This window comes from Arthrobacter sp. Y3222053 (assembly GCF_059092805.1).
The window spans coordinates 681,078-793,706 of the sequence record NZ_JBNHIA010000002.1; the positions used below are offsets into that span (position 1 = coordinate 681,078).

Below are 112,629 nucleotides of genomic sequence, written 5' to 3' on the forward strand. Positions count from 1 at the left end.
GCGGCGGGCGCGCCCGGGGCGAGGGACTACGATCGGGAAGGGAAGGCAACCAGACACCGAACGAAGTGAGGAAGTAGTTTCGTGAGCAAAGCCAACGAGCCGGTTCTGTCCGTCACCGCGAAAGACGTCCGCCGGGTTCCGGCGCAGGCGCTGGTGGTCGGAGTCGGCAAGGCCGCAGGCGGGCCGGCGCTGATTGACAGCCCGCTGCCCCCCAAGGCCTCGGCCGCCCTCTCCGGCTCCCTCGCCCTGCTGGGCGTTACCGGCGCCGTTGACCAGGTCCACCGCCTCCCCGGACTGCCTGAGGTCGACGCCGAAATGCTCGTCCTGGTCGGTGTGGGGGACGTCAGCAACGGCGTGCAGCTGAGCCCCGAGGCGCTGCGCCGTGCCGCCGGCTCCGCCGTCCGGCAGCTGGCCGGCACCGGGTCCGTCGCCCTGGCCCTGCCCGCCGGCACCGTCGCCGACGCGGCCGCGATCGCCGAGGGCGCCCTGTTCGGCGCCTACAGCTACACAGAGCACCGCAGCAGCTCCGCCGCCTCCGCCGCCCCGGTCCGGGACATCACCGTCATCACCCCGGCCGCGGACGAGCGTGGCCTGCCCGAAGCGCTGGAGCGTGCACGGATCCTGGCCCGGGCGGTGAACTCCACCCGCACGCTGGTCAACCAGCCCCCCAGCCATCTCTATCCGGAGACGTTCGCGGCGGCGGCCCGTGAGGCCGCCCGCGGCCTGCCGGTCAAGGTCACCGTCTGGGACGAGAAGAAACTCGAACGGGAGGGCTTCGGCGGCATCCTCGGGGTCGGCAAGGGGTCCTCGCGCCCGCCGCGCCTGGTCAAGGTCGAATACGCGCCGGCCAGGGCCAAGGCCAAGCTGGCCCTCGTCGGCAAGGGCATCACCTTCGACTCCGGCGGACTCTCGCTGAAGCCGGCGGCCGGCATGCAGACCATGAAGTGCGACATGGCCGGCGCCGCCGTCGTCCTCAACGCCGTGCTCGCCGTCGCCGCGCTCGGGCTGCCCGTCAAGGTGACCTCGTGGCTCTGCCTTGCCGAGAACATGCCGTCCGGCACCGCCCAGCGGCCCTCGGATGTGCTCACCATGTACGGCGGCAAGACCGTTGAGGTGCTGAACACCGACGCCGAGGGCCGGCTGGTCATGGCCGACGGCATGGTGGCCGCCAGCCAGGAGGAGCCCGACGCCCTGATCGACGTGGCGACCCTGACCGGCGCCCAGATGATCGCCCTCGGCAACCGGGTCAGCGCGGTCATGGGCGATGAAGGGGTGCGCGACGCCGTCAAGGCGGCCGCGGACCGCGCCGGCGAGCTGTTCTGGACCATGCCGATCCCGGAGGAGCTGCGGGCCAGCCTGGATTCGCAGGTCGCCGACATCTCCAACCACGGTGAACGCTTCGGCGGCATGATGACGGCCGCCAGCTTCCTGCGCGAATTTGTCGGCGAGTCCGGCGGCAGCCCGATCCCCTGGGCGCACCTGGACATCGCCGGCCCGGCCTTCAACGAGGGTGCCCCGTACGGCTACACCCCGAAGGAGGGAACCGGCGTCGCGGTGCGCACCCTGGTGGCCTACGCGGAGGACGTCGTCGCCCGCTCCGAGTAGCACCCGTTACGCCAACTGCAGGCACTCCTGCAACCTGTGCGCCGCATGAGGCGCGTGTTTCTCATTACAATCGCCGCCGCCCGGCCTGCAGCAAGTGGAGCAGGCCGGGCCGTGGCGATAGGGTGAGACGAGATCATCACCACCCACCAATCACCAGGCGCGCCCCTCGGCGCGTCGTTCGATTACGCGAGGGAGCGTTTCCGTGGCCGATAAGGCAGCAGAGCAGGAATTCGATATTTTGGTCCTCGGGGGAGGCAGCGGCGGTTACGCGGCCGCGCTGCGCGCCGCCGGTCTCGGCATGTCCGTGGGCCTCGTGGAAAAAGCCAAGCTGGGCGGCACCTGCCTGCACAACGGCTGCATCCCCACCAAGGCGCTCCTGCACTCGGCGGAGATCGCCGAGAACGCCAAGTCCGCTGAGAAATACGGCATCAAGGCCAACTTCCTCGACGTCGACATGGCTGCAGTGAACGCGTACAAGGACGGCATCATCGCCGGCAAGTTCCGCGGCCTGCAGGGCCTGGTGAAGTCCAAGGGCATCACCGTCATCGAGGGCGAAGGCCGCCTGACCGGCAAGGATACCATCGAGGTCGCCGGCACCGCCTACCGCGGCAGGAACATCATCCTGGCCACGGGCTCCTACTCCCGCACCCTGCCGGGCCTCGAGATCGGCGGCCGGGTCATCACCTCCGACCAGGCCCTGACCCTGGACTACGTGCCCAAGAGCGCGGTCATCCTGGGCGGCGGCGTCATCGGCGTCGAGTTCGCCTCGGTGTGGAACTCCTTCGGCGTCGATGTGACCATCGTCGAGGGCCTGCCTTCCCTGGTCCCCAACGAGGACCCGGCGATCATCAAGAACCTGGAGCGCGCCTACAAGAAGCGCGGCATCAAGTTCAGCACCGGCATCTTCTTCGAGAAGGTCGAGCAGAACGAGAACGGCGTCGTCGTCACTCTGGCCGACGGCAAGACCTTCGAAGCGGACCTGCTGCTGGTCGCCGTCGGCCGCGGCCCGGTCACGGCCAACCTCGGCTTCGAGGAAGCCGGGATCACCATCGACCGCGGATTCGTTATTACCAATGAGCGCCTGCACACCGGCGTAGGCAACATCTACGCCGTCGGCGACATCGTTCCGGGCCTGCAGCTGGCGCACCGCGGCTTCCAGCAGGGCATCTTCGTGGCCGAGGAGATCGCCGGCCTGAACCCGGTGATCGTCGAGGACGTCAACATTCCGAAGGTGACCTACTGCGAGCCCGAGATCGCCTCGGTCGGCCTGACCGAGCCCAAGGCCAAGGAAAAGTACGGCGACGGCAACGTCGAGGTTCAGGAATACAACCTGGCCGGCAACGGCAAGACCTCGATCCTCGGCTCCTCCGGCCTGGTCAAGCTGGTCCGCGAAAAGGACGGCCCCATCGTGGGCGTGCACATGATCGGCGGCCGGATGGGCGAGCAGGTGGGCGAGGCCCAGCTCATCGTGAACTGGGAAGCGTACCCTGAGGACATTGCCGGGCTGATCCACGGCCACCCGACCCAGAATGAGGCTCTCGGCGAGGCCGCCATGGCCCTCGCCGGCAAGCCGCTCCACGGCTGACACAGACGTTTGCCGGCCGGATCAGCCTGGTCCGGCCGGCTGCAGGACCACCGCCACCAGCGCCACGGCTGGTGACAGAAGATCTACACAAGGAGAGACGGGGACGAAATGTCTGAAACCGTGAACTTGCCCGCCCTTGGTGAAAGCGTCACCGAGGGTACCGTCACCCGCTGGCTGAAGCAGGTCGGCGACCGCGTCGAGGTCGACGAAGCGCTGCTGGAGGTGTCCACCGACAAGGTCGACACCGAGATTCCGTCCCCCGTGGCCGGCGTCATCGAGGAAATCCTGGTGGCCGAGGACGAGACCGCCGAAGTCGGTGCCCCGCTGGTGCGCATCGGCGACGGCTCCGGCTCCGAGGCCAAGGACGACGGCGGCAGTGCCGCCAACCAGGAGGCCCCGGCCCAGGAGGCTCCCGCCGAGGAGACGCCCGAGCCCGCAGCGGAAGAGGCTCCCGCCCAGGACGCATCCGCATCGGGCTCCGCTGACGGCACCGACGTCACCCTCCCCGCACTGGGCGAGTCGGTGACCGAGGGCACCGTCACCCGCTGGCTGAAGCAGGTCGGCGATGATGTCGCCGTCGACGAGCCGCTGCTGGAGGTATCCACCGACAAGGTCGACACCGAGATCCCCTCCCCCGTGGCCGGCAAGCTGCTGGAGATCAAGGTCGCCGAAGACGAGACGGCTGAGGTCGGTTCCGTCCTCGCCGTGATTGGCTCCGGCGCGGACGCCCCCGCCAAGGCCGAGCCGAAGGAAGCCGAGCCGGTGGCCGCGGCGTCCAAGGACGAGCGCGAGGCTCCTGCCGCTGAGCCCGAGCCCAAGCAGGAAGCTCCCAAGCAGGAAGCTCCCAAGCAGGAAGCTCCCAAGCAGGAAGCCCCGAAGCAGGAAGCCCCGAAGCAGGAAGCGCCCAAGCAGGAGGCGGGCGACCGGTCGGAGGGCACCTACGTGACTCCGCTGGTGCGCAAGCTCGCCAACGAGCACGGCGTGGACCTGTCCGCCGTGAAGGGTTCCGGCGTTGCCGGCCGCATCCGCAAGCAGGACGTGCTGGACGCCGCCGAAGCCGCGAAGGCCAAGCAGGCCGCACCGGCTCCCGCCGCGGAGTCCAAGGCGCCCGCTGCAGCCGCTCCGAGCGCCGAGGCTTCGAAGCTGCGCGGCACCACGGTCAAGGCTCCGCGCATCCGGCAGACCATCGCCCGCCGCATGATGGAGTCCCTCGAGGAGTCCGCCCAGCTGACCCAGGTGCACGAGGTCGACATGACCCGCATCGCCAAGCTGCGCGACGCCGCCAAGGCGAACTTCCAGGCGCAGAACGGGGCGAAGCTGACCTTCCTTCCGTTCATCGCCAAGGCTGTGGTTGAGGCGCTGAAGCAGCACCCGAAGCTCAACGCGTCCTACGACGCCGAGAGCCAGGAGATCACCTACCACGACGCCGAGCATCTGGCGATCGCGGTGGACACTGAGAAGGGCCTGCTGGTTCCGGTCATCAACGACGCCGGCGACCTGAACATCACCGGCCTGGCCAAGAAGATCGCCGACGTCGGGGCGCGCACCCGCAGCAACAAGATCGGCCCGGACGAGCTCTCCGGCGGCACCTTCACGATCACGAACATCGGCAGCGTCGGGGCCCTCTTCGACACTCCGATCATCAACCAGCCGCAGGTGGGCATCCTGGGCACCGGTGCGATCGTCAAGCGTCCGATGGTCATCCAGGATGCGGATGGCAATGACACCATCGCCATCCGGTCGATGATGTACCTTTCGCTGACCTACGACCACCGCCTGGTGGACGGGGCGGATGCGGGCCGGTTCCTGCAGACGCTGAAGGCACGCCTGGAGGAGGGCAACTTCTCCGCGGATCTCGGCCTGTAGCCTTCCCGGGCACAGCTGAAGGGCCGGCCGGGCACTCCCCAAGGAGCGTCCGGCCGGCCCTTTTCCGTACCGGCTTCACGGACTTCTACGTGTTGTAGAACTGTTATCCGCCGGATTCGGAAATGCCAACACCGCGTCGGTAAGCTGGAGGCATGGACTTCCTTCACAGCTTCCTTGTCTTCCTGCACATCCTCGGTGCCGGCCTCATCGTCGGCCTCTGGATTGCCCGCATCAAGAACCCCACCGTGGTCCCCGGCCAGTTCCACGCAGCACTGCTGCAGCTGGTGACCGGCATCCTGCTCGTGGGCCTGAACGAGATGGGCGACGGCGCTGTCAACCACATGAAGGTGGGCGTCAAGCTCCTGATTGCCCTGGTCATCGCCGTCATGGCCTTCATCGGCCAGCGCCGCTACAAGAAGGACCAGCCCGTCGGCAAGGGCCTGGCCAACGGCGTCGGCATCCTCACCGTGGTCAACGTTGCGCTGGCCACCATGTGGAACTAGTCCATCCCGATTGCTTCGGGGCCCCTGCCGCGCCGCGGCAGGGGCCCCGCCCATTTAACGGGCCCTGCCCCTTGAGCAGGCACGGCACCGCCGCCTGCCGATCGTCCGGGCAGCACCGCTCCGCGGAGGGCCACCGCTTCCGGGCCGGCGGTCTGGATGCTCCGCGGGCGGCGCCCCTAGGATGAAATGTGACGCCGGTCCCGGTGCCGGCACCAGGTCCCCCGATTAAGGAGCATCATGGCTACAGTCCGATCAGCCCACACCGTCTGGAACGGCGACCTGTTCAACGGCAAGGGCGACGTCACCCTGGACAGCTCGGGGCTGGGCACCTACGACGTCACGTGGAAGGCACGCGCCGAGGAATCCGGCGGGAAGACCAGCCCGGAGGAGCTCATCGCCGCCGCCCACTCCGCCTGCTTCTCCATGGCCTTCAGCAACGCGCTGGCCGAAGCCGGCAAGACCGCCGAGCGGATCACCACCGACGCGAAGGTCAGCTTCGTACCCGGCACCGGCATCACCGGCAGCCATCTGACGGTCTCGGCGGTCGTGCCGGGCATCAGCGCCGAGCAGTTCCTCGACCTGGCCGAGAACGCCAAGGCCGGCTGCCCCGTCTCCCAGGCCCTGGCCGGCGTCGAGATCACCCTCGACGCCAGCCTCGAGTCCTAGGCCCTGCCGTCCTGCGGCCGCGGCCCAAGCGCCGGCGGCCGCAGCGACGGGTAGCCTGAACGTGCCGGCGGGCGGTCCGTCGGCAGTTCCGAGAGCATTTCCTTGAGGATGGCCACGCCCTGCTCCAGCTGCGGGTCCTCCCCCGCCGCCCACGCATGCGGCGGGAACGCCACCTCGATGTCCGGCTCCACGCCACGGTTCTCCACGCCGAAGCCGGCTCCGCCGCTGAACCAGTAGGCGTAGCGGGGCTGGTTCACCACCGTGCCGTCCGCCAGTGCGAAACGGTTGTCGATGCCGACGACGCCGCCCCAGGTCCGGGTGCCGATGACCGGGCCGATCCCGCGCAGCTTCACGATCTGGGTGATGATGTCGCCGTCGGATCCGGCGAACTCGTCAACCAGGACCACCACGGGCCCGCGCGGGGCGTGGGAGGGGTAGGACGTCGGTTCCTGCCCGCGCGGGAAGGTCCACGCGTTGACCTTGCGGCCGATCAGCTCCGCCACCAGCTGGGACGTGTGCCCGCCGCGGTTGCGGCGCACGTCGATGACCAGGGCGTCCTTGGCGGTTTCCGCGTCGAGGTCGCGGTGCAGCTGTGCCCAGCCGTTGGCGGTCATATCGGGGACGTGCAGGTAGCCGAAGCTGCCGTCGGAGGCCTCCCGGACCACGCGCCGGTTACCGTGGACCCAGTTCTGGTACCGCAGCCGTTCCTCGCTGCCGATCGGCACCACGGCGATCCGGCGGACGCTCCCGTCCTCCGGGCGCCGGACGGTCAGCTCCACGGTGCGCCCCGCGGCGTTGACCAGCAGGGCCGCAGGGCCCTGGGCCGCGGGTACGGCCACGCCGTCCACGGCCTCGATCACGTCGCCCGGATGGACGTCCGCCCCGGGGGCGCTCAGCGGCGACACCGCCTGCGGGTCGGAGCCTTCGGAGGCCAGCACCCGCCGCACCTCCCAGCCGCGTCCGGTGCGGTGCAGGTCGGCCCCGAGGAAGCCCTGGCCGGTGTACCCCCGTTCCCCGGCGGGCCGGGGCGTCACATACGCGTGCGAGGTTCCGAGTTCTCCGTGCATTTCCCAGAGCACGTCGACGAGGTCGTCATGCGAGCCGATCTGCTCGAGCAGCGGGCGGTAGCGGTCCCGGACCGCGTCCCAGTCGATGCCGGCCATGTCGTCGGCCCAGAAGAAGTCACGCTGCAGGCGCCAGGCCTCATCGAACTCCTGCCCCCAGACGGCGGCGGGATCCAGCAGGACCCGGATGCGGCCCAAGTCGACGTCCACGTTCTCCGGCGAATCCCCGTCGACCGGTGCAGCGGCCGGCACCGCGCGCACCCGGCGCTCGTGCACCAGCACAACGGTCTTTCCGTCCGCGCTGACTTCATAGGAGTCCGCGGCCGGCACCAGGACGGTGGTTTCGCGGCGGGCCAGGTCGAACCGTTCCAGCCGTGCCGCGGGATCCCGGTCCTGCGGGCGTGCACGGCCCTCGCCGGTGGTTCCGCTGCTCTCGCGCGCGAGCCACAGCAGCCCGCCGTCGACCGCGGTGAGGCTGTTATAGCGACCCTGGGCCACGGGCACGGGGATGATGCGGTCAGCGATGTTGGCGGGATCCACCCGCACCGGCTCCGGCTTCCCGTCTCCGGCGACGGCGGGGTCGTCGGAGGCGGCACCCGGTTCCTGCACCGCCGGCGGAGCCGGGTGGACGGAGGGACCGAACGGCGACGGCGTGTCCGCGGCCAGGGCCGTCAGGTAGGGCTTGGTGGACGACGGGAAGCTCAGGTCGAACCGGTGCGTGTCGTACACCGGATCGAAGCTGCGCTCGGAGAGGAAGGCAAGGAACTTCCCGTCGCGGGTGAACGACGGCGAATGGTCCGCGAACCGGCCGTCCGTGACGTCAACGGCGTCGCCGGAGCCTTCCACCGGCTGCAGCCGGATGCGGGTCCGCTCGGTGCCCGCCACCGGCTCCGCCCACGCCAGCCATCGGGCGTCCGGCGAGAACGCCAGATCGGTGACCGCTCCCCCGGAGGTTGCGGCCAGTTCAGTGAAGGAGCCGTCGGCGACGTCGAGCAGCAGCACCTGGCCCTGCTCGGTACCGGCCGCCACCCGGGAAGCGTCCGGGGCAACCGCCAGCGTGGCGATCCGGGTGGGCGCCGGCAGCGGGAACCGGCGTGTGCCCTGCGGCTGCTGCGCCTCAGGGACGGCAGCCGCCCCCGCGGCTTCCGTCGCCTGCTGCCCGGACGCGTCATCGGAGCGGTCCTCGTCATCTGCCGCTACGCCGGACCCGGCGGCGGCTTCCGCGGCGGGCAGGGTGCGCGGCAGTCCGGAGGAAGCGGCAACCGGCTTGGGCAGGGGCAGTTCCTCCTCCTCCCCGGTTTCCTCCGCCGGTGCGGGCGGCGCCTGGACGGCGTCGTCGGCCGCCGTGGCGGGCCGGGCCGGCGCGGCGTCGAACAGCGGGGCTATGCACAGGGTTTCCACGCCGTCGTGGTCGGAGACGAACACGGTCCGGTCTCCGCCCAGGGGCCGGCCCAGCCGTGCCCGCACGCCCGGAGTCGCCTCGATGGTGCGCGACGGCCCGTCGCGGTGGGTCAGCCAGTGAAGCGTGCCGTGGCTTTCCACGACGCTGGCCGTTCCGTCCGCGGCCGGAACCACACCGGCGAGGTGCGCGGCGACGTCCAGCGGGCGGGGCCGGCGTCCGGTGGCCGCGGAGCCCAGGCGGATGTCCAGCACCCGGGCCTCGGCGTCGAGCGAGTCAAGCAGCCAGATCCGGCCCGCGGACTCGAAAACGATGCGGCGGCCGTCGGTCGCGGCGTGCCGCGCGTAGAAGCCGTCGAAGTCGGTATGCCGCCGCAGGTCCCCGCCCTGCGGAGTCACGGAATAGAGGTTGCCGTAGCCCTCATGATCGGACAGGAAGGCGATCCTGTCGCCGATCCACATCGGATCGGAGAGGTTGCCGTCGAGCTCCGGGACCAGCCGGACGAATTCGCCGCTGCCGTCGCGGTCGATCCAGAGCCGCCCGGCGGTTCCGCCGCGGTAGCGCTTCCACCAGGCCTGCTCCCGGGTGATGACGGTGCCGACGAGGACGGGACGCTCATCGCCCACCGCCGGGCCGTGCACCACGGTGTCCGCCGGCCCGAAGGGCAGCAGGCGCGGCGCGGAGCCGTCCAGCGGGACCTCGTAGGCACGGGGCAGCCGGCGGTCCTCGTGGCCCGCCGGGCTGGTGGCCAGGACGTGGCCGGCCGGCGTGAAGCCCCTGACCCGGGTGTTCTGGGTGCCCCAGAACGTGAGCTGGCGGAACTGCCCTCCTTCAACGTCCGCCGAGACCACCTCCGGGGCGCTGCCCTGGATGACCGTCCACGCGATCGTGCTGCCGTCCGGCGAGAAGCGCGGATTCGCGGCGGGAAGCTGCAGGGCGGAGAGGCGCCAGGCACGTCCGCCGTCCACCGGGGCGAGCCAGACGTCGTTCTCGGCCACGAAGGTCACCAGGCCGTCGTGCAGGTGCGGGTATCGCAGATAGGGAAGTGGGCTCATGAATCCGATCCTATCGGCCGGTGCCCCTGCGGCCCGGTCAGGGCGCGTCCGGGAACACGTCGCGGATCAGCCACCCGCCCTCCCCCTGCACCAGCTGCAGGACAACCCGCTGGGTGACCGGCCCCTCCGTGGTCCGTACCGCTGCTCCGGCCAGGTCCCGCTCCTCCCAGCCCGGAACGGACAGCTCCAGCCGGACCAGCGCTGCACCGGCGTCGCGCTGCAGTACCTCCACGGCCAGGACCTTCGGCTCCCCGGCGGGAATGAGTCGGCGGCCTGCGGCCTGCAGGCGGTCCACCTGCGCGGCGTCGGCCTTCATCGCCGGCGAGTCCGGCTCGTTGACCCGTCCGAGCGCCGCGGCGTCCGCCGAGGCAAGGGCCTGCATCCGGAGCCGCGCCAGTTCGGCCACCGCGCTGCCGGGATCATCCGGCACCCCGGCGGACGCAGCCGGCGCCGGGCCGCCGCCCGCCGGAGACGGGTCCCCCGTTGGGCTGCCTGCTGAGGCTCCCTCTTCCGGCGTCCTGGCCTCAGGAGCGGCGGTTGCGGGGTCCCGGGGATCCGGGCCGCCGGCCTGCGGCCGGGTCTCCGGCGGCGCGCCCGGTCCCGGTGCAGCGGTTCCCCGCACCGCCGCCGGACGCGGCTGTGCGGCGTCCCGCGACATGGAATCTCCGGGACCGCCCAGCAGCCCGGGGGCCGCCACCGCGACGACGGCCAGGACCGCCACGACGGCGGCGGCGCCCGTTGCCGCGATCAGAAGCGCCCGGCTGCCCGCACGGGCCCCGGACGATGCCCGGCCCCATCGCCGTCCTCTCCGCCAGGGATGCGGGGTGCCGCCGTACCCGGCCAGCCGTACCCGCAGCCGGCGCAGGCCCCGCCGGCGCGGTTCCGCCGAGGGACGCCGGTGCCGGGTGCGCAGGATCGGCAGTTCGCTCACATGGGCCCCCGGAACCAGATCCAGCGGAGCGGGAGGTGCCGCGGCGTAGACCAGGCGGGCCAGTTCATCGGCTCCGGGGCGCTGCCGCGGGTCCTCGGCCAGGCCCGCCTCAAGGGCCGCAGCCAGCTGGACCGGCACGTCGGACCGCAGCACGGGAAGCGGAGCCCTGCGTTTCCCGGGCGGCGGGGGCGCCCCCGTGAGCAGGTACCAGCCCACCGCGCAGAGGGCGAAGACATCGGAGGAAAGGTTCAGCAGGGGCCCGTCCTGCGCCGCCGGATCCTCGAACCCCGGGGTGCCGGCCGGGGCCTGGCCGGCGCCGAGCAGGCGGACGGCCCCCAGGTCCGCCAGCAGCGGGCGGCCCTCGGCGTCAAAAAGCACGTTCGACGGCGAGACGTCGCCGTGCGCCGCTCCCTGCCCATGCAGGCAGGCGAGGGCCTGGGCGATGCCCACCAGCACCGTCACGGCCTCGCCCACCGGCAGGGACCCGCGCGCGGACACCATGGCGGCCGCGCTGCCGCCCGCAGCGTATTCAAGCAGCAGGGCCGGGCCCTGGTCGGTGTCGAGGATGCCCTCGATGCGCAGCAGGTTTTCGTGCCGGTACCGGGACAGGACGTTGGCCTCACGGCGGATCTCGAAAGTCGCGGCATCCCCCACCGTCCGGAGCCCCACTTTGAGGGCGGCAGGTCCGCCGGGGCCCTCCACAAGCCAGACCCGGCTGGCCGATCCGGCGCCGAGATATCGGCGGACCCGCAGTCCGGGGCCGGGATCCGGAGGCGCCGGGGTTTCAGCAGCGGCGGAAACCGACGGCGGCCTGTCAGCCCCGGCCGAAGCGGCGTGGGAACGGTGTCCGGGAGAGTCCATGCGCCATGTTTAGCGCATCGTTTTCCGCACTGCCGGGCCTGTCCACAAGTAGGCCGGGCGCGGCTCGGCGTAAGAAGGGTGATCCATACCGCAAAGGGGTCTAGGCTGTTGCGCATGGCATTGGAGTTCTCGCGCATCGGGCTGGATCCGAACTTCGTGGATTACCTGGAGGGCTGGGAACACCAGCGGCGGCTGCATGCAGCCGTGCTGGCGGACGATGCCCCCGACACCGTGCTGCTTTTGGAGCACGCCGCCGTCTATACGGCGGGCAGGCGGACGGAACCGCATGAGCGCCCCTTTGACGGCACTCCGGTGGTCAACGTCGACCGCGGCGGCAAGCTCACCTGGCACGGTCCGGGCCAGCTCGTCGGCTACCCGATCGTGCGGCTGGCGGATCCGGCGAGGGTGGCCGACTACGTTGACACGTTGGAAGACGCCCTCATTGCGGTGCTGGCCGGCTACGGCCTGTCCGGTGAACGGATAGCGGGGCGATCCGGCGTGTGGATCCGCGGCGTCGACGGCGCCGCGGACCGGAAGATCGCCGCCATCGGCATCCGGATCGACCACGGCGTGACCATGCACGGGTTCTCGCTGAACTGCAGCAACGACCTGGCACCGTACGCCCAGATCATCGCCTGCGGCATCACCGATGCCGGCACCACCTCCCTGTCGGCCGAGCTCGGCCGCACCGTCACCCCGGCGGACGTCCTCCCCCGGGTCGAACACGAACTGAGCCTGCGCAGCGCGCGGCTCACCGGCGCCGGCGCGCCGCTGGAAGGAGCCACGCCATGACCATCGCCCCCGAGGGCCGCCGCATGCTGCGGATTGAACAGCGCAACTCCGCCGTGCCGGTGGAGCGCAAGCCGGAATGGATCAAGGCCAAGGTGCACCTGGGCCCGGAGTACGTCGAACTCAAGCAGCAGGTGAAGCAGGAGGGCCTGCACACCGTCTGTGAGGAAGCCGGCTGCCCCAACATCTTCGAATGCTGGGAGGACCGTGAGGCCACGTTCCTCATCGGCGGCTCCGAATGCACCCGGCGCTGCGACTTCTGCCAGATCGACACCGGCAAGCCCTCCCCCGTCGACCTGCTGGAGCCGCTGAAGGTGGCCCGCTCCGTGCAGTCCATGAACCTGCGCTACGCGACGGTCACCGGCGTCGCCCGTGACGACCTGGCCGACGAAGGGGTTTGGCTCTACGCCGAGACCATCCGCAAGATCCACGAACTGAACCCCGGCACCGGCGTCGAGATCCTGATCCCGGACTTCTCCGGCCGCCCCGAGCACATCCAGGCCATCTGTGACGCCGCCCCGGAGGTCTTCGCCCACAACGTCGAGACGGTGCCGCGGCTGTTCAAGCGCATCCGGCCCGCCTTCCGCTATGAACGGTCCCTGGACGTCATCACGCAGGGGCAGAAGCTGGGCATGGTCACCAAATCCAACCTGATCCTCGGCATGGGCGAGACCCGAGAAGAGCTCTCCGAAGCGATGCGCGACCTGCAGGAGGCCGGCTGCGACCTGCTCACCATCACCCAGTACCTGCGGCCCAGCGAACGGCACCTGCCGGTGGACCGCTGGGTGAAGCCCGAGGAGTTCGTCGACCTCCGTGACGAAGCGCTGGAGATGGGATTCCTGGGCGTCATGAGCGGGCCCCTGGTGCGTTCGTCCTACCGTGCCGGCCGTCTCTGGGCCACCGCCATGCGCCGCAAGGGCCTGGAGCTGCCCGCGCATCTGGCCCACATCGAAGACGCCGGCACCACCCTGCAGGAGGCCTCCTCGGTCCTGGCCCGCCGCTGAGCCCGTCCGGCTCCGCGCCGGGACGGCCCGCCGTCTTCCGATCTTGCCCTCCTGACCGTTCCGCCCGCCCCCGCCGTCGGGCCCGGCGCATGCCTGATGCTGCCGTCGGGTCCCGGCACCATCACGTAGAATTGACGCATTATGGCCAACAGCACTGACCCCGACGCATCCAAGACTCCCCGCCGCGGCGTCTTCTCCCGCAAGCCCAAGGAGAAGAAGAACAAGGAACCGGGCCGGTTCAAGCAGATGGGCGACATCTTCCGGATGACGCGCCGGAACGACCCGAACCTGGTCTGGATCATGGTGGGCGTGTTCCTCGGCGTCGTCGCCGTGGGCCTGCTGATTGGCCTGCTGATCAACAACTGGATCACGATGCTGATCATCGCGATCCCGCTGGGCCTGCTCGGAGCCATGCTGGTGCTCTCCCGCCGCGCCGAGCGTGCCGCCTTCGGCCAGCTTGAAGGCCGTCCCGGTGCCGCCGGCGCTTCGCTGAGCGTGCTGCGCCGTGGCTGGATCGTGGAGGAGCAGCCCGTGGCGGTCAACCCCCGCAGCCAGGACGCGGTCTTCCGTGCCATCGGCCGGCCGGGCATCGTCTTGGTGACCGAAGGGCCCGCAACCCGTGTGCGGACCCTGGTCGACGGCGAACGGCGGCGCATGTCCCGCATCGTGCCCAACGTTCCGGTCCACGTCATCCAGACCGGCCGCGGCGAGAACCAGGTGCCGCTGCAGCAGGTCGCCAAGAAGATGAAGAAGATGGACAAGGCCCTGACCAAGCAGGAGGTCCAGGCCGTCAACAAGCGCCTGGCGGCCCTGGGCAGCAAGCTTCCGATCCCCAAGGGCATCGACCCGTACAAGGCCCGCCCCGACCGCCGGGCCATGCGCGGACGCTGACCGCCCGCCGCCGTCACAAATGCGGAAGGCCCCCCGGATTTCTCCGGGGGGCCTTCCGCATTTTGTGCAGAATTTGAAGATGATGTGCGACGGCGGCCGCCGCGCGCTGCCGGAACGGTTCCGGGCCGCGGATCAGGAGCGGGAGCGGAAGTCGACCTTGACGAGCACGGTGCCCATCGCCCGGTCGTGCAGGCCGCGCTGGTCGGCGTCGAGGATCAACGCCGGCACCACGAGGCAGAGCAGCACCGTCCGGACCACGCCGGCCAGGGGGCCGGCCGGCCCGCCGCTGAGTTTCTGCACCTGCATGCCGAAGATGCGGTGGCCGACGCTGAAGCCCAGCAGGCCGACCAGCAGGATCTGCTCCACCGCGAAGACCACGAGGATGGAGATCTCTGTTCCGCCGAAGAAGGCATAGGCGATCAGGGAGGCCAGCGCCCAGTCCAGGGCCAGCGCTCCCACCCGGGGTCCTACCCGGGCGATTGATCCCGGGCCGGTGGGCGGCAGGCCGAGCCTGCGTCCGGGCCATTGCGATTCGTCTGTCGGCGGGCCCTGCAGCCAGGAGCCGATGTCTCTTCTGTCAACCACCGTTTAAGCCTACCCGCGATGGCCGTGCCGGGGCCGCCCGGGCCGGGCCGGGGACCTTTTATCAGGTTGCTGGGCGTTCCGCGATAGGGTGGAAAAAGAACCCGGTTCACCGTAACGTCCCGGAAACAAATGCGTCATGGACGGGAAATCGGCGGCCCATAGAGTGCTGTTCAAGCGCAGGGCGGCCGTCCCGTCCGGTCGCCGGAGGCCCCGCCACAGGGCGCACCTCCACCCATACAGGTAAAAGGAGCACAGAAACGATGTTCAAGAACGCGGACGAGGTCCTCCAGTTCATCGCCGAAGAAGATGTGAAGTTTGTCGACATCCGGTTCACCGACCTGCCGGGCGTGCAGCAGCACTTCAACGTCCCTGCCAAGACCGTCGACGCGGACTTCTTCGTGAACGGCCAGCTCTTCGACGGGTCCTCCATCCGCGGCTTCCAGGGCATCGCCGAGTCGGATATGCAGCTGATTCCCGATGTGACCACCGCGTTCATCGACCCCTTCCGCGTCGAGAAGACCCTGGCCCTGAACTTCTCCATCGTGAACCCGCGCACCGGCGAGCCCTACCACCGTGATCCCCGCGGCGTCGCCGAGCGTGCCGAGGCCTACCTGGCGTCGACCGGCATCGCCGATACCGCCTTCTTCGCCCCCGAAGCCGAGTTCTTCATCTTCGACAACGTCCAGTACGAGTCCAAGCCGGAGGGCAGCTTCTACAAGGTCGATTCCATCGAGGCTCCGTGGAACACCGGCCGCGAGGAGGCCGGCGGAAACCTGGGCAACAAGACTCCCTTCAAGGGCGGCTACTTCCCCGTCTCCCCCGTCGACAAGCAGGCCGACCTGCGCGACGCGATCTGCGTGGAGCTGGACAAGGCCGGCCTCGAGGTCGAGCGCTCCCACCACGAGGTCGGCGGCGCCGGCCAGGCGGAGATCAACTACAAGTTCACCACCCTGACGCACGCCGCTGATGCGCTGCTGAAGTTCAAGTACATCGTCAAGAACGTCTCCAACGCCTGGGGCAAGTCCGCGACCTTCATGCCGAAGCCGATCTTCGGTGACAACGGCTCCGGCATGCACTGCCACCAGTCGCTGTGGAACGGCGGCGAGCCGCTGTTCTACGACGAGAAGGGCTACGCCGGGCTCTCCGACATCGCCCGCTGGTACATCGGCGGCCTGCTGGCCCACTCCTCGGCCGTGCTGGCCTTCACCAACCCGACGGTGAACTCCTACCGCCGCCTGGTCAAGGGCTTCGAGGCTCCCGTGAACATGGTCTACTCACAGGGCAACCGCTCCGCCGGCATCCGCATTCCGATCACCGGCTCGAACCCGAAGGCCAAGCGCATCGAGTTCCGCGCGCCGGACCCCTCCTCCAACCCGTACCTGGCCTTCGCCGCGCAGCTGATGGCCGGCCTGGACGGCATCCGCAACCGCATCGAGCCGGAGGCCCCGATCGACAAGGACCTCTACGAGCTGCCCGCTGAAGAGGCCAAGAACATCAAGAAGGCTCCCGGCTCGCTCGAGGAGGCGCTGGACGCTCTCGAGGCTGACAACGAGTTCCTGCAGGCCGGCGGGGTGTTTACCCAGGACCTGATCGACACCTGGATCGAATACAAGCGCGAGAACGAGATCAAGCCGCTGCTGCTGCGCCCGAACCCCTACGAGTTCGAGCTCTACTACGGCTGCTGATCCCGTTCCGGCCCCGGGCCGGTACTGATCACCGAAAGTCCCCGTCTCCCGCCCTTTGGCAGGAGGCGGGGACTTTCCGCATCCGGTGCGCCGACGGCCGCTGCCCGATGACTCACGACCAACGGCAAAGGACCCCGCCCCGGCTGCTGCCGTGACGGGGTCCGATCTGTCCGTGCGCCCCCCGGGACTCGAACCCGGAACCCATTGATTAAGAGTCAATTGCTCTGCCAGTTGAGCTAGAGGCGCATGCTTTGCGGCGAACCGCAACGACGAATAACTCTACCATCCCCTTGCCGGATCTCCCAATCCGGCAGCCCCGGCGCTGCGACCGCCGGTACGACGGCGGTGCGTTCCCCTGGGTTCGGAACGCACAGCCGTCGTCGGCCGGTACGCCGGCCTAGAGGACCTTGGCCAGGAAGTCCTGCAGGCGGGGAGCCTGCGGGTGGTCAAACAGCTCCGCGGGGGTGTTCTCCTCCACGATGTAGCCGTCCGCCATGAAGATGACCCGGTCCGCCACTTCGCGGGCGAAGCCCATTTCGTGGGTGACCACGACCATGGTCATGCCTTCCCGGGCAAGGTCACGGATGACCTGCAGCACCTCGCCCACCATCTCCGGGTCCAGGGCGCTGGTGGCCTCGTCGAAGAGCATGATGTCCGGCTGCATGGCCAGGGCACGGGCGATCGCCACGCGCTGCTTCTGGCCTCCGGAGAGCTGCGCGGGGCGGGCATCGGCCTTGTCGGCCAGCCCCACCCGGTCCAGCAGGTCCAGGGCCCGCTGCCGCATCTCCGCCTTCGGGCCCTTCTTCAGCTCCACCGGCGCCAGCATGATGTTCTCCAGCACGGTCATATGCGGGAACAGGTTGAAGTGCTGGAAGACCATGCCGATGTGCTGGCGCACCTTGTTCAGGTCCACCTTGGGGTCGGTCAGGTCGAACCCGTCGACGACGACCGTGCCGGCGGTGATGTCCTCCAGCTTGTTCAGGCAGCGCAGGAAGGTCGACTTGCCCGAGCCGGAGGGGCCGATCACGCAGACCACCTCGCCCTCGGCCACGGCCGCGTCGATGCCCTTGAGGACTTCATTGGATCCGTAGGACTTCTTCAGCCCTCGGACGTCGATCTTGTTCACTTGTTGAACCTCTTATCCAGCACGTTCGCCAGCTGGGTCAGCAGCGTGATGACGATGAAGTACAGGGCTGCGATGATCAGCAGGACCTCGGCGGTGCGGAAGTTGACCGCGTAGATCTGCTGGGCCTGGTAGGTCAGCTCCGCGAAGCCGATGACGGCCAGCAGCGACGTGTCCTTCAGGGTAATGACGAACTGGTTGATGAACGAGGGCGTCATGATCTTCACGGCCTGCGGAATGATGACCTTCTGCATGGTCTTGCCGTAGCCCAGGCCCAGGCTGCGGGCCGCTTCCATCTGGCCCGGATCGACGGACTGGATGCCGCCGCGCACGATCTCGGTCATGTAGGCGCCGGCGTTCAGGCTCAGGGTCAGCACGCCGGCGGTCAGCACGTCCACCGGCTGTCCGATGATCTGCGGCAGGCCGAAGTAGAAGAAGAAGGCCTGGACCAGCACCGGGGTGCCGCGGAAGATGCTCACATACGTGGTGGCCACGCCGCGCAGGACGCGGTTGGCGCTGACCTTGAAGAAACCGAAGATCACGCCCAGGATCAGGGCGAAGAGCAGCGAGAGGGCCGTGGCGAGCAGGGTCAGTCCCAGGCCCTTGGCGAAGGCCGGGGCGTTGTCCTTGAGCAGGGCCCAGAAGCTCGTGTCGGCGGCGCCGGCGTCGAGGTAGGTGTCCAGGATCTCCTGGTAGCGCCCGCTCTCCTGCAGCTCGGCGAGGCCCTCGTTGAAGGCCGCCAGCAGTTCCGGGTTGGTGCCCTTGTTGACCGCGAAGCCGTAGGAGCTGCCGGCTTCCTTGTCGGTGACGGTCTTCAGCCCGTTGCCGGACTTGATGCCGTAGGCCAGCACCGGGTAGTCATCGAAGACGGCCACGGAGGCGCCGGACTTCACGTCGTCGTACATCTGCGCCGACTGGGCGAAGGCGATGACCTCGAACCCGTACTCATCCGCGATGGACTCGGCGAAGGTCTGGCCCTCGGTGCCGGTCTTGACCGCCACCCGCTTGCCCTCGAGGTCCTCGTACCCGCCGACCTCGTCGTTGCTCTCGGCCACGGCCATCTGGACGCCGGACTCGAAGTACGGATCCGAGAAGTCGAAGATCTGCCGGCGCTCGTCCGTGATGGACATGCCGGCGATCACGCCGTCGACCTGGTTGGACTGCAGTGCCTGCAGCGCGGCGTCGAAGCCAAGCGAGCGGACTTCCACGTTGAAGCCCTGGTTCTCGGCGATCTCGTTGATCAGGTCCATGTCGATGCCCACGAGCTCGCCGTCCTGGCGGAACTCGAAGGGAGCGAACGTGGTGTCGGTGCCGATGACGAAGGTTTTGCCTTCGGCTGTCTCGGCGGCGTGTGCCCCTGGTGCCGGCAGTCCCAGCAGCAGCGCGAAGGCGGCCAGAACGGCAACCAGCGGCGCAGCCAGGCGTGCCGGGCCGGTCAGGGCCCGTTTTCCGCTGTGCAAAGTGTTTCTCCTAGCTCTGGATCGCGGTCGGTGGACCGCTGAAAAACCTCCTAGAGCCTACCGAGCCAAAGGCCGCTGCAACGAACCGGCGGGGCCGCGGGGCCTGCCCGCACGGCCGCTCAGCCGTAGAAATGCTCCTCGAACACGTGCCGGGCCCGGCGGGTCAGGCGGAGGTAGTCCTCTTCCAAAACCCCGCCCTGACCTGCGGCATAGCCGCACCAGCGGGCGACGGCGTCCAGGTCGCGGCGGGATGCGGGCAGCACATCGGGGTTCCGTCCGCCGCGGATAACATTTGCGCTACGAATGCGCCCGGCCAGCTGCCAGGCCTCCCGCAGGGTCTGCACGTCCTCGGCCGGCAGCAGCCCCGCGTCCTCGATGGCGTCCAGCGCCGGAAGCGTGGCGGTGGTCCGCAGCGCGGGCCGGGCATGGGCCTGCTGCAGCTGGAGCAGCTGCACCAGCCACTCCACGTCGGTCAGCCCGCCGCGGCCCAGTTTCAGGTGCCGCGAGGGGTCCGCCCCGCGGGGCAGGCGCTCGGCTTCCACCCTGGCCTTCACCCGCCGGATCTCGCGTGCATCCTCCTCCGAGAGGTGCTCCGGGTACCGCACCGGATCCACCATCTTCAGGAAGTCCGCACCCAGGTCATCGTTGCCGGCCATCTGCCGTGCCCGCAGGAGGGCCTGCGCTTCCCAGATCAGGGACCAGCGCTGGTAATACTCGCGGTAGGAATCCAGGGAGCGAACCATCGGACCGTTGCGTCCCTCGGGACGCAGCGCGGCGTCCAGGCTCAGGGTGCGTTCGGCCAGCACGGCGGGGGTGACCGGCTGCTGCAGCAGGGCCGAGAGGCGGGTCACCAGCCGTTCCGCCTGCGCCTGCGCCGCGGCGGCGTCGGCGCCGGGATGCGGCCGGTGCACGAAGAGCACGTCGGCGTCGGAGCCGTAGCCGATCTCCCGCCCGCCCTGCCGGCCCATGGCCACCACCAGCAGATCGGTCAGGGCGGGAGTGCTGCGGTACTCCTCGAGCTCGGCGATGTGGAGGGCTCCCGTGACGGCGGCCCGGTCGGCGTCCGAAAGGGCCCTGCCCACCTCCTCCTGGGTCAGCAGCCGGGCGCTGTCGGCAATGGCGATGCGCAGCATTTCCCGGCGCCGGATCAGCCGGACCAGGCGGATGGCCTCTCCCGCTTCCGGGTGCCGGGCAACCTTGGCGCGGATTTCCTGCCACTGGGCGTCGAAGGACCGCGGGGCCAGGTCCTTGTCGGTGCCGAGCCATGCTGCGGCCTCGGGCGAGACCTCCAGCAGATCGGTGATGAACCGGCTGGAGGACAGGATGCTGCACAGCCGCTCCCCGGCGGCCGCGGAGTCCCGCAGCATGCCCAGGTACCAGTGGGAGTCCCCGAGGGATTCGCTGAGCCGCCGGAACCCGAGCAGGCCGGCATCGGGGTCCACGCCGTCGGCCAGCCAGCCCAGCAGGACCGGCAGCAGCTGCCGCTGGAGCCGGGCGCGCCGGGTGACGCCGTTCGTCAGCGCCTCGATGTGGCGCATGGCGCCCTTGGGGTCGGCGTAGCCCAGGGCCGCGAGCCGTGCCTGTGCGGCCTCCGGCGTCAGCCGCACCTCGTCGTCGCTGAGGTTGGCGGCGGTGTTCAGCAGCGGGCGGTAGAAGATGCTCTCGTGCAGGCCGCGGACCCGCCGGCGGATGCGCATCCATTCCTCGGTAAGCCGCTGGGCTGAAGGGCGCACCCGGGTCAGTGAACCGGAGACGGCCTTGTCCAGGGCGCGCAGTGCGTCCTCGCTCTCGGGCACCAGGTGGGTGCGGCGCATCTGCGTCATCTGGATGCGGTGTTCGAGCACGCGCAGCCAGCGGTAGGCCGCGTCGAAGTCCACGGCGTCCTCGCGGCTGATGTACCCGCCCTCGTTCAGGGCGGCGATCGCAGCGGTGGTGCTGCGCAGCCGCAGGGACTCGTCCACCCGGCCGTGCACCAGCTGCAGCAGCTGGACGGTGAACTCCACGTCCCGCAGCCCGCCGGTGCCCAGTTTCAGCTGCCGCGATGCCTCGGCCGGCGGGATGTGCTCGGTGACACGGCGGCGCATGGCGCGCACCGAGTCAACGAAACCCTCCCGTTCGGAGCTGGACCAGATCAGCGGTGCGACGGCTTCCTCGTAACGCCGGCCGAGATCCAGGTCGCCGGCGACGGCACGGGCCTTCAGCAGGGCCTGGAACTCCCAGGTCTGGGCCCACCGGCGGTAATAGTTCAGGTGCGAGTCGAGGGTGCGCACCAGCGGCCCGTCGCGTCCTTCGGGCCGCAGGTTCGCGTCCACCTCCCAGAGCCCGGGTTCGGCCGCCGGGGAGTTGATCACCCGGGCAATTCCGGAGGCCAGGGCGGTGCCGATGCGCGCGGCAAGGGACTCGTCCAGTCCGGGCGCATCAATGACGTAGATGACGTCCACGTCGGAGATGTAGTTCAACTCCCCCGCCCCGCACTTGCCCATGCCGATCACGGCCAGGCGCACCGCCGCGATGTCCTGCGGGTCGTACTGGGCGGCGAGTTCGGCCCGCGTCACCGCGAGGGCGGCTTCGAGGGCGGCGGCGGCCAAGTCGGCCAGTTCCTGCCCGACGGCGGGCATCGCGTCGGTGGGCGACGCCGCGCCCAAATCCCGCACGGCCAGATCCACCAGATGCCGCCGGTACGCGGTGCGCAGGGAAGCCCAGGCCTCCGGCCCGGAGGCGCCTGCCACGGGGTTGGGCACCACGCGCGCCTGGACGGCGTGCAGCAGCGAGGCGCGGAGCCGGTCCGCGGGCACGGCCGACGGTTCGGCGCGCAGCGGAACCAGCGCGGCGTCGGCTGCCTCGGGGTGGCGGACCATGAACTCGCCCAGGGCCTCGGAGGCACCGAGGACCCGGAACAGCGCCTCGGATTCATCGACGCCCGCATTGACCACGGCGGCGAGGTCCGGGCGGCGCTCCAGCAGCCGCACCAGCCCGAACAGCGCGGCATCCGGGCTGGCCGCGCAGGCCAGCCCCGCGAACAGGGCCTCGTCGTCGACGCCTTCCAGCTCACGCGCGGCAAGGAACCGCGAGCCCTTGTCGAGGTCGGCGAATCCGGCCGCAATCAGGCGCCTGGTCAGGCTCATGGTCACTCCTCCTAGAGGATGCCCAGGTTCTTCTTCAGCTCGAACTGGGTGACGTGGTGCCGGTACTCGTTCCACTCCGCGCGCTTGTTGCGGAGGAAGGATTCGAAGACCTGCTCGCCGAGGATCCCGGCGACCAGCTCGGAGTCCTCCATGGTGCGGACGGCGTCGTGCAGGCTCGCCGGCAGCGGGTCATGGCCCATCGCCCGGCGCTCGGCCGGCGACAGGCTGTCGATGTCGTCCTCGGCGCCCGGCGGCAGCTCGTAGCCTTCCTCGATGCCCTTCAGGCCGGCACCCAGCAGCACCGCGTAGGACAGGTACGGGTTCGCGGCGGAGTCGATGCCGCGGTACTCGATGCGGGCGGACTGGCCCTTGTTCGGCTTGTACAGCGGCACGCGCAGCAGCGCGGAGCGGTTGTTGTGCCCCCAGGACACGTAGCTGGGGGCTTCCCCGCCGCCCCAGAGCCGCTTGTAGGAGTTCACGAACTGGTTGGTGACGGCGGTGAACTCCGGCGCGTGGCGCATGATCCCGGCCATGAACTGGCGGGCGGTCTTGGACAGCTGGTACTCCGCGCCGGCTTCGAAGAAGGCGTTGGTGTCTCCCTCAAAGAGCGAGAAGTGGGTGTGCATGCCCGAACCGGGGTGGTCCGAGAACGGCTTGGGCATGAAGGTGGCGTAGCAGTCGGTCATCAGCGCCACCTCCTTGATCACCGTGCGGAAGGTCATGATGTTGTCTGCGGTCTGCAGGGCGTCGGCGTAGCGCAGGTCGATCTCGTTCTGGCCCGGACCGGCCTCATGGTGGCTGAACTCCACGGAGATCCCCACGGCCTCGAGCATGGACACCGCGCGGCGGCGGAAGTCCTGGGCGACGCCGCCGGGGACGTGATCGAAGTAGCCGCCCTGGTCCACCGGCTCCGGTTCGCCGTTCGGTCCGATCGCGTCCGAGCGCAGCAGGTAGAACTCGATCTCGGGATGGGTGTAGCAGGTGAACCCCATGTCGGCGGCCTTGGCCAGCTGGCGCTTGAGCACGTTGCGCGGATCCGCCGCGGAGGGCTGTCCGTCGGGGGTAAGGATGTCGCAGAACATGCGCGAGGTCTGCTCCTGCTCGCCGCGCCAGGGCAGGATCTGGAAGGTGGACGGATCCGGCTCCACCAGCATGTCGGACTCGAACACACGGGCCAGGCCCTCGATGGAGGATCCGTCGAACCCGAGGCCCTCCTCGAACGCTCCCTCGACTTCGGCCGGCGCCAGCGCCACCGATTTCAGCGAGCCGACGACGTCGGTGAACCACAACCGCACAAACCGGACATCGCGCTCTTCGATGGTGCGCAGAACGAATTCCTGCTGGCGGTTCATCCCTACCTCTTTCCGTCTGAATCGTCTTCCCGAGGCGCCGGCAGATCCGGCGTGCTCAACCTGTCCTCACTCTACCGGCGGGACCGGCCGGATCATGCCGCCGCCGCCGGCGGCGACCGCAGGTTACACCGCGCGAAGGCCGCGACGGCGTCCCGGGCCGATAGGCTGGGCAGCATGAGCAGCCAAGAACAGCCCGCACCCTACTCAGGCGCGCAGGGTGCGCCCGCGGCATCCGCCGCCGCCCCGCGCCGTGTGCGCACCTTCCACCTGCAGCAGATCAAGGACAGCGGCGGCCGGTTCGCCATGCTGACTTCCTATGACCAGTACACGGCCGGCATCTTCGACGCCGCAGGCATCGAAGTGCTGCTGGTCGGAGACTCGGCCGCGAACAACGTGATGGGCCACGCCACCACCCTGCCCATCACCCTGGACGAGATGCTGGTGTTCTGCCGCGCGGTGACCGCCGGCGCCTCCCGGGCGCTGGTCGTCGCCGACCTGCCCTTCGGCAGCTACGAGGTCTCCCCCGCCCAGGCCATCGGGTCCTCGGTGCGGCTGATGAAGGAAGGCCTGGTGCACGCCGTGAAGATGGAGGGCGGGCGGCACTACGCCGAACACGTCCGGGCCATGACGGCCGCCGGCATTCCGGTGATGGCGCATGTGGGCTTCACCCCGCAGAGCGAACACTCCCTGGGCGGCTACCGCGTCCAGGGCCGCGGCGACGCCGCGCAGCAGGTCATCGACGACGCCGTCGCCCTGGCCGAGGCCGGGGCCTTCTGCGTGCTGATGGAAATGGTGCCCGCCGACGTGGCGGCCGCCGTCGACGCCGCCGTCCCGGTGCCCACGATCGGCATCGGCGCCGGCAACGCCACCACCGGGCAGGTGCTCGTCTGGCAGGACATGGCCGGAATGGGCGAGGGCCGGACGCCCCGGTTCGTCAAGCAGTTCGCGGATGTGCGCACCCTGCTCACCGACGCCGCCCGCAGCTACGCCGACGAGGTGCGCTCCGGCACGTTCCCGGGCCCGGAGCACAGCTTCTAGCCCCGCGGCCGGTCCGCCGCGCCGGGCGCTGCGGGATGGGCGCCGGACCGGAGCTAGAAGAACCGGTTCTCCTCGTCCTCCTCGTCCCACTTCTCGTTGCGGGCACGGACCTTCTCCAGGGCCCGCTCCGCCTCCTCACGGGTGGGATAGGGGCCGATCAGCTTCCGCCAGTCGGACTGCGGCCCCTTCTCGACCTCGTGCGTGACGACGTTGTACCAGTACTCCGCCATGCGGAACCTCCGTAAAGCTCGGGGACGGTCGGACCTGGGCTCCCGGCTTCCGGGAAGCCGGTCCCATGCCGCGGGCTCTGCCGCTGGCGATAAGATCGATCGTATGCCCCACAACGTCGCCACCGCACCAGTCGGCCGCCTGCAGCCCGGCACCGTCAGCCCCCGCCGCCCGGTTCCCGCCTCGATTCCCCGGCCCGAGTACGTCGACCGCCCGGCGCCGGCCAAGTTCACCGGGTCCGAGGTCAAGACGCCGGAGACGATCGCCCGGATCCGCACCGCGTCCCGCATCGCCGCGCAGGCCATCGAGGAAGTGGGCCGGCACATCCGCCCCGGCGTCACCACCGACGAACTGGACCGCATCGGCCACGACTTTCTCATCGCGAACGGCGCCTACCCGTCGACCCTGGGGTACCGCGGCTTCCCCAAGTCGCTGTGCTCGTCGGTGAACGAAGTGATCTGCCACGGCATCCCGGACAGCACGGTGCTGGCCGACGGGGACATCATCAACATCGACATCACCGCGTACAAGGACGGCGTACACGGCGACACCAACTACACCTTCCTGGTGGGCGATGTGGACGAGGAGTCCCGCCTGCTGGTCGAGCGGACCCGGGAATCGCTGCGCCGGGCCATCAAGGCCGTCGCCCCGGGCCGGGAAATCAACGTCATCGGCCGCACCATCGAGTCCTACGCCAGGCGCTTCGGCTACGGCGTGGTCCGCGACTTCACCGGCCACGGAGTCGGTGAGGCCTTCCACACCGGGCTGATCATTCCGCATTACGACGCCGCGCCGGCCTACAACCGGCTCATCGAACCGGGAATGGTGTTTACCATTGAGCCAATGCTGACGCTCGGCACCATCGAGTGGGACATGTGGGACGACAACTGGACCGTGCTGACCAAGGACCGCCGCCGCACCGCCCAGTTCGAACACACGCTGCTGGTGACGGATTCGGGTGCCGAAATCCTGACCCTGCCCTGACGAGCAGACGCGCCAGCCACGACAAGCAAGCAGGGGAGAAGCATGGCCAAGAAACACAAGAGCAAACACGCCAGGGCGGTCATCGGCATCGACATCGGCGGCACCGGCATCAAGGGCGGCATCGTCGACCTGGACAAGGGCAAGCTGATCGGTGAGCGGTACCGGATTCCGACGCCGCAGCCCGCGGTTCCGGAGGCGGTGGCCGGCGTCGTCGCCCAGATCGTCGCCGAGCTGTCCTCGCGCCCCGACGGTCCCGGCCCCGAGGTGCCGGTCGGCGTCACCTTCCCGGCCATCATCCAGCACGGCGTGGCCCGCTCCGCGGCGAACGTGGACAACAGCTGGGTGGATACCGACGTCGACGCGCTGCTCACCAAGGCCCTCGGCCGCGAGGTGCAGGTCATGAACGACGCCGACGCGGCCGGCCTGGCCGAGGCCCGCTACGGCGCCGGCAAGGGAATCGACGGCACCGTGCTGGTCATCACCCTGGGCACCGGCATCGGGTCCGCGCTGATCTCCCAGGGCCGGCTCGTCCCCAACGCCGAACTGGGCCACCTGGAGATTGACGGCGTCGACGCCGAGTCGCGCGCCTCCGCCTCGGCCAGGGAACGGGACGACATCGGCTGGGAGGAATACGCGCAGCGCCTGCAGCGCTACTTCTCCCACGTCGAGTTCCTCTTCTCCCCCGACCTGTTCATTGTCGGCGGCGGCATCTCCAAGCGCAGCGAGGACTTCATGCCGCTGCTGGACCTGCGGACCCCCATGGTCACCGCGAACCTGAAGAACAACGCCGGGATCGTGGGCGCCGCCCTGCAGGCGGCCGTGCACTTCGACCTCCTGGACTGAACCGGGCAGGACGCAGCTGCACCGGCAAGACGTCATGAAGGGCCCGGACTTCCTCGCGGAGTCCGGGCCCTTCGTTATGTTTCGGCAGGCCCGGAGGGTCCGGTGGATCCGGTGCAGGTCCTAGCGGGCGCTCAGCGGCCGCTGCGCACCGGCGGGAAGGCCGGTACCGCGCGCGGCCTCCTCACGCAGCTGCCGGATCGCGGTTTCAAAGTCCTCCAGGGATTCGAACGCCTGGTAGACGCTCGCAAAGCGCAGATACGCCACCTGGTCCAGCCGCTGCAACGGCTGGAGGATGGCCAGGCCAACCTCGTGGGCATCAATTTCGGCCACGCCGCTGGCCCGGATGTTCTCCTCGACCTCCTGGGCCAGCATGGCCAGGTCGTCCTCGCTGACCGGCCGGCCCTGGCAGGCCTTCCGCACGCCGTTGATGACCTTGCTGCGGCTGAAGGGCTCGGCAACGCCGGACCGCTTGATCACGGACAGGCTGGTGGTCTCCACCGTGCTGAAGCGCCGGCCGCAGTCGGGGCATTGCCGCCGGCGCCGGATGGCCGAGCCGTCGTCGACGAGCCGGCTGTCCACGACGCGGGAATCCGCGTTGCGGCAGAACGGGCAGTACATGCGTGGTCCTTTCGCCGTACCGCCGCCCGGGACGCTTCCCGGAGACGGCTGGTCGGTGGTTTCTGGCTGGTCCGGCCGGGGCTGATCGGGGCTGATCGGGCCCTTGACCGGTCGCTGCCATTGTAGGGGTCCGAGACTGCCGGAAACAACCAAGTGACACTACATGTAGTGGTGGGTACTACTAGATGATGGGTTTAGCCGGCGAAGCGTACCTGCACCGCGTCGCCGTGTGCCGGCAGGTCCTCGGCAGTGGACAGGGCAACCACGTGCCCGCGTACTTCGGAGAGGGCCGCTTCGGTGTACTCGATGACCTGGACGGCCTTCAGGAAGGTGGTCACGTTCAGTCCGGAGGCGAACGCTGCGGTTCCCGACGTCGGCAGGACGTGGTTGGAGCCGGAGCAGTAGTCGCCCAGGCTCACCGGGCTGTAGGGGCCGACGAAGATCGCCCCGGCCGAGTGGATGCGCCCGGCGACCGTCCCGGCGTCGGCGGTGTGAATTTCCAGGTGCTCTGCGCCGTAGGCGTTGGAGACGGCGATGCCCTGCTCCAGGTCGGAGACCAGCACGACGCCGGACTGCGGCCCGGAGAGCGCGGTGCTCACCCGTTCGCTGTGCTTGGTCGCGGGCACCTGCACGGCCAGTTCCCGGCGGACCGCCGTCGCCAGCTCCTCGGAGTCGGTGACCAGCACCGAAGCGGCGTTGGGGTCATGCTCGGCCTGGCTGATGAGGTCCGCGGCGATCAGCCGGGGATCGGCTGCGGCGTCGGCCAGGACGGCGATCTCGGTGGGTCCGGCCTCGGAGTCGATGCCGACCACGCCCTTCACCAGCCGCTTCGCGGTGGCGACGAAAACGTTGCCCGGCCCGGTCACCACGTCCACGGGCGCAAGGGCGGGCCCCGCGTCGGAGGCCGGAATCCCGTAGGCAAACGCGGCGATGGCCTGTGCGCCGCCGATGGCGTAGACCTCGTCAATGCCCAGCAGTTTGGCCGCGGCGAGGATGGTCGGGTGCGGCAGCCCGCCGTGCTCCTTCTGCGGCGGGGAAGCCAGGGCCAGGGATGCGACGCCGGCGGCCTGTGCGGGCACCACATTCATGATCACCGACGACGGGTAGACCGCCAGTCCCCCGGGCACGTACAGCCCCACCCGGTTGACCGGCTGCCAGCGGTGGGTCAGCCGTGCACCGGGGCCGATTTCCAGGAAGACATCCGCGGGCCGCTGCGCCTCGGCGAACATCCGGGCGCGGCGGATGGACTCCTCAAGTGCCGTCCGGACGGCCGGATCCAGCTCGGCCAGCGCCGTCTCCAGGGCCGCGGCGGGCACCAGGGGATGCTGCTGCGCCACCCCGTCGAAGCGCTCCGCCAGGGCGGCCAGGGCCGTGAAGCCGTCGCGGCGGACGGCATCGATGATCCCGGCCACGGCGTCGGAGGCCACGTCGAAGGTGGTCTCCGCGCGGGGCATCGCCGCCTTCAGCGCGCCGGCGTCCAGCCGGCGGCCGCGCAGGTCGATGGTGCGGAAAGCGGAGAAGGTATCTGCAGAGGTGCTCACATCGACATTCTACTTTCCGCGGGGACCGACCCCGCCCGGTGACACCGGCCGGACCTATCCGTCGAGGCAGGCCGGGCCGAGCAGCACCTTGAGGTCGCCGAACAGCGACGGCGTCGGATTCACCCGCAGGTCCACGCCCAGCTTCATGACCTCCACTTTGCGTGAGCCGTTGAGCCGGATGAGCACCTCGGAGGTGCCCGGGTGGGTGCGCAGCACGTCGCCGAGCTGGTTCACCACCGGCTCGGTGGCCTTGTAGGTCGCCAGGTTGATGACCACCGGCCCGGAGTGCCCGTCGCTCAGGTCCGGGACGCTGAGCTCCTGGGCATTCAGGGTCACGGATCCGTCGTCGCGCCGCTGCACCCGGCCGCGCACGACGACGATCAGGTCCTCCGCGAGCACCGTGGCGATCGGCGCGTAGGCCTGGCCGAAGAACATGACCTCCATGGACCCGCCGAGGTCCTCGATCTCGCAGCGGGCGTAGGCGTTGCCGCTGTTCTTGGCGATCCTGCGCTGGAGCGAGGTGATCATGCCGGCGATGGTGACAATCGATCCGTCGGCGGGGCCCTCCTCGCTGATGATGCGGGTGATGCCGGCGTCGGCGTGCTGGCTGAGCACGCCTTCGAGGCCCTGCAGCGGGTGGTCGGAGACGTACAGGCCGAGCATTTCGCGTTCGAAGGACAGCTTGTCCTTCTTGTCCCATTCCGGCAGGTCCGGGACGTCGACGCTGAGCGTGCCCCCGGAGCCGGCGTCGTCCCCGCCGAAATCCATGGTGCTGAAAAGGTCGAACTGGTTCGCCGCCTCGTTCCGCTTGAGCACGATCACCGAATCGACGGCTTCCTCGTGGATCATCGCCAGCGCGCGTCGCGGGTGGCCCAGCGAGTCGAATGCGCCGGCCTTAATCAGGGACTCGATCGTGCGCTTGTTGCAGACCACGGCCGGAACCTTGTGCAGGAAGTCGCTGAACGAGGTGAAGGCGCCCTTCTCCTCACGCGCGCCGATCATCGCGGAGACCACGTTGGCGCCCACGTTGCGGATCGCGCCCATGCCGAAGCGGATGTCCTTGCCCACCGGGGTGAAGTTCAGGCTGGATTCGTTGACGTCCGGCGGCAGCACCGTGATGCCCATGTGCCGGCACTCGTTCAGGTACATGGCCAGCTTGTCCTTGTCATCACCCACGGAGGTGAGCAGGGCACCCATGTATTCGACCGGGTAATGCGCCTTCAGGTAGGCGGTCCAGTAGGAGACGAGACCGTAGGCGGCGGAGTGCGCCTTGTTGAAGGCGTAGTCGGAGAAGGGCAGCAGGATGTCCCAGAGCGCCTTGATGGCCGCCTCGGAGTAGCCGCGGTCCACCATGCCCTGGTGGAAGCCGGCGTACTGCTTGTCCAGCTCCGACTTCTTCTTCTTGCCCATGGCGCGGCGGAGGATGTCCGCCTGGCCGAGCGAGAAGCCGGCCACCTTCTGGGCGATGGCCATGACCTGCTCCTGATAGACGATCAGGCCGTAGGTCGTGTCGAGGATGTCCTTCAGCGGTTCCTCGAGCTCCGGGTGGATGGGGGTGATCTCCTGCTGGCCGGTCTTTCGCAGGGCGTAGTTGGTGTGCGAGTTCGCGCCCATCGGGCCCGGACGGTAGAGGGCGATGACGGCGGAGATGTCTTCGAAGTTGTCCGGGCGCATCAGCTTCAGCAGCGACCGCATGGGCCCGCCGTCGAGCTGGAACACGCCCAGCGTGTCGCCGCGGGCCAGCAGCTCGTAGGAGGCTTTGTCGTCCAGCTCCAGCCGCTCAAGGTCCAGGTCGACGTCCTGGTTCATCTTGATGTTCTCGATGGCGTCGGAAATGATCGTCAGGTTCCGCAGCCCCAGGAAGTCCATCTTGATCAGGCCGAGGCCCTCACAGGTCGGGTAGTCGAACTGCGTGATGATCTGGCCGTCCTGCTCGCGGCGCATGATCGGAATGATGTCGATCAGCGGGTGCGAGGACATGATGACGCCGGCGGCGTGCACGCCCCACTGGCGCTTCAGCCCCTCCAGGCCGATGGCCGTTTCGAAGACCTTCTGCGAATCCGGGTCGCTGGAGAGCAGCTCGCGCAGCTCCTCGGCCTCGCCGTAGCGCTTGGCGTCCTTGTTGTGCACGTCGGCCAGGGAGATGCCCTTGCCCATGACGTCCGGCGGCATCGCCTTCGTCAGCCGCTCGCCCACGGAGAAGGGGTAGCCCATCACGCGGGAGGAGTCCTTCAGCGCCTGCTTGGCTTTGATGGTGCCGTAGGTGACGATCATCGAGACGCGGTCTGCGCCGTACTTCTCGGTCACGTACTGGATGACCTCGGAACGGCGCCGATCATCGAAGTCGACGTCGAAGTCGGGCATGGAGACGCGGTCGGGGTTCAGGAACCGCTCGAAGATCAGGCCGTGGTTCAGCGGGTTCAGGTCGGTGATGCGCATGGCGTAGGCGACCATCGAGCCGGCGCCGGAACCGCGGCCGGGGCCGACCCGGATGCCGTTGTTCTTGGCCCAGTTGATGAAGTCGGCCACGACCAGGAAGTAGCCCGGGAAGCCCATCTGGACGATGATGCCGATTTCGTACTCGGCCTGCTTGCGCACATCGTCGGGGATGCCGTTCGGGAACCGGTACTGCAGCCCCGACTCGACCTCCTTGATGAACCAGGATTCCTCGTTCTCACCCGGCGGGCAGGGGAAGCGCGGCATGTAGCTGGCCTTGGTGTCGAACTCGACGTTGCAGCGCTCGGCGATCAGCAGGGTGTTGTCGCAGGCTTCGGGGTAGTCGCGGAAAATGGCCCGCATCTCCGCCGGGGACTTGAGGTAGAACTCGTCGGCGTCGAACTTGAACCGCTTGGGATCGGCCAGCGTCGAGCCGGACTGCACGCACAGCAGCGCCGCGTGCGCCTTGGCGTCTTCGGCGTGCGTGTAGTGCAGGTCGTTGGTGGCCACCAGCGGCAGGTCCAGGTCCTTGGCGAGCTTGATCAGCTCCGCCTGGACGTTGCGCTCGATGTCCAGTCCGTGGTCCATCAGCTCGCAGAAGAAGTTCTCCTTGCCGAAGATGTCCCGGAACTCCGACGCGGCCTCGCGGGCCTCCTTGTAGAGTCCCAGCCGCAGCTTGGTCTGCACTTCACCCGACGGGCAGCCCGTGGTGGCGATCAGGCCCTTGCCGTAGGTCTGCAGCAGGTCCCGGTCCATGCGCGGCTTGTAGAGATAGCCCTCCAGCGAGGCCAGCGAGGACATGCGGAAGAGGTTGTGCATGCCCTCGGTCGACTCGGCCCACATGGTCATGTGGGTGTAGGCGCCGGCGCCGGAGACGTCGTTGCGGCCGCCGTCGCCCCACTTCACGCGGGTCTTGTCCTGCCGCGCTGTGCCCGGCGTCAGGTAGGCTTCGACGCCGACGATGGGCTTGATTCCGGCGTTGCGGGCCTTGTTCCAGAAGTCGAAGGCCCCGAACACGAAGCCGTGGTCGGTCGTGGCCAGGGCGTTCATGCCCAGTTCGTCGGCGTGCTGGAACAGGTCGGTCAGCCGGGCCGCGCCGTCGAGCATCGAGTACTCGGTGTGGTTGTGCAGGTGGACGAAGGAGTCTTGTGAAGTCGCTGATGCCACCTGCCCATTCTAGGCCGCGGCGCAGGGCCCGGGGTCCAGGCGGCACGGCGCGGCGGAGCCGCGCGCGTCACACAGGGCGGGCCCGCCCGGCCGCACGGAGCCGCTCAGCCCCGGCCGTCCCGCAGCGCCTCCAGGGCGTACCGCAGGTCATCCGGGTAGCTGCTGGTGTACTCCGTCCACTCCCCCGTGCCGGGGTGGTGGAAGCCCAGCTTCCGGGCGTGCAGCCACTGCCGGGTCAGTCCCAGCTCCGCGGCCATCCGCGGATCGGCGCCATAGGTGAGGTCCCCGGCACACGGATGGCGCAGGGCGGAGAAGTGCACGCGGATCTGGTGCGTGCGGCCGGTCTCGAGGTGCACCTCGACCAGGGAGGCGCGCCCGAAGGCCTCGAGCACCTCATAGTGCGTCACCGACGGCCGGCCGTCCTCGATAACGGCGAACCGCCAGTCATACCCCGGATGCCGGCCGATGGGCGCGTCGATGGTTCCGGTGAGCGGATCCGGCAGCCCCTGGACGACGGCATGGTAGGTCTTCTCGACCGTCCGCTCCTTGAACGCCTGCTTGAGCAGGGTGTACGCGTGTTCCGTCTTGGCGACGACCATCACCCCGGAGGTGCCGACGTCGAGCCGGTGCACGATGCCCTGCCGCTCGGCGGCCCCGGAGGTGGAGATGCGGAAGCCCGCCCCCGCGAGGGCGCCCACGACGGTGGGACCCACCCACCCGGGCGAAGGGTGCGCGGCCACACCCACGGGCTTGTCGATCACCACGAACTCGTCATCGTCCGCCAGGATGCCCAGGCCGTCGACGGTTTCGGGAACCACGGCCAGCGGGTCGCGCTGCTCGGGCACATCCACGTCGAGCGCGGTGCCGGCCGCGAGCCGGTCGGATTTGCCCACGGGCCGCCCGTTGGCGGTCACATAGCCCTGGCCGCACCAGGCAGCGGCGGTCGAGCGGGAGACGCCCAGCAGGCGTGCAAGCACCGCGTCGGCCCGGGTGCCGGCGTCGGCTTCGGTGATGTCCAGCCGGGTGCGGAGCGCTTCCATCAGCTCCGCTGCCCGTCGGTGCCGCCGTCAGCGGCGTCGGTTCCCGTGCCGGGAGCTCCGGTGCCGCCGCCGGAATCCGGGGACCCGGCGGAGGCCGCGGAGCGGCGGGCCGCGCGGCGCGGCGGCAGCTCCTCGCGCTGCCCGTCCAAGCCGATGCCGCGCAGGGTCAGCAGGCAGACCAGGATCACGCCGGAGACCACGCAGGAGTCGGCGATGTTGAAGATGGCGAAGTTGGGCAGGGCGATGAAGTCGACCACGTGCCCCTGCCCGAACGAGGGTTCCCGGAAGAGCCGGTCGGTCAGGTTGCCGAGTGCGCCGCCGAGCACCAGCCCAAGCGCCGCCGCCCAGGCCATGGAGCGGACCTTGAACAGCAGGTAGATCAGGAAGCCGGAAACTCCGACCATGATGATGGTGAAGACCCAGGTGTAGTCGGTGCCGATGGAGAACGCGGCGCCGGGGTTGCGGATGAAGTGCCACCGCAGCAGTGGCGGAAACACGTCGATGACCTGGCCTTCGGTCATGGTGGACTCCACCCGCCACTTGGTCAGCTGGTCGAAGACCAGCGCCAGCAGGGCGCACAGGGCCATCAGGACGGCGAAGCGGCGGCCGGAACGGGTGGTGCCGGTGCTCGCGGGGACGGGCCCCGCCGGGGATGAATCAGTCATGGTGCTTTCGTTCTCGTCCGGTCGGGCAGACCTGGTGGCGGACACACCACGGGCCGGCGGCCGGGGCTGCCCGGCCACCGGCCCGTGGTCTCTGTTCTCCAGTCTATGCCACGCCGCCTGGCCGTGGGCGGCGCCGTGCTTCCGCCTGATCAGGCGTCGGCGGTCTCCGAGGCGACGGAGCCGCGGGCGTCGAGGTCGCGCAGCTGGCCTTCGATGTAGGCCTTCAGGCGGCTGCGGTAGTCACGCTCGAAGACGCGCAGCTGCTCGACCTTGCGCTCCAGCACGGCCTTCTGCTGCTCGAGGGAGCTGAGGACCTTGCGGCTCTTCTCCTGCGCCTCGTTGACCAGGCCGCTGGCCTCGATCTGGGCTTCGGCGATGATCTTGTCGCGCTGTTCGATGCCGGCGCCGACGTAGTCATCGTGCATCTTCTGGGCCATGGCGAGGATCCCGGCGGCGTTCTCGGCCGTGTTCTCGGACTTGGCCTGGACGGGCTCCGGAGCGGGAGCCGGCGCAGCGGGCTGCGGCTTCGGCTCTTCGCGGACCGGCTCCTCCTTGGGCGCCTCGACCGCTTCGGTCTTCGGGGAGGCCGCGACGGGGGCCGGGACGGCTGCTTCACGGGGGCCGTCGGCGACGGCTTCGGCCAGCTGGCGGCGCAGGTCCTCGTTTTCCGCGTTCAGGCGGCGGAGTTCGACAACGATCTCGTCAAGGAAATCGTCGACCTCGTCCTGGTCGTAGCCCTCGCGGAACTTGGTCGGCTGGAACCGCTTGTTGACTACATCTTCTGGCGTCAGAGCCATCTGGTCACCTCATATGGTTCATAGAGACCCGCCCGCGAAGCGCCGGCGGTTCTTCGTACAGAATTTCGAACAGAAAAAATCAGGCGTTCATATCGTTTTCACACTACAACTTTTGCCTACTGAAAACTAACCTGACGCCGGGCCGCAGGGGGCGCTGATCAGGCACGGAACCCGATCGCGGCCACCACCTGCATCAGGATTCCAACCACGATGAACAGGATGAGGAACGCCAGGTCCAGCGAGACGCCGCCGAGCCGCAGCGGGGGCACCACCCGGCGCAGGGCGCGGATAGGCGGGTCGGTGGCGCCGTAGATGGCCGAGGCAAGCAGCAGGGAGATCCCGCGCGGCCGCCACTGGCGGGCAAACATCTGCACCGCGTCGAACACGATCCTGATGATCAGGGCCAGCTGGAACAGCATCAGGACCAGATACAGAAGAGAAAGGATGATACTCACGCGCTGGGTTTCATTTCCGTGCCGGCCGCCTGGCTGTCAGGCGGGTCAGCTCTGGTTGAAGAACATGGACTGGGACTCACTGACCTTCTTATCATCCCCGAGGACCTCAATGTAGGCCGGGGAGAGCAGGAACACCTTGTTGGTGACCCGTTCGATCGAGCCGCGCAGGCCGAAGACGAGCCCGGCGGAGAAGTCCACAAGCCGCTTGGCGTCGGCCTCGCTCATGTCGGTCACGTTCATGATCACGGGGATGCCGTCGCGGAAGCTCTCGCCGATAATCTTCGCATCGTTGTAGGACCGCGGGTGCACCGTCGTGATCTGGCGCAGGCCGGCGACGTCCTCGCGGGACGAGGGGGCGCGCTTGATGGGGGTCACGGGGGCCCGGTACTCCTCGACGGCGGTGCTCTTCGGTGCCGGGGCGGCGGGCTCCGGACGGGTGCGCTCGGGCTCCGGCTGGGGTGCGCGCTCGGCGCGGCGCTCCTGCTCCGGCTCGAAGTCCTCGTCACGGCCGGGCGCCTCGCGCAGGTTCTTCTGCTCGGACTCGTAGTGCTCATCGCCGTCGGCGAGCCCAAGGTAAATCATCGTCCTGCGCATAGCGCCAGCCATGGCTGCTCCTTCTTGTCTTCCAGCGTGCCCGGGTGCCCCGGGGCCTGATCCGGGACGGGCCCGGCATCCTCCGGGTCCCGGTTCCGACGCTACCGCAGGGAGGGCCGGGGACCGAGAATATCCGAGCCGATGCGCAGGTGTGTCGCCCCGTGGGCGACGGCGGCCTCCAGGTCCGCGCTCATGCCCGCCGACAGGCGGTCGGCGCCCGGATGGTCGGCGATCAAACGGCGGGAGAGCTCCCGGAGCCGGGCAAAGGCGTCGGCGGGGTCCTCCCCCAGCGGCGCGACCGCCATCAGCCCGCGCAGGCGCAGCCCTTCCGTTGCCGCCACCGCGTTCGCCAGGCCGGTCAGGTCGGACGGGTCCGCGCCGCCGCGCGCCGAGGGCCCGGAGGCGTCGGCGGGGCGGGCGGTGCGCAGGTCCACCTGCAGGAAGCAGTCGAGGTCGTCGCGCGGCTGCAGCCCCTGTGCCTCCCGGCGGTCCTGCTCGGCGGCCATGGCCTTGCCCAGCGCGGTGACCAGGCCGGGACGGTCCACGGAGTGCACCGCATGGGCGTAACGGACCACCGAGCGTGCTTTGTTGGTCTGCAGCTGGCCGATGAAGTGCCAGCGCAGGCCGGGCTGATCGACGTCGGCGGCCTTGGCGGACGCTTCCTGGTCCTTGTTCTCGCCCACGTCCGTGACGCCCAGCCCGGCCAGCAGCCGCACGTCGTCGGCGGGGAAGTACTTGGTGACGGCGATCAGCTGCGGCGGAACGGCGCCGGCGTTCCGCGCTGCTGCGTCGATCCGTTCCCTGACCCGTTCCAGGCGGGCGGCGAGTTCCCCCCGGCGGTCGCCGGGGGAAAGGGGGTGTTCAGTCATTGCGTGTCCTTGCGTGCCGGGCGCGGGGCTCAGGGGCCGGGGCGCCAGATCAGGCCTGCGAAGCGGCCGGAGCGGTTGCTGCGCCGGTGCGAGTACAGGCCTTCCGTTTCGAGCGTACAGGGCCCGACGCGGTGCACTTCGACACCCAGCGCACTCAGCTGGGCAGCGGCGGCGGCGGGCAGGTCGAGGCCGGGGGTCCCGGCACGGGTGGTGCTGATCAGCCCGGGGATGCCGGGCAGGGCCGCTGCCGCACCGGCCTGCATCTGCTCGGGAACCTCGTAGCAGTGTCCGCAGATGGCCGGCCCGATCCAGGCGCGCAGGGCCCGCGCCCCGTGCGCCTGCATCCGCTGCACGGTGGCGGGCAGGACGCCGTCGAGCAGTCCGGCGCGCCCTGCGTGGGCGGCGGCGGTGACGGGGCCGCCCGGGCGGTCTCCGGCCAGCAGGACCGGCACACAGTCGGCGACCATGACCGCCAGCGGCACGTCGCCGTCGGGGCTGACCAGCGCGTCGACGGACGGCGCCGGGCCGGGCGGGTCGTCGTGGCTGACGTCTGCGACCAAGGCGGAGTGGACCTGGTCCATGAAGCGCAGGCTGCCGGAAGGCACGCCCATGTCCTGTTCCAGGCTTCGGCGGCGGGCCAGCACCGCTTCCCGGTCATCCCCCACATGGAGGGCGAGGTTGCCTTCGTCCGTTCCGGTGAAGGCCGCCAGGAGGCCGTCGCCGACCTCCTGGCGCCACCGGAATCCGGCACTCACCGGCCGGCCTACTTGAGGAAGTCGGGCACGTCCAGGTCGTCCCGGCGGCTGCCGGGCAGGTCCGACTCGACGACGGCGGGCAGGTCGATATCGAACCCGGCGTCGGCGGGGACATCGCTGTGCTGCGCGGAACGCTGCTGCGACCAGGCCGACAGTCCGGCGGAGGCCGGTGCTGCGTAGGCCGGGGCGGCACCTGCGGCCGTGGGCGGCACGGCGGGCTCGGCCGGCTTCTGCGCGGCCACCGCCGGCTGGGAGGTGACGTCCACCTGGTCGAAGCCTGCGGCGATGACGGTGACGCGGGCCTCGTCACCCAGGGCGTCGTCGATGACGGCGCCGAAGATGATGTTCGCCTCGGGGTGGGCGACTTCCTGCACCAGGCGGGCGGCCTCGTTGATCTCGAACAGGCCGAGGTCGGAACCGCCCTGGATGGACAGCAGCACGCCGTGGGCGCCGTCGATGGAAGCTTCCAGCAGCGGCGAGGCAATGGCGAGCTCCGCGGCCTTGACGGCGCGGTCCTCGCCGCGGGCGGAACCGATGCCCATCAGCGCGGAGCCGGCGCCCTGCATGACGGACTTCACATCGGCGAAGTCGAGGTTGATCAGGCCCGGGGTGGTGATCAGGTCGGTGATGCCCTGGACACCGGAGAGCAGCACCTGGTCGGCGGAGCGGAACGCATCGAGCATGGATACGTTGCGGTCGCTGATCGAGAGCAGGCGGTCGTTCGGGATGACGATCAGGGTGTCGACTTCATCGCGCAGCGTGTCGATGCCGGACTCGGCCTGGTTGGAGCGGCGCCGGCCTTCGAAGGTGAAGGGACGGGTCACCACGCCGATGGTCAGGGCGCCGAGGGAGCGGGCGATCCGGGCCACGACGGGCGCGCCGCCGGTGCCGGTGCCGCCGCCTTCGCCGGCGGTCACGAAGACCATGTCGGCCCCGCGCAGGACCTCTTCGATCTCCTCCGCGTGGTCCTCGGCGGCCTTGCGGCCCACCTCGGGATCAGCGCCGGCGCCGAGGCCGCGGGTCAGTTCGCGGCCGACGTCGAGCTTGACGTCGGCGTCGCTCATCAGCAGCGCCTGGGCGTCGGTGTTGATCGCGATGAACTCCACCCCGCGCAGGCCGACGTCGATCATCCGGTTGACGGCGTTTACGCCGCCGCCGCCGATGCCTACGACCTTGATGACGGCCAAGTAATTCTGCGGTGCTGCCACGTCCTGTGTCCCTTGTTCGAATCTGTGCACTGATCAATTGCGGCCGGGCTCCGGCCAAACCTTCAACCCGAACAACCTTAACCCTATGGTTGAGGGTTATAGTTATGTCAAGTAAATCTCTAGTTCACGACGCTATGGGTCCGGAGGAAGCGGCGCAAACACCGGCCCCGCGTGTCGGCCAAAGTTTGCCGTGTTCCCGGCGCCGGCCTCCGCCCCAGTGCCCGGTCCCGGGCCTCACCGCACGGCCGGCCGGTTGGGCGCGCTGACGTCGTAGGTCTTCACCGGAGGATCCTGCTCCGGCATGCCGAGCAGGGCCTGGAGCGCCCTGGCCTTGGCGGCGTTGGCCTCCGCGCTGCCCCACAGTACCGTGCGGCCGTTCAGCAGGCGCAGCTCCACCGAATCCACGGTCGGCGCCGAGGCGTGGTCCAGCTGCTGCAGCACTTCGGGCGGCAGGGCGGCCAGGACCTCGGTGACGGTGGCGAAGACAGAGCTGTCGACGGCGTCGCTGCCGCCGTCGATCAGGGGCAGCTTGGCGGCGGCCCGGTCCGCGACGGCGGACAGGCGCCGGCCCTCGCGGTCGATCAGCACGAACTCGCCCTCCTGCTGCAGCACGGCGACCGGCACCCGTTCGGTGATTTCCACCCGCAGCGTTGACGGCGGTTCGGCGGCTGCACTGACCTCGGCTACCTCGGGCCGGTCGGCCAGCAGGCCGCGGACCTGGTCATCCGTGATCAGCGGCAGGGGGCGTCCCTCAAGCGGAGCCAACGCAGCCTGCGCGGTCTCCTCGGGGAGCAGCGAATGGCCCTCCACGATGATGGTGCGGGTGGCCAGCAGCGGCGTGAAGATCAGCACGGCGAAGAAGGCAGCGGTCAGCACGGCCGCGATGAGGGCCCCCAGCAGCAGGCGGCGCCGTCGGCGCCGGTGCGGCGGCTCCGGAAAGGCCAGCACGGTGGCCTCGTCCGCTGTCGTCCCGTGGGCACCGGCATCGCTGCGGCCGGGGCCGGGCTCCGCCTGCCGGTCCCCCCGGGGTCCGGGGGCGGCCCCGTCGGCAGCGGTGGCTGCCGGTCGTTCCGTTTCGGGAGTCCGTGCGCGACTGCCGTCGGTGGTAAGTGACGGGACGGCGGGCGAATCGCCGCCCGGGGTCCCCGTTCCGGATGTTCCCGACGTTCCGGAACCCAATACTCCGGAAGCCAATGCTCCGGTGCCTGGCGGCCGGCTGCCGGAACGGTCCTCCCCCGCCGCCGCAGCGGACCGTCCGGAGCGCCGTGGGCGCGGAACGCGGGGCAGGGCTCCGGCTTCGCTGTCCGGCTGCGGCCCGGCCGCGGCGGGGCCGCCGCGGCGGGCGGTGCGCCGAGGCTTCGGCTCTCCGGCCGGCAGTGTGCCGGGCATATCCACGGCCGAAGGCGCCGGCTCGCTGCCGGTCGCCCGTTCACGCCCGGCCTCCGGCTCCTGCGGCGTCTGCCCGGATCCTTCCCGACCGCGCCGCCGCTTGGATCCGCGGTGACCCCGGCCCCTGCGGCGGGACCGGGCGTCGTCGGGATCCTCCTGGGGCAGCTCCCGGACGGCTGTGACAATGGGCTCAGCTTCGCCCGGGGTGCGCCCGGCGAAGGCGCCGGGATCGGTGCGACCGGCATCCCCGTCCCGCTGCCCCTGCGATGCCTGGTTGACCCGGACGCCGTCCTCCTCGGTGGGAATGGGCTCCGGGCCGGGATTGCGGCCCGGAACCCGGGGCCGCCTACCGGCCATGGTCGGTGGGTGCGGCCGTCGGGGCGGCCCTGCCGGCGAGCTCCGCCACCAGCTCCGGGCCGAGGCGGGTCACGTCGCCTGCGCCCACCGTGAGGATGATGTCCCCAGGCTCGGCGCGGGCCGCGACGGCGCGGACGGCGTCGGCGGCGTCCGGGACGTAGCCGCCGGGGACGTCCAGCCGGCTGGTGATCAGCTCGCTGGTGACGCCTTCGATGGGGTCCTCCCGCGCCGGATAGATGTCCAGCACGGTCGCCGAGTCGCCCAGGCCGAGGGCGGCGGCGAACTCGGCGGCGAAGTTCCGGGTCCGGCTGAACAGGTGGGGCTGGAACAGCACGTGCACCCGGTGCTCCCCCGCAACCGTCCGGGCCGCGCGCAGGGCGGCGTCGAGCTCGGTGGGATGGTGGGCGTAGTCGTCGAAGACCCGCACCCCGGCGGCCTCGCCGCGGGGTTCGAAGCGGCGGGCGGCTCCGGAGAACCCCGCCAGCCCGGCCGCGGCGGCTTCCGGGGCCACGCCGAGGTGGAGTCCGACGGCGAAGGCGGCGGTGGCGTTGGCGACGTTGTGGCGCCCGGGCACCTGCAGCCGCAGAGTGCACTCCTCGCTCCGGCCTCCCCGGGTGAACGAGAGCGTGCTGACCGTTCCGCTGCCTTCGGCGACGGTGTCCAGGATCCGGACGTCGGCGTCGGCCGTGTAGCCGTAAGTGAGCACGGCCGGAGCGCTGCTGCGCCGGACCAGGTCCGCGGCACCGGGGTCGTCGGCGCAGGCCACCAGCAGCCCGTCGGCCGGGAGCAGCTCGACGAAACGGTCGAAGGAGGCGTACACGGCTTCGGGCGTGCCGTAGTGGTCCAGGTGGTCCGCTTCGACATTGGTCACGACGGTCACGGAGGGGGTGTAGTTCAGGAACGAGCCGTCGGACTCGTCGGCCTCGGCCACGAAGACGTCTCCCCCGCCGCAGGCGGCGTTCACGCCCAGGCCCGAGACGTCGCCGCCGATGGCAAAGGACGGGTCCAGCCCCGCAGAGCGCAGCAGCACGGTGGTCATGGCCGTGGTGGTGGTCTTTCCGTGCGTTCCGGCGACGGCCACCAGGCGGCTGTCCTCCATGGCCGCAGCCAGGGCCATGGAGCGGTGCAGGATCCGCAGCCCCGCCGCGCGTGCTGCAACCAGCTCCGGGTTGTCCGGGCGGATGGCCGTGGAGATGACCACGGTGTCGGCCTGGCCCAGGTGGGCGGCGTCGTGCCCGACGTGGGTTTCCGCGCCGAGCGCGGCCAGCGCGCGCAGCGCCGCGCTGTCCTTGGCGTCGGAACCCGAGACGGGGGTGCCGCCGCCGAGCAGGATCCGGGCGACGGCGGACATCCCGGCTCCGCCGAGGCCGATGAAGTGCACGCGGCCCAGGTCCGCCGGGCGCAGGCGCTGCTGTGCGCCGGCCTCGGCGGGTGCGGTAGCTGCGGCGTCGTCCATGGTGCTGTTCCTTGCTGTGGTGTGGGGGGTGGTGCTCATGCCCGGCGCGCCGCCTTGATGATGATGTCGGCCATCCGCTCGTCGGCGTCGCGGATGCCCAGCGCCGCGGAGGCCGCGGCCATGCGCTCGAGCGCCGCGGCGTCGGTGAGCAAAGGTAGCAGCTGCGTCCTGATGACGTCAGCGGTGAAGAGGCGGTCCTCCACGAGCCGGGCCCCGCCGCCGTCGACGAGCCCGCGGGCGTTGAGCGCCTGCTCGCCGTTGCCGTGCGGCAACGGCACGAAGAAGGCCGGCAGCCCGACGGCGCTGACTTCGCTGACCGTACCTGCTCCGGACCGCGCGAGCAGCAGGTCGGCTGCGGCGTAGGCGGTCTCCATCGTGTCGACGTACTCCACCTGCCGGTAGCCGGGTGCGCTGAGCGGCTCGCCGGCGGCGGTACGGACGGTCTTGTCCCGTCCGGTGATGTGCAGCGTCTGGATTCCGGCGGCGCCGAGGTCCGCGGCGGCGTCGGCGACGGCCCGGTTGATGCTGGCGGCGCCGGAGGACCCGCCGGTGACGATCAGGGTCGGCCGGTTCTCCTCCAGGCCCAGGGCGGCGCGCGCTTCCGCCCGCTTCCCGGTCCGGTCCAGCTGGGAGATGGCCTGCCGCATCGGCATGCCCACATGGACGGCATGCGGCAGCGGGGTGCCTTCGAACGCGGTGCCGACGGCGGCGGCCCCGCGGGCGCCGACCCGGTTGGCCAGGCCCGGGCGGGCGTTGGCCTCGTGCACGACGACGGGGATGCCCCGCCGGCGGGCGGCCAGGTACACGGGCGTGCTGACGTAGCCGCCCACGCCTACGACGACGTCGGCCGCCGCCTCGTCGAGGATGGCCCCGGCCTGGCGGACGGCGCGCACCAGCCGGGCGGGCAGCCGCAGCAGGTCGCCGGAGGGGCGCCGGGGCATGGGCACCCGGTCGATGGTGGCCAGGTCGTAGCCGGCCAGGGGCACCAGGCGGGTCTCCATGCCGGCCTTGGTTCCCACGACCCGGACTGCCGTGTCGGGGTCGCGTCGGCGCAGCGCGTCGGCGATCGCCAGCAGGGGGCTGATGTGGCCGGCGGTGCCGCCGCCGGCCAGGACTGCGGAAAGGGGCTGGTTCATGAAGCGGGAATTTCCTTCTGCGGGATCTTGCGGGCAAAGGAGAGCAGGACGCCGACGGCGGCGAGGGTGAACAGCAGCGAGGAGCCGCCGTAGGAGATGAAGGGCAGCGGAATGCCGATCACGGGCAGCAGCCCGGTGACCATGGCGATGTTCACGAACGCCTGGCCGACGATCCAGACGAGGATGGAGCCGCAGGCGATCCGGGCGAACGGGGCGGTGTGCCGGACCATCACGCGGATGGTGGCCAGGGCCAGGGCGGCGAAGAGGCCGATGATCACCAGGGTGCCGAGCAGGCCGAATTCCTCGCCGATGATCGCGAAGATGAAGTCGTTGTGGGCTTCGGGAATCCAGTTCCACTTCTGCCGGCTCTGGCCGATGCCTACGCCCCACCAGCCGCCGCTGGCGAGGGCGTACATGCCGGCGTTGGCCTGGTCGCAGAGGCCTTCGGAGCAGTCCAGCTTCAGCCAGGCGGCGACGCGGCTGGAGCGGTTGCCGCTGAAGACGGACAGCAGCAGGGCGGCGCCGGCTCCCGCCGCCGAGAGAAGTCCGAGCAGCCGCATGGGAACGCCGGCGAAGAAGAGCGCGGCGAGCAGGATCAGGCCCATGATGATCACCGTGCCGAGGTCCTTGCCGAGGACAACAAGGAGGATCAGCGCGCCGCCGCCGGGCACGACGACTGGGATGAGGGCGTGCCTTGGCTGGTTGATCAGGCGCCCCTTCCGGGACAGGACGGCGGCAAACCAGATGGCCATCGCGAGTTTCGCGGCCTCGGAGGGCTGGCCCTGGACGGGTCCGATCCGGATCCAGTTCTTGTTGCCGTTGACCTCCTCGCCCACCAGCAGCACGGCCACGAGCAGGCCGGCGGCGACCACCATGGCGATCCACCCGATGGCCGGGTACCAGGACGGGGGGACGCGTGAGAGTCCCAGCATGGCCGCAACCCCGATGGCGGCGAAGATGGACTGGTTGACGAACAGATCGAAGGTGCTGGCGCCCAGCGGTTCGCCCGCCGCCGCGGCGATGGATTCCACGGAGGACGCGGAGAGCACCATCATCAGGCCGATGGCGGTCAGTGCCAGGGTGGTGCCGAGAATCCAGTAGTAGGCGCCGCCGGTGGCGTCGTGTTCGCTGCCTTCGAGCCAGATGAGCAGCCGCTTGATACGGCCCCGGCGCGGGGCCGGTACGTCCGCGGAGCCGGCCCCGTCGGCCGCACGTCCCGCGGCGGGTGCGGTGCGGCGGACCGCCGGTTTCCGACCGCTTCCGGTGGACGTGCTGACCATTTACTGCTCCTTTACGGCCTGCGCCTGTCCCTCCACGTATCCGCGGACGGCCTCGATGAAGGCGTTGCCGCGGTGTGCGTAGGAAGTGAACTGATCCATGGAGGCGGCCGCCGGGGCCATCAGCACCGTGTCGCCGGGCTCGGCCGCAGCTGCGGCGCGTGCCACGGCCGCCGCCATGATCTCTTCCCCGGCAGCGGGTCCGCCGGTGGTGTCGTCTCCACCAGTGTGGTCGGTCGCGGCGTCGATCACGGGCACCCCGGGGGCGTGTCGCGCCAAAGCCGAGCGCAGGGCGCCGGTGTCGGTGCCGATCAGCACGACGGCGCGCAGGCGGTCCGCGTTGGCGGTCACCAGCTCGTCGTACTCCACGCCCTTGGACAGGCCGCCGGCGATCCAGACGACGCTGGAGAAAGCGGACAGGGACGCGGCGGCGGCGTGCGGGTTGGTGGCCTTGGAGTCGTTGATCCAGAGCACGTCGTCCAGCCGCGCCACGGGCTGGATGCGGTGGTCGCCCGGCTCGAAGCTGCGCAGGCCCTCGCGGACCGCCGCCGGTTCGACGCCGGCGGCGCGGACCAGCGCGGCGGCGGCCAGGGCGTTGGCCACGGTGTGCCGGGCGGCGTTGCGGCCCAGGTCGGCCAGGGTGGCCAGCTCGGCGGCGGAATCGCGGCGTTCGGCGATGAACGCGCGGTCCACCAGCAGGCCCTCCACGACGCCGAGCATGCTGATGGCCGGCATGCCGGTGGTAAAGGCCACCGCGCGGCAGCCCTCCACGACGTCGGCGTCCTCGACCATCCGCTCGGTCTCCACCTGTTCGGCGTTGTAGATGCATGCGACCCGGGTGTTTTCGTACACCTTGGCTTTGTCCGCCAGGTAGGCCTCGTAGGAGCCGTGCCAGTCGACGTGGTCTTCGGCCACGTTGAGGCAGACGCTGGCCAGCGGCGACACGGACCAGGTCCAGTGCAGCTGGAAGCTGGAAAGTTCGACGGCGATGAAATCCCAGCCCTCGGGATCCCGGATGGCGTCGAGGATGGGGGTGCCGACGTTGCCGGCCGCGATGGCACGGAGCCCGGCGGCGCGCAGCATGGCCTCGGTCATCCCCACGGTCGTGGTCTTGCCGTTGGTGCCGGTGATGGCCAGCCATTCGGCGGTCTTCCGGCCCTCGCGGATCCGCACCCGCCAGGCCAGTTCGACGTCGCCCCAGATGGGGATGCCGGCGGCGGCGGCCTGCGCCAGCACCGGATGGTCGGGACGGAAGCCGGGCGAGGTGACGACGACGTCGGCCGGCGCGCCGTCGACGTCGGGCAGCACGGCTGCCGCCTCCGCTCCGAGGAGCACGTCGGCCGCGCCGACGATGCGCAGGGTGTCGGCCTTGGCCCGGTTGGCTTCGGTGTCCGCTCCGTCGACGACGACCACGCGGGCGCCGAGCTCGACCAGGGTGTCCGCCGCGGAGAAGCCGGACAGGCCGATGCCGGTGACTACCACGCGCAGGCCGGACCAGTCGGCGTCCCAGGTGGTCAGGGAATCAAGCCGGGAGGCCCCGGCGGCATCGGTGCTCACTGGCCCACCACCCATTCCGCGTAGAAGATGCCCAGGCCTGCGGCGACGCAGAGCCCGGCGATGATCCAGAACCGGACCACCACGGTGACCTCCGCCCAGCCCTTGAGCTCGAAGTGGTGCTGCAGCGGCGCCATCTTGAAGACCCGCTTGCCGCCGCTGATCTTGAAGTAGCCGACCTGGATGATCACCGACAGGGTGATCAGCACAAACAGGCCGGCCAGGATGACCAGCAGGATCTGGGTGCGGGAGAGGATGGCGAACGCCGCGATCGCTCCGCCCAGGGCCAGGGATCCGGTGTCGCCCATGAAGATCTTGGCCGGCGAGGTGTTCCACCACAGGAAGCCGATCAGCGCCCCGGCCAGGGCGCCGGCCAGCAGCGCGAGGTCCATCGGGTCACGGACCTCATAGCAGCGGTTTCCGGGCTCGGGGCCGAAGCAGCTCTGGTTCGACTGCCAGATGCCGATCAGGAAGTACGCTCCGAAGACCAGGACGGAGGCGCCTGCCGCCAGGCCGTCGAGCCCGTCGGTCAGGTTCACGCCGTTGGTGGTGGCGGTGGCGATCAGGTTCGCCCAGATCACGAACAGGATGGCGCCGATGGTGGTGCCGGCGAACGCCAGGTCCAGCCCGGTGTCGCGGATGAAGCTGATCTGTGTGGACGCCGGTGTCAGTCCGTCGCGGTTGGGGAACTGCAGGGCCATGATCGCGAAGGCCACGCCGACGGCGGTCTGGAGCACGATCTTTGCTGTGGCATTCAGGCCGAGGCTGCGCTGCTTGGAGATCTTGGTGTAGTCGTCGATGAAACCGACCAGGCCCATCCCCACCAGGAGGAAGAGCACCAGCAGGCCCGACGCCGTCGGGCCTGGACTGCCCGGGTTGATCACCGAACTGGCCAGATGGGTCAGGAAGTAGGCAGCCACCACGGACCCGACAATGACGGCGCCGCCCATGGTGGGGGTGCCGCGCTTGGTGTGGTGCGAGGTGGGCCCGTCGTCGCGCACGAACTGGCCGTAGCCGCGGCGCACGAGCAGGCGGATGAACAGGGGCGTCCCGGCGAAGGCGAACAGCAGCGCCAGGGACGACCCGACCAGCAGGGAGATCACAGGACGTGTCCCCCGGTCTCCGGATGGCTCCGGGTGGTGTCCGTGTCGGCGGAGGGCGGTGTTGCTGGGGTTTTCAAGGCTATCCGATCACCGAGGAAGCGCAGGCCTGCGCCGTTGGAGGATTTGAAGAGGATGATGTCGCCGGGGGCCAGTTCCTCGGCCAGGATGGCCTCGGCCTCCGCGGCCGTACGGACAAAGGTGGACTCATCCCCCCATGAGCCCTCCATGACCGCCCCGGTGTGCATGGCGCGCGCGCCGTCGCCCACGACGATGAGCTTGGAGATGTTCAGGCGCACGATGTAGCGGCCAAGCGCGTCGTGCTCCAGGACCGAGGCGTCGCCGAGTTCGAGCATTTCGCCCAGGACCGCCCAGGTGCGCCGTTCCCGGCCGAGCTCGGCGAGGGTGCGCAACGCGGCGCGCATCGACTCCGGGTTGGCGTTGTAGGCGTCGTTGATCACCGTGATGCCGTCGGGCCGGTCGGTGCGCTCCATCCGCCAGCGGCTGGCCGGACCCTGCCCGGTCAGTGCCTCGGCGATGGACGCCCCGTCGATCCCCGCGGCCCACGCGGCTGCGGCCGCAGCCAGCAGGTTCGCCACATGGTGCTCGCCGATCAGCCCCGACACCACCTCGTGGCGGCTGCCGTCGGGCAGTTCAAGCGTGAAGGCGGGGTGCCCGGCGCCGTCCGTGCGCAGCTGGAGGGCGCGCACGGTTCCGTCGCCCGACGGCAGGTCAGGGTCCGAGGAAAAGCGCAGGATGGGCGCAGCGGTCCGCGGCGCCATGGCGTTGACCCGCTGGTCGTCGGCGTTCAGGATCGCCGTGCCGTCCGCGGCGAGGGCCTCGACCATCTCGCCCTTGGCCTTGGCGATGTTTTCCACGCCGCCGAACTCCCCCGCATGGGCGGAACCGACGCACAGTACGACGCCGATGTCGGGCCGGACCAGCTCGGTGAGGTAGCGGATGTGTCCGATGCCCGTGGCGCCCATCTCCAGGATCAGGTAGCGGGTGCCGTGCGGCGCGGTGAAGATGGTCAGCGGCATGCCGACCTCTCCGTTGTAGGAGCCGATGGGCGCGACCGTGGTGCCGTGGCGGCGGAGGATGCCCGCCAGCAGGTCCTTGGTGGTGGTCTTGCCGGCCGAGCCGGTGATTCCGATGACGGTGAGCTCGCCCTCGGCGCGGAGCCGGCGCACGATGTCGGCGGCGATCCGGCCCATGGCCAGGACGGCGTCGGGCACCTGGACGGCCGGCAGGACGGTGCCGGAGGCGTCGGCCACCGGGCGTTCGACCAGGGCCAGTGCCGCCCCCCTGTCGAAGGCCGCGGGCACGAAAAGGTGTCCGTCGGTCGTCTCGCCGGGCTTGGCGATGAACAGGGAACCGGGACCGGCGTCACGGGAATCCGTGGTCGCGGAGGTGACGGTCAGCGAGGGGTTGCCGGCCGCAGGCCCAATGAGCTCTCCGCCGGTGATGGCCGCAATTTCGGCTGCGCTTAGTTCAATCATGACGGTTTAGGACTCTACCCGCTCGGGGGAAAGGCCACTGAATCCGTGCTTTGTCAAAGCCTGCCTCAACTCGACCCGATCATCGAGCGCCAGGTTGACGCCCTTCACTTCCTGCCAGACCTCGTGTCCGCGGCCTGCGACCACGATGGTGTCCGCCGGTCCTGCCAGCTGAACGGCGCGCTCGATGGCGGCGGCGCGCGGGGCGACCTCGAGGATCTCGCAGGGCAGCGATTCGGTCCGCTGCGCGTCCCGGGCGCCGGCGAGCACGCCGGCGCGGATCCGTGCCTCGTCCTCGTCGTGGGGATCGTCATCGGTGATGATCACCACGTCCGCCAGGCGCGCCGCGACGGCCCCCATCAGCGGGCGCTTGGTCTCGTCCCGCTGGCCGGTGGCACCGAAGACCACGATCACCCGGGATGCGGTTCCGGGGCGGCGAACGCTTTCGAGGGTGCGGGAGAGCGCATCCGGGTTGTGCGCGAAGTCTACGATGGCGGCCGGCTGCTCGCTGATCAGCTGCATCCGTCCGGGAACTTCCACCGTGAACGGGTCGCGGTCCAGCGCCTCCTGCAGCCGGTCCGCCGGCACGCCCGAGGCCAGGACCATGACGGCGGCCAGGGCGGCGTTGGAGACGTTGAAGGTGCCAGGCAGCCCGGTGGAGGCCCGCAGGACGACGCCGTCCGGTCCGTGCAGTTCGAACCCGTGGCCGAGGCCCCGGCGGGTCAGCGCGCGCACCGTCCAGTCGGCGGCCGCGCCCGATTCACTCCGGAAGGGGGTCCCGCCGGACGCGGCGGAGGTGTCGAGACTGAGGATGGGAATGCGGCCCTGGCGTGCCAGGCGGGCTCCCCACTCGTCGTCGACCGTCACCACGGCGCTCCGTGCCCGCTCAGGCGTGAAGAGCGCGGCCTTGGCCTGGAAGTACTCCTCCATGGAGCCGTGCAGGTCAAGGTGGTCCTGGGTGAGGTTGGTGAACCCGGCCACGTCGTACCGCACTCCGTCCACCCGCCGGTAGGAAATGGCGTGGGAGGAGACCTCCATGGCCGCGGCATCCAGGCCCTTCTCCCGCATGAGGCCGAGCAGGCCGTGGACCTGCGGGGATTCGGGGGTGGTGAGGGTGCTCGGGATCGGTTCGTCGCCGGCTTTAATCTCGATGGTGCCGATCAGGCCGGTGGTGCGGCCCAGTGCCCCGAGCAGCGAGGTGATGAAGTAGGTGGTGGTGGTCTTGCCATTCGTCCCGGTCACGCCCAGCAGGACCGGTGCGCTGCCGTCGTCGGGCCGGCTGCCGAAGATGACGGCCGAGAGCGGGCCCACCAGGCGGCGCAGCTCCGGCGCGGTGAAGACCGGCACGTCCAGCCCGCGGACGTGCTCCAGCCCGGCCTCGTCGGTCAGGACGACGGCGGCGCCGGCGGCCACGGCGTCGGCCGCGAACCGGGCGCCGTGGTGGCGTGCCCCGGGCAGGCCCAGGTAGAGGTCGCCGGGAACGACGTCGGCGGAGCTGATGCTCAGGCCGGTCACCGGCACCTGCCAGGCGTCCCCGGGCGTGCCGGGAGCCGGGCTGGGCCCCGGCAGCCCGGTGGGCAGGGCATGGACGGCGTCAGCCAGGGTCACCGGGCTCACCCGGGTGGGCCGCATGCGCGCGGCAGGCCGGGAATCGTGTGTTGCAGGCACTGGTGCTCCAGGAACTAGTACTCGATGGGGTAAGTGTCGGGCTCGCCCTGGGAGGGGGGTACGTTGTGCGTGGTCAGGACCTTCTCCATCACTTTCTTGAAGGACTCCCCCGGCAGCAGGTAGTACAGGTCGCCCTGCGGCCGCTGCAGGGTCACCACAACGACGTATCTGGGGTCCTCCATGGGTGCCATTCCAGCATACGAGAGCGTGTAGCCGTCATAGCCGCCGTTGGGTCCCGGCGCCTCCGCGGTGCCGGTCTTGGAGCCCACCCGGTACTGGTCCAGGGCACCGGTGGCTCCGGAGCCCTCCACGGTGACGGTCTCCAGCATCCGCTGCAGTTCCTTGGCAGTCTCGGTGGACATCACCCTGGTGCCTTCGCCGGCGTCGATCTTCTGCTCGTTGCCGTCGGCGTCGATGCGGGCATCGACGAGCCGCGGGGGCAGGCGCACGCCGTCGTTGGCGATGGTCTGGTAGACCATTGCGGTGTGCAGCGCGGTCTGGGCCAGGCCCTGGCCGAAGAGCACGGTGTACTGCTGGCGGGGATCCCACTGGTCGGCAGGCGCCAGGATGCCGGCGGTCTCGCCGTTCAGGCCCACGTTCAGCGGCTCGCCGATGCCGAACTTCCGCAGCCACTCATACCGCTGGTCGGGGGTGAGCTGGCGGCCGATGGCCACGGTGCCGGTGTTCATGGACCGCGCCAGGACCCCGGCAGCGGTCATCTGCAGCCGGCCGTGCTCGAACGCGTCCTTGAAGGTCTGCCCGTCCACCGTGTAGGTGTTGTCCAGCTCGAACTGGCTGGTGGGCTCGATCAGCCCCTCCTCGAGGGCCGCGGCCATGGTGATCACCTTGGTGGTCGAGCCCGGTTCGAAGGACGCCGCCACCGACAGCGGCTTGCGCGATTCGGCCGGGGTGGCGCCGGGGTTGTTCGGGTCGACGGTGCCCGACTCGGCCATGGCGACGACGTTGCCGGTGTCCGCCTCGACGACCACGATGTTGCCCCATTCGGCGCGGTATTCCTCCACCTGCGCGCTGATGGTCTCCTCGGCGAACCACTGGATGTCCTGCTCAATGGTCAGGCGGATCGATTCGCCGTCGCGCACCGCCGTGTCTTCATTGGTGGCGTACGGAATCCGGATGCCGTCGCCGCCGATTTCGAAGGTCTTGCTGCCCGCCTCTCCGGCAAGGACGGAATCCTGGGTCAGCTCCAGGCCTTCCAGCGGGCCGTCCGTACCCAGGAAGCCGACCATGGCGCCGGCGACCGACCCGGAGGGGTAGGTGCGCAACGTGGTGCGGTCGGCGTAGATGCCGGGGAAGCGGACGGCGAGCACCTTGTCCCGGATTTCCGGCGTGACGGTTTTGGCGACGAAGTTGAAGCCCTTTTCTCCCAGCACGGAGGCGCGCAGGGTCTCCGGGTCCTGACCGAGGATGGCGGAGAGTTCACGGAAGGCCTGGTCGTAGCTGACCTCTTCCCTCTCCCCCTCCGGATTGGTCCGGGTGTAGCTGTCCTCTCCCTGCGACAGGCGCTGGTCGACCACGATGTCGAACCGCTCCACACTGCGGGCGAGGTAGTTGCCGTCGGCGTCCAGGATGCTGCCGCGCAGCGGCGGGACAGTGGTGGTCACCAGGCGGTTCTCGACCGCCGTCTGGGCCATGCCTTCAGGATCCAGCGCCTGGACGTGGAAGAGCCGTCCGGCCAGGACCAGGAGCAGGACCAGTGCAAGGATCATTCCGGCGCGCAGCCGGTATCCGACCACGGCGGTACGGGGTGCTGCCCCGTCCGTCTGCGAACTTGGTGCCACTGGCGAACTCCGATGTCTGTTGCGCTGTTACTGTCCGCTCCGCTGCACGGGGGCGGGAATGGTGCCGCCGTTGAGGTCCGGTTCCGGTTCGGCCGCCGGCGGTGCCTCTGCGGCTGCCGGGGCGGGAGCGGATTCGCCCTGGCCGGCCCGCTGCTCCGCCGCCCGGGCGGGCTCGGGCGCCGGTTCCGGGGCCGCGGCTCCGGGCGGAAGGACAGGATCAGTGAGCACCGCCGGCGCCGGGACCCGCGACGGGACCTTGCCGCCTTCGGCCGCCGGGGCGGGCGTGCCGGTGACTTCGAGGGTCTGCAGGTCGACGGCGCCGACGGCGGCCGCCGGGACCATGCCGAGCTCGGCGGCCCGTGCGGCCAGGTTCTGCGGCGCCTGGTGGCTCTCGACGCGCTGGCTCAGCGCTTCGTTGCGCTGTGCCAGCTCCGTCCGTTCGTTCTGCAGCTGCACCAGGCGGTACTGGCCGCTGGACACGGAGATGTTCAGGACCAGGACGGTGGCCAGTGCCGCGACCAGGAACATGAAGCAGAGCACGGCGAACGGCACGCGGCGGCGGCCGGCGGCGGCCGGAACCACCGACAGCACCGTGCGCCGCCGGGGCGCCTGGGGCTGCTCCGGCTGGGCGCCCAGCGCAAGGGCGTTGGCCCCGCTGACTGCCGGCCGCCCGGTGCGCACGGCGGCGGGTCGGCGGGCGCCGCTGCCTGTGATGGGTCCGCTCATGATCGTGCCCCGTCCCTGCTCGTGCGGATGCGTTCGACGGCGCGCAGCCTGGCTGAGGCGGCGCGCGGGTTTTCGGCGATTTCCTCGGCCGTGGGCGTTTCGGTGCCCTTGGTCAGGCGCTTGAAGCGCGGCTTGTGCTCCTCCAGCTCCACGGGGAACCCCTTGGGCGCCGAGGAGGAGGACTCGGCCGCGAAGACCGACTTGACGATCTTGTCCTCCAGCGAATGGTAGGACATGACCACGGCGCGCCCGCCGAGGCCGAGGACGGAGAGCGAGGCGGGAATGGCCCGCTCCAGGACGTCCAGCTCCTCGTTGACCTCGATGCGCAGCGCCTGGAAGGTGCGCTTGGCGGGGTGCCCGCCGGTGCGGGCGGCGGCGGCCGGAACAGCGGTGCGGATGACCTCGACAAGGCGGCCGGTCGTGCTGAACGGCTCTTCGGCCCGGGCGGCGACGATGGCCGAGGCGATCCGGCGGGCGAATTTCTCTTCGCCCCACCGGCGGATCACGGAGGCGAGCTCGGCCTCCTCGTAGGTGTTGACGACGTCGGCTGCGGTGGCTCCGCGGGAGGTATCCATCCGCATGTCCAGCGGGGCGTCGTAGGAGTAGGCGAAGCCGCGGCCCCGCTCATCGAGCTGCAGGGAGGAGACCCCGAGGTCGAACAGCACGCCGTCGATGGTGTCGAACCCGAGGTCCGCGACGACGTCGGCGATCTCGTCGTAGACGGCGTGGACCAGGTCGATGCGGTCGTTCCATGGGGCCAGCCGCTCTCCGGCCAGGCGCAGGGCCTGGGTATCGCGGTCCAAGCCAATGAGGTGCAGGTTGGGGAACCGCTCGAGCATCGCCTCGGAGTGGCCGCCCATGCCCAGGGTGGCGTCGACGACGACGGCGCGACCGGTCTCGGCAGCGGCGGCTTCGAGGGCGGGGGCAAGCAGGTTGACGCACCGGTCACGAAGCACCGGAACGTGGCGTTCCGAGGCGGGACGCTCTTCGCTCATGTGCTGCTTCCTTCCGCGGAGCCGCACCGGGTTCTTGGATCAGATCCCCATCCGCGCCTCGCGGCCGGGCCTGGCTCCGGGGAAGGTGAGCCAGGAACCGCGCCTGGCGGCCGGGGCCTGGCTCAGGGGAAGGTGAGCCAGGATCCTGATCCGCGGGGCGGCTGGAGATCTCATGCAAGAACCGGCGTGGCGCCTGTCCGTTACTGGGTCTGGGGTGTTGCTGTTTCCGTTGCCCTGTCCGAGCCGCCGGCGGCGGAAACGGTCAGAAGACTCCGGGAATTGCGTCTTCGTCGGTGTCGGAGAAGGCAGCTTCCTTCTCGTCCAGGTATTCCTGCCAGGCCGCGGCATCCCAGATCTCGGCCCGCGTACCGGCTCCGATGACAGCCAGTTCACGGTCCAGACCGGCATACCTGCGCAGCGCCGGCGGGATGGTGACCCGCCCTTGCTTGTCCGGCACTTCGTCGGAGGCGCCGGAGAGAAACACGCGGATGTAGTCACGGGCCTGGCGTGAGGACAGCGGGGCTTCCTTCATCTGCTCGTGGATCCGTTCGAACTCTTTCCGGCTGAAGACGTAGATGCATCGCTCCTGGCCCCGGGTCAGTACCAGCCCGTCGGCCAGCTCGTCCCGGAACTTGGCCGGAAGGATGATCCTGCCCTTGTCGTCAAGGCGCGGCGAATGGGTTCCGAGGAACATCCGCCACCGCCTGTCTGAAAGGGAGAAATCTCCTTCTGCATCGCCGTAACTCCGATGTCCTCCACTTTACTCCACTTCCCTCCACAGTCAACGACGCCGCGCGGCTTTTCACGCGTGGCGTGTCGCCGCCGCGGCGCCGCCGGTTCCCCGCCGTTTCAAGGCAGAACCGGGCTTCGGCAGCCCGGCCGCCGGGGCTCGGCGAAGTGGAGGAAAAGGGAGCGGCCGGGGGCCGGTTTATCCCCGCCGAGGCCCGTCCAGCCGCCCCGAAGGGCGCAGTCCCGCTGCTTTTGGGAGGTGCGTGGAGGAAAGTGGAGTCCGGGGAGGAAAGTGGGGCCCGGGAGCGGGCATGAAAAAGAGGGTCCGGCCTGGCCGGACCCTCTCAAGCTGCGCTGCTGTTCAGGCGGTGCTGCAGTTCAGGCTGTCCTGGTGGTCACACTGTGCTGCGGCTGCTGTTTCCAGCTGTTCGGCCCCCCGCCCCTACGGCTGGTCGCGCTTGCGCTCGTCCCAACGGGACTCGAGGTTGCTCATGAAGCCCTTGGGCGAGGACGCCTCGCGCTCACGGCGGCTGCCTGCGACGGCCGCTTCGACGCGCTTGCCCTTGGTGGTTGCGTAGTACACGCCGGAACCCATGACGAGGAATCCGAGAATCCCGATGACAATGCCCCACGGCATGGACTGAGACACCCCGAAAATAAGAACAGCGATGCCGGCAACCGCAACGAGGGCACCCAGCACAATCCTCCGGGTCGATATCCCGGTGGCCGAGCTTGCGGCCATGGAGCTGGCGAATTTGGGGTCTTCGGCGTGCAACTGCTGCTCCAACTGCTCAAGCAGGCGCTGCTCGTGTTCGGAGAGTGCCATCACTGCCTCCTTGCGGTTCGTATGTGCCGTGTAAAGCAGTGAACGTGTCCCGACCTCCGGTGGTTCCCTCACACCGGTGCCTGCCACGCCCGCTTTGCACCTACTCCTAAGGATAGGTTGCTTCGGTGGCAGGCGAAAGCTCCGGCCGACGGCGGTGGAGCGTTGCTACCCGTCCTGCGCGGCGGGCGGCCGGGGGGCAGGACGCAGCAGCCGGGCCGGCATGACGCCCTTGTCGCCGAAACGCCGGTTGACCCGGTCCAGGGCATCCTCGGCGGAGCGCCAGTTGTCGTCGCGCCCGTCGAGCGTCAGCTGCTGGGCGGCTCCCCCGGCTTCCTCGAGATTCTCGGCGCGCAGCCCGATCAGCCGCACGCTCATGGGCCGCCGGCCCAGCCCGGCCAGCAGGGAGCGGGCGGTTTCGTAAAGCAGCTGGGCGCTGTCCACCGGCTCGGTCAGCCGATGACTGCGGGTCAGGGTGGAAAAGTCCGCATACCGCAGCTTGAGCGAGACGGTCCGGGCCTGCATTCCCGCCGCCCGCATCCGTGACGCCGTCCGGTGGGCCAGCCGCAGCAGCTCCGTATGCAGGACGTCGTCGCTGTCGACGTCGCGCGCGAAAGTCTCCTCCGCGCCGATGCTCTTTTCCTGCCGCACCGGCGTCACCGGCCGCGGATCCCTGCCCCAGGCAAGTTCGTGGACGTGCAGGCCCGTGCTCCCCAGCAGGCGGCGCAGAGTGGGCACGGGAGTGTGGGCGAGGTCCGCGACGGTCCGGATTCCCACCCGCGCCAGCACCTCCCTGGTCCGCTCGCCCACACCCCAGAGCGCTGACACGTCGAGCCCGTGCAGGTACTCGACCGTGCGCTCCCGGGGAATCAGCAGCAGCCCGTCGGGCTTGGCCCGGGTGGAGGCGATCTTGGCCACGAACTTGGTGGCGGCGATGCCCACGCTGGCGGTAATGCCCAGCTCCGCGCGGATGGTGGCGCGCAGCTGCTCGCCGATGGCGCGTGGAGGCCCCAGCCTGCGCAGTGCTCCGGCCACATCGAGGAACGCCTCGTCCACGCTGAGCTGCTCCACCAGCGGGGTCACGGTGCCGAAGATCTCCATGATCCGAGAAGAGACCCGGCGGTACGCCTCCTGGTGCGGCTCCAGCACCACGGCCTGCGGACACATCCGGCGGGCACTGGCCATCGGCATCGCCGAGCGCACCCCGAACCGCCGCGCCTCATAGGAGGCGGAGAGCACCACCGACCGGCCGCCAAGGCCGCCGACGATGACCGGCCGACCGACCAGGTCGGGGCGCTGCAGCAGCTCCACGGACACATAGAAGGCATCCATGTCGACATGCATGATCGTGCAGTCCCGGTCTTCGCCGCTTGGTTCGGTGCCCACGCCTCTCATCGTAGGCATCGGGTCCGACATTCGCAGTCGCCTAGACTGGGGTCCAGTCCATCGTTTCCCAGCAGAACCGAAAGACCATGAAGAGAACCCCCATAGCCCTCACCGCCGCCGCCGTCCTGCTTGCCGCCGCCGGCTGCGCGGACAGCTCCGGCGATGCCTCCGCCTCCTCCCCGAGCCCGACGTCGGCTTCCTCCTCCCCCTCGCCGGCGGCTTCGGTCACCGGTCCCGGCGGAGCCACGGCCTCGGCCGAACCGACAGCCGACCCGATTGCGCCGGGGTTCCCGGTGGAGGTGGTGCCGCCGATGGACGGCGCCACCGTCCTGGCAACCAGCTTCGACCAGGAAGGCGACCTGGTCACGGTCAGCCTCACCGGACGGACGGCCACCACTGCCGAGGAGGTCGTGGCGTGGTACGCCAGGGCCTTCGAGGAGCGGGGCTTCCTCCCGCTGGAAGGCGAGACGGTCGGCGAGACCGTCTCCAAGGACTTTGTCCGCGACGGCGGGGAGGAGACCGCCAACGTGAGCGTGGTGCCCGGTGACGGCTCCTCCGCGTTCACGGTGGGCGCGAACGTGCTTTCCTCCACCGTCGAGGGAGCCCGGGAGTGAGCGTCCCCGACGCCCCGGCGTCGGTCCCGGTTCCGCCGGATCCCGACGCCGTCGCCGCCGCCCGGGACGAAGAGGACCGGTTCCGCGGACTGCTTGAGGCGGAGCTGGAGTCCTTCCTCACCGAGCGGACGCAGATGCTCCGCGAGGTCTCCGCCGAGTCGGTGCCGCTGCTTGAGGCCATCCATGCCCTCGCCCGCGGCGGCAAGCGCCTCCGGGCGCTGCTCTGCTACTGGGGGTTCCGCGGAGCGGGCGGAGCACCGCTGGATCCGGCGGCCGTCCGGGCCGGCCTCGCGCTGGAGCTGTTCCAGAGCGCCGCGCTGATCCACGACGACATCATTGACCGCTCCGACACCCGCCGCGGCGCGCCCTCCGTGCACCGCAGGTTCACCGGCACGCACCGCGATTCCGGCTGGCATCTGGACGGGGACCGGTTCGGCACCTCGGCGGCCATCCTGGCCGGAGACCTTTGCCTGGCCCTGAGCGAGGAGGTCTTCACCTCCGTCGGCCCCGCGGCGGCTTACGGAACTGCGGCCCGCGACATCTTCAACCGGATGCGCACCGAGGTGATGGCCGGACAGTACCTGGACATTCTCGAAGAAGTGGTAGGCCCCGGGCACCGCCCCGAGGACGCCGTCCGCCGGGCGCGGAACATCCTGCGCTACAAGGCGGCGAAGTACACCACGGAGCATCCGCTGGCCATCGGCGGGGCCCTGGCCGGAGCCGACAGCGGGCTGCAGCAGGCCTATGCAGCGTTCTCGCTGCCGCTCGGCGAGGCCTTCCAGCTGCGCGACGACGTCCTCGGCGTCTTCGGCGATCCCGAAACCACCGGCAAGCCCGCCGGCGACGACCTGCGCGAAGGCAAGCGGACGGTGCTGATCGCCTACACCCTGGAGCACGGCGATGCCGGGGTTCGTGCGGAGGTTTCGGCCAGCCTGGGCGCGGCAGACCTGGACGACGACGGCGTGCAGCGGCTGCGCGCCCTCATCACGGACACCGGAGCGCTGGCCGCCACGGAGGAGCTGATCGCCGGACACACCGCAGCGGCGGACCGGGCACTGGCCGCACTGGACCTGCCCGCACCGGCCGGGGCCGCCCTTGCCCGGCTGGCGGATGCGGCCGTCCGCCGCCGCGCCTAGCCTGACTCAGTACAGCTGAGCCGACGTGGGAGACAGCAGCAGGGCGGGACCACGGTGGTCCCGCCCTGCTGCTTTATCCGGATCATGCTCCGGGTCACGGCCGCCGGGCTGTCACGGTGGAAGGACCGGCGGTGCTGCTACCAGGCCAGGGCCTGCGCGCGGCGCCGGATTTCGGTCTTGCGGCCTTCGCGCAGGGCGTCCACGGGGCGTCCCGGCAGGGTCTCGTCCGGGGTGAACAGCCAGCGGACCATTTCGTCGTCCTGGAACCCGGCATCCACCAGGACGGAGATGGTTCCCTTCAGGCTGTCCAGCACCGCGCCGTCGGCCAGGAAGGCGGCGGGGATGCTGCGTACCTTCCGCTCACCGATCCGCAGGGCGACCAGCGCCCGTTCCTCCAGCAGGCTGTGCACCTTCGTTACGGACAATCCAAGCTGTTCGGCGGCATCGGGCAGGGTCAGCCAATCGCCGACAAGTTCCTCAAGTTCATTCACCCGTCCAGATTGCCACGGTACGGCCCTGCGGGCCACTTTTCCGGCGTCGGCGGGGGCGGGGGCGGGCGTCCGTGTCCGTCTCCGGGGCGGGCGCCGCCGAAACGAAGACACACTGTGGCCGTTTTGCGGCCTAACGGCTATTGGTGATCGGGCTCATTCGTGTAGATTCGCATTAGTAACAGAAGCAACATCAGCAACAAAAGCAACAGCAGACACTAAAACGCCGCCTGTTGCAATACTCGATTTGTTCCACAGGCGGGTTCGGCCCGCCAAGCACAGATGAGGGAAAGCACCATATGACAGCCACACCGACGCAGGGCCCCGGCGCACAGCCGCATTCCGCCGCTCCGTCCAGGCCCCGGCGGCTCAGCGTCGCCGTTACGACGGCGGCCATTCCGGCCGTCATGATGTCGGCCCTGGCCGTCGCGGAACCTGCCACGGCCGCCCCGGTGCAGCCTGACTCCAACGCGCTGTTCCCCCACCTGCCCCTGCAGGCCATCAAGAACCTGAACATCTCCGCGCCGGCCGCGCCGTCGTTCGCGGTGACGGTGCCGGCAACCGTGCCGGCTGAATCCGCCGCACCGGCCGAGTACACCATTCAGCCCGGCGACACGGTCAGTTCCATCGCCGCCCGGTACGGGCTCGACATGGCCGAGGTCCTGCGCATCAACAACCTGCAGCCGGACAGCCTGATCTTCGCGGGCAAGACGCTGAAGCTGGCCGCCGGCGCGCCGGCTGCGGCAGCCGAGGCGCCCGCGGCCTCGGGCTACACCGTCAAGGCCGGCGACACGCTCAGCGCCATCGCCGCGGCTCACGGGGTCTCGCTGGACTCGGTCCTGGTCGCCAACGGGCTCACCCTGACCTCGATCATCCAGCCCGGTCAGGTCATCGCCCTGGGCGGCGCCGACGCCGGCACCGTGACCACCATGGGCACGGCCGAGCCTGCCCCTGCAGCGCCCGCGGCAGCCCCTGCCGACCTGGTCCCGAACACGTTCCTGCACTACACCTACCCGGATCATGTGGTTGCCGACGCCAATGCGAACAAGCACGCGCTGAACGCCATGCAGGTCCCGGACCGGGCGCAGATGCAGCAGATCATCGCCGACACCGCGGCCGCCATGGGTGTGGATCCGGCGCTGGCGCTCGGCCACGCGTACCAGGAGTCTGGCTTCGACATGCGCGCGGTCTCTCCCGCCAACGCCATCGGCGCCATGCAGGTGATTCCCTCCTCGGGCGAGTGGGCCTCGGAACTGGTGGGCCGGCAGCTGAACCTGCTCGACCCCTATGACAACGCCACCGCCGGCGTCGCGATCATCCGCTCGCTGCTGCGCACCAGCCCCAGCACCGAAGTGGCCGTGGCCTCCTACTACCAGGGCCAGTACTCGGTCACCACGCACGGCATGTTCCCTGATACGGAGCAGTACGTCGCCAACGTCATGGCGCACCGGGCCGGCTTCCAGTAAGTCCGCAGCCACCACGGGCGGGCCCTGCCGACAGCTGTGTCGGTGGGGCCCGCCCGCTGTGCTCCAAGTAGGATCGGTAAGGTGCGAGAGTCCGTGAATGATTCCCTGGTCCAGGCCCTGGTGGACAACCGGTACCTGGTCCGCGCCCGCGTTGCCCGCGGAGGCATGTCGACGGTCTATCTGGCTACGGACACCCGGCTGGACCGCGACGTCGCGCTGAAGGTCCTCTATCCCCACCTCGCCGCCGATCCCGGATTCCTGGACCGTTTTGAGCGGGAAGCCAAGTCCGCGGCCCGCCTGTCGCATCCGCACGTCGTCGGCGTGCTGGACCAGGGCATCGACGAGAACGGCCTGGCCTACCTGGTCATGGAATACGTACCGGGCCGGACACTGCGGGACCTGCTGCGGGAGCGCGGCACGCTCACACCGCGCCAGGCCCTGGCCATGCTCGATGCCGTCATCGAGGGACTCGCCGCCGCCCACTCCGCCGGCCTGATCCACCGCGACGTGAAGCCGGAAAACGTCCTTCTGTCCGACGACGGCCGCATCAAGATCGCCGACTTCGGGCTCTCCCGGGCCGTGACCACCAGCACCAACACCGGAACCCTCGTCGGGACCGTGGCGTATCTGGCCCCCGAACTGGTCACCGGCGGGGGCGCGGATGAACGCAGCGACGTCTACTCCGCCGGCATCATGCTCTACGAGCTGCTGACCGGCCGGCAGCCCTTCACCGGAGATGTGCCCATCCAGGTGGCCTTCCAGCACGTGCACGGCACGGTGCCCCCGCCGTCGGCTGCCTGCCCGGGGCTGGCGGAGGACCTGGACGAACTCGTCCAGTGGTGCACCCGCCAGGATCCCGAGGACCGGCCGGTGGACGGCAGCGCACTGCTGGGCGAACTGCGCCACATCCGCACCTCGCTTACCGATGAGCAGCTGGACTTCCGCTGCAGCAGCGGGGGCCCCGGAGACGGAGCAGCGCAGGCCGGGGCAGCGGCCTCGGACGGTGCCACCGATGTCATCGACACCGCCGGCGGAACCGAAGCCATCGGCGACCGGGCCGGAACCGAAGTGCTGGGCGCCGTGCCCGGCGGGGCGACCGAGGTGCTCGCCCGCGGGGGCGCCGGCCGGGACAATGCCACCGCCGTGTATCCGGGCGCGCGTCCGCCCGCATCCCCGCCGCCCTCCGAGACCGACGGCGGTTACGGCGACGATGAGGTCGCCTGGGACGACGACGAGGAGCAGCACCGCACTCCCCGGCAGGCGCGCCGCGACCTGCTGGCCATGCAGAAGCAGCGGGAGCGCGATGCCCGCCGCCCCGAGGTCTCGCTCCGCACGCACCCGCGCCGCCGCGGTGCCCTGCTCGGGCTGCTGATCGCCCTGCTCGTTGCCGCCGCGGTTTTCGCCGGATGGTTTTTCGGATCCGGGCCCGGCGCCCTGGTGATCATCCCCGACGTCGCCAACGTCACCGAACAGGAGGCGGGCGACCGGCTCAGCGGCGAGGGGCTCAGCTACAGCACCGATCGGATCCACGACGAAGTGGTTCCTGCGGGACTGGCCGTGGGAACCGATCCTGCCGGCAGCCAGGAAATCCGCCGCTTCCAGGCCGTCACTCTGCTTGTCTCCCGCGGGCCGGAACTGTTCGCCGTCCCGAACCTGATCCAGCGCAGCGTCGAGGAAGCGTCCGCGGAGCTTGAGGAGGCAAACCTCGCCGTGGGCACAGTCACGGAGGAATACAGCGAGACTGTGCCGGCCGGACAGGTCCTGGCCCAGGACCCCGCCGCCGACGCCGAGCTGCGCCGCGACACCCAGGTCGCCCTTACCGTGTCCAAGGGTCCCGCACCGGTGGAGGTGCCCGCCGTCGCCGGGCTGAGCGAAGCCGAGGCGGTGGCTGCCCTCGAGGACGCCGGCCTTGCCGCCCAGGTCTTCCCCGAGCGGGTGCACTCGGCCACGGTGCCCGACGGCGCCGTCGTCACCCAGTCCCCCGCCTCCGGCACCCTGGAACGCGGCGGCACCGTGGTGCTGACCCTGTCCATGGGGCCGCGGATGGTGGAGGTTCCCAGCTTCGTGGGCCGGCAGGCCGGCGACGCGCGCCGCGAGCTGGAGGCCCTTGGCTTCCGGGTTGAGGTCAACGAGGTGCTCGGCGGGTTCTTCGGCACCGTCCGGGCCCAGGATCCGGTGGGCGAGTCCGTGCCCGAGGGCTCGGTCATCACCCTGACCGTCGTCTAGCCTTCCCGTACGGGCGGCCCGGGCCGGCGGTCCTACTTCTTGCCGGCCAGGGCCCCTGCCACGAGGAACGCCATTTCCAGGGACTGCATGTGGTTCAGGCGCGGATCGCACACGGAGGCATAGCCGTCGACAAAGGCCTCCTGGTCCACCGGATCGGCTCCGCCCAGGCACTCCGCCACGTCGTCGCCGGTCATTTCCACGTGCAGGCCGCCGGGGAAGGTGCCCAGGCCCTTGTGGACCTCGAAGAAGCCGCGCAGCTCGTCCATGATGTCGTCGAAGTTGCGCGTCTTGTACCCGTTGGGTGAGGTGACCGTGTTGCCGTGCATCGGGTCGGTGACCCAGAGCACCTGCGCGCCGCTGGCGGTGACCTTTTCGACCAGGTTCGGGAGCTTCTCGCGGATGTTCTTCGCGCCCATCCGGGTGATGAAGGTCAGCCGGCCGGGTTCGCGGTTGGGATCGAGCTTGTCGATCAGGGCCAGGGCGTCCTCCGGCCGCGTGGTGGGTCCGAGCTTGACGCCGATGGGGTTGCGGACCCGGGAGAGGAAATCGACGTGGGCGGAATCCAGGTCGCGGGTCCGCTCCCCGATCCACAGGAAGTGCGCCGAGGTGTCGTACGGCAGGCCGGTCCGGGAATCGGTGCGCGTGAGGGCCCGCTCGTAGTCCAGCAGCAGGGCCTCGTGGCTGGCGAAGAACTCCACCCGCTTGAGGGCCTCGAAGTCGGCCCCGCACGCGTCCATGAAGCGGACCGCGCGGTCGATCTCCGCCGCGAGCGACTCGTAGCGGGAGTGCGCCGGGTTGGCCGTGAACCCGCGGTTCCAGTCATGGACCAGCCGCAGGTCGGCGAAGCCGCCCTGCGTGAAGGCCCGGATCAGGTTCAGCGTCGAGGCCGAGGTGTGGTAGGCCCGCACCATCCGGGCGGGGTCGTGGGCACGGGAGGCTGCCGTGAAGTCAAAGCCGTTCACCATGTCCCCGCGGTAGGCCGGCAGGGTCACGCCGTCGCGCGTCTCCTCGTTCGAGGAACGCGGCTTGGCGAACTGCCCGGCCATGCGGCCCATCTTGATGACCGGAAGGGAGGCGCCGTAGGTCAGCACGACGGCCATCTGGAGGATGGTCTTGACGCGTGCGCTGATCCGGTCGGCGGTGGCTCCCTCGAAGGTCTCCGCGCAGTCGCCGCCCTGGAGCAGGAAGGCCCGTCCCGCCGCCGCTTCGGCCAGCCGGCCGCGGAGGACATCCACCTCGCCGGCAAAGACCAGCGGCGGCAGCATCGACAGCTCGGCCACCGCGGCGCCATACCCGGGGTGGTCGTGCCAGTCCGGCTGCTGGCCGATCGGCAGCGTGCGCCAGTGGTCCACGGCGGCGTCAACCGCCCCTGCCCCGGCGGTCGTGGGTGTGCTGGACGTGTCAGTGCTGTTGGAGGTCACGGCTTAAATCCTATCGGGCCGCCGCGGCCGACGTAGCGGAACGCCGTAACGCGCGCGTCCGGTTCGCCACACTTCGACATCCGGCGGCCCGCGGCGCTGGAAGCCCGCGCCCGCGGCGCCGAGGTCCTCCTCCTGGAGCAGGCCGGCGGCGGCGGGGGCTCGTCCGCCCTGTCCGGCGGGGAGATCTACCTGGGCGGCGGCACCCCGATCCAGCAGGCGTGCGGCTTCACGGATACGCCGGAGGAGATGGAGGCCTATCTGCTGGCCGCGCTGGGGCCGCAGGCCGACGCGGAGAAGATCCGGGAGTACTGCCGGGGCAGCCTGGACCACTACGACTGGCTCACGGGCCACGGGGTTCCGTTCAAGCCCGGTTTCTGGGACTCCCCCACCTGGGTGCCGCCCATCGATGGCGTGTTGGTCCGCACCTGGCTCGGCATTTCCAGGACCGGATCGCGGTCCGGGCCCGGCGGGGCGTGGTCCTGGCGACCGGGGGATTCGCCGACAATCCGGAAATGATGGCCATGCATGCCCCGCTGCTGACCGGGCTGGGGGTCACCAGCGACGGCCGCGATGACGGCCGCGGCATCAGGATGGCGCAGGCCGCGGGCGCCGCGGTGCAGCGGATGTCGACCGCCCAGGTCGGCATCGCCCTGGTGCCCGGCCTGGCGGTGCGCGGCCTGCTCGTGAACGACCTCGGCCAGAGGTTCATCAACGAGGACCAGTATCCGGGGATGCTCGGCCAGGCCGCCCTCTTCCGCCACGACCTGGCGGTGTGGGTGGTCCGGGGTTGCCATTCCGGGCCTCTTCGCGGCCGGACGTGCCGCCTCCGGGCTGCATGGCCACGGCTACCTCAGCGGGACGTCCCTGGGCGATGGCACCTTCTTCGGCCGGCGCGCCGGAGCAGCAGCCGCATCAGGGTAGCCGGCGGGCACACCTCCGGGGCGGGCGGCTGCCCGCTCCGGACCGACGCCGAAATATCAGGCGCTGTGCGCGCCGGCCTGCGGGTCCTCGTCGCGGCGGGCCGGCCGGGGTTCCTCGGCCGTGGCTTCGCCGGGCGTGGAGGCGGGCCCGACCACCGGCGCCTGGTGCTGCGGACCTGCGAGCCGGACGGCGCTGCGGCCGGCCGCGGAGCCACGGCCGCTGCGCTCGGCGGCCTTCTTCCGCGCCAGCTGTTCCTTGACGGTGGAGGCGTAGACGTCCACGTACTCCTGGCCGCTGAGGCGCATGAGCTCGTACATGATCTCGTCGGTGACGGCCCGCTGCACGAACCGGTCGTCCTCCATGCCGGCGTAGCGGGAGAAGTCGAGCGGCTCACCGACGATGATGCCGATCCTGCGGATGTTCGGCAGGCGGCGGCCGATCGGCTGGACCTTGTCGGTGCCGATCATCGCCACCGGAATCACGGGCACCCCGGTGGACAGCGCGAGCTTGGCGACGCCTACCTTGCCGCGGTAGAGCCGGCCGTCGGGGCTGCGGGTGCCTTCCGGATAAATGCCCAGCAGCCCGCCCTCGCGCAGCACGTCGACGCCGGCCTGGAGGCTGTTTGCTGACGCCTGCCCGCCGGAGCGGTCCATCGGCAGCTGGTTGGCGAGCCGGAAGAACAGGGCCGTGAGCCGTCCCTTGAGGCCTTTGCCGGTGAAGTACTCGGACTTGGCGAGGAAGGAGACCGGCCGGGGCACCTGCAGCGGCAGGAAGATCGAGTCGGAGAAGGACAGGTGGTTGCTGGCCAGGATCGCGGCGCCCTTGGCGGGAACGTTGTCCATGCCCTTGACCCAGGGCCGGAAGAGGAGGTTGACGATTGGTCCGATGACAATCGTCTTCATCACCCAATAAAACACGCGGCCGGCGCTCCCATTCCTCAGTTAATCCCGCAGCTCAAGAGGGAAAGCGGCGATCAACGGCGCACTTCCCTCCCCCATACTCTATGCTTTCCCGCTGCCCCGGATGAACCGGGCTGCGGACCGGCGGCCCGTTTACCGCGCCGCGGGGTGGAATTCGCCACCCCGGGTGCCACCATAGTGGGTATGACTGCGCAGTCCCCTCCGGCCCCCTTCATGTATGCGGGCCACGGCCCCAATGCGTCCACCGGCGTGCTGCTCAGCCACGGGTTCACCGGCTCCCCGGTGAGCCTGCGGGCGTGGGCCGGTCATCTGGCTGACCAGGGCTACGCGGTGTCGCTGCCGCTGCTGCCGGGCCACGGCACCACGTGGCAGGAGCTGGCACGCACGCCGTGGGCGCACTGGTACGACGCCTATGAACAGGCCTACGACCGGCTGTCTGAAAGCACGGGTCGGGTGGTCGCCGGCGGCCTGTCGATGGGAGGAACCCTGGCCCTGCGCCTGGCCTCCCGGCGGGAGGTGGCCGGGGTCGCCGTCGTGAACCCCGGGCTGACCGCCGCCGACCCGCGGGCCCGTTACGCAGGGGCGCTGAAATACCTGGTGCGCTCGGTTCCGGCGATCGGCAACAACATAGCGCTGCCCGGCCAGGACGAGGGCGCCTACGCCCGGACGCCGGTGGCCGCCGTGCAGCAGCTGATGCGCCTGTTCCGTGACACCACGGCGTCGCTGCCGCGGATCACCGCGCCGGTCCTGGTGTTCCGTTCCGCGGTGGACCCGATTGTCCCGGAGTCGAGCATGGCGGCGCTGCGCCGCGGCCTGACCTCGGCCGACCTGACCGTGGTGCCGCTGCCCAACAGCTACCATGTGGCCACCATGGACCACGACGCCCCGCTGATCTTCGGGCGGAGCAGCGAATTCATCCAGGACGTCAGTGCAGGAAGCCGGACATGAACGAGAAGGAACCGGACCGCAACGGGTCCACGGACGACGCCGTCTGGCTGGACCTGGTGGCCCGCCTGGAGCAGACCCCCGACCTCGACGACGACCGGGACAGCCCGCCGGCGTCCGGGCGCTCCCGCCCGGAGGACCCGGGCACCGGCCCCGGGGACCGGAGGCCGGAGGAGCCGCGGGCGCCGCAGGCCGTTCCGCCCAGCCCGGCGGAACGCACCCGTGCCCTGTTCGGCAACCGGCTGCAGCCTGACCTGTCCGCCGGTCCGGCGTCGTCCGGGCCGTCCCGGGCAGCCGGCGGGGAGGGCGGTGCCGGCGGGAACCGTCCGGCGGGTCCCAGGGACTACGAGGTCGAGGACGACGACGACGACGGCGGCTTCGTTCCCCCCGAGCCGCCCCCGCTGGGCAGCGGTGAGCCGCTGCTGGTGCTGGCCTGGATCGGGGCGGCCGGCGGCCCGCTGCTCCTGCTGCTGTTTGCGATGTTCTGGCGCAGCGCCCCGCTGACCGTGGTCCTGGGCGTGATTGCCCTGTTCGCCGGTTCGGCCGGTTACCTGCTGTACCGGCTGCCCCAGCAGCGCGAGGATGGAGATGACGGCTCGGCGGTGTGAGGTTCCTCCGGCCCGGTCAGCGCCGCGCGGCGATCCGGGAGAGGTCCGCCGCGCCGATCATGCCGGCCGCCGGCCCCAGTGCCGCGGGCCGGATGGAGGCTGCCGGGCGGAAGCCCCGCCCGGTCAGGTTCCGTGCGAAGGACCGGCGGGCCGGTTCCAGGAGCAGATCGCCGGCGGCACCGAGTCCGCCGCCGATGACGAACTTGCCCGGGTCCAGGGCCGCGGCAAGGTTGGCCAGTCCGAGGCCCAGCCATTCGCCGGCCTCCTCGAGCAGCTCGACGCTGGCCGGATCGCCCTCAAGCGCCAGGCGGGTCACCACCGCGCCGGTGACGTCCCCGATCCGTCCGTCCACCGCCCGCAGCAGCTCCTGCGCGACCGGCGAGTTGGCGGCGGCGAGTTCCCGCGCCTCCCGTCCCAGGGCGTTGCCGGAGGCGTACTGCTCCCAGCAGCCCCGGTTGCCGCACTCGCAGCGCTGGCCGCCGGGCATGATCACCTGGTGGCCGAATTCGCCGGCCACTCCGAACCGGCCGCGTTCGAGCCGGCCGTCCATCACCATGGCGCCGCCGATGCCGGTGCCGAGGGTGATGCAGACCATCCGGCTCTCGCCGGCGCCGGCTCCGTAACGCCACTCCGCCCACGCGGCGCCGTCGGCGTCGTTCACCAGGAAGACGCGGCGGCGGAGCAGGCGCTCCAGGTTTTCGCGCAGCGGCTCGTTGCGCCAGGCCAGGTGCGGGCTGAACAGGACGGTGCTGCCGGCGAGGTCCATCCAGCCTGCGGCGCCGATCCCCACGGACCAGACGTGATGCTCAGCGCTGAGTTCGCGGACCAGCTCCACGATGACGGCTTCCACTTCGCGCGGATCGTGGCCGGGCGTGGACCGCCTGGCTTCGGCGAGGACCCGGCCGGAGGCATCGACCAGGCCGGCGGCGACCTTGGTGCCGCCGATATCGATCCCGATCGCCAGCCCGCGCCGGCGCATGGGATTGGCCAGCCGCATCGTCCGGCCGGGCAGCGGCCCGGCGGGCCGGCGCCTCCAGGAAGCTGCGGTGCGGGGGGACGGGGGCTGGTTCAAGGGAGGCATCAAAAACCCATTCTAGGCAAAGGGCAAGAGCCGCCGCGGAAGCGTTACCGTTCCGCAAGGTTACCGTCGGGTAGAAAATGTGATCCAGGTTATAGGGTAGGGGAAACCTGTGGCACCGAAAGATATCGAAGGAGCTATCGTGCGTGAATACAGCGTTCCCGTCCTCGTGGAATCGCAGCAGCAGACCAATACAACGGACCTCCTGCTTGAACAGGCGGCCAAGCCCAGCAATCCGGCTCTCTTCGCGGTGCCCGAGGGTGATCAGTGGCGCCGGATCACCGCCCGCGAGTTCCTGGATGATGTGCGGCTACTGGCGAAGGGGCTCGCCGCCAGCGGGGTGAATCCCGGCGACCGGGTGGGCATCATGTCCCGGACCCGTTATGAGTGGACCCTGATGGACTTCGCCATCTGGTTCGCCGGTGCGGTGTCCGTGCCGGTCTACGCGACCTCCTCCCCGTCGCAGGTGGCCTGGATCCTCGGCGACTCCGAGGCTGTCGCCGTCATCGTGGAGACCGCGCAGAACGAGTCGGTGGTCCGCCGGGCGGCCATGGACGAAGATCTGAGCGCCGTGGCCAACGTCTGGCAGATGGACGGCGGCGGCCTGGACAAGCTCCGCGCCGCCGGCAGCCAGGTCCCCGACGAGGAGATCGAACGCCGCCGGTCGCTGGCCAAGCTGGATGACCTGGCGACCATCATCTACACCTCCGGGACCACCGGAAAGCCCAAGGGCTGCATGCTCATGCACTCCAACTTCGTGGAGCTGTGCCGCAACGCCGCCGCCGGCCTGCCTGAAGTGGCCCGCGAAGGCGCCCAGACCATCATGTTCCTGCCCCTGGCCCACGTGTTTGCGCGGATGATCTCCATCCTCGCTGTGACCACCGGCGCCACCGTGGCCCACACCCCCGACGTGAAGAACCTGCTGCCGGATCTTCAGAGCTTCCAGCCGGACTTCATCCTGGTGGTGCCCCGCGTGTTCGAGAAGGTCTACAACTCCTCCATGCTCAAGGCGGAGGACGGCGGCAAGGGGAAGATCTTCCACGCCGGCGCCAAGACCGCCATCGAGTGGTCCAAGGCGAAGGAGGCCGGACGGGTTCCGTTCCTGCTGAACCTCAGGCATGCCTTGTTCGACAAGCTGCTGTACTCCAAGATCCGCGCTGCGATGGGCGGCAAGGTCAAGTACGCCGTGTCCGGCGGCGCTCCCCTGGGCGAGCGGCTCGGCCACTTCTTCCACGGCATCGGCGTCATGGTGCTGGAAGGCTACGGCCTGACCGAAACCACCGCACCCGTCTCGGTGAACACCCCGGAACTGATCAAGATCGGCACCGTGGGCGCCCCGTTGCCCGGCAACGCGGTACGGATCGCCGAGGACGGCGAGGTCCTCGCCAAGGGCGTGTGCGTCATGAAGGGCTACTACAACCGTCCCGAACTGAACGAAGAGACCTTCGTGGACGGCTGGCTGCGCACCGGAGACATCGGCGAGCTCGACGACGACGGCTTCCTGCGGATCACCGGCCGCAAGAAGGAGATCATCGTCACCGCCAGCGGCAAGAACGTCATCCCGGCGCTGCTCGAGGACTCCATCCGCGCCGATGCCATCGTCAGCCAGTGCGTGGTGGTCGGCGACCAGCGCCCGTTCATCTCCGCCCTGATCACCATCGACGAGGAGGCCCTGCCCGGCTGGCTCGAACGGCACAAGCTGCCGTCCATGTCGGTGGAGGACGCCGCCGGCACCGAGGACATGCGCAGCGAAATCCAGGCGCTGGTGGACCGCGCCAACGCGGCGGTCTCCCAAGCCGAGGCGATCAAGGTCTTCCGCATCGTGCCGACCGACTTCACCGAGGCCAGCGGCCACCTGACCCCGTCGCTGAAAATCAAGCGGGCCCAGGTGCTGAAGGACTATGCCGCGGTGGTTGAGGACATCTACAGCGCACAGCCGGCACGCTGACCGTCGGCGGAGCGGGCCACAGCCTGCCCCGCCGACGCCCGACCCCATCGGAAAACAGGTGAGGCGGAACCCCCGTGGGTTCCGCCTCACCTGTTTTCATCGTCCGCCGGGCCGACGCCCGGGCCGGTCCGGCTACACGAACGCCGAGTGCCCGGTCGCCGCCCGGCCGACGATCAGCGCGTTGATTTCATAGGTGCCCTCATAGGTGTAAAGGACTTCCACGTCGTTGAAGATCTTGGCCATCTCGTAGTCCGTGACGATCCCGTTGCCGCCGAGCAGGGCGCGGCCCAGGGCCGCGGACTCACGGGCCTGGGCCGTGGTGGTGGCTTTGGCCAGCGCGGCATGCGCCATGTCGAACCCGCCGCACTCCTGCAGCCGGGCAATCTGCGTCATCAGGCCGAGAGCGGCAGCGGCGTTCCCGAGGATCCGGGCCAGCGGCTCCTGCACCAGCTGGAACTTCGCCAGCGGCCGCCCGAACTGCGTGCGGTTCACGGCATAGTCCCGGGCGACGTCGAAGATCGCCAGCTGCGCTCCGGCGCACTGCCAGCCCACCCAGGCCCGGGAGTTGCGCAGCATCTCGTTGGCCGCGGCGAAACCCGACGCTCCGGGCAGGGCATTGGCCGCCGGGATGCGCACCTCGTCAAGCTCGATGTCGGCGTTGTGCATGATCCGCAGCCCGATCTTGTTCTCGATCCTGGAGGCCCGCCATCCGGGCCGGTCGGTCTCGACCAGGAAGCCCTTGACCTGTCCGTCCGCCGTGTCACGCGCCCAGACGATCGCGACGTCGGCCACCGTCCCGGACCCGATCCACCGCTTCGCGCCCGTCAGCACCCACTCGGCGCCGTCGCGGACGGCGGTGGTGGCCAGGCCGCCGGCAATGTCCGAACCGTGCCCGGGCTCGGTCAGCGCAAAGGCGCCCAAGGCCCGGAAACTGCGCAGCGGGGGCAGCCAGCGGGCTTTCTGCTCCTCGGACCCCAGCGCGTCAATGAGGCCCAGGATCAGCTCGTTATGGATGCCGACCAAGGCACTGAAGGAGATGTCGGCCCGCGCGACCTCCGCGTAGGCCAGGCCCCGGAACAGCCGGCTCGCCCCGGAGAGCTCCAGCTCCCCCAGACCGTGGGCGGCCAGACCGGGCAGGAGCGCCGTCGGAAACTCCTCACGGTTCCACAGCCCGACCGAGGCGGGGCGGATCTCCGCCTGGAGGTAGTCGCGCAGCTCCGCCAACCGCAGCCGCTCATCGGACGGCAGCAGGGCGGCGAAGTTGAACAGGTCGGCGTCCGGCAGGCCGCCGCCGCTCAGGGCTTCAAGGGTCGGGGACTCTCCGCGCAGTACCGGCGGCATAGGTGTTCCTCTCGGATCGGGGACCGGACCGGCGGTTGTGCCGCGCCGCCGGCGGTGGCCGCCGGTGGTCCTGCCCCTTAACAATTGTAGGATGTCCAACTATTCTCGTGTCACGCAGATCACATTTGTCAATTACCGGCAACACGGCGGCCGGCGGCACGAAAGAGGTACCGGCATGACGGCAACCACGGAATTCCGCGCGGCACGGGACCGCCTGCTGGCACTGCGGGAGGATCCGGACGCTGCCCGGGACGGCTTCGAGTGGCCCCGTCCGGCAGAGTTCAACTTCGCCCTGGACTGGTTCGATCAGGTGGCCGCCGGCGAACGCGGCACCCAGGACGCCCTGGTCATCGCCGAGCAGGACGGCTCCACGGCCCGGATGAACTACCGGCAGCTCAGCGCGCGCTCCGGACAGGTGGCGAACTGGCTGCTTTCCCTGGGCCTGGAGCGCGGGGACCGGATCCTGCTGATGCTGGGGAACCAGGTGGAGCTGTGGGAGGCCATGCTGGCCTGCATTAAGATCGGTGCCCCGGTCATCCCCACCACCGTGATGCTGGGGCCGGCGGACCTGGCGGACAGGGTGGAGCGCGGCCGCGCGTCGTGGGTGCTCACGGACGCGGCGAACGCCGCCAAGTTCGATGCGGTCCCCGGCGACTTCCGGCTGCTGGTGGTCGGTGACGACGCCGCCCCCTCGGGAGGGAACGGGAAGGAGGCCCGTCCGCGGCTGTCCTACTCAGCCGCCGACGGCTTCGATTCCGCCTTCACCGCCACCGCTCCCACCCGGGCGGACGAAACCATGCTGCTCTACTTCACCTCCGGCACCACGTCCAAGGCCAAGCTGGTCGAGCACACCCATACGTCCTACCCGGTCGGCCACCTCTCCACCATGTACTGGATCGGCCTGGAGCCCGGCGACGTTCACCTCAACGTCGCCTCGCCGGGCTGGGCCAAGCACGCCTGGTCCAACTTTTTCGCTCCGTTCATCGCCGAGGCCACCGTCTTCCTCTACAACTACACACGCTTCGACGCCGGGGCCCTGATGGCGCAGATGGAGCGTGAGCAGGTCACCAGCTTCTGCGCCCCGCCCACGGTGTGGCGGATGCTCATTCAGGCGGACCTCTCGCAGCTGGCGACCCCGCCGGCCAAGCTCGTGGCCGCGGGCGAGCCGCTCAATCCGGAGGTGATCTCCCGCGTGGAGCAGGCCTGGGGCACACAGATCCGTGACGGGTTCGGCCAGACCGAATCCACCCTGCAGATCGCCAACACGCCCGGGCAGCCGGTGCGTCCGGGGTCCATGGGCAGGCCCCTTCCCGGCTACGACGTCGTTCTGGTGGACCCCGCCACCGGCGAGGAGGGCGACGAGGGCGAGATCTGCCTGCGGCTGGATCCCCGGCCGGTGGGACTCACCCCCGGGTACTGGGGCGACGCCGAAAAGACCGCCGAGGCCTTCCGCGACGGGCTCTACCACACCGGCGACGTCGCCAGCCGTTCCGAGGACGGCGTCATCACCTACGTGGGCCGGGCCGACGACGTGTTCAAGGCCTCCGACTACCGGCTCTCACCCTTCGAACTGGAGTCGGTGGTGATCGAGCATCCCGCCGTGGCGGAGGCCGCCGTCGTGCCCTCCCCCGACCCCATCCGCCTGGCCGTGCCCAAGGCCTACGTGGTGCTCGCCGCCGGCTGGGAACCGACGGCCGAAACCGCGCAGGACATCCTGGCGTTCTGCCGCGAGCACCTGGCACCGTACAAGCGGATCCGCCGGCTGGAGTTCCGCGACCTGCCCAAGACCGTCTCCGGGAAGATCCGGCGGGTGGAGCTGCGCGCCCGGGAACAGCTGCTGCACGACGCCGAGGGCCGCCCGACAGAGGGCCGGGAGTTCTCGGATACCCCGGTCGTGGGGCTCAGGGAGTGAGACGGACCGGCGACGGCGGTGCCCGGAACGGTAGAATCCAGCTGTCCGCGGCGCTGCCGCGATGCCGTGCCCGCCGCCCACCCCCTGAGGACCCCCGATGACTGCCACGCGCCCGCTGCCGATGGACCCGATCGCCGAGGCACGCCGCCAGTGGGAGGACCACGGCTGGGCGCACGCGGCGCCCGGGATGGAGGCAGTGACGGCGGTGATGCGGGCCCAGCAGATCATGCTCACCCGCATCGAGGCCGCGCTGCGCCCGTTCGGCATCAGCTTCTCCCGGTACGAACTGCTGACCCTGCTGAGCTTCACCCGGACGGGCAGGCTGCCGATGTCCAAGCTCAGCGCCCGGCTGCAGGTACACCCCACCTCGGTCACCAACACGGTGGACCGGCTGGAGGCTGCGGGGCTGGTCCACCGTCGGCCGGACCCCGCGGACGGACGCAGCAGGCTGGTGGCGATCACCGACGCGGGGCGGGATGTGGCCCGGCGTGCCACCGAAGACCTGAACGCGGTTTTCGCCGACATCGGCCTCCCCGAGGAGGACCTGGACCTCCTGACGTGCATCCTGCGCAGGTTCCGGCAGCAGGCCGGCGACTTTACCGGGACCTGACGGGAGGATCACCATGTTCGGGGTCTCCGAGTCGATCTGGGCGACGGTGCACCAGGAGCGGAAGCGGCTTGCCGAGGATCTCACCGGCCTGGCGCCCGCGCAGTGGCGGACGGCCTCGCTGTGCCCCGGCTGGGACATCCATGACGTGCTGGCCCACCTCGTGGACACCGCCGAGACGGGCCGCCTGCGGTTCCTGGCCGGGCTCGCGGCGGCGCGCTTCAACTTTGACCGGGCCAACGACCGCGGCGTCGAACGCCGCAGGCAGGCCGATCCGGAGGCCACCCTGGACGCCTTTCGCCGGGCGGTGTCCCTCACCCGCACTCCCCCGGCCAACCCGGCGACCCGGCTGGTGGAGGCATTCGTCCACGGGGAGGACATCCGCCGCCCGCTGGGCATCGCCGCGTCCTATCCCGCGGAGGCGGTGGCCATGGCCATCAGTCACCAGCTGCGGACCCCCGTCGCCTTCGGCGGCGGCCGCGAGCGGGCCGCCGGCCTCCGGCTGGTGGACGCGGCAGGCGGGCGGGGCTGGGGGCAGGGAAGAGTTGTGGAAGCCGAGGCTGTGGAGATCCTGCTGGCCGTTTCCGGACGCCCCGCCAGGGTTCCGGAATTTCCCGCACAGGGCCCCTGACCAACCCAATCCTCCCGTCGCCGGTGCCGCTTCCGCCGCCCGGCGGCCTCTGGACAAGGCGCGGATCCTTGGAGATCCTTGCGTTCCACACTCCGCAGCGAGAGGACCCGCATGAGCGTCACCGATCCCAGTCCCGTTGCCGCCTCCGGCACCGCACCCGCTCCGGCCGCCGCTCCGTCGGCCGACCCCCGCGCCGACACCATTGGAGCACTGCTGCGCCGCAGCGTCGCGCGCAGCGGCCCGGCCACCGCGGTCAGGTTCGGGGAGCGCAGCTGGACCTACGAGGAGCTGGACACCGCGGTGCAACGGGTCCGTGCCCGGCTGCTGGACGCCGGCCTGCCGGCAGGATCCCGGGTGGCGGCGTTTGGAGCGAACTCCGATGCGTATCTGATCCTATTCCTGGCCTGCGCCGAGGCGGGGATGGTCCACGTGCCGGTCAACTTTGCCCTCAAGGGCGATGAACTCGCCTACCTGCTCGAGGACTCCGGAGCGACCCTGGTGGTCGCCGACGACGCGCTGCTGCCGCTGGTCGAGGAGGTCCGGACCGCCGGGCGTGCCCCCGCCGTCGGGCAGGTGTGGCCGATGTTCCCGGGCAGCGGCCGCGGTGGGCCCGCCCTCCTGGAGACCGCCCTCGCCGAGGACGGGCCGGACGCAGCGCAGCAGAGCGCAGCCGGCGGGGCTCCGGCAGCGGCACCGGCCGGGGACACCGTGGTGCAGCTGCTCTACACCTCCGGCACCACCTCCGCGCCCAAGGGCGCGATGATGACCCATTCCGCCCTCCTGGCGGAGTACGTCTCGGCGATCATTGCCCTGGACCTCACGGCCGGGGACCGTCCGCTGATCGCCATGCCGCTGTATCACTCGGCCGCCATGCACGTGTTCCTGCTGCCCTACCTTGCCCTGGGCGCCGCGGTGCGGATCATTCCAAAGCCCGATGTCGGCGAGATCCTGCGCCTGGTGGAGGAGGAGCGCATCGGCTCGCTGTTCCTGGCCCCCACGGTCTGGGTGCCGCTGAGCAACCACCCCGACCTCGCGGCACGCGACCTCTCGTCGTTGGGCAAGGCCCAGTACGGTGCCTCGATCATGCCGGTGACGGTGCTGCAGCGGCTGCGCCTGCGGTATCCGGACATCGGGTTCTACAACTGCTTCGGGCAGTCGGAGCTGGGCCCGTTGTGCACCGTGCTGCGCCCGGAGGAGCATGAGGCGCGGCCCGCGTCCTGCGGGCGGCCCGTCTATCACGTCGAGGCCCGGGTGATGACCGCCGACGGCGCCCCGGCCGCCCCCGGGGAGCCGGGCGAAATCCAGTACCGCTCCCCGCAGCTGCTGACCGGCTACTGGAACAACCCCGAGGCCACCGCCGCGGCGTTCGACGACGGCTGGTTCCGCTCCGGAGACCAGGTCACCCGCGACGCCGCCGGGTACATCCAGGTGGTGGACCGGATCAAGGACGTCATCAACACCGGCGGGGTCCTGGTGGCTCCACGGGAGATTGAGGACTGCATCTACGAACTGGACGAGGTGGCCGAGGCTGCGGTGATCGGACTGCCGGATGAGCGCTGGATCGAGGCGGTGACCGCCGTCGTCGTGCTCAAGGAGGGCGCGGCCCTGACGGCGGAGGCCGTACGCGCCCACGTCCGGGCCCGGCTCGCCGGGCACAAGGTGCCGAAGCGGGTCGACTTCGTCGCTGAACTGCCCCGCAACCAGTCCGGCAAGCTGCTCAAGCGGGCCCTGCGGGCCGAGCGCACGTGAGCTGGACACCGTCCGGCGACCTGCCGGGGGCCTGCGCCGCCTGAGAACGGCGGCGCAGGCCCTGCGCACGTCAGGCCGAAGCCTCCCGGATCGTGTTGATGATGCCGGAGAAATCGGTCTGCGCCCCGCCCTCCTCGGCGTACCGGCGGTAGATGCCGGCCGCCAGCGGACCAAGCTCGGCCGCGGTGCCGGTGGCCTCGATGGCGCTGAGGGCCAGCTGCAGGTCCTTGCTCATCAGCGCACCCATGAAGCCGGGCGCATAGTCCCGGTTCGCCGGGCTGGCCGGCACCGGCCCGGGCACGGGGCAGTTGGTGGTCAGGGCCCAGCACTGGCCGCTGGAACGGGACGCGACGTCGAACAGCGCCTGGTGGCTCAGCCCCAGCTTTTCGGCCAGCACGAACGCCTCGCTGACCGCGATCATCGAGACGCCCAGGATCATGTTGTTGCACACCTTGGCGGCCTGCCCGGCGCCGGAGGAGCCGCAGTGCACCACGGTGGCGCCCATGACCTGCAGCAGCGGTTCGGCTTGCGCGAAGTCGGCCTCGTCGCCGCCGACCATGAAGGTCAGCGTGCCCGCCTCCGCGCCCACGGTGCCGCCGGAGACCGGGGCGTCCGCCCCGCGGCGGCCCGCTGCGACGGCCAGCTCCCGTGCTGCCCGGGCGTCGGCGACATCGACGGTGGAACAGTCGAGGAAGAGGGTGTTCGGCGCCGCGGCGGCCAGCAGCCCGCCTTCGTAGGCGTCCAGCAGGTGCCGTCCGCCGGGCAGCATGGTGATGACCACTTCTGCGCCGGCCGCGGCGTCTGCACCGGTGGCGGCGGTCTCGATGCCGGCGGCACGGGCCTTTTCCAGGGCCTCCGGCACTATATCGAAGCCGGCCACCCGGTGGCCCGCCTTGACGAGGTTGGCGGCCATCGGTCCGCCCATGTTGCCCAGACCGATAAAGGCGATGTTCATGCCCGGCTCCCTGCGGTTGCTTCTGACGGCGTGCCGCCGACCTGCTCCGCCTCGACATGGGCGGGGCCGACGTCGGCGGGCCGGCGCCCGAGGTCCAGCTCCGGAATCTGCGGATGGTCCAGGGGCAGGAAGTACCGGGCCACTTCGTCCGGGTCCACCTCCTCCAGCACCGGCGGCTCCCAGCGCGGCTGCCGGTCCTTGTCGATCACCTGCGCACGGACCCCTTCCCTCAGCTCGTGGCCGAGGTGGAAGCGGCAGGAGACCCGGTACTCGGTCACCAGCACGTCGGCCAGCTCCCGGCCGGCGGCCCGGCGCAGGGATTCCAGGGTCACCTTCAGTCCGAGCGGGCTGTTGCGCCGGATCCGCTGCGCGGCGTCGGCCGCCACGGGGGCCTCCTCGGCGTCCAGCGCCGCGAGGATCTCCTCCACCGTGTCCGCGGCATAGGCGCGGTCCAGCACGGCACGCTCCTCATCGAAGGAATCCGGTGCCGGGCGGGCGAACCGGTCGATCACCGCGGGATCGCCGGTGGCCGCCAGCTCGGCGATGAGGGCCGGAAGGTCGGCCTCAGGCACATAGCTGTCGGCCAGGCCGGCTTCGATGGCCCGCCCCGGGCCCACATGCGCCGCCGTCAGGGCCAGGTGGGCGCCGATGCCGCCGGGAGCGCGGGAAAGCAGCCAGGTGCCGCCGACGTCGGGCACGAAGCCGATGGCGGTCTCCGGCATCCCGGCGCGGGTGCTGTCTGTGACGACGCGGTGCGAGCCGTGCGCGGAGATGCCGATGCCGCCGCCCAGGACCAGCCCGTGCATGACGGCGACGTACGGCTTCGGGTATTCGGAGATCGCGTGGTTGAGCGCATACTCGTCGGCCCACATGCGCGCGCCGCCGAGGCCGCCCTCGAAGCCGTCGTAGTACAAATCCACGATGTCGCCGCCGGCGCACAGCGCCCGCTCCCCCGCGCCGGTGACGATCACCAGGTCCACCGCCGGATCCCGGGCCCAGGCGTCGAGCGCCTCGGCCATGGCCAGCACCATGCCGTGGGTGAGCGCGTTCATGGCGCGTGGCCGGTTGAGCGTGATGACGCCGGCCCGGCCGCGAACCTCGGTGAGCAGTTCGGCCGGGGTGCCTGCGCTCATGAGTGGTCTCCGGCGGGCATGATGAAGCTGGCGCCGTCCTTGATCCCGGAGGGCCAGCGCTCGGTGACGGTCTTGGTCTTGGTGTAGAAGCGGAAGGCGTCGGGGCCGTGCTGGTTCAGGTCCCCGAAGCCGGAGGCCTTCCAGCCGCCGAAGGTGTGGTAGCCGATCGGCACCGGGATCGGCACGTTGATGCCGACCATCCCGGTGTTGACCCGGGAGGCGAAGTCCCGGGCAGCGTCGCCGTCGCGCGTGTAGATGGTGACGCCGTTGCCGAAGCGGTGTTCGCTGGGCAGCCGGAGCGCCTCCTCGTAGTCGGCGGCGCGGACCACCACGAGGACCGGGCCGAAGATCTCCTCCTGGTAGATGCGCATCTCGGGGGTGACGCGGTCGAACAGGGAGGGGCCGATGAAGTATCCGTCTTCGTGCCCGTTCAGGCTGAAGTTCCGGCCGTCCACCACCAGCTCGGCGCCTTCCTCTTCGCCGATGCCGATGTAGCCCCGCACCCGCTCCAGCGCGTCGCGGCCCACGAGGGGGCCGTAGTCGGCGTCGGGGTCGGTGGAGGTGCCCACGCGCAGCTGCTCGACCCGCTCCTTGAGCTTGGCGACCAGTGCGTCGGCGGTAGCCTCGCCGACCGGCACGGCGACGGAGATGGCCATGCAGCGTTCGCCGGCGGAGCCGTAGCCGGCACCGATCAGGGCGTCGGCGACCTGGTCGAGGTCGGCGTCGGGCATCACCAGCATGTGGTTCTTGGCGCCGCCGAAGCACTGGGCACGCTTGCCGTTGGCGGTGGCACGGGCATAGATGCTCTGCGCGATGGGCGTGGAGCCGACGAAGCCGACGGCCTGGACGCGCGGGTCCTCGAGCAGCGCGTCGACCGCCTCCTTGTCCCCGTTGACCACGGTGAAGATGCCGGCCGGCAGCCCGGCCTCGGTCCACAGCTCGGCCAGGCGCAGCGGCACGGAGGGGTCCCGCTCGGACGGCTTGAGGATGAATGCGTTGCCGGCGGCGATCGCCGGCCCGGCCTTCCAGAGCGGGATCATGGCCGGGAAGTTGAACGGGGTGATGCCGGCGACGACACCGAGCGGCTGGCGCATGGAGTAGGTGTCGATGCCCGGGCCCACGCTGTCGCTGTATTCGCCCTTGAGCAGGTGCGGGGCGCCCATGGCGAATTCGACGACGTCGAGCCCGCGTTCGATGTCGCCGCGGGAGTCGGCGAGGGTCTTGCCGTGTTCGGCGGACAGCAGCGCGGCGAGGTTGTCCATGTCGGCGCGGACCAGGTCCACGAAGCGGCCCAGGATCCGGGCGCGCTTCTGCGGGTTGGTGGCCGCCCATGTCGGCTGGGCCGCTTCGGCGGCGTCGACGGCGGCGCCCACCTCCTCGGCGGAGGCCAGCGGCACGCGGGACTGGACGCGGCCGATGTTGGGATCCCAGACGTCGCCGAAACGGCCGGAGGTTCCCTCCAGCCGGCGCCCGTTGATGTAGTGGGCCAGGGCGGGCGCTGCGGCCGCTCCGGACTGCGGATTGTCAATGGTGCCGGTGGACTGGTGGCTGGACATCGATGCTCCTGAACTGTCGGTGTGGTTCAGTTCACAGACTAGTTGGATGTCCTAGCAATTTGCCAGAGCGGCGGGCCCGGACGTTGGGCTCCTTTTTCAGCCGTCCAGGTTCAGCGAGAGCAGCGCGTTCTCCACGACCTCGGTCAGCGCCGGGTGGATCCAGTACTGGCCGCGGGCCACCTCCAGCGGATGCTGGTCGAAGGACATCGCCTGAACCAGCGGCTGGATGAGCATGGAGGCCTCGTGCCCGAGGATGTGCGCGCCGAGCAGCTTGCCGGTCTCGCGCTCGGCGAGCAGCTTGACGAACCCGGTGGTGTCCTCCATGGCCCATCCGTAGGCGGTGGAGCCATACTCCTGTACGGCCACGGCCAGATGCGTGCCGCGTTCGGCGGTGCAGTCCAGTGCCTGGTCCTCGGTGAGCCCGACGGCGGCGATCTGGGGGTGGGTGAACACGGCGGCCGGCACGAAGCGGTGGTCGCTGCGGCGCAGGTCGTCGGGGTGGACCAGGTTGTGGGCCACCACGCGCGCCTCGTGGTTGGCCACGTGCTTGAGCTGGTGCTCGCTGCTGGCATCCCCGAGCGCCCACAGGCCGGGCACCGGCGTGCCGCCGCTGAGCACCCGCTGGTGCTCATCCACGGCCACCCGCCCGTCCGGGTGGTGGTCGAAGCCGGCGGCGGCGGTGTCCAGCCGGTCGGTGTTGGGGATCCGGCCGGTGGCCACCAGGACCAGGTCGACGTCCAGTTCGGCGACTTTGCCCGGGGCGTCCAGCACCACATGGACCGATCCGTCGGGGTTGGCGGTGATACTGCGGGCTTCGTGGCGACGCAGGAGGTTCCACTGCTTTTCCGCTTCGACGGTGAAGCGTTCGGCCACGGCCTGGTCCTGGCCGCGGAGCAGGAAGCCGGAGCGCACCGCCATGCTGACCTCGCTGCCCAGGGCCGAGAAGATGAACCCGAACTCCGCCGCGATGTAGCCGCCGCCGAGGATCAGGATCCGGCGCGGCAGCTCGTCGACGCGCATAACGGTGTCGGAGGTGTGCACCTGGGGCAGGTCGATGCCGGGGATCGGGGGGACGAAGGGCCGGGAGCCGGCGGCGATGACGATCTGGTCGGCGCTGATCCGCTGCCCCGACACGGTTTCCAGGGCGTGCGGTCCGGTGAACCGGGCGTACTCGGGATAGAGGGTGACGTTGTCCAGCTCCTCGTCCCGGTATCGGCGCCCGCCGTCGGAGATCGCGTCGATCCTGGTGAAGATGCGGTCGCGGATTTCCCGCCAGCGGGTTCCGGTGTGGGCCAGGTCGACGCCCAGCCGTCCGGCTTCGGCCGACGTGGCGGCGAGCGTGGCCGGATAGACGAACATCTTGGTGGGAATGCAGCCGACGTTCAGGCAGGTGCCGCCGAAGGTTCCGCCGTCGACCAGGGCGACCTTGCGCCCGTCCCAGTCGGGGGTGATGAGGGTGTTGCCGGAGCCGGAGCCGACGATGGCGAGGTCGTAGTGGGTCACGGCTTCAGTCTAGTCCGGCCCCGGAGATAGCCGCGGGGCGGTACGGCTGCTGCCGTACCGCCCCGCGGGATGTCCTGCTGCCCCCGTTACTTGCCTTCGGGCTCCAGCACGACGATCAGGTCTCCGCCCTGGACCTGGGAGACTCCGGTCAGGGCCACCCGCTGCACGGTGCCGCCGGTGGGGGTGGTGATCGAGGCCTCCATCTTCATCGCCTCGATGGTCGCGACGGCGTCGCCCGCGGCCACGGTGTCGCCTTCCTTCACCGTCACGGTGACCGCTCCGGCGAACGGTGCGGCGACGTGGCCCGGCTTGCCCGGATCGGCGCGCTCGGCGACCTTGAAGTCGGTCTCCACGCTGCGGTCGCGCACCAGCACGGGGCGCAGCTGGCCGTTCAGGGTGGTCATGACCGTGCGCATGCCCTTTTCGTCGGGCTCGGAGACGGCGTCGACGGTGGCGATGAGCCGCACGCCCTTCTCCAGGTCCACCACGTGTTCCTCGCCGTACTGCAGCCCGTAGAGGTAGTCGCGGGTGCGCAGGACGGAGAGGTCTCCATAGGTGCTGCGCACCGAGTCGAATTCCTTGGCCGGGCCGGGGAACAGGAGCCGGTTCAGGGTGCGGCGCCGTTCGGCGGAGTCCGCAGCCAGCCCGGCGCGGTCCTCGTCGGTCAGTTCGACGTCGCGCGGCTTCACCTTGCGTCCCTGCAGCGCCTTGCTGCGGAACGGCTCGGGCCAGCCGCCGGGCGGGTCGCCCAGTTCGCCGTTGAGGAAGCCGATGACCGAGTCGGGGATGTCGTAGTCCTGCGGGTTTTCCTCAAACGCCTTCGGGTCCACGTTCTGTCCGACCAGCTGCAGGGCCAGGTCTCCGACCACCTTGGAGGACGGGGTGACTTTGACCAGTCGGCCCAGGATGCGGTCGGCGGCGGTGTACATGTCCTCGATCGCTTCGAACCGCTCCCCCAGCCCCAGGGCGATGGCCTGCTGGCGCAGGTTGGAGAGCTGCCCGCCGGGGATCTCGTGGAGGTACACGCGGCCGGTGGGCCCGGCGAGACCGGACTCAAACGGAGCGTAGACGCGGCGCACGGCCTCCCAATAGGGCTCCATGGCGCTGACCGCGGCCAGGTCCAGGCCGGTGTCCCGCTCGGTGTGGGCCAGGGCGGCGACCAGCGCGGAGGCGGCCGGCTGGCTGGTGGTGCCGGCCAGCGAGGCGCTGGCGACGTCGACGGCGTCCACGCCTGCCTCGGCGGCGGCGAGCAGCGTGGCCAGCTGCCCGCCGGCGGTGTCATGGGTGTGCAGGTGCACCGGCAGGTCGAACCGTTCGCGCAGCGCGGTGACGAGCTTCGCGGCGGCCGGCGGGCGCAGCAGCCCGGCCATGTCCTTGATCGCCAGGATGTGCGCGCCGGCGTCGACCATCTGCTGGGCCAGGCCCAGGTAGTAGTCCAGCGTGTAGAGCTTTTCCTCCGGGTCCAGCATGTCGGCGGTGTAGCACAGGGCCACTTCGGCGACGGCGGTGCCGGTGGCGCGCACCGCCCGGATGGCCGGCTCCATCTGCGAGACGTCGTTGAGGGCGTCGAAGATGCGGAAGATGTCGACGCCGGCGTCGGCGGCCTCCTGCACGAACGCCTCGGTGACCTCCACCGGGTAGGGCGTGTAGCCGACGGTGTTGCGGCCGCGCAGCAGCATCTGGATGCAGATGTTGGGCAGCGCCTCGCGCAGGGCGGTGAGCCGCTCCCACGGGTCCTCGCCGAGGAAGCGCAGCGCGACGTCGTAGGTGGCCCCGCCCCAGGCCTCCACCGAGAGCAGCTGGGGGGTCAGGGCGGCGACGGCGGGAGCGGCGGAGAGCAGGTCCCGGGTGCGCACCCGGGTGGCCAGCAGCGACTGGTGGGCGTCACGGAAGGTGGTGTCGGTAACCGCCAGGGCGGTCTGTGCCCGCAGTTCGGCGGCGAAGGCCTCCGGGCCCAGTTCCCGCAGCCGGTCCCGGGATCCGGGGCGCACCTCGGGCAGATCGGCGGGCAGCTTGGCCTCGGGGTCCAGCTCGGTGGGCGGGGCGCCGTACGGCTGGTTGACCGTGACGTCGGCCAGCCAGCTGAGGATCTTGGTGCCGCGGTCCGCGGATGCCCGGGCGCCCAGCAGCTCCGGGCGCTCCTCGATGAAGGAGGTGGCCACGTCGCCGGCCACGAACGCCGGGTCATCGAGCACGGCCTGCAGGAACGGAATGTTGGTGGACACACCGCGGATCCGGAACTCGGCCAGCGCCCGGCGGGCGCGGTTCACGGCCATGGGGTAGGTGCGGCCGCGGCAGCTGAGCTTGACCAGCATGGAGTCGAAGTGCGGGCTGATTTCGGCTCCGGCGTAGACGGTGCCGCCGTCCAGCCGGACGCCCGCGCCGCCGGCGGAGCGGTAGGCGCTGATCTTGCCGACGTCGGGCCGGAAGCCGTTGGCCGGGTCCTCGGTGGTGATCCGACACTGCAGGGCCGCCCCGCGGATCTGCAGCTCCTCCTGGACCAAGCCCAGGTCGGAGAGGGTCTCGCCGGCGGCGATGCGCATCTGCGCCTGCACCAGATCGACGTCGGTGATCTCCTCGGTGACCGTGTGCTCCACCTGGATGCGCGGGTTCATTTCAATGAAGACGTGCTGGCCGGCGCGGTCGCCGACGGTGTCGACCAGGAACTCGACGGTGCCGGCGTTGACGTAGTTCAGCGACTTCGCGAAGGCGACGGCGTCACGGTAGAGAGCCTGGCGGATGTCCTCGTCCAGGTTCGGGGCCGGCGCGATTTCGATGACCTTCTGGTGGCGGCGCTGCAGGGAGCAGTCACGCTCGAAGAGGTGGATGACGTTGCCTTCGCCGTCGGCGAGGACCTGCACCTCGATGTGCCGGGGGCGCAGGACGGCCTGCTCCAGGAAGACGGTGGGATCGCCGAAGGCGGTGTCGGCTTCGCGCATCGCGGCGGCCAGGGCCTCGGGCAGCTGCTCGGCCGTGTCGACCCGGCGCATGCCGCGCCCGCCGCCGCCGGCGACGGCCTTCACGAAGATCGGAAAGCCGATCTCCTCGGCTTCGGCCAGCAGCTTCTCCGCATCGTCGCTCGGCGCGGTGGAGCGCAGCACGGGAATGCCGGCGCTGCGGGCGGCGTCGAGGGCGTGCACCTTGTGCCCGGCCAGCTCCAGCACGTCGGCGGCGGGCCCGATGAAGGTGATGCCGGCCTCGGCGGCGGCGCGGGCCAGGCCGGGGTTCTCTGACAGGAAGCCGTAACCGGGGTAGATGGCGTCGGCGCCGGCTTCCCTGGCCACGCGGATGATCTCGTCCACGTCGAGGTAGGCGCGGACCGGGTGGCCCTTCTCGCCGATGAGATACGCTTCGTCGGCCTTCTGCCGGTGGATCGAGTTTCGGTCTTCATAGGCGAACACGGCGACGGTTTTCGCGCCGAGCTCATACGCGGCGCGGAAGGCCCGGATGGCGATCTCACCGCGGTTGGCGACCAGAATCTTCGAGAACATTGCTCTCCTGCATCGTTGGCGGCAGGGAGGCCGCAGTGTGTGGCCGCGGACCCTCTAACCGAAATCTTACGCGCGGCTGCGCGGCCCGGAAGGGCGGCAGCCATGCGGGCCGCCGCCACACAGGGCCGCGTTGCCAAGCGTGCTGCGTGTCACAGTTCTGCGGCCCAGTCTATGCGCCACCCCCGCAACAGCCGCTTCCCGGGTTACCTGCACCTGTCACATAGAATGATCGTGCAGCTTCCCCAGGGGGCCCTTCGCTCGTGATCCCGAGAAACGTTAGGTTTTGGTTCAACAAGTGCAAGTAGTGAGCATCAGCAGTCTCAAAGGCGGTGTGGGCAAGACATCGGTGACCCTGGGACTGGCATCGGCTGCACTGGCAGCGGGCATCCCCACCCTGGTGGTGGACCTGGACCCGCATGCTGACGCCACCACCGGCCTGGCCGTGAACCCGGGCGACAAGCCGGGCATCGGCGAGATGCTCAAGGGCGCCCGCCGGGCGGTGCTGACCGACAACGTGGTGTCCAGCGGCTGGACGGAGAACCACCTGCGCCGCCGGAAGGGCGATCCGAAGCGTCCCCCGGTGCTCGACGTCGCCATGGGCTCAGCTTTCACCGGCATCTATGACCGCCCCGACCTGGGCCGGCGTGACCTGCGCCGGCTCTCCACCCTGCTCTCCCGCGTCAGCGGATACGGGCTGGTGCTCATTGACTGCCCGCCGTCGCTGAACGGCCTGACCCGGATGGCCTGGATGGCCAGCAACCGGGTGCTGCTGGTGGCCGAGCCGGGCCTGTTCTCCGTGGCCGGCACCGAAAGGACCATGCGCGCGCTGGACCTGTTCCGCGAGGAATTCGCTCCGAACCTGGCGCCCGCGGGCATCGTGGCCAACCGGGTGCGCACCAGCTCCAACGAGCATTCCTTCCGCCTGGCGGAGATGCAGCAGATGTTCGGTGACCTGCTGCTGCAGCCGCACATTGCCGAGCAGGCCAACTGGCAGCAGATCCAGGGCGCCGCGCACGCGGTGCATCACTGGCCGGGCGAGTCCGCCAAGCAGGCCGCCGGCTCCTTTGACGCGCTGCTGAAGAACCTGGTGGAGAGCGGCCGCAGCCGCAACCGGGTCATGCGCCGGCCCGTGGCCTGAGCGGCCGGCGCGGGCAGACCGCGTTCCCTACAGCGAAGGGCGCCTCCCCTGCGGGAGGCGCCCTTCGCTGTGTCTGCTCACAATTTGTCTGGTGATGCTCCCGCCGGGCGTCAGCTGATCTTGCGGGCCGCGCGCCGGGCGCCCAGCTCGTCGTTGGGGAAGGCCTGGTCTTCGGCGTGCTCGCTCGGCAGCTGGGCCAGGCTGCCCTCGACTTCGCGCCAGACGCGGCCGACGGCGATGCCGAAGACGCCCTGGCCGCCCTGGACCAGGTCGATGACCTCGTCGGCGGAGGTGCACTCGTAGACGCTGGCGCCGTCGCTCATCAGGGTGATCTGGGCCAGGTCCTCGACGCCGCGCTCACGCAGGTGCTCGACGGCGGTGCGGATCTGCTGGAGCGAGACCCCGGTGTCCAGCAGGCGCTTGACCACCTTCAGCACCAGGATGTCGCGGAAGGAGTAGAGCCGCTGGCTGCCCGATCCCGACGCCCCGCGGACTGCGGGCTCGACCAGCCCGGTGCGGGCCCAGTAGTCCAACTGACGGTAAGTGATGCCGGCGGCCTTGCAGGCGGTGGGCCCGCGGTAGCCGGCGTCTTCGTCGAGCAGGGGCAGGTCTTCGGTGAACAGCAAGCCCTGGGCACTGGATTCAGGGATCCTGCCGCGGTTGGCCGCGCCCTTCCCCTGATTACCGGCGTCGCCTTTCGGACTCACGTGTGCCTCCTTGTTGCGGTCCCCTCCTGAGATCGACACTGGCCGCGGCGGAACAGGCTTGAGGAAATTGCTTCTCAGTCTGCCCCCGGCGGACCATAGGTGCAATGGGGAACTCTATGCTTCGACGTTAGAGCCGGGCGGGACCAAGGTCAAAGACGCCGGCGGTTTTTCTGCCGCGTGTCGGACCCGCGCCGGCCGGGGACGGGTCAGTGCTCGAAGTCCTCGGGCTCGACGTCGGCCAGGAACTCGCGGAACTGGCGCAGCTCCTGCTCGGTGTCGCGGGTCTCCGTCTCGTCTTCGTCGTCGTCGGCCTCGGCGATCCGCACGCCGGCCTCGTCCAGGACCTCGTCGGCGCAGTAGATGGTGCAGGGCACCCGGAGCGCGACGGCGATCGCGTCGGAGGCGCGGGAGTTGACGGTGGTGCCGTCGTCGAACACCAGCTCGGCGTGGAACACGGTGTCCTGCACGCGCACCAGCTGCACCCGGGTGATGGTCCGGCCCAAGGCGGAGACCGTGTTGACCAGCAGGTCGTGGGTCATCGGGCGCGGCGGAACGATGCCCTGCTGCACGAAGGCGATGGCGCTGGCCTCCGGGGCGCCGATCCAGATGGGCAGGTGCCGCTCCCCCTCGGTCTCCTTGAGCAGGACCAGCGGCTGGTTGGAGGGCAGCTCGATGCGCACGCCCACGACTTCGACTTCTCGCACGCTCAGTTCTCCATCCGGGCGATCTGCCCATTGACCAGGGCGCTGTGCAGGTTCAGGCAGAGCTCGCTGATTTCGCGGGCCATCTCCGCCGCCCGCGCCTTGGACGCGACGTCGCGCCGGGAGGCGACGGGGGCCACCACCGTTTCCACCAGGCCCAGTTCGCGATCCGCTGCGGCGCGGAAGGGGCGCAGGTGGCGCGGTTCGAGGCCGTGGGACTGCAGCTGCGCGCAGGCCCGCGCCACTTTCAGGGCGTGTTCGTCATAGCCGTCGCCGGGGCTGCCGATCAGCCCGTACTCGACCAAGTCACGGGCCAGGTCGGCGCCGACGCCGGACTCGGCCACCAGTTCGTCGAAGCTGAGGGTGCGGGCCTGGGCGGAGCGTTCGCCGGCCAGCTGGTCGGAGACCACCCGCGGGGTCAGGGACAGCCCGCCGGGCAGCTGCTCGGGCCGCTCGCCGCGGTCGATCGCGTCGAGGTAGTCCTTGATGACCTTCAGCGGCAGGTACTGGTCCCGCTGCAGGGCCAGGACAAACCGCAGCCGCTCGACGTCGTGCGCCGAGTATTTGCGGTAGCCGGCCGCCGTGCGCTGCGGAGTAACCAGCCCCTTTTCCTCCAGGAAGCGGATCTTGGAGGCGCTGATGCCGGAAAACTCCGTGCTGAGGGTAGAGAGCACCTCACCGATGTTCAGGACGCGGCCGCGCGGGCGGTCCTGTCCGGCGCCGAGGGGGCGCCTGACCGGTTGTGATGCTGACATACCGTAAGCCTACTAGCCCTCGCGGCTGGAGGCGGGGCGGGCGGCGTAGAACGTGAGCCGGAACTTGCCGATCTGCACCTCGTTGCCGTTGCGCAGCATCAGGGTGTCGACCCGGTCGTTGTTCACATAGGTCCCGTTGAGGCTGCGGGCATCCACCAGGCGGAAGCCCTCGGGGGTCCGGTGGAACTCGGCATGCTTGCGGGAGACGGTCACGTCGTCCAGGAAGATGTCGGCGTTCGGGTGCCGTCCGGCGCTGGTGACGTCGGAGTCAAGCAGGAACCGGGCCCCGGTGTTCGGGCCGGTGTGCGCGATCAGCAGCGCGGACCCGGCCGGCAGCGCCGCGACGGCGGCCCGCTCGTCCGGGCTGAGCTTCGGCTCGATCGTGGTGGCATCCTGCAGCGGCGGAAGAAAAATCGACGTCGTGTCTTCCGCGGTCAGCTCGCGCTGATCGCCCTGTGCGGCGTTGTGTTCCTCGCCCGCCATTGTTATCCCTCCCCAAAGAGCCCGACTCCGTCACCTGCGTTCCCACTAGGGTGAACGCTGGGCCGAGGCCGTGCAAATGCTGCTGACATAATCTGCCGTACCGGCTCACCTAGCCTACCTGCTGCGCCCCGGATCCGGCACTGCCGTTTTGCCCGGACCTGAGTAACGGTTTGCCCGGAAGGCAAGGTGGAAGCCCTCCCCGCCGAGGTCCAGGCGCCGCACCGACACTCCGTACACCGGTTCCAGCACCTCGGGAACCAGCACCTCGTCGGCGGTGCCGGCCGCCGCCACCCGGCCGCCGTCGAGCAGCAGCAGCCGGTCGCAGTAGGCGGCGGCGAGGTTCAGGTCATGCAGCACCACGGCTACCGTGTGGTGCTGTTCCACCGCGAGGGTCCGGACCAGGCCCAGGACCTCGTGCTGGTAGCGCACGTCCAGGTGGTTGGTCGGTTCGTCCAGCAGCATGTGTGTGGCCTGCTGGGCCAGCGCCCGGGCGATCAGCACCCGCTGCCGTTCCCCGCCCGAGAGCGCGTCGAAGGGCTGCCCGGCCAGGTGCAGCGCCCCGACCTGCTCCAGCGCCGCGGCGGCGGCGCGCTCGTCGGCGGCCCCGGTGCGGGCGAAGCCGGAGCGGTGCGGGGTACGACCCAGCAGCACCATGTCCGAGACCAGCAGCGGCAGCTCGCCCGGGGTTTCCTGCACCACCACGGAGACCCGGCGGGCGATCTCCCGGGCCGGCAGGGAGGTGAGCTCCTCGCGGTCCAGGAACACCGCACCGTCGCCCTTCAGCGAGCCGTAGAGGGTGCGCAGCAGGGTGGTCTTGCCGGATCCGTTGGGCCCGACCAGGCCCAGGACCTGCCCGTGCGGGGCCTGCAGGTCCACCGCCTCGAGCACCCGCCGGTCACCGAAGGCGTAGCCCAGGCCGCTGGCCGCGATCATCGGGAGAAGTGCTCCACCATGCGCGCCAGGCCGTCGATGGCCAGCGGGCCGGGCGGCTCCGTGAAGTTGAACGGCTGGACCAGGATCGCGTCCTGCTGCACCGCGGTGATCGCCTCCGCACCGTTCAGGCCGGTGACCGCGGCCTTGATGTCCTCCGGCGCGCCGTCCGAGTACAGCAGGATCAGCACGTCCGGGTTCCGGCCGACCAGTTCCTCCGGCGTGACCTCGAAGACCCGCTCCTGGATGTCGGCGAACACGTTGGTGAAGCCGGCGGCTTCCAGCTGCGGATGCGCCATTGAGGAGGTGCCGTACGCGTAGGGCACTCCCCCGCCCACGGTCGGGTACAGCACCGCGGCGGTGCGCTGCTCGTTCGGGTCGACGTCGGCGAGCACGTCCGCCAGCTGCTCCTGCAGCCGCGCGACGGCGGCCTCAGCCTCCGCCTCGGCGTCGAAGATCCGCCCGTAGGTGCGCATCTGGTCGTAGATGTCCTCAAAGGAGGGGTCCGTGGGCGGCTGCGGGCAGAGCGCCGGTTCCTGGAGCAGCGGCAGCCCGGCGGCAGCCAGGGTGTCCCGGTCCAGGTTGGCGGCGTCGCCGAGCACGACGTCGGGCCGCTGCGCCACCACGGCTTCGCGGGAGATCTGCAGGTGGCCGGAGGAATCCAGTTCGTCGCTGAGCATGGGGATCTCCTGCAGCTCGGCCCAGGTCGCGTCGTCGTAATAGTCCCGCGGATAGGCGCCGGCGCGGGCGGTGACCACCTCGCTGAGCACGCCCAGCTCATGCAGGAACGGCACGGCGGCGGACTTGAGCAGCACCGCCCGCTCCGGACGCTGTTCGAAGGTCACCTCGGCGCCGCAGTTCCGGACGGTCAGCGGATAGCCGGTGTCGCCGGCCGCGGCCGGGGCGTCGGTGCCGGTGTCGCCGGCGCCGCAGCCGCCGAGGGCGACGGCGAGGGCCGCGGCGGCGGCGAGCGTCCGGGCGGTACGGGTGCGGGCGGTGGAGGCCGTGCGGATCATCAGAGACTCCTGACGGGGTGGAATCGGGTCAGGCGGCGGGACGCAGCCTGCGGACGAGGTAGAGCAGGAACGGCGCGCCGACCAGGGCGGTGACGATGCCGATGGGCAGTTCGCGCGGCTGCATCACCATCCGGGAGAGCAGATCCGCGGCCAGCAGGAACAGGGCCCCGAGCAGCGCCGCCGCGGGCACGGCCCAGGCGTGGGCGGCGCCCGCCAGGCGGCGGGCCAGGTGCGGGACCACCAGGCCGACGAAGCCGATGCTGCCGGAGGCGGCCACGATGAAGCCGACGCAGAGCGAGACCACCACCAGCAGCTGGGTGCGGAAGCGGGTGGGCCGCACGCCCAGGGCCAGGGCCGTTTCGTCGCCGACGGCCAGGGCGTCCAGCCGCCGGGCCCAGGCCGTGAGCAGGACGACGGTGAGCACGACGACGGCGCCCAGCGCCGCCAGCGGGGTTCCCCACCGGGACAGTGACAGGGAGCCAAGCAGCCAGAACATCACTGAGCGGGCACCCTCGGCGGAACCGGACGCGAAGATCAGGAAGCTGGTCAGCGCGGAGAGCGCATAGCCGACGGCGACCCCGGCCAGCAGCAGGCGCACGGAGGTGATGCGCCCGGCGGCCCGGGCCACGACGAACACCAGCAGGGAGGCTGCGAGCGCGCCCAGGAAGGCGCTGCCGGCCAGGGCGTGCTCGCCCAGCCCGAGTCCGAGCCCGAACAGGATGGTGGCGGCGGCGCCGCTGGAGGCACCGGAGTTGATGCCGAGCAGGTACGGGTCGGCCAGCATGTTGCGCACCATGGCCTGCAGCGCCATGCCGCAGACGGCCAGCCCGGCGCCCACGGACAGGCCCATGAGCACCCTGGGCAGGCGGACGTCCCAGACGATGGCGTCGGCCACCGGGTCCAGCCCCGCCGTCGGTCCTGCCCCCAGGCGCGCCGCAATGACCTGCAGCACCTCACCGGGCGGCACCCAGACCGGGCCGACCGCCACGCCCATCAGGGCAGCGGCGAAGACAGCGGCGGCGAGCGCGGCGAGGATGCCGGTGTTACGGCGGCGGCGTCGGGCCCGGCCCAGCGGATCAGCGTCGGGCCGGGTCCCCGCCGGGACAGCTGTGGACACACAAACCCCTTATCGCGAGCACTTCGGCCTAAAAGCCTACCTACCGGGGCAGCCTAAGCCGCAGTGATGACGCGGTACGTCACCGGCGCGCGTCGGGGAAGCGGCGGCCCAGTGTCCGGGGGCCCGGTGCCCGGCCCTCAGCGCTCGGGCGTCTGCTGGTGGTGGATCAGCCGCGCGCCGTCGGGGGTGTCCACCCAGCTGGAGGACATCACCGCCCGGTAGGTCTCGGCGCCGCGGCGGCCGGTGAACCGATAGGTGTGGACGGCGGTCCGGCCGTTCCTGAAGTACCACAGCGGGGCGAGGTCGACGTCGTCCCAGCCGGGGGACGCGGCGATCGCGTCTATGCACTGACTGCGGTCCAGGACCGCCCCGGGAACCACGAGCAGCGCCTCGTGATGCAGCAGCTCCACGTACGCGGGTGCGCCCTCCGCGGCCAGCTGCCGCTCCAGCACCAGCAGCTCCTCCTCCTGCAGTCCTGTCCGTCCCTCGCTCCTGCCCTGTGCTCCCGCTGCGGTCATATCGTCCTCCCCTGGTGCACGGCGGCGGCCCGGTCCGCTACAGTCCGGCAGGTCGCCGCGGCGGCGCCCGGGGACAGGATAGGCCGGTACCCGGGGCGCCAGAAGCGAATCGGAGCAGATGCGCGAGCGGGCGGCGAAACGGGCCCCGGACGCCGGCCGGGTTCCGGGGACGAGTGGAAGGGGCACCCGATGGCACAGGAGGATCTGGTGGGCCGGGTACGGGCTGCCCTGGCGGTGGAGCCGCCGGCCCGGGAGGTGGCCATGTTCGGCGGCCGTTCCTTCATGGTGAACGGAAAGATGGTGGCCGCCGCCCGGAAGACCGGTGATCTGCTGGTGCGGGTGTCACCGGACCGGCACGCTGAGCTGCTGGGACGGCCGGGAGCGGCACAAGCGGAGATGGGCGCCGGGCGCAGCATGGGAGGGGGCTGGATCTCGGTGCGCGGAGACGCCGTGGCCGACCAGGAGCAGCTGGACTTCTGGCTGGGCGTGGCGCTGGAGTTCAACCGGTCAGGGTAGCTCCTCCCCGCCGGCCATTGAGGTGCACGCAGCCGGCTCGGGGCGGAGGGCCCGCCGGCCCTAGGCTGGGTGCATGCAGACGCGTCTGGTGGCCCGAATGGAACGACACCAGGTGGGCCTCTACCTGCTGGCCCTTGCAGCCGGCGGAATCTTCGGATGGCTGGCGCCGGCGGCCGCCGCTCCCCTCCAGCTGTCCATCAGCCCCCTCTTGGGCCTGCTGCTGTTCGCCACCTTCCTGGGCATTCCGTTCGCCCGCATCGGCCGGGCCGTCCGGGACGGACGGTTCATGGCCACGGTGCTGGTCCTGAACTTCCTGGTGGTACCGGCGGTCGTCTACGGCCTGTCCCGGTTTGTCGCCGGGGAGCAGGCGCTGCTCGTCGGGGTGATGCTGGTCCTGCTTGCCCCTTGCGTTGATTACGTCATCGTGTTCTCCGGCCTGGCCGGCGGTTCGAGCGATCGCCTCCTTGCCGCGGCGCCGGTCCTGATGCTGGCCCAGATGGTGCTCCTCCCGCTGTACCTGCTGCTGTTCATCGGACCGGACCTGGTGTCGGTCATCGAACCGGCGCCCTTCGTCGAGGCGCTCATCGGCCTGATCGCCGCGCCGTTGGCGGCGGCGGCCCTGGTGCAGCGCCTGGCGCGCCGCTCGTCGGCGGCCCGCCGCGTGATGGCCCTCCTGCAGAACCTCATGGTGCCGCTGATGATGCTGGTGCTCGCCGTGGTGGTCGCTTCCCAGATCGTCGGCGTGGGGCGGGAACTGGGCTCCCTGCTCGCTGCGGTGCCGGTGTACGTCGCCTTCCTGGTCATCATGGTCCCGTTGGGCCTGTTCGCCGCCCGGACGGCGGGCCTTGACCCGGGCAGCTCCACGGCGGCGGTCTTCAGCGGCGCGACGAGGAACTCCCTCGTGGTTCTTCCGCTGGCCCTGGCGCTGCCGGACTCCCTGGCGCTGGTGCCCCTGGTCGTCGTGACGCAGACCCTCGTGGAACTGATCGGCATGGTGGCCTGCGTTCGGATCCTGCCCCGGCTGATTCCTGCACCCTTGTCTCCAGGCCCGGTGTCTCCGGGATCCGACGGCACCGGCTGAGACCGCAGGCCGTGCCCACGGCAGGTCGCCATCGACGGCGGCCGGTGGAAGGATGGGCGCATGCCTGAGATGCCGGAAGTGGAGGGCCTGGTCCGATTCCTGGACGAGCGGACGCGCGGACTGCAGTTGACGCGCGTGGCCGTCGGCCAGATCAATGCCCTGAAGACCTTTGACCCGCCCATCAGCGCGCTCGACGGCGCGGCGGTGACCGGCGTCGTCCGGCACGGCAAGTTCCTGGACCTGGCGGCGGCGGAGCCGGGCACGGGCGAGCAGCTGCACCTGGTGTTCCATCTGGCCAAGGCCGGCTGGCTGCGCTGGTATGAGCAGGCGCCCGCCGCCCCGTTGAAGCCAGGCAAGGGCCGGACGGCGCTGCGGGCCGGCTTCTCCGACGGTTCCGGGTTCGATCTGACCGAGGCCGGCACGAAGAAGTCCCTGGCCGTCTACGTAGTGCGTGAGCCGGACCAGGTGCCCGGAATTGCCCGGCTGGGCCCGGATCCGCTGGACGGGGATTTCACTGCCGAGGTGTTCGCCGGCCTGCTTGCCGGACGGCGCACGCAGATCAAGGGCGTCCTGCGGGACCAGGGCACGATCGCCGGCGTCGGCAACGCTTACTCCGACGAAATCCTGCACGCGGCACACATGTCCCCGTTCGCGCTCGCGGACTCGCTGGACGCCGACGAGGTCCAGCGGCTGTACACGGCGCTGCGCGGGGTGCTGGCGGAGGCGGTGGCGGCAGCGGCGGGCAAGCCGGCGGCCGAGCTGAAGGACGCCAAGCGCAGCGGCATGCGCGTGCACGGCCGGGCCGGTGAGGTCTGCCCGGTGTGCGGGGACACGGTGCGCAGCGTGTCCTTCGCCGACAACTCCATGGAGTACTGCCCCAATTGCCAGACCGGCGGCAAAATCCTGGCGGACCGCCGGCTCTCCCGGCTGCTGAAGTAACCTGCCCCGGGCCTCAACGGCCGACGTCGACCCGCAGGATCCGGTCGTCCCCGGCGGAGGGGCTGCCGCGGCCGTCGGTGTTGTTGGTGAGCACCCACAGCGCGCCGTCGGGGGCGGTGACGACGTCGCGCAGCCGCCCGTGTTCCCCCGCCAGGTACTCGGTCGCCGTGGAGGTGTCCTCCAGCGGGACCTCGCGGAGCCGTTCGCCGCGCAGGTTCGCGATCCAGACGCTGCCGCCGGCGACGGCGACGCCGCTGGGACTCGCGGCGTCGGGTTCCCACTGCTGCACCGGATCGATGGAATCCGGGGTAGCGGCGATGCCCTCCGCCGCAGGCCAGCCGTAGTTGCCGCCGGGTTCGATGACGTTCAGTTCGTCCCAGGTGTTCTGCCCGAACTCGCTGGCGTACAGCGTCCCGTCGGCATCCCAGGCCAGGCCCTGCGGATTGCGGTGTCCGTAGCTGTACACCGGCGACCCGGGAAACGGGTTGTCGTCGGGCACCGCGCCGTCGGGCTCCAGCCGCAGGATCTTGCCGGCGAGCGCGGCCCGATCCTGCGCGTTGTCGGAGTTTCCGGCGTCGCCCGTCGTGGCGTACAGCAGCCCGTCCGGGCCGAAGGCGATCCGGCCGCCGTTGTGGATCGTTCCTGCGGGGATTCCTGCCAGCAGCGTCTGTGCCGGCCCCAGGCCCAGGGCGCCGGGTGCGCCGGTCAGTTCCCGGCGCTCGATCCGGTTCTCACCCCGGCCGGTGAAGTAGGTGTAGAGGTATCCCTCGTGGGCGGCGATGCCCAGCAGGCCGCCTTCACCGCGCGGCCCCACGCCCTCGATGGTCCCGACTTCCCGGGCGGCGCCCTCTGCAGCCAGTTCCAGGATCCGCGCGGTGTCACGCTCGCTCACCAGCGGGGTGCCGTCCGCGGTGAAGGTGATGGACCACGGCGCGTCCAGGTCCTCCGTGATCGTCTCCACGGCCACGGCGGTTCCCGGTGATGCGGCCGGCGCCGGGCCCTGCTGATCCGGACCGGGCATGCATCCCGTGAGCCCGGGCAGCAGCAGGACGACGGCGAGCGCGGCGGCCCGGCGGCGCGCTCGCCGGCGCGCCTGCGGTTGCGACTGCCGGTGCGGAGGGCAGGGCTCGATCAGGCTCCGGCGGGCGGCGTTCGAGGACATGGCTGCCTCCTGACCTGGCGGAAGCGCAGTGGCGTCCACTCTAGGCGTCCTGGGTGCAAGCCGAAAGCGGTTCACACCCCCGGCGCGCCCCGAAGCCTGCGGGAATGGCAGCCCCGCTGCGCGTGTTGCCGAAGGCATGAGCAGCCAGCCGCCCGTCGAGAACCTCCCACTCTCCCCCGCCGAGTCCGCCGCCGCCCGATCCGTCCACCAGGTAGCGGTTATCGGCGCTGGCAAGGTGGGCACCGTCGTCGCCCGGAGCCTGCTGGAGGCCGGATGCCGGGTCACGCTGTCGGGCTCCGGGGATCCTGCGGAGCTGGCGCTGATGACCGGGATCCTCGCCCCCGGTGCCGAGGCGCGCTGGACGGCCGACGCCGTGGCGGATGCCGACCTGGTGGTCCTCGCCCTGCCGCTGCACCGGCTGCCGGACCTCGATCCCGCGCTGCTGGCAGGGCGGATCGTGGTGGACGCGATGAACTACTGGCCGCCGGTGGATGGCAGCATCGCCGCTTTCGACGCCGCCGAGAAGGGCTCCAGCCTGGTGGTGCAGCAGATACTCCCGGACGCCACCGTGGTCAAGACCTTCAACCACACCGGCTACCACCACCTGGAGCCGGACCGGCGCCCCGCCGGGCATCCGGAGCGGCTGGGCCTGGCCGTGGCCGGAGATGAGCCGGGCGCCGTCGCACTGGTCGCCGGGCTGGTCGACCGGCTGGGCTACGATCCCATCCCCGTGGACTCGCTGGCCGCCGCACGGTTCCTGGAACCTGGCGGACCGGCATTCGGCGCCCGGCTCACCGCGGCGGAGCTCCGCGAGCTGGCCGCGGTGCCGGCCGGCCGGCCCTGATGCGCGTCTCCCTGCTGGACCGTGCACGTACCCGCGTCGGGGAGACCGATGCCGGGACGATCGCGGCCACCGTGGACCGGGCGGTACGGGCCGAGGGGCTCGGCTTTTCCCGGTTCTGGACCGCCGAGCATCATGCCGTTCCCGGCATCGCCATTTCCGCGCCGGCGGTGCTGCTGGCCGCGGTCGGCGCCCGCACACAGCGGATCCGCCTCGGCACCGGCGGGATCATGGTGCCCAACCACCGGCCGCTGGTCATCGCCGAGCAGGCGCTGCTGCTGGAGGCGCTCGCCCCGGGGCGGATCGACCTCGGGCTGGGCGGCTCCCTGGGCTTCACGGCGCCCGTGCGCCAGGCGCTCGGACGCACCGTGCTGCGCGACGGCGAGTACGCCGCCGAAGTGGCCGGGGTCCGGGACTACCTGCACGGCCGAGCCGGGCTCACCGCCCGGCCCCGGACTGCCGCTCCCCCCATGTTCCTCCTGGCCATCAAGGACGGGCTGTCGCTGGCCGCACGGCTGGGCCTGCCGGCCGTGGTCGGCGGGCCCCTGCTGGGCAACACCGCCGCCCTCGGCCGCTACTTCGCCGAGTTCCGGCCCAGCGAAGCGGCGCCGGAGCCCTACCTGATCGCCAGCGTGGAGGTCTCGGTCGCCGACGACGCCGGCCGTGCCCGGGAGCTGCTGCTGCCCGAGGCCTGGGCGCACGCGGATTCGCGCGACGTCGGCGAGTTCCGCCCGCTGCGGCCGGTGGAGGAAGTACGGGAGCTGCTGGCGAAGGCAAGCCCGAAAAAGGCCGCTGCGGTCCGCTCGTTCACGGCCGCCGCCGTCACCGGCACGCCCGATCAGGTGGCCGGGCAGCTAAAAGGGCTGCTGGAGCGTACCGGGGCCGCGGAAATCATGCCCAGCGTCAGCGCCTACGACCGCGCCGACGTCGCCGCCGCCGACGACTTCCTGGCGTCACTGATCGACTAAAGCCACCCGGCGTCGGCCGGCAGAGGAAGGCGACGTCCCGCACAGCCCGGGTTAGGCTGTGGAACCATGACAGCCGAGACCGACATTCAGATCGCCCGTGGCCGTGCTGCCCTGTGGCTGCTGTATCCCGCAGCGCTGCTGATCCTGGCCGGGTGCTTCGCCTACGGGACGACGATCTATGACTCGCTTCCGGACACCGTGCCGACCCACTGGGGAGCCTCCGGGCAGCCCGATGCCTGGGCGGAGAAGTCCTTCGGCTCGGTCTTCCTGCCCCTGATGATCGGGGCGGGGCTCATCCTGTTCCTCGCGCTGATCGCCGCCGCGGTGCCGGTGATGGTTCCCGCGGAGCAGGAAGCCACAGCCTGGGAGCTGTACCGGCGCGAAGGCATGATCCGCGGCACCATCGCGGCGATGGGCGGCGTCGGTGTGCTGCTGGCGTGCATCCTCGGGTACCTGACGGTGAACGGATGGCGGAATCCGGAGCAGGTGCCCATCTGGCCGGCGCTGGCGGGCACCGCGCTGCTGCTGGCGGCAGTGGTCGCCGCCTACGCGCTGGCATCCCGCTGGGCCCGGCGCACCGCCCTGGCCCGCGGCGTCCACCCCACCGAGGATGAGCAGGCCGAGGACAGGCTCTGGGTCGCCGGCGGCTTCTACAACAACCCCGATGACCCGCACGTCCTGGTGCCCAAGCGCAGCGGCTCCGGCACCGGCCTAACGGTGAACGTCGGCAACGCGAAGGGCCGCGCCGCCGTCGTCGTGTTCCTGGCGGTCTTCGTGGTCTTTCCGCTGGTGCTCGGGGTCGTGCTGGCACTGTAAGGACAGGTCGGCAAGCACCGGCGCGGCCTGACCGGCGGCCGGGCAGCCGGCCTGTGCGTGACTCAGGCAGGGGTGTCGAGGATGCTGAGGGCCCGGTACATGGTCGTGTGGATGGGGGCCGAAACGCCGTGCCGGGCGGCGATCCGGACGAGCGCTCCGTTCTGTTCCTCAAGTTCGGAGGGCCGGCCCGCGAGGAGGTCGCGCTGCATGGAGGCGGTGCTCTCCGGCGCAAAGGCGTCGTACTGCTCCATGGTCTTCTGCACGTCCGCCTCGGTGAGCCTGGCCCCGGCCGCAGCGCCGATCGCGGCGGCTTCGCGCATCGCGTCCTCCACAAGACTGCGGGTCTGCGGATTCGTCCGGGTTTCGCCGACCGTTTTGCGGCAGAGCGCGCCGACAGCGCCGTAGGAGGCGATGAGCATGAACTTCCGCCACAGACCCGTGGTGATGTCCGCCGAAACCCGGGCGCGGATGCCGGCCGCGTTGAGCGCGTCGGCGAGGGCCTGCACCCTGGGCGTGGTCTCGCCGTCGAGTTCGCCCAGGGTGACGGCGGGCTGTCCGCCCACGTGGTGGACGTGGCCCGGCTCAACCAGATACGAAATGATCAGCGCCAGGCCGCCCAGGGCGTGCCCGGGTCCGACGGCGGCGGTGATCTGCTCGGACGCGGTGACACCGTTCTGCAAAGGCAGCACCGCGGTGTCCTGGCCGAGCAGCGGCTTGGCCGTGGCCATGACTTCGCGCACAGCCCCTGCCTTGCAGGCGAGGATCACGGCGTCGCACTCCCCGATCGCGGCTGCGTCGGTGGCGACGCCGGCCACGGGAACCACCTCGTCCCGTCCGTCGCCGGTGGTCAGGCGCACGCCTCGCCCGGTCAGCGGCGCCAGATGGCGGGGCGTGACGAGCAGGTGGACCTCCTGCCCGGTCCGGGCCAGAGCGGCGGCGAAGTAGGCCCCGACTCCCCCGGCCCCGACGATTCCGATTTTCAACGCTGCCACGTCCTCCCCGTTTCCTGCCGGTGTCTGCATGGCGGCCAGCCTACGTCGGGCCGCCGCCGGTTTCAGGAAGGATCGACCGGCCTCTGCGTTAGCTGCGGCGGACAGCGCGGACCACCACATCCTGCAGCTGTACGGGGTCGCCGTGCCGGCTGATGGCGGTGCGGCCGCGTTCGACGGCGGTTTCGACCCGCCACTGCGCCGGGTCCAGCAGCGCCTGGACGGCGTCGGCGGACGTGACCGCCTCCTCCGGGTGTTCGTGCGCGCCGTGTCCGTGGCCGTGCTGGTGCCCGACGATCAGCAGCGTCCCGCCCGGGGCCACCCAGCGGGAGATCCGCTCGTAAAACGCCAGCTGCGGAATGGTCGGATGCGCGTAGAAGGTGGCCACCAGGTCGAATCTCCCCTCCGGCTGCCACTCGGTGAGGTCTGCTTCGATCCAGGTGATGTCGGCCCCGGGAGACCGGGCGGCGGCGCGTCCCAGCGCCTCGGCGGACAGGTCGACGGCGGTCACCGCCCAGCCGTGCGCCGCCAGCCAGGCCGCCTCGGCGCCTTCGCCGCTGCCGGCGTCGAGCGCCGTCCCCGGCGTCAGGCCCGCGATCTCCTCGTCGAGCGCCGGGTGGGCGGGCACGACGGCGGCGTCGCCGCCGGGTTCGGTCCAGTGCGCCTCCCAGTAGTCCTTGCCGAACTGTTCGTGGCCGGCCTGGTCTTCGCCCTGATGGGGCTGGTGCCCGTTGGTCATGCTGCGCCTTCCTGCGATGTTCTCCTGCTCCCAGCCTAGGCGCGGATCAGACCCATTCGACCAGCTGCACGATCAACCCGTTCGGGTCCCGGTACTGGCAGTACCGTTCGCCCCAGGGTTCGGTCTCCGGTGCGGTGACGACGTCGACGCCGGCCGCCGCCAGCTGCTCATGCCAGCGGTCGATGCCCTCCACCACGTGCACCAGCAGCAGCCCGTCACGGGCGCAGCCGGCTATCTCGGCGGGCTTGAAGGTGGGCAGCCCGGTGCGCAGGAAGATGAGGTTGGAGCCGCCGTCGGGATGTTTCAGCGAAACCATGCCGTCCTGCTCCATCTCCACTGTGTAGCCCAGGTGGGTGGTGAGGAAGTCCGCGGAGGCCTGCGGATCGGGAACGTTCAGGGAGACGGCGAAGCCGGTGGGCTGGGGCATGTCGGTTCCTTTCGAGGCTCGGGCGGGATGGCGAACGGACGGTGCCTGGTCGATAGTGCCTCCAACGGTGCCGGTGCGGTCAAGGGAGGCGGCGTGCAGCGGCCGCAGGTGCCGATGGACCGTGCCGGGCCGGCGCTCCGGCGGTCAGACGCCGACCACCCAGCGGAGCACGCCGGCGGCCACCAGCCCGAGCAGGAACCCGTTCAGGATGATGACGCCGACGGCCGAGGTGAGCACGATGCTTCGCCCGAGCCCGGAGGAGCGCATGATGAACGCGGCGGCGGGAACGCTGAACAGGAACCCGCTGATCACCATGCCCGCCGGCACGCCCCACTGCTCGACCCGGCGCATCACCTTGTGATCCGCCCACCGGTTCTCCCGGCGCTCGCCGAACCGGTGCGCCAGGCGCAGCACCAGCAGCGTCACCAGGATGGTGCCGGCCACGCCCAGGAGGATGGACGGGAGCCAGTGGATTCCTGCGACCACCCCGACGGTCGCGGCAAAGTCGCCTTCGAGGAAGGGCACCATCCCGATCAGGAACAGGACGGCCATCTGAAGCGGGACGGGCAGCGAGTCCACAAATCCGTGCAGGTCCAGAATCCGTTCGCGCAGCTGGTCCACCGGGGGTCCTTTCATTCGGCTCCGGGGGTCCTGAAGGGGACCCGGAGCGTGCTTGGTGTCGTTGCTCTCCAGCCTGCCCGGGGCGCTGCGGGGCGGGCAGTGCCGTCTGGTCAGGGGTTTTGATGACACAGCGTCACTGGCACAGCCGCCGTGTTTTCTGATTGGTTGGAGGCGGCGGGCCTCTCAAGCGGCCCGCCGCTTCCCGGAAGGAGTACACGTGGCCATCACAGAGGCGGGCACTGTCGGGGACGTCCGGAACATGGTGCGCTCCCGTCGGGCCCGCAGCTGGGCGTACTCAGTTGCGGCCACCATCCTGGCCACGGCCCTGGTGTCCCAGGATTGGAAGGCGATCCTGATCGTGGTTCCCGGCGTGCTGCTGGCCGCGCTCGTGCTGCTGCGCATCGACGAGGAACCGAACCTCCTCCTGGTGGGCGGAACCGCCGTCGTGGGGCTTGCCACGCTGGTGTGGTCCGCGCTGGCGCTGGCCAACCCCGCCGGGTCCATGGCGCTGGCCGTCGCGGCAGGGGCGGTGATCGACGCGCGGGCGAAGCGCAGGGTCCTGTGGGCCACGGCCGCTGCCGCGGCCATCGGAACGCTGAGCGCATTGGCATTCACCACGGGTTCCCCCAATGCCGCGGGCACGGTTCTCCAGCTGACCTTCATCGCGGCGGTCTGGCTGAGCGCGATCCTGGACGTGGGCTCCGAGCGCCGGCTCTTCACGCTGCTGGAACGGGCCAAGGACGCCGAACGGGAGCTTTCCCTGGCCCGTGAGCGGCAGCGGTTCGCAGCGGACCTGCACGACATCCAAGGACACACGCTGCACGTGATCAAGCTGAAGGCCGCCGTCGCGGCAAAGCTCCGCACCGTGGATCCGGAGCGGACGGCGCAGGAGCTGGACGCCATCCAGCAGCTGACAGCGGAGACCATCGCCGCCGCCCGGGAGCTGGCCGCCGACCGGCACGCGCTGAGCTTCTCCGAGGAGCTGGAATCCTCCGTGGACCTGCTGACCGCCGCCGGCGCCGCCACTTCGGTTCACCGGCCGGAGGGGACGCCGGCTGCGGAGCACGGCCCCGTCCTGGCGCGGGTGCTGCGCGAGGCCACCACCAACATCCTGCGCCACTCACGCCCCGAGCGGGTCCGGGTGGTGGTCGGACCGGACCGGATCGCCGTCACCAACGACGGCGTGCCGGCACCTGCCGCTCCCCCAACGCTGCGGGGCCTGGAGACGCTGCGCCGCCGACTCCGCGCGAACGACGGGGACCTTGAGCTCCGCCACGGCGAAGGCACCGTGACCCTCACCGCCCGGCTGACGGCGGCCGGCTGATGCTGAGAGTGCTGCTGGCCGACGACGAGCGGCTGATCCGTACGGCCCTGGCCACCCTGCTGCCCCTGGAGGCGGAGCTGGAGATTGTGGCCGAGGCCGCGGACGGGGTGGAGGCGGTTCGGCTGTTCGAGCAGCTGCGCCCGGACCTGGCGATCCTCGACCTCGACATGCCGGTCCTGGACGGGCTGGGAGCGGCGTCCCGGATGCTTGCGCGTGTGAAGGACCAGCCGATCCTCGTCCTGACCCGCCACGCCCGCCCGGGGACGCTGCGCAGCGCCCTGCAGCTCGGCGTCCGCGGCTTCCTCGGCAAGGACACCGACCCGGACGAGATCGCCGCGGCCGCGGTGACCGTGGCCCGCGGCGGACGGGTGATCGACCCCTCGGTCTCGGCCCGCGCACTGATCAGCACATCGCCGCTGACTGACCGGGAAAAGGACGTCCTGAGGGTCACCGGCGACGGCTACAGCGTGCACGACATCGCCCGGATCCTGCACCTGTCACCCGGCACGGTGCGCAACTACCTGTCGTCGGCGATCCAGAAAACCGGCCAGCGGACCCGTCACGACGCCGCCCGGTACGCCAGGGAGAACGACTGGCTCTAAGGCGGCGGAAGGTATCAGCCCAGCGGGGCGGTCAGCCGATCCGTTCCAGCGCCAACCCCGGGACCGGAGTTTCCGCACCCGGGCTCGGCGAGGCAGGCTCCGGGGTTACGGTGGCTGAACCGAGCGCACCGAGCGCACCGAGCCCACCGAGCCCACCGAGCGAACCGGGCAGGCGGGCAGCGGGCGGTCAGGCAGGCGGGCAGGCGGGAGCAGCGTATGGACGTCCTTTTCCTTCACGGCGCCGGCGGCTGGGAGGATGATCAGCCGCTGGCCGGGGAGCTGGGCGCCCGCCTGGATGTGCCGGTGACCATGCACCGTTTTCCAGACGAGGACATGTCCGCCGCGGGCTGGCTCCGGGGTATTACCGACGCGTGGGCCGGACTCGGCGCGGAGGCGGTGGTCGTCGGGCATTCCTTCGGTGCATCCATGGCGCTGCTGCAGCTCGCGGACGGCTGGCAGGGGCCGCTGCCGCGGGGCTTAATCCTGCTGGCCACGCCCTTTTGGGGTGAGGAGGGCTGGCAGGGCGAGTACGCACTGCCCGCGGACTTTGATACGCCGGCCGGGCTGCCGATCGTGTTCCACCACTGCGCCGACGACGAGACCGTCCCCGTTGGCCATCTGGACCGGTTCGGGGTCCTGCTCCCCGACGCCGTCGTGCGCCGGCACGAGACCGGGGGACATCAGTTCGAGGGCCGGATGGCGGCGGTGGCCGACGACGTCGCGCGCCTGTCCACGTAGGCCCGGGTTCCGGGGAAGGGGTAGCACCAGGAGCGGGCATGGGCAGCGGTTATGGACCTGGACCCGGCCCCCGCCGCCCGCTCGCCGTCGGGAGGGATAACCCTGCTGAACCCGTCAGGCGGGCCGGGACGGCGTGGTGTTGGTGCCGCAGCATGGTTGGGCAGCGCCGCCCGGCACGCTCCCACAGGTGTCTTCGCCGGCACCGGCGTCGACGGCTCCGAACGACGGGGCGCAGCAGGAGTCACCCTTCCACGCTTCCCAGCCTTCCTTGACGGCGACGACGGCGATGACCAGGGCAGCGAGCGGGTCCGCCCAGGACCAGCCGAGGGTGCTGTTGAGCAGCAAACCGATCAGCAGCACCCCGGACAGATACGTGCACAGCAGGGTCTGCTTGGAATCCGCCACCGCGCTGCGGGAGCCCAGTTCCCGCCCGGCCCGGCGCTGGGCCCAGGACAGGAACGGCATGACCGCCAGGCTGACCGCGGCCAGGACGATTCCGACGGGCGAATGCTGGGCTTCCACTGCCCCCAGCAGGGCGCGAAGCGCATCGAAGGTCACGAACGCGGCGAGGCCGAAGAAGGAGAAGGCGATCAGCCGCAGCGCGGACTTCTCCCGTGCTTCCGGATCCCGGCCCGCGAACTGCCAGGCCACGGCCGCTGCCGAGAGGACTTCGACCATGGAGTCCAGACCAAATCCGATCAGGGCACTGGACGATGCCACCGTTCCGGCGCTGATCGCGACGACCGCTTCGATCACGTTGTAGGTAATGGTGGCGGCCACGAAGAACCGGATCCGCCGGGACAGCACGGCCCGCCGCTGCGCGTCCGCTGTGGACGCCGGGCTCTGGCCAACGGAGGCAGCCATCAGCAGCAGCCACCTCCGCCTGCGTGGTGCTGACCGCTGGTGCAGCAGCACTCCGGCTGGGCCACCACGGCGGCGCCGACCAGGGCATCCAGCGCGTCGCCGAGTTTGCCGTCAGCCAGTTCGTAGCGGACCCTGCGGCCTTCCGGGATGGCAACGACCAGCCCGCAGCCCCGGAGGCAGCTCAGGTGGTTTGAAAGACGCTGCTTGCTCACCCCCGCGAGCTCGGCCAGATCACCGGGGTACGACGGCCCCTGCCGCAGGGCCAGCAGGACCTGCGCGCGGATCGGGTCGGACAGGGCATAGCCGAACCTGGCCAGCACGGAGTGATGAGTCAGCGTTTCCACGGGCCCATAGTACATCGAAGGCTGTACTGTTCGCGGGTTTGTCGCGCGCGCCTGCGCTTCTAGCGGCCCGGCAGTTCCTCCTCGATCAGGTCCGCGGCGTCGAAGGCGGCACCCCAGGATGTCGTCACGCCCACGCTGCCGTGCCCGTAGTGGTGCAGCAACGGGGCCGGGGACGCGGCGTCCCATTCCAGCCGCGCCGTCTCCCGCATCGGCCGGGCGCCCACGCGGATCTCGAGCGGTTCGAGGCCCTGCAGCCGGGGTTCGACGGCGGCACAGCGGGCGGTGATCTCCGCGGCGGCGGCCTCCGGGTCGGCCGGCGGCTGGAGCAGCGCGTCGCCGCCGAGGCTCAGCCGGTCGCCGTGGCAGAACCAGGACACCCATTCGGAGGCGGCGGCCTCGTAGAAGAAGGTGTCCAGGCCGGGGTTGGGCACGATCACGCTCAGCCCGTAGACAGGGGTCAGGTCGTCGTCGGCCGCGAGGCTGCCCGCCGCGGCGCCGGCACTGTTGACCACGACGGTCTCCGGCGGCCAGCCCTCGCGCAGGTCGGTCACGGTCCGTTCGGTGACGGTGCCGCCGGCCAGCCGCAGCCGCTGTTCCAGGTAGTCGAGGTAGGGCGGCATGTCCACGACCGGCAGCTCGGCCCAGAAGCCCACGGGGTAGCCCGCCAGCTCCTCCGGGCTGCAGGGCCCGTACCCGGGCACGCGGTAGGCCCAGTCCGGCGTCTCGTCGGTGGTGGCGGTGACCAGCCGGCCGTCCTGCAGCCGCACCCCGCGTCCGCCGTCCCGGGCGAGCAGGGTGAACTCCCGGATCCCCGTCTCCGTCCAGGCCAACATCTGTTCCCCGAACATCGGAACGGCGGGTCCCACCAAGGCAGCGGCCGCATGCGAGGCGGTGGCCCGGCCACGGCCCGCGGACACCAGCTCCACCGGGTACCCGCGTTCAGCCAGCACGACCGCGGTCGTCAGGCCGATCACCCCCGCCCCCACCACCGCGATCCCGGGCTTGCCGCGCTCCCCTGTTCCGGCGTCGGGCTGCGGAGAAGATGACGGAGTCGGCTGCATGCGCAGCAGTGTACGCAGCAGCCAAATGGCGGGGAATACGTCTGTGCCTGACCCGACGACGTCCGCCCCCGGGGGTCTGTCCATCCGAACCTACCCGGAGTAGCTTACTGCGAGTAAGTTAGCGATGGTTTCCAGCACCTGGAGGAACGATGACGGGTCTCTCCCACGCGGCAGCGCGCCGCCGGCTGTCCCGGCCGGAGCGGCGCGCCCAGCTGCTCGATGCGGCCCGGGAACTGATCCGCGACGCCGGAACCGACGGCTTCACCCTCGGCCGGCTCGCCGACCGGGCCGGGGTGACCAAACCGCTGGTGTATGACCACTTCGGAGACCGCGCCGGCGTCTTCGCCGAGCTGTACCGCGAGTTCGAGGCCCGCCAGCGCCGGGCGCTCGCGGCCGCCCTGGCCGAGGCCCGGCCGCAGCTGCCCGCCGTCGCCGGCCTGGTCGCCGCCGCGTACATCGACTGCTGCCTCGCCGAGGGCCGGGAACTGGCCGACGTCGTCGCCGCCCTCTCAGGCTCCCCTGCCCTCGCCGCGGTGCGCAGGGAAGCCGAGGACGCGTATCTGGCCATGTGCCGGGACGCCCTGGAACCGTTCACCGGCCCGATCGATGCCGCCGGGCTGCAGGCGCTCATCGGTGCCGGCGACGCCCTGGCCCGGGCCGCGCTCGCCGGCCGGATCAGCGCCGGCCAGGCCCGCAGCATGCTCGCCCGGGTTCTCCTCGCCGTCACCGGCGACGCCCACCCACTGTCCGTAGCCACAGAGGAGTCCTGATGTCGATTCATCATCCGCCCACCCCGGGAACCGCCCTCTGGGTCACCGCCCATCCCCGGGCCGGATCCCTGAACGGCCGCCTGTTCCGCGAAGGCGTCGAGGCGCTGTCCGCGCGGTACGAGGTGGCGACGTCGGACCTGTACGCGCAGGGATTTGATCCCCTGTTCGGCAACCGCGACCTCGGAGACCTGGCCGACGCACCCGGAAACCTCGCCGAACAGGCCGGCGACGCCTACGCCGCCGGGCAGCTGCCCGCCGACGTGCAGGCGGAACAGGCCAAGCTCGCCGCCGCCGAACTGCTGGTCCTGCAGTTCCCGCTCTGGTGGTACGGCCCGCCGGCCATCCTCAAGGGCTGGTTTGACCGGGTCCTCACCGACCGGTTTGCCTACGGGGACATGGATCCGGAGCTCGGCGTGCCGCGCCGGTACGGCGACGGCGGGCTGGCCGGGCGGCGGGCGCTCGTCGTCGTCACGGCCGGGGAGGACGCGCGCTCCATCGGCCCGCGCGGCATCAGCGGCGACCTGGACTCACTGCTCTTCCCCATCACGCACGGCGTGCTCTGGTACGTGGGCATCGAGCCGCTGGCCCTGCACGCGGTGTACGACGCCGACTCGCTGGAGTCTGCCGACGTGGATCGAGAGGCCAAGCGGCTGCGGGAGCGGCTGGCAGGGCTGGACACCGAGCCGGCACGGCGGTTCCGCACCCTGCGCGACGGCGACTACCGCGGCACCCGGTCCCTGCGCGCCGACATCCTGCCCGGCCGCACCGACCTGGGAATCCACCTGGCTCCCTGAGCACTCCTGTTGACACAACATTAGTGCTGCTGAAGGCTCGACGAATGAAAAATCGGCGCATTCCCTTCGCCAGCGTGCTGATGGCAGCACTGACCATTTCCGCCTGCAGCGCTCAGACCGATGAGCCTGCCCACAATGCCGAGACCAGCGCAACCGGATCTGCTGCCACGGCAGCCCCTGGCGCCGAACAGACTTCTGTTTTTTCTCCGCTGACGAGCGTGGCCGACTATTGGGCAGACCATCCGGAAAGAGCGAACGATCGCGCCAGAACAGGAATGCTGCTGCTCAATGAGCAGGGAACGGATTCGAAGAGTTTTACCCTCCCCGATGCAGCGGCGCAGCAAGCCGTCATGGTGATTCTGATTTGCGACAGTGAATCCGCTTACGAGATCACCATTGGAAACGACACCAATTCTGAACTCTCGAGCACCTTCGGCAGCTCCTGCGGGGGTCCCGCGATCAACAGTTATACGACCCCGCCACATGACCCGGCGGACCCGGGCACCGTTCCAGACCGCATCCAGGTCAACGTCCCGTCCGGAGTCGACTACTACCTCACGGCGTACGGGGTAGGCAGCGCCTGACCGCCTTTCCTGAGACGTCCGGTCAGGGCGCCCTGCGCCGACGCCATTAGCTCGGCGCACCGAACCAACGGGCCAGCGCCGCGTCCAGTGCCTGCTGCTCCGCTTCTGTCTGCTGCTCCCCAGACCGTCCTGTCCCGCCGACCCAGACGACGTGTCCGTCCGGACGCAGCAGGACGGCGGTCCCGGCATCGAGGCAGAAGCCCGGATCCGTCACATTGTCCACCCGATCCGCCCAGCACGACGCGGCGTACGTGCCGGTGGCGTCGAGCAGCAGTCCGCGGCCGGCGCGCAGCAGCTCAAAGACGCTGCCCTGCTTCAGCGGCCGGTCCGGCAGCCGCCGGCCCAGCAGATCCGGCCCAACGCCGTCGCCCTCCCCCAGGTCATAGCGGATCCCGAGGGCGGTGACCTTCTCGATCAGGTGCCGGTGCACCTGCGGGAACTCCATCAGTTCGGCGAGCAGCCGGCGCACCGCCTGGGCACCGGGCTCCTGCGAGGCGAGCTCGGAGGAGGCGCGGGTGTTGTCCAGCACCGCCGCGGCCACCGGACGGCGTTCGGCCTCGTAGCTGTCCAGCAGGCCAGGCGGTGCCCAGCCCTGCACGACGGCGGCGAACTTCCAGCCCAGGTTGAACGCGTCCTGCAGGCCCAGGTTCAGGCCCTGCCCGCCGAACGGCGGATGCACATGCGCGGCGTCGCCGGCCAGCAGCACCCGGCCGGTGCGATAGCGCTCGGCCAGCCGGGTCGCGTCGCCGAAGCGGGAGAGCCAGCGCGGGGAATGCACGCCGAAGTCGGTGCCGGCGTACCGGCGTAGCTGTTCGCGCAGCTCCTCCAGCGTGGGCGGGGCGGTGCGGTCCTCGGCGACGCCGTCGGCGGGCACCACGATGCCGTACCCGCCGTCGGCCCCGGCCATCAGCCCGAAGTCGCGGTGCGTTTCGCGGACACGGGCGACGACGGCGGCCACCTCCTCCGGGTCGGCCCTGACTTCCGCGTCAGCCCGGATCCACTCGCGCTGCGGCGGATCGCCGGGGAACCCGATGCCGGCGGCCCGGCGGATGGTGCTGCGGCCGCCGTCGGCGCCCACGAGCCAGCGGGCGCGCAGCTCGGTGCCGTCAGCAAGGGAGGCGGTGACGGCGTCGTCGTCCTGGATAAAGCCGGTGACTTCCGCGCCGCGGCGGATGACGATTCCTTGGGCGAGGGCGTGTTCGGTGAGCAGGCGTTCGGTGACGGTTTGCGGGATGCCCAGGACGTAGGGGTGGGTGCTGTCCAGCTGCACCGGGCGGGCCGGGGTGATGCCGGCGAAGAACCCGTCGGCGGGATAGCGGGTGCCGGCGTCCAGGAACGGGCCGGCCAGTCCGCGGCTGTCCAGGATTTCGATGCTGCGTGCGTGCAGGCCCTGGGCGCGGTCCACCCGGGTGGGCTCCGGGTCCTTGTCCAGGACCAGCGGGTGCAGTCCCTGCAGCTGCAGTTCGGTGGCGAGGAAGACGCCGGTGGGGCCGGCGCCGGATATCAGGACGTCGTGCATGTGGGTGCCTCGCTTCGTGCCTCGGCCGGTCGGCGGGCTGCTGTTCAGCTGCTGCTTCCGGGGCGGTGCCGGAGCCGCAGCAGACCATTCTCCGCCTTTGCCCCGGCAGTGCCGCAAGACCTCCGGCACTCCCGCGCGGAAATGGACGGCGGGTGGCCCGCATTCGGCGCCCATCCGGCGTCGGGCTCTTGCCGCGCACCTGCACCGGGACCAGACTTAAACGGCGGCGGAGCGGCCATTCCGCCGGACCCCCTCACCCACGGCAGGGAGCGGCACCATGTGCACAGGCATTCGATTCACTGACGGCAGCGGCAACCTTTATCTGGCCCGGAACCTGGACTGGACGTTCGGTTATGGCGAACGGGTGGTGCTCACCCCCACCGGATATGCGCCCCACTCCCCCTTCGGCGCGGTGCCGGAGATCCGGCACGCCGTGATGGGGATGGGCATCGTGGAGGAGGACACGCCGCTGTACTTCGACTGCGGGAACGACGCCGGCCTGGCCGTTGCCGGGCTGAACTTCCCCGGATATGCGCAGTACGCGTCGGAGGCGGCCGACGGCGCCACGAACGTGGCCGCGTATGAGTTTCCGCTCTGGACGGCTTCCCAGTTCACGACCGTGGACGAGGTGGAGGCGGCGCTCGCCGACGTCGTGATCGTGGACAAGCCGATCAACGAGAAGTATCCGAGTTCGCTGCTGCACTGGATCATCGGCGACGCGCAGCGGGCGATCGTGGTGGAGTACACGGCGGACGGCATGCACGTCTTCGAGGACGACGTGGACGTGCTGGCGAACCAGCCCGGGTTCATGTGGCATCACGAGAACCTGCGCAACTACCTCAACGCCTCCTCCGAGTATCCGGAGAAGGTGGTGCTGAACCGGGCGGACCTGGTGCCGTTCGGCTCCGGGTCGCTGATGCGCGGGATTCCGGGCGATTACTACTCGCCGTCGCGGTTTGTACGGGCGGCCTATGTGCACGCGCACTATCCGGACAAGACGACCGAGAAGGAGAACGTCAGCCGCGCGTTCCATACGCTGCAGCAGGTCGCGATGGTGGAGGGCAGCGCCGCGATGGAGTCCGGCGAGTTCGAGAAGACCATCTACACCGGGCTCTTCTCCTCCCGGACCAGGACCTACTACTGGAACACCTACGACGATCCGTCGGTGCAGAGCGCGGCCATGGACGATTACGCGGCCGACGGCGCGGAGCTGGTGGTCGTCTAACGCTGCGGGGTTTGGGGCGGCGGCGGTGGGCCGCCGTTCCGACCGGGTGTCCCTTCGCGGTCCCGCCAATAATCGGCGCGCTGCCAGCGAACGTACCGCACGACGGTGGTCACCAGCACTGCTGCCGCGATAACACTGAGCGCAGTCGAGAGGCAGAACCATCCGTCACCGCCGGGACCGAACCAGTCGAGAGTCCGTGACAGCAGGATCAAGGCGATGCCTGCGCCCACCCCTATGAACATCAGACGCTCCCGGCGCTTCATCTCGTGGTTGGGTGCTCCCTGGTCCTCAGTCACGAGCACATTCCTACCGGCGGTGCTTCGGATGGGCCAGCGCGGCCGGGCGGAGCCGCTCGCGTTCATCCACCAGAACCACGGCGATGAGGACGGCGACCAGCAGCGAGGACACGGCCAGGGCCGGCAGCTGCCCGCCCACCAGCCAGACGATGCCGCAGGTGGCGGCGCCGACGAGCCGCCGGTAGCTGAGCACCCGGGCCACGCGCAGGCGCAGCACGGCCTGGGCCAGCAGATAGAGCATCGGTCCGCCGACGACTGCGGTCAGCTCGGCGCCATGCAGTTCTTCGGTGGCGTGGGCGATCACCAGTTCGTCGCCGACGGCGCTGAGGATGATGCCGGCGACGAGCAGCACGTGTCCATAGGTGTAGGCGTCGCGGGCCAGCTGGGTGCGGGCGCCGGGCTGCGCCGCGGTGCGTTCGGCCAGGGCGTGCTCGGCCAGCTCGCGGGTGGAGGTGAAGTAGAGCCACCACAGGGCCGCGGTGCCCAGGAAGGCGACGCAGAAGGCGGTCACGGTGACGGTGTCCAGGTCGAGTTCGGCGGTGGTGGTGCCGGTGATGATGATGGTCTCGCCCAGGGCCACGATGATGAACAGGCCGAAGCGCTCGGCGAAGTGGCCGGCCACCGGCTGCCAGGCGGCGGCGGAAATCCGGGGCAGCCCAGGCACCCGGAACAGCAGCAGCGGTGCCCCGTAGTCCAGCGCGAGGGCGATCAGCCAGA

100 protein-coding genes, 1 tRNA gene and 1 pseudogene (1 of these 102 cut by a window edge) are annotated in these 112,629 nt (G+C 70.5%); 38 read left to right on the forward strand and 64 right to left on the reverse strand.

The genetic code is table 11. The features are described 5' to 3' along the window. Positions 1-81: 81 nt before the first annotated feature. The 5 genes from AC5RUW_RS07385 (at position 82) to AC5RUW_RS07405 (ending at position 6,225) form a co-directional block, all read left to right on the forward strand. Positions 82-1,605 (forward strand): leucyl aminopeptidase, encoded by a 1,524-nt coding sequence (locus AC5RUW_RS07385; protein WP_494160078.1) that lies wholly within the window; start codon positions 82-84, stop codon positions 1,603-1,605. Between the two features lie 202 nt (positions 1,606-1,807). After that, entirely contained in the window at positions 1,808-3,190 is a 1,383-nt protein-coding gene (gene lpdA / locus AC5RUW_RS07390; RefSeq protein ID WP_494006773.1) for a dihydrolipoyl dehydrogenase, read from the forward strand. Between the two features lie 108 nt (positions 3,191-3,298). Then, positions 3,299-5,056 carry a 2-oxoglutarate dehydrogenase, E2 component, dihydrolipoamide succinyltransferase gene (gene sucB / locus AC5RUW_RS07395; protein ID WP_494160079.1) on the forward strand — a complete coding sequence of 586 codons (1,758 nt, stop codon included), beginning with the start codon at positions 3,299-3,301 and terminating at the stop codon, positions 5,054-5,056. 152 nt (positions 5,057-5,208) lie between these two features. Next, positions 5,209-5,559: a hypothetical protein gene (locus AC5RUW_RS07400; RefSeq protein WP_494160080.1), complete on the forward strand. Its 351-nt coding sequence runs from the start codon at positions 5,209-5,211 to the stop codon at positions 5,557-5,559. 237 nt (positions 5,560-5,796) lie between these two features. Then, positions 5,797-6,225 (forward strand): OsmC family protein, encoded by a 429-nt coding sequence (locus AC5RUW_RS07405; protein ID WP_494160081.1) that lies wholly within the window; start codon positions 5,797-5,799, stop codon positions 6,223-6,225. Here AC5RUW_RS07405 and AC5RUW_RS07410 read toward each other — a convergent pair. Further along, positions 6,222-9,743 carry a S41 family peptidase gene (locus AC5RUW_RS07410; protein ID WP_494160082.1) on the reverse strand — a complete coding sequence of 1,174 codons (3,522 nt, stop codon included), beginning with the start codon at positions 9,741-9,743 and terminating at the stop codon, positions 6,222-6,224. The genes AC5RUW_RS07405 and AC5RUW_RS07410 overlap by 4 nt on opposite strands. Positions 9,744-9,780: 37 nt before the next feature. Continuing rightward, on the reverse strand, positions 9,781-11,535 hold the full coding sequence (locus tag AC5RUW_RS07415) for a protein kinase domain-containing protein (RefSeq protein ID WP_494160083.1): 1,755 nt from the start codon (positions 11,533-11,535) through the stop codon (positions 9,781-9,783). Between the two features lie 108 nt (positions 11,536-11,643). Between AC5RUW_RS07415 and lipB the strand changes: the two genes are divergently transcribed. From lipB to AC5RUW_RS07430, 3 genes are all read left to right on the forward strand, one after another. After that, positions 11,644-12,327 carry a lipoyl(octanoyl) transferase LipB gene (gene lipB, locus AC5RUW_RS07420; RefSeq protein WP_494006767.1) on the forward strand — a complete coding sequence of 228 codons (684 nt, stop codon included), beginning with the start codon at positions 11,644-11,646 and terminating at the stop codon, positions 12,325-12,327. Next, positions 12,324-13,328, forward strand: coding sequence for a lipoyl synthase (gene lipA / locus AC5RUW_RS07425; protein ID WP_494160084.1), 1,005 nt, complete (start codon positions 12,324-12,326; stop codon positions 13,326-13,328). Before lipB ends, lipA begins: the two co-directional genes overlap by 4 nt. A gap of 141 nt (positions 13,329-13,469) precedes the next feature. After that, positions 13,470-14,219: a DUF4191 domain-containing protein gene (locus AC5RUW_RS07430; protein ID WP_494006765.1), complete on the forward strand. Its 750-nt coding sequence runs from the start codon at positions 13,470-13,472 to the stop codon at positions 14,217-14,219. A gap of 132 nt (positions 14,220-14,351) precedes the next feature. On the opposite strand, the gene AC5RUW_RS07435 is transcribed toward AC5RUW_RS07430, so the two are convergent. Next, complete coding sequence (locus AC5RUW_RS07435) at positions 14,352-14,804, reverse strand: RDD family protein (RefSeq protein ID WP_494160085.1); 453 nt, start codon at positions 14,802-14,804, stop codon at positions 14,352-14,354. A gap of 260 nt (positions 14,805-15,064) precedes the next feature. Here AC5RUW_RS07435 and glnA (AC5RUW_RS07440) point away from each other — a divergent pair, with 260 nt between their 5' ends. Further along, positions 15,065-16,489: a type I glutamate--ammonia ligase gene (gene glnA / locus AC5RUW_RS07440; RefSeq protein WP_494006763.1), complete on the forward strand. Its 1,425-nt coding sequence runs from the start codon at positions 15,065-15,067 to the stop codon at positions 16,487-16,489. A gap of 173 nt (positions 16,490-16,662) precedes the next feature. On the opposite strand, the gene AC5RUW_RS07445 is transcribed toward glnA (AC5RUW_RS07440), so the two are convergent. From AC5RUW_RS07445 to glnA (AC5RUW_RS07465), 5 genes are all read right to left on the reverse strand, one after another. Beyond that, a tRNA-Lys gene (locus tag AC5RUW_RS07445) sits at positions 16,663-16,735 on the reverse strand. A 151-nt stretch (positions 16,736-16,886) separates the two neighbouring features. Next, positions 16,887-17,615, reverse strand: a complete 729-nt coding sequence (locus AC5RUW_RS07450; protein WP_494160086.1) for an amino acid ABC transporter ATP-binding protein — start codon at positions 17,613-17,615, stop codon at positions 16,887-16,889. Next, positions 17,612-19,072: an amino acid ABC transporter substrate-binding protein/permease gene (locus AC5RUW_RS07455; protein ID WP_494160087.1), complete on the reverse strand. Its 1,461-nt coding sequence runs from the start codon at positions 19,070-19,072 to the stop codon at positions 17,612-17,614. The genes AC5RUW_RS07450 and AC5RUW_RS07455 overlap by 4 nt, the downstream gene beginning before the upstream one ends. A gap of 119 nt (positions 19,073-19,191) precedes the next feature. Next, positions 19,192-22,197, reverse strand: a complete 3,006-nt coding sequence (locus AC5RUW_RS07460) for a bifunctional [glutamine synthetase] adenylyltransferase/[glutamine synthetase]-adenylyl-L-tyrosine phosphorylase (protein ID WP_494160088.1) — start codon at positions 22,195-22,197, stop codon at positions 19,192-19,194. Between the two features lie 11 nt (positions 22,198-22,208). Beyond that, a complete protein-coding gene (gene glnA, locus AC5RUW_RS07465) occupies positions 22,209-23,549 on the reverse strand; it encodes a type I glutamate--ammonia ligase (RefSeq protein ID WP_494006757.1) in 1,341 nt (446 codons plus the stop codon). Between the two features lie 174 nt (positions 23,550-23,723). On the opposite strand from glnA (AC5RUW_RS07465), the gene panB reads away from it, so the two are divergent. Then, complete coding sequence (gene panB, locus AC5RUW_RS07470) at positions 23,724-24,587, forward strand: 3-methyl-2-oxobutanoate hydroxymethyltransferase (protein WP_494160089.1); 864 nt, start codon at positions 23,724-23,726, stop codon at positions 24,585-24,587. 53 nt (positions 24,588-24,640) lie between these two features. Here panB and AC5RUW_RS07475 read toward each other — a convergent pair whose 3' ends face one another. Next, a complete protein-coding gene (locus AC5RUW_RS07475) occupies positions 24,641-24,817 on the reverse strand; it encodes an SPOR domain-containing protein (protein ID WP_494160090.1) in 177 nt (58 codons plus the stop codon). 103 nt (positions 24,818-24,920) lie between these two features. Here AC5RUW_RS07475 and map point away from each other — a divergent pair, with 103 nt between their 5' ends. Both map and ppgK read left to right on the forward strand, forming a co-directional pair. Then, positions 24,921-25,799 (forward strand): type I methionyl aminopeptidase, encoded by an 879-nt coding sequence (gene map / locus AC5RUW_RS07480; RefSeq protein WP_494160091.1) that lies wholly within the window; start codon positions 24,921-24,923, stop codon positions 25,797-25,799. A 42-nt stretch (positions 25,800-25,841) separates the two neighbouring features. Further along, entirely contained in the window at positions 25,842-26,642 is an 801-nt protein-coding gene (gene ppgK, locus AC5RUW_RS07485) for a polyphosphate--glucose phosphotransferase (RefSeq protein WP_494160092.1), read from the forward strand. Between the two features lie 120 nt (positions 26,643-26,762). Here ppgK and nrdR read toward each other — a convergent pair whose 3' ends face one another. From nrdR to AC5RUW_RS07610, 25 genes are all read right to left on the reverse strand, one after another. Beyond that, entirely contained in the window at positions 26,763-27,260 is a 498-nt protein-coding gene (nrdR, locus tag AC5RUW_RS07490; RefSeq protein ID WP_494160093.1) for a transcriptional regulator NrdR, read from the reverse strand. A gap of 194 nt (positions 27,261-27,454) precedes the next feature. Beyond that, on the reverse strand, positions 27,455-28,801 hold the full coding sequence (gene hisD, locus AC5RUW_RS07495) for a histidinol dehydrogenase (RefSeq protein ID WP_494160094.1): 1,347 nt from the start codon (positions 28,799-28,801) through the stop codon (positions 27,455-27,457). Positions 28,802-28,855: 54 nt separating this feature from the next. Next, positions 28,856-32,344, reverse strand: coding sequence for a DNA polymerase III subunit alpha (gene dnaE, locus AC5RUW_RS07500; RefSeq protein WP_494160213.1), 3,489 nt, complete (start codon positions 32,342-32,344; stop codon positions 28,856-28,858). 164 nt (positions 32,345-32,508) lie between these two features. Continuing rightward, a complete protein-coding gene (locus tag AC5RUW_RS07505) occupies positions 32,509-33,444 on the reverse strand; it encodes an RluA family pseudouridine synthase (RefSeq protein ID WP_494160095.1) in 936 nt (311 codons plus the stop codon). Further along, positions 33,444-34,109, reverse strand: a complete 666-nt coding sequence (gene lspA, locus AC5RUW_RS07510; RefSeq protein WP_494160096.1) for a signal peptidase II — start codon at positions 34,107-34,109, stop codon at positions 33,444-33,446. The genes AC5RUW_RS07505 and lspA overlap by 1 nt, the downstream gene beginning before the upstream one ends. A gap of 149 nt (positions 34,110-34,258) precedes the next feature. Then, a complete protein-coding gene (locus tag AC5RUW_RS07515) occupies positions 34,259-34,906 on the reverse strand; it encodes a DivIVA domain-containing protein (RefSeq protein ID WP_494160097.1) in 648 nt (215 codons plus the stop codon). Positions 34,907-35,064: 158 nt separating this feature from the next. Beyond that, on the reverse strand, positions 35,065-35,361 hold the full coding sequence (locus AC5RUW_RS07520) for a YggT family protein (protein ID WP_494006747.1): 297 nt from the start codon (positions 35,359-35,361) through the stop codon (positions 35,065-35,067). Between the two features lie 45 nt (positions 35,362-35,406). Continuing rightward, positions 35,407-35,967, reverse strand: a complete 561-nt coding sequence (locus tag AC5RUW_RS07525; protein WP_494006746.1) for a cell division protein SepF — start codon at positions 35,965-35,967, stop codon at positions 35,407-35,409. Positions 35,968-36,056: 89 nt separating this feature from the next. Further along, positions 36,057-36,824, reverse strand: coding sequence for a YggS family pyridoxal phosphate-dependent enzyme (locus tag AC5RUW_RS07530; RefSeq protein ID WP_494160098.1), 768 nt, complete (start codon positions 36,822-36,824; stop codon positions 36,057-36,059). 29 nt (positions 36,825-36,853) lie between these two features. Further along, positions 36,854-37,579 (reverse strand): purine nucleoside phosphorylase YfiH/LACC1 family protein, encoded by a 726-nt coding sequence (locus AC5RUW_RS07535; RefSeq protein ID WP_494160099.1) that lies wholly within the window; start codon positions 37,577-37,579, stop codon positions 36,854-36,856. A gap of 8 nt (positions 37,580-37,587) precedes the next feature. Continuing rightward, on the reverse strand, positions 37,588-38,787 hold the full coding sequence (gene ftsZ, locus AC5RUW_RS07540) for a cell division protein FtsZ (RefSeq protein WP_494160100.1): 1,200 nt from the start codon (positions 38,785-38,787) through the stop codon (positions 37,588-37,590). A gap of 234 nt (positions 38,788-39,021) precedes the next feature. Next, complete coding sequence (locus AC5RUW_RS07545; RefSeq protein ID WP_494160101.1) at positions 39,022-39,735, reverse strand: cell division protein FtsQ/DivIB; 714 nt, start codon at positions 39,733-39,735, stop codon at positions 39,022-39,024. A 787-nt stretch (positions 39,736-40,522) separates the two neighbouring features. Then, entirely contained in the window at positions 40,523-41,989 is a 1,467-nt protein-coding gene (murC, locus tag AC5RUW_RS07550; RefSeq protein ID WP_494160214.1) for a UDP-N-acetylmuramate--L-alanine ligase, read from the reverse strand. Positions 41,990-42,024: 35 nt separating this feature from the next. Beyond that, the gene (gene murG / locus AC5RUW_RS07555; RefSeq protein WP_494160102.1) at positions 42,025-43,125 is read right to left on the reverse strand and encodes an undecaprenyldiphospho-muramoylpentapeptide beta-N-acetylglucosaminyltransferase; all 1,101 of its coding nucleotides are present in this window, start codon (positions 43,123-43,125) and stop codon (positions 42,025-42,027) included. After that, the gene (gene ftsW / locus AC5RUW_RS07560; RefSeq protein WP_494160103.1) at positions 43,122-44,405 is read right to left on the reverse strand and encodes a putative lipid II flippase FtsW; all 1,284 of its coding nucleotides are present in this window, start codon (positions 44,403-44,405) and stop codon (positions 43,122-43,124) included. The genes murG and ftsW overlap by 4 nt, the downstream gene beginning before the upstream one ends. After that, positions 44,406-45,974 carry a UDP-N-acetylmuramoyl-L-alanine--D-glutamate ligase gene (gene murD / locus AC5RUW_RS07565; protein WP_494160104.1) on the reverse strand — a complete coding sequence of 523 codons (1,569 nt, stop codon included), beginning with the start codon at positions 45,972-45,974 and terminating at the stop codon, positions 44,406-44,408. Continuing rightward, a complete protein-coding gene (mraY, locus tag AC5RUW_RS07570) occupies positions 45,956-47,059 on the reverse strand; it encodes a phospho-N-acetylmuramoyl-pentapeptide-transferase (protein WP_494006738.1) in 1,104 nt (367 codons plus the stop codon). The genes murD and mraY overlap by 19 nt, the downstream gene beginning before the upstream one ends. Continuing rightward, positions 47,056-48,555, reverse strand: coding sequence for a UDP-N-acetylmuramoyl-tripeptide--D-alanyl-D-alanine ligase (locus AC5RUW_RS07575; protein ID WP_494160105.1), 1,500 nt, complete (start codon positions 48,553-48,555; stop codon positions 47,056-47,058). The genes mraY and AC5RUW_RS07575 overlap by 4 nt, the downstream gene beginning before the upstream one ends. Before the next feature lie 6 nt (positions 48,556-48,561). Beyond that, on the reverse strand, positions 48,562-50,184 hold the full coding sequence (locus tag AC5RUW_RS07580; protein ID WP_494160215.1) for a UDP-N-acetylmuramoyl-L-alanyl-D-glutamate--2,6-diaminopimelate ligase: 1,623 nt from the start codon (positions 50,182-50,184) through the stop codon (positions 48,562-48,564). A gap of 50 nt (positions 50,185-50,234) precedes the next feature. Continuing rightward, positions 50,235-52,019, reverse strand: coding sequence for a peptidoglycan D,D-transpeptidase FtsI family protein (locus AC5RUW_RS07585; protein ID WP_494160106.1), 1,785 nt, complete (start codon positions 52,017-52,019; stop codon positions 50,235-50,237). A gap of 27 nt (positions 52,020-52,046) precedes the next feature. Continuing rightward, positions 52,047-52,745, reverse strand: a complete 699-nt coding sequence (ftsL, locus tag AC5RUW_RS07590) for a cell division protein FtsL (RefSeq protein ID WP_494160107.1) — start codon at positions 52,743-52,745, stop codon at positions 52,047-52,049. Then, positions 52,742-53,740, reverse strand: a complete 999-nt coding sequence (rsmH, locus tag AC5RUW_RS07595) for a 16S rRNA (cytosine(1402)-N(4))-methyltransferase RsmH (RefSeq protein ID WP_494160108.1) — start codon at positions 53,738-53,740, stop codon at positions 52,742-52,744. Before rsmH ends, ftsL begins: the two co-directional genes overlap by 4 nt. A gap of 262 nt (positions 53,741-54,002) precedes the next feature. Beyond that, the gene (gene mraZ / locus AC5RUW_RS07600) at positions 54,003-54,434 is read right to left on the reverse strand and encodes a division/cell wall cluster transcriptional repressor MraZ (RefSeq protein WP_494160109.1); all 432 of its coding nucleotides are present in this window, start codon (positions 54,432-54,434) and stop codon (positions 54,003-54,005) included. A gap of 477 nt (positions 54,435-54,911) precedes the next feature. Then, positions 54,912-55,295: an SCO2097 family morphological protein gene (locus tag AC5RUW_RS07605; protein ID WP_494160110.1), complete on the reverse strand. Its 384-nt coding sequence runs from the start codon at positions 55,293-55,295 to the stop codon at positions 54,912-54,914. A gap of 165 nt (positions 55,296-55,460) precedes the next feature. Continuing rightward, positions 55,461-56,687, reverse strand: coding sequence for a DNA polymerase IV (locus AC5RUW_RS07610; protein WP_494160216.1), 1,227 nt, complete (start codon positions 56,685-56,687; stop codon positions 55,461-55,463). Positions 56,688-56,764: 77 nt separating this feature from the next. Between AC5RUW_RS07610 and AC5RUW_RS07615 the strand changes: the two genes are divergently transcribed. Then, complete coding sequence (locus AC5RUW_RS07615; protein ID WP_494160111.1) at positions 56,765-57,292, forward strand: hypothetical protein; 528 nt, start codon at positions 56,765-56,767, stop codon at positions 57,290-57,292. Beyond that, on the forward strand, positions 57,289-58,428 hold the full coding sequence (locus AC5RUW_RS07620) for a polyprenyl synthetase family protein (protein WP_494160112.1): 1,140 nt from the start codon (positions 57,289-57,291) through the stop codon (positions 58,426-58,428). Before AC5RUW_RS07615 ends, AC5RUW_RS07620 begins: the two co-directional genes overlap by 4 nt. A 137-nt stretch (positions 58,429-58,565) precedes the next feature. On the opposite strand, the gene AC5RUW_RS07625 is transcribed toward AC5RUW_RS07620, so the two are convergent. Next, a complete protein-coding gene (locus tag AC5RUW_RS07625) occupies positions 58,566-58,919 on the reverse strand; it encodes an Rv2175c family DNA-binding protein (protein WP_494160113.1) in 354 nt (117 codons plus the stop codon). A 296-nt stretch (positions 58,920-59,215) separates the two neighbouring features. Between AC5RUW_RS07625 and AC5RUW_RS07630 the strand changes: the two genes are divergently transcribed. Together AC5RUW_RS07630 and AC5RUW_RS07635 are read left to right on the forward strand one after the other, a co-directional pair. After that, on the forward strand, positions 59,216-60,382 hold the full coding sequence (locus AC5RUW_RS07630; RefSeq protein WP_494160114.1) for a lytic transglycosylase: 1,167 nt from the start codon (positions 59,216-59,218) through the stop codon (positions 60,380-60,382). Between the two features lie 93 nt (positions 60,383-60,475). Further along, the gene (locus AC5RUW_RS07635) at positions 60,476-62,608 is read left to right on the forward strand and encodes a Stk1 family PASTA domain-containing Ser/Thr kinase (protein ID WP_494160115.1); all 2,133 of its coding nucleotides are present in this window, start codon (positions 60,476-60,478) and stop codon (positions 62,606-62,608) included. Positions 62,609-62,640: 32 nt separating this feature from the next. Here the strand turns inward: AC5RUW_RS07635 and AC5RUW_RS07640 are convergent, their stop codons facing one another. Continuing rightward, positions 62,641-63,960, reverse strand: a complete 1,320-nt coding sequence (locus tag AC5RUW_RS07640) for a class II 3-deoxy-7-phosphoheptulonate synthase (protein WP_494160217.1) — start codon at positions 63,958-63,960, stop codon at positions 62,641-62,643. Positions 63,961-64,161: 201 nt separating this feature from the next. Here AC5RUW_RS07640 and AC5RUW_RS07645 point away from each other — a divergent pair. Beyond that, positions 64,162-64,353 (forward strand): annotated as a pseudogene (locus AC5RUW_RS07645) (hypothetical protein); the annotation flags it as partial. A gap of 5 nt (positions 64,354-64,358) precedes the next feature. Here the strand turns inward: AC5RUW_RS07645 and AC5RUW_RS07650 are convergent. Then, positions 64,359-64,823, reverse strand: coding sequence for a hypothetical protein (locus AC5RUW_RS07650; RefSeq protein ID WP_494160116.1), 465 nt, complete (start codon positions 64,821-64,823; stop codon positions 64,359-64,361). Between the two features lie 183 nt (positions 64,824-65,006). Next, the gene (locus AC5RUW_RS07655; RefSeq protein WP_494006724.1) at positions 65,007-65,867 is read right to left on the reverse strand and encodes a lysophospholipid acyltransferase family protein; all 861 of its coding nucleotides are present in this window, start codon (positions 65,865-65,867) and stop codon (positions 65,007-65,009) included. A 186-nt stretch (positions 65,868-66,053) separates the two neighbouring features. Between AC5RUW_RS07655 and AC5RUW_RS07660 the strand changes: the two genes are divergently transcribed. Then, on the forward strand, positions 66,054-66,818 hold the full coding sequence (locus tag AC5RUW_RS07660; RefSeq protein WP_494160117.1) for an alpha/beta hydrolase: 765 nt from the start codon (positions 66,054-66,056) through the stop codon (positions 66,816-66,818). Beyond that, positions 66,815-67,423, forward strand: coding sequence for a hypothetical protein (locus AC5RUW_RS07665; protein WP_494160118.1), 609 nt, complete (start codon positions 66,815-66,817; stop codon positions 67,421-67,423). The genes AC5RUW_RS07660 and AC5RUW_RS07665 overlap by 4 nt, the downstream gene beginning before the upstream one ends. A gap of 16 nt (positions 67,424-67,439) precedes the next feature. Here the strand turns inward: AC5RUW_RS07665 and AC5RUW_RS07670 are convergent, their stop codons facing one another. Further along, complete coding sequence (locus AC5RUW_RS07670; RefSeq protein WP_494160218.1) at positions 67,440-68,504, reverse strand: ROK family protein; 1,065 nt, start codon at positions 68,502-68,504, stop codon at positions 67,440-67,442. A 139-nt stretch (positions 68,505-68,643) separates the two neighbouring features. Here AC5RUW_RS07670 and AC5RUW_RS07675 point away from each other — a divergent pair, with 139 nt between their 5' ends. Next, on the forward strand, positions 68,644-70,449 hold the full coding sequence (locus AC5RUW_RS07675; protein ID WP_494160119.1) for an AMP-dependent synthetase/ligase: 1,806 nt from the start codon (positions 68,644-68,646) through the stop codon (positions 70,447-70,449). Between the two features lie 132 nt (positions 70,450-70,581). On the opposite strand, the gene AC5RUW_RS07680 is transcribed toward AC5RUW_RS07675, so the two are convergent. Then, positions 70,582-71,790: an acyl-CoA dehydrogenase family protein gene (locus AC5RUW_RS07680; protein ID WP_494160120.1), complete on the reverse strand. Its 1,209-nt coding sequence runs from the start codon at positions 71,788-71,790 to the stop codon at positions 70,582-70,584. A 175-nt stretch (positions 71,791-71,965) separates the two neighbouring features. Here AC5RUW_RS07680 and AC5RUW_RS07685 point away from each other — a divergent pair, with 175 nt between their 5' ends. The 4 genes from AC5RUW_RS07685 to AC5RUW_RS07700 all read left to right on the forward strand — a co-directional run bounded on the left by AC5RUW_RS07685 (position 71,966) and on the right by AC5RUW_RS07700 (position 76,689). Beyond that, complete coding sequence (locus AC5RUW_RS07685) at positions 71,966-73,702, forward strand: AMP-binding protein (RefSeq protein WP_494160121.1); 1,737 nt, start codon at positions 71,966-71,968, stop codon at positions 73,700-73,702. A 97-nt stretch (positions 73,703-73,799) separates the two neighbouring features. Continuing rightward, complete coding sequence (locus tag AC5RUW_RS07690) at positions 73,800-74,312, forward strand: MarR family winged helix-turn-helix transcriptional regulator (RefSeq protein WP_494160122.1); 513 nt, start codon at positions 73,800-73,802, stop codon at positions 74,310-74,312. Between the two features lie 13 nt (positions 74,313-74,325). After that, on the forward strand, positions 74,326-74,940 hold the full coding sequence (locus AC5RUW_RS07695; protein WP_494160123.1) for a maleylpyruvate isomerase family mycothiol-dependent enzyme: 615 nt from the start codon (positions 74,326-74,328) through the stop codon (positions 74,938-74,940). Between the two features lie 111 nt (positions 74,941-75,051). Continuing rightward, complete coding sequence (locus AC5RUW_RS07700) at positions 75,052-76,689, forward strand: fatty acyl-CoA synthetase (RefSeq protein ID WP_494160124.1); 1,638 nt, start codon at positions 75,052-75,054, stop codon at positions 76,687-76,689. Positions 76,690-76,759: 70 nt separating this feature from the next. On the opposite strand, the gene mmsB is transcribed toward AC5RUW_RS07700, so the two are convergent. The 5 genes from mmsB to AC5RUW_RS07725 form a co-directional block, all read right to left on the reverse strand. Continuing rightward, positions 76,760-77,644 carry a 3-hydroxyisobutyrate dehydrogenase gene (gene mmsB / locus AC5RUW_RS07705; protein WP_494160125.1) on the reverse strand — a complete coding sequence of 295 codons (885 nt, stop codon included), beginning with the start codon at positions 77,642-77,644 and terminating at the stop codon, positions 76,760-76,762. Beyond that, a complete protein-coding gene (locus tag AC5RUW_RS07710; protein WP_494160126.1) occupies positions 77,641-78,777 on the reverse strand; it encodes an enoyl-CoA hydratase/isomerase family protein in 1,137 nt (378 codons plus the stop codon). The genes mmsB and AC5RUW_RS07710 overlap by 4 nt, the downstream gene beginning before the upstream one ends. Next, the gene (locus AC5RUW_RS07715) at positions 78,774-80,333 is read right to left on the reverse strand and encodes a CoA-acylating methylmalonate-semialdehyde dehydrogenase (protein ID WP_494160127.1); all 1,560 of its coding nucleotides are present in this window, start codon (positions 80,331-80,333) and stop codon (positions 78,774-78,776) included. The genes AC5RUW_RS07710 and AC5RUW_RS07715 overlap by 4 nt, the downstream gene beginning before the upstream one ends. Positions 80,334-80,429: 96 nt before the next feature. Next, a complete protein-coding gene (locus AC5RUW_RS07720; RefSeq protein ID WP_494160128.1) occupies positions 80,430-81,836 on the reverse strand; it encodes a mycothione reductase in 1,407 nt (468 codons plus the stop codon). Positions 81,837-81,922: 86 nt separating this feature from the next. Then, entirely contained in the window at positions 81,923-85,327 is a 3,405-nt protein-coding gene (locus AC5RUW_RS07725) for a pyruvate carboxylase (RefSeq protein ID WP_494160129.1), read from the reverse strand. Positions 85,328-85,622: 295 nt separating this feature from the next. Between AC5RUW_RS07725 and AC5RUW_RS07730 the strand changes: the two genes are divergently transcribed. Beyond that, on the forward strand, positions 85,623-86,465 hold the full coding sequence (locus AC5RUW_RS07730; RefSeq protein ID WP_494006710.1) for a ParA family protein: 843 nt from the start codon (positions 85,623-85,625) through the stop codon (positions 86,463-86,465). A 110-nt stretch (positions 86,466-86,575) separates the two neighbouring features. On the opposite strand, the gene AC5RUW_RS07735 is transcribed toward AC5RUW_RS07730, so the two are convergent. The 8 genes from AC5RUW_RS07735 to AC5RUW_RS07770 all read right to left on the reverse strand — a co-directional run bounded on the left by AC5RUW_RS07735 (position 86,576) and on the right by AC5RUW_RS07770 (position 92,692). Next, positions 86,576-87,172, reverse strand: coding sequence for a MerR family transcriptional regulator (locus AC5RUW_RS07735; RefSeq protein ID WP_494006709.1), 597 nt, complete (start codon positions 87,170-87,172; stop codon positions 86,576-86,578). 206 nt (positions 87,173-87,378) lie between these two features. Next, entirely contained in the window at positions 87,379-87,876 is a 498-nt protein-coding gene (locus AC5RUW_RS07740; RefSeq protein ID WP_494160130.1) for a bifunctional nuclease family protein, read from the reverse strand. 2 nt (positions 87,877-87,878) lie between these two features. Further along, positions 87,879-88,628 carry a transcriptional regulator FtsR gene (ftsR, locus tag AC5RUW_RS07745; protein WP_494160131.1) on the reverse strand — a complete coding sequence of 250 codons (750 nt, stop codon included), beginning with the start codon at positions 88,626-88,628 and terminating at the stop codon, positions 87,879-87,881. Positions 88,629-88,640: 12 nt separating this feature from the next. Then, positions 88,641-89,111: an FHA domain-containing protein gene (locus AC5RUW_RS07750; protein WP_494160132.1), complete on the reverse strand. Its 471-nt coding sequence runs from the start codon at positions 89,109-89,111 to the stop codon at positions 88,641-88,643. A gap of 114 nt (positions 89,112-89,225) precedes the next feature. After that, entirely contained in the window at positions 89,226-90,044 is an 819-nt protein-coding gene (locus AC5RUW_RS07755; protein ID WP_494160133.1) for an ABC transporter ATP-binding protein, read from the reverse strand. Beyond that, positions 90,041-91,057 (reverse strand): ABC transporter substrate-binding protein, encoded by a 1,017-nt coding sequence (locus AC5RUW_RS07760; protein WP_494160134.1) that lies wholly within the window; start codon positions 91,055-91,057, stop codon positions 90,041-90,043. The genes AC5RUW_RS07755 and AC5RUW_RS07760 overlap by 4 nt, the downstream gene beginning before the upstream one ends. A gap of 28 nt (positions 91,058-91,085) precedes the next feature. Beyond that, the gene (locus AC5RUW_RS07765; RefSeq protein ID WP_494160135.1) at positions 91,086-92,174 is read right to left on the reverse strand and encodes a FecCD family ABC transporter permease; all 1,089 of its coding nucleotides are present in this window, start codon (positions 92,172-92,174) and stop codon (positions 91,086-91,088) included. A gap of 137 nt (positions 92,175-92,311) precedes the next feature. Then, on the reverse strand, positions 92,312-92,692 hold the full coding sequence (locus AC5RUW_RS07770) for a hypothetical protein (protein WP_494160136.1): 381 nt from the start codon (positions 92,690-92,692) through the stop codon (positions 92,312-92,314). Positions 92,693-92,881: 189 nt separating this feature from the next. Here AC5RUW_RS07770 and AC5RUW_RS07775 point away from each other — a divergent pair, with 189 nt between their 5' ends. From AC5RUW_RS07775 to AC5RUW_RS07785, 3 genes are all read left to right on the forward strand, one after another. Continuing rightward, a complete protein-coding gene (locus AC5RUW_RS07775) occupies positions 92,882-93,208 on the forward strand; it encodes a TfoX/Sxy family protein (protein WP_494160137.1) in 327 nt (108 codons plus the stop codon). Between the two features lie 73 nt (positions 93,209-93,281). After that, on the forward strand, positions 93,282-94,289 hold the full coding sequence (locus tag AC5RUW_RS07780; protein WP_494160138.1) for an arsenic resistance protein: 1,008 nt from the start codon (positions 93,282-93,284) through the stop codon (positions 94,287-94,289). A gap of 60 nt (positions 94,290-94,349) precedes the next feature. After that, on the forward strand, positions 94,350-95,228 hold the full coding sequence (locus AC5RUW_RS07785) for an Fpg/Nei family DNA glycosylase (RefSeq protein ID WP_494160139.1): 879 nt from the start codon (positions 94,350-94,352) through the stop codon (positions 95,226-95,228). Between the two features lie 13 nt (positions 95,229-95,241). Here the strand turns inward: AC5RUW_RS07785 and AC5RUW_RS07790 are convergent, their stop codons facing one another. Further along, positions 95,242-96,390, reverse strand: a complete 1,149-nt coding sequence (locus AC5RUW_RS07790; RefSeq protein ID WP_494160140.1) for a PQQ-dependent sugar dehydrogenase — start codon at positions 96,388-96,390, stop codon at positions 95,242-95,244. A 136-nt stretch (positions 96,391-96,526) separates the two neighbouring features. Here AC5RUW_RS07790 and AC5RUW_RS07795 point away from each other — a divergent pair, with 136 nt between their 5' ends. The 3 genes from AC5RUW_RS07795 to AC5RUW_RS07805 all read left to right on the forward strand — a co-directional run bounded on the left by AC5RUW_RS07795 (position 96,527) and on the right by AC5RUW_RS07805 (position 99,015). Further along, positions 96,527-97,234 carry an NADPH-dependent F420 reductase gene (locus tag AC5RUW_RS07795; RefSeq protein ID WP_494160141.1) on the forward strand — a complete coding sequence of 236 codons (708 nt, stop codon included), beginning with the start codon at positions 96,527-96,529 and terminating at the stop codon, positions 97,232-97,234. Next, entirely contained in the window at positions 97,234-98,199 is a 966-nt protein-coding gene (locus AC5RUW_RS07800) for an MsnO8 family LLM class oxidoreductase (RefSeq protein ID WP_494160142.1), read from the forward strand. Before AC5RUW_RS07795 ends, AC5RUW_RS07800 begins: the two co-directional genes overlap by 1 nt. A gap of 66 nt (positions 98,200-98,265) precedes the next feature. Continuing rightward, the gene (locus tag AC5RUW_RS07805) at positions 98,266-99,015 is read left to right on the forward strand and encodes a DUF1648 domain-containing protein (RefSeq protein ID WP_494160143.1); all 750 of its coding nucleotides are present in this window, start codon (positions 98,266-98,268) and stop codon (positions 99,013-99,015) included. Positions 99,016-99,077: 62 nt separating this feature from the next. Here the strand turns inward: AC5RUW_RS07805 and AC5RUW_RS07810 are convergent, their stop codons facing one another. The 4 genes from AC5RUW_RS07810 to AC5RUW_RS07825 all read right to left on the reverse strand — a co-directional run bounded on the left by AC5RUW_RS07810 (position 99,078) and on the right by AC5RUW_RS07825 (position 101,791). Then, entirely contained in the window at positions 99,078-100,037 is a 960-nt protein-coding gene (locus AC5RUW_RS07810) for a ketopantoate reductase family protein (RefSeq protein ID WP_494160144.1), read from the reverse strand. 58 nt (positions 100,038-100,095) lie between these two features. Continuing rightward, a complete protein-coding gene (locus tag AC5RUW_RS07815) occupies positions 100,096-100,743 on the reverse strand; it encodes a class I SAM-dependent methyltransferase (protein WP_494160145.1) in 648 nt (215 codons plus the stop codon). 46 nt (positions 100,744-100,789) lie between these two features. Beyond that, positions 100,790-101,170, reverse strand: a complete 381-nt coding sequence (locus tag AC5RUW_RS07820) for a VOC family protein (RefSeq protein WP_494160146.1) — start codon at positions 101,168-101,170, stop codon at positions 100,790-100,792. A 144-nt stretch (positions 101,171-101,314) separates the two neighbouring features. Continuing rightward, on the reverse strand, positions 101,315-101,791 hold the full coding sequence (locus AC5RUW_RS07825) for a hypothetical protein (protein ID WP_494160147.1): 477 nt from the start codon (positions 101,789-101,791) through the stop codon (positions 101,315-101,317). Between the two features lie 217 nt (positions 101,792-102,008). On the opposite strand from AC5RUW_RS07825, the gene AC5RUW_RS07830 reads away from it, so the two are divergent. From AC5RUW_RS07830 to AC5RUW_RS07840, 3 genes are all read left to right on the forward strand, one after another. Beyond that, on the forward strand, positions 102,009-103,115 hold the full coding sequence (locus tag AC5RUW_RS07830; protein WP_494160148.1) for a sensor histidine kinase: 1,107 nt from the start codon (positions 102,009-102,011) through the stop codon (positions 103,113-103,115). Beyond that, on the forward strand, positions 103,115-103,717 hold the full coding sequence (locus tag AC5RUW_RS07835; protein WP_494160149.1) for a response regulator transcription factor: 603 nt from the start codon (positions 103,115-103,117) through the stop codon (positions 103,715-103,717). Before AC5RUW_RS07830 ends, AC5RUW_RS07835 begins: the two co-directional genes overlap by 1 nt. A 216-nt stretch (positions 103,718-103,933) precedes the next feature. After that, a complete protein-coding gene (locus tag AC5RUW_RS07840; protein ID WP_494160150.1) occupies positions 103,934-104,455 on the forward strand; it encodes an alpha/beta fold hydrolase in 522 nt (173 codons plus the stop codon). 114 nt (positions 104,456-104,569) lie between these two features. Here AC5RUW_RS07840 and AC5RUW_RS07845 read toward each other — a convergent pair whose 3' ends face one another. From AC5RUW_RS07845 to AC5RUW_RS07855, 3 genes are read right to left on the reverse strand one after another with little or no spacing between them, the layout of a single operon-like run. Beyond that, entirely contained in the window at positions 104,570-105,319 is a 750-nt protein-coding gene (locus AC5RUW_RS07845) for a cation efflux transmembrane domain-containing protein (protein WP_494160151.1), read from the reverse strand. Further along, positions 105,319-105,663, reverse strand: coding sequence for an ArsR/SmtB family transcription factor (locus AC5RUW_RS07850; protein ID WP_494160152.1), 345 nt, complete (start codon positions 105,661-105,663; stop codon positions 105,319-105,321). The genes AC5RUW_RS07845 and AC5RUW_RS07850 overlap by 1 nt, the downstream gene beginning before the upstream one ends. A gap of 59 nt (positions 105,664-105,722) precedes the next feature. Then, complete coding sequence (locus AC5RUW_RS07855) at positions 105,723-106,724, reverse strand: FAD-dependent oxidoreductase (RefSeq protein ID WP_494160153.1); 1,002 nt, start codon at positions 106,722-106,724, stop codon at positions 105,723-105,725. A 149-nt stretch (positions 106,725-106,873) separates the two neighbouring features. Here AC5RUW_RS07855 and AC5RUW_RS07860 point away from each other — a divergent pair, with 149 nt between their 5' ends. From AC5RUW_RS07860 to AC5RUW_RS07870, 3 genes are read left to right on the forward strand one after another with little or no spacing between them, the layout of a single operon-like run. Continuing rightward, on the forward strand, positions 106,874-107,494 hold the full coding sequence (locus AC5RUW_RS07860; protein WP_494160154.1) for a TetR/AcrR family transcriptional regulator: 621 nt from the start codon (positions 106,874-106,876) through the stop codon (positions 107,492-107,494). Next, complete coding sequence (locus AC5RUW_RS07865) at positions 107,494-108,288, forward strand: NAD(P)H-dependent oxidoreductase (RefSeq protein WP_494160155.1); 795 nt, start codon at positions 107,494-107,496, stop codon at positions 108,286-108,288. Before AC5RUW_RS07860 ends, AC5RUW_RS07865 begins: the two co-directional genes overlap by 1 nt. Before the next feature lie 23 nt (positions 108,289-108,311). After that, on the forward strand, positions 108,312-108,872 hold the full coding sequence (locus AC5RUW_RS07870) for a hypothetical protein (RefSeq protein WP_494160156.1): 561 nt from the start codon (positions 108,312-108,314) through the stop codon (positions 108,870-108,872). A gap of 46 nt (positions 108,873-108,918) precedes the next feature. Here AC5RUW_RS07870 and AC5RUW_RS07875 read toward each other — a convergent pair whose 3' ends face one another. Continuing rightward, a complete protein-coding gene (locus AC5RUW_RS07875) occupies positions 108,919-110,391 on the reverse strand; it encodes an FAD-dependent monooxygenase (RefSeq protein ID WP_494160157.1) in 1,473 nt (490 codons plus the stop codon). A 277-nt stretch (positions 110,392-110,668) separates the two neighbouring features. On the opposite strand from AC5RUW_RS07875, the gene bsh reads away from it, so the two are divergent. Next, complete coding sequence (bsh, locus tag AC5RUW_RS07880) at positions 110,669-111,616, forward strand: choloylglycine hydrolase (RefSeq protein WP_494160158.1); 948 nt, start codon at positions 110,669-110,671, stop codon at positions 111,614-111,616. On the opposite strand, the gene AC5RUW_RS07885 is transcribed toward bsh, so the two are convergent. Both AC5RUW_RS07885 and AC5RUW_RS07890 read right to left on the reverse strand, forming a co-directional pair. Next, positions 111,613-111,912 (reverse strand): hypothetical protein, encoded by a 300-nt coding sequence (locus AC5RUW_RS07885; RefSeq protein WP_494160159.1) that lies wholly within the window; start codon positions 111,910-111,912, stop codon positions 111,613-111,615. The two genes, bsh and AC5RUW_RS07885, sit on opposite strands and share 4 nt — an antisense overlap. 10 nt (positions 111,913-111,922) lie before the next feature. Next, a protein-coding gene (locus tag AC5RUW_RS07890; RefSeq protein ID WP_494160160.1) for a low temperature requirement protein A crosses the window boundary here: on the reverse strand, positions 111,923-112,629 show its 3' portion. It continues 493 nt past the right edge of the window; only the last 707 of its 1,200 coding nucleotides appear in the window; its start codon lies off the right edge, out of view; its stop codon occupies positions 111,923-111,925.

What these genes read in the sequence shown, in the direction of transcription:
- sucB (WP_494160079.1), top strand. Translation starts at nt 3,299, where the DNA reads ATGTCTGAAACCGTGAACTTGCCCGCCCTTGGTGAAAGCGTCACCGAG.
- AC5RUW_RS07400 (WP_494160080.1), top strand. Translation starts at nt 5,209, where the DNA reads ATGGACTTCCTTCACAGCTTCCTTGTCTTCCTGCACATCCTCGGTGCC.
- AC5RUW_RS07405 (WP_494160081.1), top strand. Translation starts at nt 5,797, where the DNA reads ATGGCTACAGTCCGATCAGCCCACACCGTCTGGAACGGCGACCTGTTC.
- AC5RUW_RS07410 (WP_494160082.1), bottom strand. Translation starts at nt 9,743, where the DNA reads ATGAGCCCACTTCCCTATCTGCGATACCCGCACCTGCACGACGGCCTG.
- AC5RUW_RS07415 (WP_494160083.1), bottom strand. Translation starts at nt 11,535, where the DNA reads ATGGACTCTCCCGGACACCGTTCCCACGCCGCTTCGGCCGGGGCTGAC.
- lipA (WP_494160084.1), top strand. Translation starts at nt 12,324, where the DNA reads ATGACCATCGCCCCCGAGGGCCGCCGCATGCTGCGGATTGAACAGCGC.
- AC5RUW_RS07430 (WP_494006765.1), top strand. Translation starts at nt 13,470, where the DNA reads ATGGCCAACAGCACTGACCCCGACGCATCCAAGACTCCCCGCCGCGGC.
- glnA (WP_494006763.1), top strand. Translation starts at nt 15,065, where the DNA reads ATGTTCAAGAACGCGGACGAGGTCCTCCAGTTCATCGCCGAAGAAGAT.
- AC5RUW_RS07460 (WP_494160088.1), bottom strand. Translation starts at nt 22,197, where the DNA reads ATGAGCCTGACCAGGCGCCTGATTGCGGCCGGATTCGCCGACCTCGAC.
- glnA (WP_494006757.1), bottom strand. Translation starts at nt 23,549, where the DNA reads ATGAACCGCCAGCAGGAATTCGTTCTGCGCACCATCGAAGAGCGCGAT.
- panB (WP_494160089.1), top strand. Translation starts at nt 23,724, where the DNA reads ATGAGCAGCCAAGAACAGCCCGCACCCTACTCAGGCGCGCAGGGTGCG.
- AC5RUW_RS07475 (WP_494160090.1), bottom strand. Translation starts at nt 24,817, where the DNA reads ATGGCGGAGTACTGGTACAACGTCGTCACGCACGAGGTCGAGAAGGGG.
- map (WP_494160091.1), top strand. Translation starts at nt 24,921, where the DNA reads ATGCCCCACAACGTCGCCACCGCACCAGTCGGCCGCCTGCAGCCCGGC.
- ppgK (WP_494160092.1), top strand. Translation starts at nt 25,842, where the DNA reads ATGGCCAAGAAACACAAGAGCAAACACGCCAGGGCGGTCATCGGCATC.
- nrdR (WP_494160093.1), bottom strand. Translation starts at nt 27,260, where the DNA reads ATGTACTGCCCGTTCTGCCGCAACGCGGATTCCCGCGTCGTGGACAGC.
- dnaE (WP_494160213.1), bottom strand. Translation starts at nt 32,344, where the DNA reads ATGCTCGACGGCGCGGCCCGGCTGACCGACCTGTTCCAGCACGCCGAC.
- AC5RUW_RS07505 (WP_494160095.1), bottom strand. Translation starts at nt 33,444, where the DNA reads ATGGAAGCGCTCCGCACCCGGCTGGACATCACCGAAGCCGACGCCGGC.
- lspA (WP_494160096.1), bottom strand. Translation starts at nt 34,109, where the DNA reads ATGACTGATTCATCCCCGGCGGGGCCCGTCCCCGCGAGCACCGGCACC.
- AC5RUW_RS07515 (WP_494160097.1), bottom strand. Translation starts at nt 34,906, where the DNA reads ATGGCTCTGACGCCAGAAGATGTAGTCAACAAGCGGTTCCAGCCGACC.
- AC5RUW_RS07525 (WP_494006746.1), bottom strand. Translation starts at nt 35,967, where the DNA reads ATGGCTGGCGCTATGCGCAGGACGATGATTTACCTTGGGCTCGCCGAC.
- AC5RUW_RS07530 (WP_494160098.1), bottom strand. Translation starts at nt 36,824, where the DNA reads ATGACTGAACACCCCCTTTCCCCCGGCGACCGCCGGGGGGAACTCGCC.
- murC (WP_494160214.1), bottom strand. Translation starts at nt 41,989, where the DNA reads ATGGACGACGCCGCAGCTACCGCACCCGCCGAGGCCGGCGCACAGCAG.
- murG (WP_494160102.1), bottom strand. Translation starts at nt 43,125, where the DNA reads ATGAACCAGCCCCTTTCCGCAGTCCTGGCCGGCGGCGGCACCGCCGGC.
- ftsW (WP_494160103.1), bottom strand. Translation starts at nt 44,405, where the DNA reads ATGGTCAGCACGTCCACCGGAAGCGGTCGGAAACCGGCGGTCCGCCGC.
- murD (WP_494160104.1), bottom strand. Translation starts at nt 45,974, where the DNA reads ATGGGTGGTGGGCCAGTGAGCACCGATGCCGCCGGGGCCTCCCGGCTT.
- AC5RUW_RS07575 (WP_494160105.1), bottom strand. Translation starts at nt 48,555, where the DNA reads ATGATTGAACTAAGCGCAGCCGAAATTGCGGCCATCACCGGCGGAGAG.
- AC5RUW_RS07580 (WP_494160215.1), bottom strand. Translation starts at nt 50,184, where the DNA reads ATGCGGCCCACCCGGGTGAGCCCGGTGACCCTGGCTGACGCCGTCCAT.
- ftsL (WP_494160107.1), bottom strand. Translation starts at nt 52,745, where the DNA reads ATGAGCGGACCCATCACAGGCAGCGGCGCCCGCCGACCCGCCGCCGTG.
- rsmH (WP_494160108.1), bottom strand. Translation starts at nt 53,740, where the DNA reads ATGAGCGAAGAGCGTCCCGCCTCGGAACGCCACGTTCCGGTGCTTCGT.
- mraZ (WP_494160109.1), bottom strand. Translation starts at nt 54,434, where the DNA reads ATGTTCCTCGGAACCCATTCGCCGCGCCTTGACGACAAGGGCAGGATC.
- AC5RUW_RS07605 (WP_494160110.1), bottom strand. Translation starts at nt 55,295, where the DNA reads ATGGCACTCTCCGAACACGAGCAGCGCCTGCTTGAGCAGTTGGAGCAG.
- AC5RUW_RS07610 (WP_494160216.1), bottom strand. Translation starts at nt 56,687, where the DNA reads ATGAGAGGCGTGGGCACCGAACCAAGCGGCGAAGACCGGGACTGCACG.
- AC5RUW_RS07615 (WP_494160111.1), top strand. Translation starts at nt 56,765, where the DNA reads ATGAAGAGAACCCCCATAGCCCTCACCGCCGCCGCCGTCCTGCTTGCC.
- AC5RUW_RS07630 (WP_494160114.1), top strand. Translation starts at nt 59,216, where the DNA reads ATGACAGCCACACCGACGCAGGGCCCCGGCGCACAGCCGCATTCCGCC.
- AC5RUW_RS07650 (WP_494160116.1), bottom strand. Translation starts at nt 64,823, where the DNA reads ATGGCAACCCCGGACCACCCACACCGCCAGGTCGTGGCGGAAGAGGGC.
- AC5RUW_RS07660 (WP_494160117.1), top strand. Translation starts at nt 66,054, where the DNA reads ATGACTGCGCAGTCCCCTCCGGCCCCCTTCATGTATGCGGGCCACGGC.
- AC5RUW_RS07665 (WP_494160118.1), top strand. Translation starts at nt 66,815, where the DNA reads ATGAACGAGAAGGAACCGGACCGCAACGGGTCCACGGACGACGCCGTC.
- AC5RUW_RS07670 (WP_494160218.1), bottom strand. Translation starts at nt 68,504, where the DNA reads ATGCCTCCCTTGAACCAGCCCCCGTCCCCCCGCACCGCAGCTTCCTGG.
- AC5RUW_RS07680 (WP_494160120.1), bottom strand. Translation starts at nt 71,790, where the DNA reads ATGCCGCCGGTACTGCGCGGAGAGTCCCCGACCCTTGAAGCCCTGAGC.
- AC5RUW_RS07685 (WP_494160121.1), top strand. Translation starts at nt 71,966, where the DNA reads ATGACGGCAACCACGGAATTCCGCGCGGCACGGGACCGCCTGCTGGCA.
- AC5RUW_RS07690 (WP_494160122.1), top strand. Translation starts at nt 73,800, where the DNA reads ATGACTGCCACGCGCCCGCTGCCGATGGACCCGATCGCCGAGGCACGC.
- AC5RUW_RS07695 (WP_494160123.1), top strand. Translation starts at nt 74,326, where the DNA reads ATGTTCGGGGTCTCCGAGTCGATCTGGGCGACGGTGCACCAGGAGCGG.
- AC5RUW_RS07700 (WP_494160124.1), top strand. Translation starts at nt 75,052, where the DNA reads ATGAGCGTCACCGATCCCAGTCCCGTTGCCGCCTCCGGCACCGCACCC.
- mmsB (WP_494160125.1), bottom strand. Translation starts at nt 77,644, where the DNA reads ATGAACATCGCCTTTATCGGTCTGGGCAACATGGGCGGACCGATGGCC.
- AC5RUW_RS07710 (WP_494160126.1), bottom strand. Translation starts at nt 78,777, where the DNA reads ATGAGCGCAGGCACCCCGGCCGAACTGCTCACCGAGGTTCGCGGCCGG.
- AC5RUW_RS07715 (WP_494160127.1), bottom strand. Translation starts at nt 80,333, where the DNA reads ATGTCCAGCCACCAGTCCACCGGCACCATTGACAATCCGCAGTCCGGA.
- AC5RUW_RS07725 (WP_494160129.1), bottom strand. Translation starts at nt 85,327, where the DNA reads ATGTTCTCGAAGATTCTGGTCGCCAACCGCGGTGAGATCGCCATCCGG.
- ftsR (WP_494160131.1), bottom strand. Translation starts at nt 88,628, where the DNA reads ATGTCAGCATCACAACCGGTCAGGCGCCCCCTCGGCGCCGGACAGGAC.
- AC5RUW_RS07750 (WP_494160132.1), bottom strand. Translation starts at nt 89,111, where the DNA reads ATGGCGGGCGAGGAACACAACGCCGCACAGGGCGATCAGCGCGAGCTG.
- AC5RUW_RS07755 (WP_494160133.1), bottom strand. Translation starts at nt 90,044, where the DNA reads ATGATCGCGGCCAGCGGCCTGGGCTACGCCTTCGGTGACCGGCGGGTG.
- AC5RUW_RS07760 (WP_494160134.1), bottom strand. Translation starts at nt 91,057, where the DNA reads ATGATCCGCACGGCCTCCACCGCCCGCACCCGTACCGCCCGGACGCTC.
- AC5RUW_RS07770 (WP_494160136.1), bottom strand. Translation starts at nt 92,692, where the DNA reads ATGACCGCAGCGGGAGCACAGGGCAGGAGCGAGGGACGGACAGGACTG.
- AC5RUW_RS07775 (WP_494160137.1), top strand. Translation starts at nt 92,882, where the DNA reads ATGGCACAGGAGGATCTGGTGGGCCGGGTACGGGCTGCCCTGGCGGTG.
- AC5RUW_RS07780 (WP_494160138.1), top strand. Translation starts at nt 93,282, where the DNA reads ATGCAGACGCGTCTGGTGGCCCGAATGGAACGACACCAGGTGGGCCTC.
- AC5RUW_RS07785 (WP_494160139.1), top strand. Translation starts at nt 94,350, where the DNA reads ATGCCTGAGATGCCGGAAGTGGAGGGCCTGGTCCGATTCCTGGACGAG.
- AC5RUW_RS07790 (WP_494160140.1), bottom strand. Translation starts at nt 96,390, where the DNA reads ATGTCCTCGAACGCCGCCCGCCGGAGCCTGATCGAGCCCTGCCCTCCG.
- AC5RUW_RS07795 (WP_494160141.1), top strand. Translation starts at nt 96,527, where the DNA reads ATGAGCAGCCAGCCGCCCGTCGAGAACCTCCCACTCTCCCCCGCCGAG.
- AC5RUW_RS07800 (WP_494160142.1), top strand. Translation starts at nt 97,234, where the DNA reads ATGCGCGTCTCCCTGCTGGACCGTGCACGTACCCGCGTCGGGGAGACC.
- AC5RUW_RS07805 (WP_494160143.1), top strand. Translation starts at nt 98,266, where the DNA reads ATGACAGCCGAGACCGACATTCAGATCGCCCGTGGCCGTGCTGCCCTG.
- AC5RUW_RS07810 (WP_494160144.1), bottom strand. Translation starts at nt 100,037, where the DNA reads ATGCAGACACCGGCAGGAAACGGGGAGGACGTGGCAGCGTTGAAAATC.
- AC5RUW_RS07815 (WP_494160145.1), bottom strand. Translation starts at nt 100,743, where the DNA reads ATGACCAACGGGCACCAGCCCCATCAGGGCGAAGACCAGGCCGGCCAC.
- AC5RUW_RS07820 (WP_494160146.1), bottom strand. Translation starts at nt 101,170, where the DNA reads ATGCCCCAGCCCACCGGCTTCGCCGTCTCCCTGAACGTTCCCGATCCG.
- AC5RUW_RS07835 (WP_494160149.1), top strand. Translation starts at nt 103,115, where the DNA reads ATGCTGAGAGTGCTGCTGGCCGACGACGAGCGGCTGATCCGTACGGCC.
- AC5RUW_RS07840 (WP_494160150.1), top strand. Translation starts at nt 103,934, where the DNA reads ATGGACGTCCTTTTCCTTCACGGCGCCGGCGGCTGGGAGGATGATCAG.
- AC5RUW_RS07845 (WP_494160151.1), bottom strand. Translation starts at nt 105,319, where the DNA reads ATGGCTGCCTCCGTTGGCCAGAGCCCGGCGTCCACAGCGGACGCGCAG.
- AC5RUW_RS07855 (WP_494160153.1), bottom strand. Translation starts at nt 106,724, where the DNA reads ATGCAGCCGACTCCGTCATCTTCTCCGCAGCCCGACGCCGGAACAGGG.
- AC5RUW_RS07860 (WP_494160154.1), top strand. Translation starts at nt 106,874, where the DNA reads ATGACGGGTCTCTCCCACGCGGCAGCGCGCCGCCGGCTGTCCCGGCCG.
- AC5RUW_RS07865 (WP_494160155.1), top strand. Translation starts at nt 107,494, where the DNA reads ATGTCGATTCATCATCCGCCCACCCCGGGAACCGCCCTCTGGGTCACC.
- AC5RUW_RS07875 (WP_494160157.1), bottom strand. Translation starts at nt 110,391, where the DNA reads ATGCACGACGTCCTGATATCCGGCGCCGGCCCCACCGGCGTCTTCCTC.
- bsh (WP_494160158.1), top strand. Translation starts at nt 110,669, where the DNA reads ATGTGCACAGGCATTCGATTCACTGACGGCAGCGGCAACCTTTATCTG.